This is a genomic window from Bradyrhizobium sp. NBAIM03 (assembly GCF_020194055.1).
GTDB classification, from domain to species: domain Bacteria; phylum Pseudomonadota; class Alphaproteobacteria; order Rhizobiales; family Xanthobacteraceae; genus Bradyrhizobium; species Bradyrhizobium yuanmingense.
This window is the reverse complement of sequence record NZ_JADYVS010000020.1, coordinates 1-115,343: the sequence shown is the minus strand read 5'-3', so window position 1 is coordinate 115,343 and position 115,343 is coordinate 1. Positions and strand designations below refer to the sequence as shown.

At 64.8% G+C, this 115,343-nt stretch carries 97 protein-coding genes, 1 tRNA gene and 2 pseudogenes (1 of these 100 running past the window's edge); 52 read left to right on the top strand and 48 right to left on the bottom strand.

Annotation, left to right across the window (positions count from 1 at the left end; translation table 11 throughout):
- On the top strand, window positions 1-177 hold the 3' portion of the coding sequence (locus I6F21_RS26580; RefSeq protein WP_225183689.1) for a hypothetical protein. It extends 84 nt beyond the left edge of the window; the window shows 177 of its 261 coding nt (coding positions 85-261); its start codon lies off the left edge, out of view; the stop codon is at window positions 175-177.
- Window positions 178-183: 6 nt separating this feature from the next.
- On the opposite strand, the gene I6F21_RS26575 is transcribed toward I6F21_RS26580, so the two are convergent.
- The 3 genes from I6F21_RS26575 to mtgA form a co-directional block, all read right to left on the bottom strand.
- Window positions 184-825 carry a hypothetical protein gene (locus I6F21_RS26575; protein ID WP_225183688.1) on the bottom strand — a complete coding sequence of 214 codons (642 nt, stop codon included), beginning with the start codon at window positions 823-825 and terminating at the stop codon, window positions 184-186.
- Between the two features lie 139 nt (window positions 826-964).
- Window positions 965-1,147, bottom strand: coding sequence for a 50S ribosomal protein L32 (gene rpmF, locus I6F21_RS26570; protein WP_007598106.1), 183 nt, complete (start codon window positions 1,145-1,147; stop codon window positions 965-967).
- Window positions 1,148-1,318: 171 nt separating this feature from the next.
- A complete protein-coding gene (gene mtgA, locus I6F21_RS26565; RefSeq protein WP_225183687.1) occupies window positions 1,319-1,993 on the bottom strand; it encodes a monofunctional biosynthetic peptidoglycan transglycosylase in 675 nt (224 codons plus the stop codon).
- Window positions 1,994-2,154: 161 nt separating this feature from the next.
- On the opposite strand from mtgA, the gene I6F21_RS26560 reads away from it, so the two are divergent.
- Window positions 2,155-3,078, top strand: a complete 924-nt coding sequence (locus tag I6F21_RS26560) for a polyprenyl synthetase family protein (RefSeq protein WP_036038510.1) — start codon at window positions 2,155-2,157, stop codon at window positions 3,076-3,078.
- A gap of 79 nt (window positions 3,079-3,157) precedes the next feature.
- On the opposite strand, the gene I6F21_RS26555 is transcribed toward I6F21_RS26560, so the two are convergent.
- Together I6F21_RS26555 and I6F21_RS26550 are read right to left on the bottom strand one after the other, a co-directional pair.
- Window positions 3,158-4,951: a caspase family protein gene (locus I6F21_RS26555; protein WP_225183686.1), complete on the bottom strand. Its 1,794-nt coding sequence runs from the start codon at window positions 4,949-4,951 to the stop codon at window positions 3,158-3,160.
- A gap of 182 nt (window positions 4,952-5,133) precedes the next feature.
- Window positions 5,134-5,561 (bottom strand): annotated as a pseudogene (locus tag I6F21_RS26550) (GFA family protein).
- 94 nt (window positions 5,562-5,655) lie between these two features.
- Here I6F21_RS26550 and I6F21_RS26545 point away from each other — a divergent pair.
- The 3 genes from I6F21_RS26545 to I6F21_RS26535 all read left to right on the top strand — a co-directional run bounded on the left by I6F21_RS26545 (window position 5,656) and on the right by I6F21_RS26535 (window position 8,725).
- The gene (locus I6F21_RS26545) at window positions 5,656-6,030 is read left to right on the top strand and encodes a nuclear transport factor 2 family protein (protein WP_036038516.1); all 375 of its coding nucleotides are present in this window, start codon (window positions 5,656-5,658) and stop codon (window positions 6,028-6,030) included.
- Window positions 6,031-6,213: 183 nt separating this feature from the next.
- Window positions 6,214-7,071 carry a class A beta-lactamase gene (bla, locus tag I6F21_RS26540; RefSeq protein WP_225183685.1) on the top strand — a complete coding sequence of 286 codons (858 nt, stop codon included), beginning with the start codon at window positions 6,214-6,216 and terminating at the stop codon, window positions 7,069-7,071.
- 46 nt (window positions 7,072-7,117) lie between these two features.
- Window positions 7,118-8,725, top strand: a complete 1,608-nt coding sequence (locus I6F21_RS26535; protein WP_036002237.1) for a Na+/H+ antiporter — start codon at window positions 7,118-7,120, stop codon at window positions 8,723-8,725.
- Window positions 8,726-8,833: 108 nt separating this feature from the next.
- On the opposite strand, the gene I6F21_RS26530 is transcribed toward I6F21_RS26535, so the two are convergent.
- Window positions 8,834-9,646, bottom strand: a complete 813-nt coding sequence (locus I6F21_RS26530) for an N-acetylmuramoyl-L-alanine amidase (protein WP_225130537.1) — start codon at window positions 9,644-9,646, stop codon at window positions 8,834-8,836.
- Window positions 9,647-10,042: 396 nt separating this feature from the next.
- Between I6F21_RS26530 and I6F21_RS26525 the strand changes: the two genes are divergently transcribed.
- Window positions 10,043-10,798, top strand: a complete 756-nt coding sequence (locus I6F21_RS26525; RefSeq protein WP_225183684.1) for an outer membrane beta-barrel protein — start codon at window positions 10,043-10,045, stop codon at window positions 10,796-10,798.
- A gap of 99 nt (window positions 10,799-10,897) precedes the next feature.
- Here I6F21_RS26525 and I6F21_RS26520 read toward each other — a convergent pair whose 3' ends face one another.
- From I6F21_RS26520 to I6F21_RS26505, 4 genes are all read right to left on the bottom strand, one after another.
- A complete protein-coding gene (locus I6F21_RS26520; RefSeq protein ID WP_225183683.1) occupies window positions 10,898-11,794 on the bottom strand; it encodes a TauD/TfdA family dioxygenase in 897 nt (298 codons plus the stop codon).
- A 146-nt stretch (window positions 11,795-11,940) separates the two neighbouring features.
- Entirely contained in the window at window positions 11,941-13,224 is a 1,284-nt protein-coding gene (gene ispG, locus I6F21_RS26515; protein ID WP_036038529.1) for a flavodoxin-dependent (E)-4-hydroxy-3-methylbut-2-enyl-diphosphate synthase, read from the bottom strand.
- A 13-nt stretch (window positions 13,225-13,237) separates the two neighbouring features.
- Window positions 13,238-14,191, bottom strand: coding sequence for a DMT family transporter (locus tag I6F21_RS26510; RefSeq protein ID WP_225171960.1), 954 nt, complete (start codon window positions 14,189-14,191; stop codon window positions 13,238-13,240).
- A 36-nt stretch (window positions 14,192-14,227) separates the two neighbouring features.
- Window positions 14,228-14,722 (bottom strand): transcriptional repressor, encoded by a 495-nt coding sequence (locus I6F21_RS26505; protein WP_036002259.1) that lies wholly within the window; start codon window positions 14,720-14,722, stop codon window positions 14,228-14,230.
- Between the two features lie 155 nt (window positions 14,723-14,877).
- On the opposite strand from I6F21_RS26505, the gene I6F21_RS26500 reads away from it, so the two are divergent.
- From I6F21_RS26500 to I6F21_RS26490, 3 genes are read left to right on the top strand one after another with little or no spacing between them, the layout of a single operon-like run.
- Window positions 14,878-15,360: a MarR family transcriptional regulator gene (locus I6F21_RS26500; protein ID WP_225134738.1), complete on the top strand. Its 483-nt coding sequence runs from the start codon at window positions 14,878-14,880 to the stop codon at window positions 15,358-15,360.
- Window positions 15,353-16,516 (top strand): HlyD family secretion protein, encoded by a 1,164-nt coding sequence (locus I6F21_RS26495; protein ID WP_225183682.1) that lies wholly within the window; start codon window positions 15,353-15,355, stop codon window positions 16,514-16,516. The genes I6F21_RS26500 and I6F21_RS26495 overlap by 8 nt, the downstream gene beginning before the upstream one ends.
- 16 nt (window positions 16,517-16,532) lie before the next feature.
- Window positions 16,533-18,089, top strand: a complete 1,557-nt coding sequence (locus I6F21_RS26490) for an MDR family MFS transporter (protein ID WP_249782035.1) — start codon at window positions 16,533-16,535, stop codon at window positions 18,087-18,089.
- Window positions 18,090-18,153: 64 nt separating this feature from the next.
- On the opposite strand, the gene I6F21_RS26485 is transcribed toward I6F21_RS26490, so the two are convergent.
- From I6F21_RS26485 to pcaF, 6 genes are all read right to left on the bottom strand, one after another.
- Window positions 18,154-19,215, bottom strand: a complete 1,062-nt coding sequence (locus I6F21_RS26485) for a phosphotransferase (RefSeq protein ID WP_036002268.1) — start codon at window positions 19,213-19,215, stop codon at window positions 18,154-18,156.
- Window positions 19,216-19,285: 70 nt separating this feature from the next.
- Window positions 19,286-20,974, bottom strand: a complete 1,689-nt coding sequence (locus I6F21_RS26480) for a methyl-accepting chemotaxis protein (RefSeq protein ID WP_225183681.1) — start codon at window positions 20,972-20,974, stop codon at window positions 19,286-19,288.
- Window positions 20,975-21,237: 263 nt separating this feature from the next.
- Window positions 21,238-21,840: a protocatechuate 3,4-dioxygenase subunit alpha gene (gene pcaG / locus I6F21_RS26475; protein ID WP_225175146.1), complete on the bottom strand. Its 603-nt coding sequence runs from the start codon at window positions 21,838-21,840 to the stop codon at window positions 21,238-21,240.
- The gene (gene pcaH / locus I6F21_RS26470) at window positions 21,841-22,542 is read right to left on the bottom strand and encodes a protocatechuate 3,4-dioxygenase subunit beta (protein WP_109142086.1); all 702 of its coding nucleotides are present in this window, start codon (window positions 22,540-22,542) and stop codon (window positions 21,841-21,843) included.
- A gap of 123 nt (window positions 22,543-22,665) precedes the next feature.
- Window positions 22,666-23,559: a dioxygenase gene (locus I6F21_RS26465; protein ID WP_225183680.1), complete on the bottom strand. Its 894-nt coding sequence runs from the start codon at window positions 23,557-23,559 to the stop codon at window positions 22,666-22,668.
- 98 nt (window positions 23,560-23,657) lie between these two features.
- Window positions 23,658-24,866 (bottom strand): 3-oxoadipyl-CoA thiolase, encoded by a 1,209-nt coding sequence (pcaF, locus tag I6F21_RS26460; protein WP_036002283.1) that lies wholly within the window; start codon window positions 24,864-24,866, stop codon window positions 23,658-23,660.
- A 320-nt stretch (window positions 24,867-25,186) separates the two neighbouring features.
- Between pcaF and mutS the strand changes: the two genes are divergently transcribed.
- Complete coding sequence (gene mutS / locus I6F21_RS26455; protein WP_225113302.1) at window positions 25,187-27,925, top strand: DNA mismatch repair protein MutS; 2,739 nt, start codon at window positions 25,187-25,189, stop codon at window positions 27,923-27,925.
- A 120-nt stretch (window positions 27,926-28,045) separates the two neighbouring features.
- On the opposite strand, the gene I6F21_RS26450 is transcribed toward mutS, so the two are convergent.
- The 3 genes from I6F21_RS26450 to I6F21_RS26440 all read right to left on the bottom strand — a co-directional run bounded on the left by I6F21_RS26450 (window position 28,046) and on the right by I6F21_RS26440 (window position 31,592).
- Window positions 28,046-29,722 (bottom strand): PAS domain-containing methyl-accepting chemotaxis protein, encoded by a 1,677-nt coding sequence (locus I6F21_RS26450; RefSeq protein WP_225183679.1) that lies wholly within the window; start codon window positions 29,720-29,722, stop codon window positions 28,046-28,048.
- Window positions 29,723-30,088: 366 nt separating this feature from the next.
- On the bottom strand, window positions 30,089-30,898 hold the full coding sequence (locus I6F21_RS26445; RefSeq protein ID WP_036002311.1) for a hypothetical protein: 810 nt from the start codon (window positions 30,896-30,898) through the stop codon (window positions 30,089-30,091).
- Between the two features lie 184 nt (window positions 30,899-31,082).
- A complete protein-coding gene (locus I6F21_RS26440) occupies window positions 31,083-31,592 on the bottom strand; it encodes an OsmC family protein (protein WP_036002314.1) in 510 nt (169 codons plus the stop codon).
- A 242-nt stretch (window positions 31,593-31,834) separates the two neighbouring features.
- On the opposite strand from I6F21_RS26440, the gene I6F21_RS26435 reads away from it, so the two are divergent.
- Entirely contained in the window at window positions 31,835-34,624 is a 2,790-nt protein-coding gene (locus I6F21_RS26435) for a [protein-PII] uridylyltransferase (protein ID WP_109142080.1), read from the top strand.
- Window positions 34,625-34,766: 142 nt separating this feature from the next.
- Here I6F21_RS26435 and I6F21_RS26430 read toward each other — a convergent pair whose 3' ends face one another.
- Entirely contained in the window at window positions 34,767-35,297 is a 531-nt protein-coding gene (locus I6F21_RS26430) for a methylated-DNA--[protein]-cysteine S-methyltransferase (RefSeq protein WP_225152313.1), read from the bottom strand.
- A gap of 72 nt (window positions 35,298-35,369) precedes the next feature.
- Between I6F21_RS26430 and I6F21_RS26425 the strand changes: the two genes are divergently transcribed.
- Entirely contained in the window at window positions 35,370-35,753 is a 384-nt protein-coding gene (locus I6F21_RS26425) for a DUF1304 domain-containing protein (protein ID WP_225183678.1), read from the top strand.
- 134 nt (window positions 35,754-35,887) lie between these two features.
- The gene (locus I6F21_RS26420) at window positions 35,888-37,111 is read left to right on the top strand and encodes an ABC transporter substrate-binding protein (RefSeq protein ID WP_036002328.1); all 1,224 of its coding nucleotides are present in this window, start codon (window positions 35,888-35,890) and stop codon (window positions 37,109-37,111) included.
- Between the two features lie 129 nt (window positions 37,112-37,240).
- Here I6F21_RS26420 and I6F21_RS26415 read toward each other — a convergent pair whose 3' ends face one another.
- Complete coding sequence (locus I6F21_RS26415; RefSeq protein WP_225183677.1) at window positions 37,241-37,666, bottom strand: DUF1330 domain-containing protein; 426 nt, start codon at window positions 37,664-37,666, stop codon at window positions 37,241-37,243.
- Between the two features lie 170 nt (window positions 37,667-37,836).
- Between I6F21_RS26415 and I6F21_RS26410 the strand changes: the two genes are divergently transcribed.
- Window positions 37,837-40,047, top strand: a complete 2,211-nt coding sequence (locus I6F21_RS26410; protein WP_036023971.1) for a penicillin-binding protein 1A — start codon at window positions 37,837-37,839, stop codon at window positions 40,045-40,047.
- A gap of 324 nt (window positions 40,048-40,371) precedes the next feature.
- Here the strand turns inward: I6F21_RS26410 and I6F21_RS26405 are convergent, their stop codons facing one another.
- The 4 genes from I6F21_RS26405 to I6F21_RS26390 all read right to left on the bottom strand — a co-directional run bounded on the left by I6F21_RS26405 (window position 40,372) and on the right by I6F21_RS26390 (window position 44,712).
- Window positions 40,372-41,211, bottom strand: a complete 840-nt coding sequence (locus I6F21_RS26405; RefSeq protein ID WP_036023974.1) for a SprT family zinc-dependent metalloprotease — start codon at window positions 41,209-41,211, stop codon at window positions 40,372-40,374.
- Window positions 41,212-41,428: 217 nt separating this feature from the next.
- Window positions 41,429-42,757: a polyhydroxyalkanoate depolymerase gene (phaZ, locus tag I6F21_RS26400; RefSeq protein WP_025033269.1), complete on the bottom strand. Its 1,329-nt coding sequence runs from the start codon at window positions 42,755-42,757 to the stop codon at window positions 41,429-41,431.
- A gap of 121 nt (window positions 42,758-42,878) precedes the next feature.
- Complete coding sequence (locus I6F21_RS26395; RefSeq protein ID WP_225141303.1) at window positions 42,879-43,697, bottom strand: ABC transporter permease; 819 nt, start codon at window positions 43,695-43,697, stop codon at window positions 42,879-42,881.
- A 211-nt stretch (window positions 43,698-43,908) separates the two neighbouring features.
- Complete coding sequence (locus I6F21_RS26390) at window positions 43,909-44,712, bottom strand: ABC transporter ATP-binding protein (protein ID WP_036023980.1); 804 nt, start codon at window positions 44,710-44,712, stop codon at window positions 43,909-43,911.
- 119 nt (window positions 44,713-44,831) lie between these two features.
- On the opposite strand from I6F21_RS26390, the gene I6F21_RS26385 reads away from it, so the two are divergent.
- Together I6F21_RS26385 and I6F21_RS26380 are read left to right on the top strand one after the other, a co-directional pair.
- A complete protein-coding gene (locus I6F21_RS26385; protein WP_225141305.1) occupies window positions 44,832-46,154 on the top strand; it encodes an ActS/PrrB/RegB family redox-sensitive histidine kinase in 1,323 nt (440 codons plus the stop codon).
- Between the two features lie 102 nt (window positions 46,155-46,256).
- Window positions 46,257-46,811, top strand: a complete 555-nt coding sequence (locus I6F21_RS26380; RefSeq protein WP_036002403.1) for an ActR/PrrA/RegA family redox response regulator transcription factor — start codon at window positions 46,257-46,259, stop codon at window positions 46,809-46,811.
- Between the two features lie 208 nt (window positions 46,812-47,019).
- Here the strand turns inward: I6F21_RS26380 and I6F21_RS26375 are convergent, their stop codons facing one another.
- Both I6F21_RS26375 and I6F21_RS26370 read right to left on the bottom strand, forming a co-directional pair.
- Window positions 47,020-47,508 (bottom strand): MmcB family DNA repair protein, encoded by a 489-nt coding sequence (locus tag I6F21_RS26375; RefSeq protein ID WP_036024021.1) that lies wholly within the window; start codon window positions 47,506-47,508, stop codon window positions 47,020-47,022.
- A 200-nt stretch (window positions 47,509-47,708) separates the two neighbouring features.
- Window positions 47,709-49,310: an alpha-amylase family glycosyl hydrolase gene (locus I6F21_RS26370; RefSeq protein WP_225183676.1), complete on the bottom strand. Its 1,602-nt coding sequence runs from the start codon at window positions 49,308-49,310 to the stop codon at window positions 47,709-47,711.
- Window positions 49,311-49,471: 161 nt separating this feature from the next.
- On the opposite strand from I6F21_RS26370, the gene I6F21_RS26365 reads away from it, so the two are divergent.
- On the top strand, window positions 49,472-50,164 hold the full coding sequence (locus I6F21_RS26365) for an MBL fold metallo-hydrolase (protein WP_225130139.1): 693 nt from the start codon (window positions 49,472-49,474) through the stop codon (window positions 50,162-50,164).
- A gap of 2 nt (window positions 50,165-50,166) precedes the next feature.
- On the opposite strand, the gene I6F21_RS26360 is transcribed toward I6F21_RS26365, so the two are convergent.
- Window positions 50,167-50,535 carry a helix-turn-helix domain-containing protein gene (locus I6F21_RS26360; protein ID WP_036038584.1) on the bottom strand — a complete coding sequence of 123 codons (369 nt, stop codon included), beginning with the start codon at window positions 50,533-50,535 and terminating at the stop codon, window positions 50,167-50,169.
- A 196-nt stretch (window positions 50,536-50,731) separates the two neighbouring features.
- Between I6F21_RS26360 and I6F21_RS26355 the strand changes: the two genes are divergently transcribed.
- Window positions 50,732-51,034 carry a hypothetical protein gene (locus I6F21_RS26355; RefSeq protein ID WP_225183675.1) on the top strand — a complete coding sequence of 101 codons (303 nt, stop codon included), beginning with the start codon at window positions 50,732-50,734 and terminating at the stop codon, window positions 51,032-51,034.
- Window positions 51,035-51,238: 204 nt separating this feature from the next.
- On the opposite strand, the gene I6F21_RS26350 is transcribed toward I6F21_RS26355, so the two are convergent.
- Window positions 51,239-52,438, bottom strand: a complete 1,200-nt coding sequence (locus tag I6F21_RS26350) for a PHB depolymerase family esterase (RefSeq protein ID WP_225183674.1) — start codon at window positions 52,436-52,438, stop codon at window positions 51,239-51,241.
- A 473-nt stretch (window positions 52,439-52,911) separates the two neighbouring features.
- Here I6F21_RS26350 and I6F21_RS26345 point away from each other — a divergent pair, with 473 nt between their 5' ends.
- Both I6F21_RS26345 and I6F21_RS26340 read left to right on the top strand, forming a co-directional pair.
- Window positions 52,912-54,147 carry an LLM class flavin-dependent oxidoreductase gene (locus I6F21_RS26345; RefSeq protein ID WP_225183673.1) on the top strand — a complete coding sequence of 412 codons (1,236 nt, stop codon included), beginning with the start codon at window positions 52,912-52,914 and terminating at the stop codon, window positions 54,145-54,147.
- Window positions 54,148-54,409: 262 nt separating this feature from the next.
- On the top strand, window positions 54,410-55,786 hold the full coding sequence (locus I6F21_RS26340) for a cytochrome P450 (RefSeq protein ID WP_225113293.1): 1,377 nt from the start codon (window positions 54,410-54,412) through the stop codon (window positions 55,784-55,786).
- Window positions 55,787-55,914: 128 nt separating this feature from the next.
- On the opposite strand, the gene I6F21_RS26335 is transcribed toward I6F21_RS26340, so the two are convergent.
- Window positions 55,915-56,754 carry an SDR family oxidoreductase gene (locus tag I6F21_RS26335; protein ID WP_036002369.1) on the bottom strand — a complete coding sequence of 280 codons (840 nt, stop codon included), beginning with the start codon at window positions 56,752-56,754 and terminating at the stop codon, window positions 55,915-55,917.
- Between the two features lie 179 nt (window positions 56,755-56,933).
- Here I6F21_RS26335 and I6F21_RS26330 point away from each other — a divergent pair, with 179 nt between their 5' ends.
- The 14 genes from I6F21_RS26330 (at window position 56,934) to I6F21_RS26265 (ending at window position 75,781) form a co-directional block, all read left to right on the top strand.
- A complete protein-coding gene (locus I6F21_RS26330) occupies window positions 56,934-57,899 on the top strand; it encodes an HWE histidine kinase domain-containing protein (RefSeq protein ID WP_225183672.1) in 966 nt (321 codons plus the stop codon).
- A gap of 432 nt (window positions 57,900-58,331) precedes the next feature.
- Window positions 58,332-60,068: an EAL domain-containing protein gene (locus I6F21_RS26325; RefSeq protein WP_225183671.1), complete on the top strand. Its 1,737-nt coding sequence runs from the start codon at window positions 58,332-58,334 to the stop codon at window positions 60,066-60,068.
- Window positions 60,069-60,340: 272 nt separating this feature from the next.
- On the top strand, window positions 60,341-61,783 hold the full coding sequence (locus I6F21_RS26320) for a sigma 54-interacting transcriptional regulator (RefSeq protein ID WP_225183670.1): 1,443 nt from the start codon (window positions 60,341-60,343) through the stop codon (window positions 61,781-61,783).
- Window positions 61,784-62,028: 245 nt separating this feature from the next.
- Window positions 62,029-64,062 (top strand): acyl CoA:acetate/3-ketoacid CoA transferase, encoded by a 2,034-nt coding sequence (locus I6F21_RS26315; protein WP_225183669.1) that lies wholly within the window; start codon window positions 62,029-62,031, stop codon window positions 64,060-64,062.
- 104 nt (window positions 64,063-64,166) lie between these two features.
- A complete protein-coding gene (locus I6F21_RS26310) occupies window positions 64,167-65,351 on the top strand; it encodes a substrate-binding domain-containing protein (protein ID WP_057025907.1) in 1,185 nt (394 codons plus the stop codon).
- A 157-nt stretch (window positions 65,352-65,508) separates the two neighbouring features.
- Window positions 65,509-66,285 (top strand): ABC transporter ATP-binding protein, encoded by a 777-nt coding sequence (locus I6F21_RS26305; protein ID WP_036002389.1) that lies wholly within the window; start codon window positions 65,509-65,511, stop codon window positions 66,283-66,285.
- Window positions 66,282-67,004 (top strand): ABC transporter ATP-binding protein, encoded by a 723-nt coding sequence (locus I6F21_RS26300; RefSeq protein ID WP_109142068.1) that lies wholly within the window; start codon window positions 66,282-66,284, stop codon window positions 67,002-67,004. The genes I6F21_RS26305 and I6F21_RS26300 overlap by 4 nt, the downstream gene beginning before the upstream one ends.
- Window positions 67,001-68,011, top strand: a complete 1,011-nt coding sequence (locus tag I6F21_RS26295; protein WP_036002397.1) for a branched-chain amino acid ABC transporter permease — start codon at window positions 67,001-67,003, stop codon at window positions 68,009-68,011. Before I6F21_RS26300 ends, I6F21_RS26295 begins: the two co-directional genes overlap by 4 nt.
- The gene (locus I6F21_RS26290) at window positions 68,008-69,093 is read left to right on the top strand and encodes a branched-chain amino acid ABC transporter permease (RefSeq protein ID WP_225144832.1); all 1,086 of its coding nucleotides are present in this window, start codon (window positions 68,008-68,010) and stop codon (window positions 69,091-69,093) included. Before I6F21_RS26295 ends, I6F21_RS26290 begins: the two co-directional genes overlap by 4 nt.
- A gap of 176 nt (window positions 69,094-69,269) precedes the next feature.
- Entirely contained in the window at window positions 69,270-72,380 is a 3,111-nt protein-coding gene (locus tag I6F21_RS26285) for an EAL domain-containing protein (protein WP_225183668.1), read from the top strand.
- On the top strand, window positions 72,380-73,417 hold the full coding sequence (locus I6F21_RS26280) for a diguanylate cyclase (RefSeq protein WP_225183667.1): 1,038 nt from the start codon (window positions 72,380-72,382) through the stop codon (window positions 73,415-73,417). The genes I6F21_RS26285 and I6F21_RS26280 overlap by 1 nt, the downstream gene beginning before the upstream one ends.
- 63 nt (window positions 73,418-73,480) lie before the next feature.
- Window positions 73,481-73,557, top strand: a tRNA-Arg gene (locus tag I6F21_RS26275).
- 385 nt (window positions 73,558-73,942) lie between these two features.
- Window positions 73,943-74,776, top strand: coding sequence for an AraC family transcriptional regulator (locus I6F21_RS26270; protein ID WP_225183666.1), 834 nt, complete (start codon window positions 73,943-73,945; stop codon window positions 74,774-74,776).
- Between the two features lie 129 nt (window positions 74,777-74,905).
- Window positions 74,906-75,781: an SDR family oxidoreductase gene (locus I6F21_RS26265; protein WP_225183665.1), complete on the top strand. Its 876-nt coding sequence runs from the start codon at window positions 74,906-74,908 to the stop codon at window positions 75,779-75,781.
- Window positions 75,782-76,007: 226 nt separating this feature from the next.
- On the opposite strand, the gene I6F21_RS26260 is transcribed toward I6F21_RS26265, so the two are convergent.
- The 3 genes from I6F21_RS26260 to I6F21_RS38880 form a co-directional block, all read right to left on the bottom strand.
- Window positions 76,008-76,217 carry a hypothetical protein gene (locus I6F21_RS26260; protein ID WP_036002484.1) on the bottom strand — a complete coding sequence of 70 codons (210 nt, stop codon included), beginning with the start codon at window positions 76,215-76,217 and terminating at the stop codon, window positions 76,008-76,010.
- 94 nt (window positions 76,218-76,311) lie between these two features.
- The gene (locus I6F21_RS26255; protein WP_225144828.1) at window positions 76,312-76,755 is read right to left on the bottom strand and encodes a TspO/MBR family protein; all 444 of its coding nucleotides are present in this window, start codon (window positions 76,753-76,755) and stop codon (window positions 76,312-76,314) included.
- 318 nt (window positions 76,756-77,073) lie between these two features.
- Complete coding sequence (locus I6F21_RS38880) at window positions 77,074-77,376, bottom strand: hypothetical protein (protein ID WP_276573621.1); 303 nt, start codon at window positions 77,374-77,376, stop codon at window positions 77,074-77,076.
- A 31-nt stretch (window positions 77,377-77,407) separates the two neighbouring features.
- Between I6F21_RS38880 and I6F21_RS39060 the strand changes: the two genes are divergently transcribed.
- The 4 genes from I6F21_RS39060 (at window position 77,408) to I6F21_RS26230 (ending at window position 83,719) form a co-directional block, all read left to right on the top strand.
- On the top strand, window positions 77,408-78,997 hold the full coding sequence (locus tag I6F21_RS39060) for an acyltransferase family protein (protein ID WP_346656830.1): 1,590 nt from the start codon (window positions 77,408-77,410) through the stop codon (window positions 78,995-78,997).
- 193 nt (window positions 78,998-79,190) lie between these two features.
- The gene (dinB, locus tag I6F21_RS26240) at window positions 79,191-80,291 is read left to right on the top strand and encodes a DNA polymerase IV (RefSeq protein WP_225113281.1); all 1,101 of its coding nucleotides are present in this window, start codon (window positions 79,191-79,193) and stop codon (window positions 80,289-80,291) included.
- Between the two features lie 103 nt (window positions 80,292-80,394).
- The gene (locus tag I6F21_RS26235; protein WP_050995909.1) at window positions 80,395-81,840 is read left to right on the top strand and encodes a HAMP domain-containing sensor histidine kinase; all 1,446 of its coding nucleotides are present in this window, start codon (window positions 80,395-80,397) and stop codon (window positions 81,838-81,840) included.
- 418 nt (window positions 81,841-82,258) lie between these two features.
- Entirely contained in the window at window positions 82,259-83,719 is a 1,461-nt protein-coding gene (locus I6F21_RS26230; RefSeq protein ID WP_225183702.1) for a lipopolysaccharide biosynthesis protein, read from the top strand.
- A gap of 123 nt (window positions 83,720-83,842) precedes the next feature.
- On the opposite strand, the gene I6F21_RS26225 is transcribed toward I6F21_RS26230, so the two are convergent.
- On the bottom strand, window positions 83,843-84,136 hold the full coding sequence (locus tag I6F21_RS26225; protein ID WP_057025892.1) for a hypothetical protein: 294 nt from the start codon (window positions 84,134-84,136) through the stop codon (window positions 83,843-83,845).
- 203 nt (window positions 84,137-84,339) lie between these two features.
- Window positions 84,340-85,026 (bottom strand): DNA-3-methyladenine glycosylase I, encoded by a 687-nt coding sequence (locus tag I6F21_RS26220; protein ID WP_225183664.1) that lies wholly within the window; start codon window positions 85,024-85,026, stop codon window positions 84,340-84,342.
- 208 nt (window positions 85,027-85,234) lie between these two features.
- Between I6F21_RS26220 and I6F21_RS26215 the strand changes: the two genes are divergently transcribed.
- Window positions 85,235-86,062 (top strand): metallophosphoesterase family protein, encoded by an 828-nt coding sequence (locus I6F21_RS26215; RefSeq protein WP_036024035.1) that lies wholly within the window; start codon window positions 85,235-85,237, stop codon window positions 86,060-86,062.
- On the opposite strand, the gene I6F21_RS26210 is transcribed toward I6F21_RS26215, so the two are convergent.
- The 4 genes from I6F21_RS26210 to I6F21_RS26195 form a co-directional block, all read right to left on the bottom strand.
- Window positions 86,001-86,486 (bottom strand): cyclic nucleotide-binding domain-containing protein, encoded by a 486-nt coding sequence (locus I6F21_RS26210; RefSeq protein WP_036002505.1) that lies wholly within the window; start codon window positions 86,484-86,486, stop codon window positions 86,001-86,003. The genes I6F21_RS26215 and I6F21_RS26210 overlap by 62 nt on opposite strands.
- A 102-nt stretch (window positions 86,487-86,588) precedes the next feature.
- Window positions 86,589-87,329: a di-trans,poly-cis-decaprenylcistransferase gene (locus I6F21_RS26205; protein WP_225183663.1), complete on the bottom strand. Its 741-nt coding sequence runs from the start codon at window positions 87,327-87,329 to the stop codon at window positions 86,589-86,591.
- A 29-nt stretch (window positions 87,330-87,358) separates the two neighbouring features.
- Entirely contained in the window at window positions 87,359-87,733 is a 375-nt protein-coding gene (locus I6F21_RS26200; protein ID WP_025033235.1) for a transcriptional regulator, read from the bottom strand.
- Entirely contained in the window at window positions 87,720-88,337 is a 618-nt protein-coding gene (locus I6F21_RS26195) for a hypothetical protein (protein WP_036002509.1), read from the bottom strand. The genes I6F21_RS26200 and I6F21_RS26195 overlap by 14 nt, the downstream gene beginning before the upstream one ends.
- Before the next feature lie 206 nt (window positions 88,338-88,543).
- On the opposite strand from I6F21_RS26195, the gene I6F21_RS26190 reads away from it, so the two are divergent.
- Complete coding sequence (locus I6F21_RS26190) at window positions 88,544-89,791, top strand: serine protease (RefSeq protein ID WP_225183662.1); 1,248 nt, start codon at window positions 88,544-88,546, stop codon at window positions 89,789-89,791.
- A 166-nt stretch (window positions 89,792-89,957) separates the two neighbouring features.
- Here I6F21_RS26190 and I6F21_RS26185 read toward each other — a convergent pair whose 3' ends face one another.
- From I6F21_RS26185 to I6F21_RS26170, 4 genes and pseudogenes are all read right to left on the bottom strand, one after another.
- Window positions 89,958-90,695: a thioredoxin family protein gene (locus I6F21_RS26185; RefSeq protein ID WP_225130185.1), complete on the bottom strand. Its 738-nt coding sequence runs from the start codon at window positions 90,693-90,695 to the stop codon at window positions 89,958-89,960.
- A 17-nt stretch (window positions 90,696-90,712) separates the two neighbouring features.
- Window positions 90,713-91,048, bottom strand: a pseudogene (locus I6F21_RS26180) (SRPBCC domain-containing protein); the annotation flags it as partial.
- 8 nt (window positions 91,049-91,056) lie between these two features.
- Window positions 91,057-91,572: a metalloregulator ArsR/SmtB family transcription factor gene (locus I6F21_RS26175; protein WP_225183661.1), complete on the bottom strand. Its 516-nt coding sequence runs from the start codon at window positions 91,570-91,572 to the stop codon at window positions 91,057-91,059.
- An 86-nt stretch (window positions 91,573-91,658) separates the two neighbouring features.
- On the bottom strand, window positions 91,659-92,633 hold the full coding sequence (locus tag I6F21_RS26170; protein WP_225183660.1) for a tripartite tricarboxylate transporter substrate binding protein: 975 nt from the start codon (window positions 92,631-92,633) through the stop codon (window positions 91,659-91,661).
- 123 nt (window positions 92,634-92,756) lie between these two features.
- On the opposite strand from I6F21_RS26170, the gene I6F21_RS26165 reads away from it, so the two are divergent.
- On the top strand, window positions 92,757-93,173 hold the full coding sequence (locus I6F21_RS26165) for a VOC family protein (protein WP_225183659.1): 417 nt from the start codon (window positions 92,757-92,759) through the stop codon (window positions 93,171-93,173).
- A 226-nt stretch (window positions 93,174-93,399) separates the two neighbouring features.
- The gene (locus tag I6F21_RS26160; protein ID WP_225183658.1) at window positions 93,400-94,980 is read left to right on the top strand and encodes an AMP-binding protein; all 1,581 of its coding nucleotides are present in this window, start codon (window positions 93,400-93,402) and stop codon (window positions 94,978-94,980) included.
- 134 nt (window positions 94,981-95,114) lie between these two features.
- On the opposite strand, the gene I6F21_RS26155 is transcribed toward I6F21_RS26160, so the two are convergent.
- The 3 genes from I6F21_RS26155 to I6F21_RS26145 all read right to left on the bottom strand — a co-directional run bounded on the left by I6F21_RS26155 (window position 95,115) and on the right by I6F21_RS26145 (window position 99,389).
- Complete coding sequence (locus I6F21_RS26155; protein WP_036024045.1) at window positions 95,115-96,209, bottom strand: HD domain-containing phosphohydrolase; 1,095 nt, start codon at window positions 96,207-96,209, stop codon at window positions 95,115-95,117.
- A 409-nt stretch (window positions 96,210-96,618) separates the two neighbouring features.
- The gene (locus I6F21_RS26150) at window positions 96,619-98,901 is read right to left on the bottom strand and encodes a molybdopterin cofactor-binding domain-containing protein (RefSeq protein WP_225183657.1); all 2,283 of its coding nucleotides are present in this window, start codon (window positions 98,899-98,901) and stop codon (window positions 96,619-96,621) included.
- Complete coding sequence (locus tag I6F21_RS26145; protein ID WP_225183656.1) at window positions 98,898-99,389, bottom strand: (2Fe-2S)-binding protein; 492 nt, start codon at window positions 99,387-99,389, stop codon at window positions 98,898-98,900. Before I6F21_RS26145 ends, I6F21_RS26150 begins: the two co-directional genes overlap by 4 nt.
- A 485-nt stretch (window positions 99,390-99,874) precedes the next feature.
- Between I6F21_RS26145 and I6F21_RS26140 the strand changes: the two genes are divergently transcribed.
- From I6F21_RS26140 to I6F21_RS26130, 3 genes are all read left to right on the top strand, one after another.
- On the top strand, window positions 99,875-100,639 hold the full coding sequence (locus I6F21_RS26140) for an alpha/beta fold hydrolase (protein WP_225183655.1): 765 nt from the start codon (window positions 99,875-99,877) through the stop codon (window positions 100,637-100,639).
- 24 nt (window positions 100,640-100,663) lie between these two features.
- Complete coding sequence (locus I6F21_RS26135) at window positions 100,664-100,999, top strand: hypothetical protein (RefSeq protein WP_036024065.1); 336 nt, start codon at window positions 100,664-100,666, stop codon at window positions 100,997-100,999.
- Window positions 101,000-101,166: 167 nt separating this feature from the next.
- On the top strand, window positions 101,167-101,841 hold the full coding sequence (locus I6F21_RS26130) for a dienelactone hydrolase family protein (protein WP_225183654.1): 675 nt from the start codon (window positions 101,167-101,169) through the stop codon (window positions 101,839-101,841).
- Between the two features lie 147 nt (window positions 101,842-101,988).
- On the opposite strand, the gene I6F21_RS26125 is transcribed toward I6F21_RS26130, so the two are convergent.
- Together I6F21_RS26125 and I6F21_RS26120 are read right to left on the bottom strand one after the other, a co-directional pair.
- Entirely contained in the window at window positions 101,989-102,735 is a 747-nt protein-coding gene (locus I6F21_RS26125) for a polysaccharide biosynthesis/export family protein (RefSeq protein ID WP_036002627.1), read from the bottom strand.
- A 133-nt stretch (window positions 102,736-102,868) separates the two neighbouring features.
- The gene (locus I6F21_RS26120) at window positions 102,869-103,186 is read right to left on the bottom strand and encodes a hypothetical protein (protein WP_025033220.1); all 318 of its coding nucleotides are present in this window, start codon (window positions 103,184-103,186) and stop codon (window positions 102,869-102,871) included.
- A gap of 423 nt (window positions 103,187-103,609) precedes the next feature.
- On the opposite strand from I6F21_RS26120, the gene rpsT reads away from it, so the two are divergent.
- The 7 genes from rpsT (at window position 103,610) to gyrB (ending at window position 115,196) form a co-directional block, all read left to right on the top strand.
- Window positions 103,610-103,876 (top strand): 30S ribosomal protein S20, encoded by a 267-nt coding sequence (gene rpsT, locus I6F21_RS26115; protein WP_036002606.1) that lies wholly within the window; start codon window positions 103,610-103,612, stop codon window positions 103,874-103,876.
- A 1,274-nt stretch (window positions 103,877-105,150) separates the two neighbouring features.
- Window positions 105,151-106,560, top strand: a complete 1,410-nt coding sequence (gene dnaA / locus I6F21_RS26110) for a chromosomal replication initiator protein DnaA (RefSeq protein WP_036024069.1) — start codon at window positions 105,151-105,153, stop codon at window positions 106,558-106,560.
- Window positions 106,561-106,818: 258 nt separating this feature from the next.
- Entirely contained in the window at window positions 106,819-107,937 is a 1,119-nt protein-coding gene (gene dnaN, locus I6F21_RS26105; RefSeq protein WP_036002613.1) for a DNA polymerase III subunit beta, read from the top strand.
- Between the two features lie 161 nt (window positions 107,938-108,098).
- On the top strand, window positions 108,099-109,235 hold the full coding sequence (gene recF, locus I6F21_RS26100) for a DNA replication/repair protein RecF (RefSeq protein ID WP_036002616.1): 1,137 nt from the start codon (window positions 108,099-108,101) through the stop codon (window positions 109,233-109,235).
- A 120-nt stretch (window positions 109,236-109,355) separates the two neighbouring features.
- On the top strand, window positions 109,356-110,090 hold the full coding sequence (locus I6F21_RS26095; protein ID WP_225183653.1) for a hypothetical protein: 735 nt from the start codon (window positions 109,356-109,358) through the stop codon (window positions 110,088-110,090).
- Between the two features lie 120 nt (window positions 110,091-110,210).
- The gene (locus I6F21_RS26090; protein ID WP_225183652.1) at window positions 110,211-112,373 is read left to right on the top strand and encodes a hypothetical protein; all 2,163 of its coding nucleotides are present in this window, start codon (window positions 110,211-110,213) and stop codon (window positions 112,371-112,373) included.
- Window positions 112,374-112,760: 387 nt separating this feature from the next.
- Complete coding sequence (gyrB, locus tag I6F21_RS26085; protein ID WP_036024084.1) at window positions 112,761-115,196, top strand: DNA topoisomerase (ATP-hydrolyzing) subunit B; 2,436 nt, start codon at window positions 112,761-112,763, stop codon at window positions 115,194-115,196.
- Window positions 115,197-115,343 lie beyond the last annotated feature (147 nt).

Genomic DNA, 115,343 nt, shown 5'->3' with positions numbered 1-115,343 from the left:
CACAAGGCGCCGCTGCCGCGTCCCGATCCGAGCTTCGTCACCCAGCTCATCGCCAACGCCGAGTATCTGCCCCAGACCACCCGGCTCCGCCGCGCCTCTTCCGAAGATGCGCGGACGGCCTATGGCAGCAAGCGGCCACTGCAAAGCGTCAGCGCGCGCACACGGCAGGTGGCTTGAGGTCGGTCAGCGCGGCGGCGTGTCGGAAGACGGCGTGCCGTTCCCCGGCTGCAGCTGCGGCGAGGGAATTTCCGGCGAGGGGGCACCCTGCACGGGCTTGGGCGCCGGGTGATCCATCAGCACGGATTCGGCGACGGACTGCGCCGAAGAGGCGGGCGGTGCCGGCTGCGGCGCGATCACCGGCTCGAACTTGCGCTCGGACTCCACATCCTCCGCCGGCGCTTCGGCCCTGCGTTTGGCCTTGCGCGGCGCCGGCACGGTCGTCTCGGCGACATAGGTGACGCGGCGGCGCGTGCGCTGGGCGATGCCAGCGAAAAAGTCGGCCATCGCCAGCAGCACCAGCAGGAAGAAGGTGGAGTTGCCGAATTTGGGCCACATCACGAATTCGGCGGCGGCCGCGCCGAAGATGATCAGCGACAGCAGATGATCCATCAGGAATTTCGAGCCCGGCCGCGCGCCCTTGACCACCTCGAGCAGCAGCAGCATGACGCCGAGCGCGAGCAGGAGATCGGCGAGCGTGACCGGCCAGGTCTCGCCCGTGATCATCGGTACCTTGAACAGCACGTCCGTGAAGGACACGGTCGGCATCAGGAAGGCGATGATGTTGTAGACCGCGAGCGGAATCAGGAGCAGCGGGAAACCGACCATCGGCTTGATGCCTTCTCGATCAAGATATCCGGACAGAACAATGCAGCGGCGAAGCATCCGCTCCGCCGCCGTCACCGTCTATCTCATGGGTTGGCCGAATCGGGCGGGTCCGATCTCCCGCCCGAGAAAGATCCTGGCTTCAGGACTCTTTCTTCTTCAGGACCTGGCGGCCCTTGTACATGCCGGTCTTGAGGTCGAGATGGTGCGGACGACGGAGCTCGCCGGAGTCCTTGTCTTCCACATAGGTCGGCTTCTTGATGGCGTCCGCCGAGCGGCGCATGCCACGGCGCGACGGCGAGGTTTTTCTTCTCGGAACGGCCATTTCAATATCCTCTAGGGATTGGTGTCATCAGGGCATCGTCCGCGGAGGGACGGCTCAGCACCCGCAAATAACGAGGCGAGCTGAATGCCGATCAAGGCCGCGCTTATAGAGGAAGGCTGGCCGTAAAGCTAGGCTCTTGGGCCGGAAAATGCGCCCGGAACGGGCCAAAAATCAGCGATTTTCGCGCCAACAGGTCGCAAGCGAGCTCGCCTGCCCCCGCGCCATATAGGTGGCTGCCAGCCGCCGGACGCCCGGTCCCGGGGTCCGGGCGCTGCGCTTGACCGGATTCGGCAGGATCGAGGCCAGAAGCGCCGCCTCGCGGGGCGAGAGGCTTTCGGCGGATTTGCCGAAGGCATAGGCGCTGGCCGCCTCGACCCCGAACTGCCCCTGCGGGCCGAGCTCGGCGATGTTGAGGTAGATTTCGAGAATCCGCTGCTTCGGCAGGACGAGGTCGATCCAAAGCGCCAGCGGGAATTCCAGCGCCTTGCGGACGAAGTCGCGCCCCTGCCACAGGAACAGGTTCTTGGCGACCTGCTGGGTGATGGTGGAGGCGCCCCGAAAGGCGGTGCCATCCTCCCTGGCGTCGTCGATCGCCTCGCGCAGCGCGCCCCAATCGATGCCGTGATGCTTGCAGAAATGGGCGTCCTCGGCCGCCACCACCGCGCGCGGCAGAGCGGGCGACATATCGGCGAGGTCGATCCACTCCCGCTGCATCGGCGCGCCCCGCAAGCTGCGCCAGGCCATCAGCGTCGAAACTGGGTGGCCGGTGCGGTAGAACGGCGCGATCACATAGGGCGCGAGGACCACGACCGCGAGCACCACCAGCAGGATTTTGACGATGCGCAAATCGACCTTTCCGGTGCAAACTGAAGAGCGGCCATGGGCTGGAGTATTAAGTCTGTGATAATTCGGGCCTTTTCCAGCACTTTTTAGGCCTTCCAAACGATTGACTGGGGCGGGCGCATAAAGGATTGTCCCGCCGAATTTTAGTTCTGGAGCCCCTCTTGATGACCGGCACGTCCCCGTCCGATTTCGCCAAACGTCTGGACAAGACCGCTGATGACACCGAAGCCCTGCTCGGGCGCCTGCTGTCGGACGACATCCTGCATGACGAAATCGCCCGGCCCAAGCGACTGATGGACGCAATGCGCTATTCGAGCCTCAACGGCGGCAAGCGCCTGCGGCCGTTCCTGGTGGTCGAGAGCGCCGCCGTGTTCGGCGTGCCGCGCGAGGCGGCCCTGCTCGTGGGCGCCGCGCTCGAATGCATCCATTGCTATTCGCTGATCCACGACGACCTGCCGGCGATGGACAATTCGGACCTGCGCCGCGGCCGCCCCACCCTGCACAAGCAGACCGACGACGCCACCGCGATCCTTGCCGGCGACGGCCTCCTGACCCTCGCCTTCGACATCATCACCCGCGACGAGGTCCATCGCGACGCCAATGTGCGGCTGCTGTTGACGCGCGCGCTGGCGCGCTGCGCCGGCATCGGCGGCATGGTCGGCGGCCAGATCCTCGATCTCGCCGGCGAAGGCCGCTTTGGCGGCAACGAGCCGATCGACGTCGCCCGTATCCAGCAGATGAAGACCGGCGCGCTCTTGCGCTACGGCTGCATCGCCGGCGCAATCCTCGGCCAGGCCTCGAAGGCGGAATATCAGGCGCTCGACGATTACGGCCGTGCGCTCGGCGAAGCCTTCCAGATCGCCGACGATCTGCTCGACGTCGAGGGCGATGCGGCTGCGCTCGGCAAGCCGGCCGGCGCCGATGCCGCGCTCGGCAAGACCACCTTCGTGACCCAGCTCGGGATCGAAGGCGCCAAGCAGCGCGTGCGCGACCTGCTCGCGCGCGCCGACAGCGCCGTCTCGATCTTCGGTGACCGCGCCGCCGTGCTGCAGGCCGCCGCGCGTTTCGTGGCTGAGCGGAAGAACTGAGCTAAAGCGCGATGCGATCAGGATGAATCGTCGTCGCGCTTTAGGTTATTGTTCGAGTGGTCAGGAAAGCCGTGCCATTTCAGTTGCAGACCTCGACATTGGCGTCGACGTGGGGGCCGCCGCCGCCGCGATAAACGAGGCGGCAACCGGGCCTGACCGGCCGGCAGAGCAGAGCGTTACAAAAGATCTGACCACTGCCGCTCGAGGCACGGCCCGCGCCAGCCGCCGCGGCTGCACCGTAGCCGCCCGCTCCAGCACCGGCCCGCTGCCGCGCGGGGCGGTCCTCGCCGTCGTCGCGTCGCGAGGTCGCGGGCTTTGACGCGGGCTTGGCCGCGCGCTTCTTCTCGCATTCATTGTCGTCGTTCAGGACATAGCCGTTGCCGCAAACGATCCTGGTGCACTTGTCGCCTTCGGCCTTGAAACCGTGCTCGCAGACCAGCGGGCAGACCCGCGACGGCTTGGCCTTGACCGCATCGAGCGCGTCGGTGCTCGCCACCTTCACGTCGAGCTTGGTGCCGGCATAGCGGTTGAACTGCGACAGCGACCGCTGCGAGGAGGTATTCCAATTGCCGTCGGCCTGCCCGGAGAAGCAGCCGACGCGGCCGAGCTCGCTCTGCACCGAGCGGTTGAGATCGGCCGGCGCGGTCGTCGGACTGAGCGCGGCGACGTTGGTGCCGGCAGCGCTCGTGGTGTTGCCCGGCGCAACGCCCGGCGCCGTGGCGGCGAGGTTGACGCGCTGTTGCTCGGCGGCGGCGGCCTGCTGCTGGGCCTGCTCCTTGGCCTTCTGCGCAGCAAGCTGCGCCTGCTCGGCGGCCTTCGCATCGGCCGCGGCCCTGGCTTGCGCATCCTTCTGCGCGCCGAGCGCAGCAAGGCGGTCGCGCTCGGCCTCGGCCTGCTTCGCTTTCGCGATCGCCGCCGCATGCGCCTGCTCCGCGCCGATCTTCTCGAGCTGGAGCTTGGCGAGGCTCGCATAGAATCCGTCCGGATGCTGGGCGAGGAAGGCTTCCCACGCCGGCCGGTTGCCGACCTGGAGCGCGAGCTCGTAGTCGCGGCGGATATCGGCCTGGGGATTGGCTACGGGCGCCGCCGGCGCCAGCTTGACCGGCACCAGCGGCACGTCCTCGCCACCAAGCGAGCCATAGACGAACGGCTCCTGCTTGTTGCCGGTCGACTTCAGCACATCGTCGCGCACGAATCCGAAGGCGCGGCGGACGTCGAGGCCCGGCGTCGTCAGATGCTTCGACAGCGCGATGGTGAACGGGCTGTTGGCACCGTCGCCGTCCTGCGCGGTGAAGCCGGCCTTGGCCGAATAGGCGATCAGCGTGTTGGGGCTGGACGGCTCGACCTGGGCGAGGCCGCGGCCGATGCCGCGCGAAGCGACCGTGCGCTTCATCCGCTTGCTGAACGGATTGTCGCGGCAGGCATCGAGGATCACCAGACGCAATTGCTTGGCGGGCTCGACCGCGACCAGGACACGGTCGAGGGAGAGCGCCTCGTCAAAGACGTCAGTGTCCCGCTCGAGCTTGGCATCCACCGGGATCAGATAGTTCGAGCCCTCCACCTCGATGCCGTGGCCGGCGTAGTAGACCACGGCGATTTCGGCGTCGCGGGTCGCGTCGGCGAAGTCGCGGAGCACGCGCCGTGTCTCCAGCGCCGACAGATCGTGCCGGGAGTCGACGACGTCGAAGCCGGCCTCCTTCAGGGTCTTGGCCATCACCGACCCGTCATTGACGGGATTGGCGAGCGAGGGCGCGTGCTGATAAGCCGAATTGGCCAGCACCAGCGCCACCCGCTTTCCGGCAACAGCCGGCCCGGCGCCGAACATCAGGCCGAGGGCGACGAAGAGCGGACAAAGTCTGAACAAGCTGCGCATGACACGACTTCCGATGGTTCCGGGCCGTCCGGCCCTTTGGGACCGCTTTAGCAACATCCTCCGCCGGCGCTTGTGATGGAGGTCACGAAGCGGACCCCGACGGCAGGCCGTACGACCTCTTTTGTTTGTCGCGCCAGCGCTGTCGCGGTTCGCCAACGGACGGCGGTGCGGACCGGGTTCCGTCAGACAACCCCGATGTGCTCCCGATATTGCGGCAGATCGTCCGTAATTTCATGCCAGGGCGCCTTCGAGCCGACGAAAATATGGGCGCTCGGCCGGATGGAGGGGGCATCGACCAGGGTTCCCATGGCGACGTGGACCCACTCTCCTTCCCGGACCCGGGAATAGAGCAGCGAGCCGCAGCGGCCGAATGCGCGTCATGGGTGGTGTCGTCGCCGAAAATCATCCGGAGGTCGCCGCCCCTAACAATGCGAAGCCTGTTCTGCCGGATGCCGGCGAAGGGCTTGAAGGCGGCACCGGTGGTGCGCCGGCAGTTCGAGCAGTGGCAGTTCATCGCATAGGCGAATGCGTCGGCCACCTCGAAGCGCACGGCGCGGCAAAAGCATTCGCCGACAAGAATGCGAGCGTTCGAATTTTCTGATTCTGCCATCGTGACGCCTTCGCGCAAATCGCTGACACACCCATAGCGCATTTCAACGTGTACGACTAAGTTGGCCCGAAGCCATCATGCAAAGGAACGACCCATGAGCCAGGACCGGTCGAGCGTCGAAGCCGTCGTGCAATCGTATTTTGACGGACTTTACGAGGGCAACGCCGACAAGCTCGGCGCCATCTTCCATCCCTCCGCCGATCTGCGCTGGGTCGAAAAGGGCGAGCTCCAGGTTCTGACCGTGCCGGACTGGCTCGACCGCGTGCGCAAGCGCGCCTCGGCCAAGGCCGAAGGCAAGCCGCGCGAGGACTTCATCGTCACCATCGACCGGTCGGACGACAAGACCGCCTTCATCAAGGTGCGCTGCCAGCTGCCGCCGCGCTATTTCACCGATTATCTCGTGGCGATGAAGCTCGCCGACGGCTGGCAGATCGTGTCGAAGTCGTACCGATATGATTTGAGGGAGTGACGGGCGCCGTCCTGCTGCCCGAATTCGGACGCACTCGCTATCCAATTCTCCGTCATTGCGAGCGCAGCGAAGCAATCCAGAATCTCACCGCGGAGACAGTCTGGATTGCTTCGCTGCGCTCGCAATGACGATGCGGATGCAGCGTCCGCTCCATCTCCCACCCCTGCTCGCCTGGAAATCACCATGCTTGTCGACCGCCGCGCCCTGATCGCCTCATTCGCCTGGTTGGCCGCCTCCCCTGCGCTCGCCGGGGATGCCCCATCAGAATTCGAATCCTACGAGCGCGAGAGCGGCGGGCGGATCGGGCTCTATGCGGAGAATCTCGCAACCGGCAAGAAGCTCGCCTGGCGCGCCGACGAACGGTTCGTGATGTGCTCGACGTTCAAGGCTTCGCTCGCCGCCAGCGTGCTGGCGCGGGTCGATCGCGGCGAGGAGCAGCTCGCGGCCATGATCCCCTATGGCCAGGCGGATCTGCTGGAATACGCGCCGGTGGCGAGGGAAAATCTCGCGGCCGGCAAGATGTCGGTCGGCGAGATGTGCAAGGCCATCGTCGAGCTCAGCGACAACACCTGCGCCAATCTGCTGCTGGCGCGGATCGGCGGCCCCGCCGCGCTGACCGCCTTCTGGCGGTCGCTCGGCGATACCACCTCGCGGCTCGACCACAACGAGCCCGAGCTCAACCGCTCGCAACCCGGCGACCCCCGGGACACCACGACGCCGGCAGCGATGGCGGGAAATTTGCGCCGGCTGGTCGCGGGCGAGGCGCTGTCGCCTGCTTCGCGGGCCCTGCTCACCGACTGGATGGTGAACTGCAAGACCGGCGCAAATCGCCTGCGTGGCGGACTCCCGGCAGGCTGGAAGATCGGCGACAAGACCGGCAACAACGGCAAGGACGCCTCGGGCGACATCGCGGTCGCCTGGCCGAAGCCGGATACGCCGATCCTGATCGCGGCCTATACCCAGGGCGGCACGCCGAGCGCGGCGCAGATCGCATCCGCGTTCGCGCGGATTGGGCGGATGGTGGCCGAACGGCTGGCGTGAGCCGCGCATTGACCTAGCCGTCGCTTCCGGGTCAAGACAGACCATCATGGAAGCGAAGTTTCAGACCTTTCTCATCCTGCTGGCCGTGCTGGCAGGCGTGGCACTGGCCGCGCGACGCTTCAACGTCGCCCCTGCCATCCTGCTGATGCTGGCGGGCGTCGGCCTCGCTTTCGTGCCGGGCATGCCGACTGTGGAGCTGCCGCCGGAGCTGGTGCTGCTGGTGGTGCTGCCACCACTGATCTACTCGGCCAGCGTCGCGATGAGCTGGCGCGAATTCAAGAAGAACCTGCGTCCGATCGTGCTGCTCGCGGTCGGCGCCGTGATCTTCACCACGGCGATGGTGGCGGCCGCCACACACTACATGATCGGCCTGCCCTGGACCGTCGGCTTCCTGCTCGGGGCCATCGTCGCGCCGCCCGACGTGGTGGCGCCGCTCGCGATCGCGCGCCGGCTGAACATGCCGCGCCGCATCCTGGTCGTGCTCGAAGGCGAAGGTCTCGCCAACGATGCCACCGCGCTGATCCTCTACCGCTTCGCGCTCGCCGCGATCCTCATCGGCCACTTCTCGCTGCCGCTCGCGGCCGGTGAATTCCTCCTCATCGTCGCCGGCGAGATCGCCTTCGGCATCGGCGTCGGCTGGCTCTCCTTGCGCCTTCGCAAATGGTCTGGAGATCCGCAGGTCGAGCTGACGCTGTCGCTGATCACGCCCTATGTCTCGTACTGGCTGCCCGAGCATATCGGCGGCTCCGGCGTGATCGCAACGGTGGCCTGCGGGCTCTATGTCAGCTGGAACGGCCCATTGCTGATCTCCTCGGCGACGCGCCTGCAAGGCATCTTCTTCTGGGATCTCGTGATCTACCTGATCGAGGGCATGCTGTTCCTGCTCACCGGTTTCCAGATGCGCGCGCTCTACGAGAAATCAAAGACTTTTCCGCTCGACGACATTCTCATCGCAACCGCATTGGTCCTGGTGATCGTCGTGATCGCGCGTTTTGCCTGGCTCTATCCCGCAACTTATCTGCCGCGAATGCTCTCCAGGTCGCTGCGCGAGCGCGATCCTTCGCCGCCATGGCAATGGCCATTCGTGCTCGCCTTCACCGGCGTGCGCGGCGCGGTGTCGCTGGCCGCCGCGCTGGCGCTGCCGTTCACGCTGCCGAATGGCGAGGCGTTTCCGTATCGCGACCTGATCCTGTTCGTCGCCTTCGGTGTCATCTTCGTGACGCTGATCGGCGTCGGCCTGACGCTGCCGCCGATCGTGCGGTGGCTCGGCGTCGCCGAAGCCGGTCGTCACGAGCATGCCGCCGAGCACGAAGCGGAGATCGCCGCGCGCCGTCAGGCGCTGGAGGCCGCGCTGAAATCGCTCGACGCGCTCACGGCGGAAAAAGAGGTTTCCGACGAGGTGATGCGGCTGCTGCGCGCCCGCCACGAGATCCGCTTCAACCAGCTCCCGGACTCGCTCGATCCCAACCGTCACGACATCTCTGCCGCCGGCACCGCTCTGACCCGCGAACTGATCGCCGCCGAGCGCAAATTCATCCACAAGCTGCTGCGCGACGGCCAGATCACCGACGAGACGCGGCGGCGGATCGAGCGCGATCTGGATCTGGAGGAGGCGAGCCTGGCGAATAGGGAATATCGAGCCGGGCCGCTGTAGCTTCCTCGTCATTGCGAGCGTAGCGAAGCAATCCAGACTGCCTCTGCGGAAGGACTCTGGATTGCTTCGCTGCGCTCGCAATGACTGCTGCTGAACCGGCAGGGCCAACTACCGTCTCTCGCAAAACTCCCTCATCGCGACCGCGACGGCTTGTGCGACCGCCTCGTGTCGCTCCGGCGAGTTCATCTCCATTTCCTCGTCGCGATTGATGATCGAGCCCGCCTCGAGCAGCACGGCGGCGCTTCGCGTGCGCGACAGCACGACCAGCCCGTCATAGCGGTAGACGCCGACATCCTTGTCGAGCAGCTGGCGCCGGTAGCGGCCCATCACCGGCAGCGTGTACTGGCTGGCATAGTGCAGGCCCTGCTGCTTCAATTGCCGGCCGATCATCCTGGCCAGCATCAGGCTGGCGGCAAAGTGCGGATTCTGCCGCGACACGAACAGCGAGTGGCCCGAAAAGCGATCGCTGAAATAGCTCTTTGCGCCGTCGAATTCCCAGGTCTCGAGCAGCTTGTCCGGCACCGAATCATGATGGACCGACAGGAACAGATCGGCGCGGCCTTCGTTTGCAGCGCCGACGCGCTTGAACAGGCTCGGCCGTGCCTTGCCGTCGGTGACGAGCAGGCGGGTTGCGGCAAAGCCCTCGGCCTTGAGCTTGGCCGTGATGAGCCGGGCGAGGCGGAAGTTGAAGCCGAACTCCGGATCGTTGCGTGCGCTCAATGCACCGTAGGAGTCCGGCGTGTGGCCGACATCCACGACGATCCGGAATTTGGGCGTCTCGCACTTGAATGAAGGTGAGGGTTTCGGCTCATGTCTCGCACTCTTGCGCGCGATAGCAGCCTCGCCGGCCGTGACGAATGCAAGCGATGACAGAACGATCGAGGCGACCAGCCCGACGATGACGCTCCGCAGGTGCCTCAAGCGCTACTCCGCTGCTGCTCACGCATGCCGGTGCCGGGACCGCTTTCGGTGAGGAAGTTGTAGTCTTTCGGGACGAAAGATGACGCGACCTTCGGCGGTGCTTTTTGCTTTTGATCACCTTGACGCAGGGAGGTCCGAGCGTCAACGCGCGGTCTGACCCAGGGCGCCCCCTGTCTTGGGCGATCAGGCCGACCATCGCGTCGGCAGCTAAGTATTTGAGACGAAATGAAAATGCCGATTGTGTCGTTGCGCGATGCGGCACTGGCAATCGCGCGATTCCCGCGCTCGCGGAGATTGTCGGCGACTGTTGCGGCGGAGCGACGGACGAACGCGCAACTAGCCGGTATTTAGGGCGGGTTTGAATTCGAATCGTCCATTGAATGTCTACGGGGTCAAATGAAGAAACTCGCATTCGCAACCGCCGCTCTGATGGCGCTGTTCACAGGCGCGGCGTCGGCCGCTGACCTTGCAGCCCGACCCTACACCAAGGCACCCGCAATCGCCCCCATCTACGACTGGAGCGGCTTCTACGTCGGCATCAACGGCGGTGGTGGCTGGGCCGACAAGTGCTGGGATATCTACAACGATGCCGGCTTCACCGTTGCGCCGCCCTTCCGGGAAGGCTGCCACAATGCGAGCGGCGCCACCGTCGGTGGTCAGGTCGGCTATCGCTGGCAGGCCACCAATTGGGTGTTCGGTGTTGAGGCGCAGGGCAACTGGGCCGACTTCACCGGCTCCAATTCCAGCTTGTTCTACGGCAATTTCACCAACCGATCCGAGGTTGATGCGCTCGGCCTATTCACCGGCCAGGTCGGCTACAGCTGGAACAACGTTCTCTGGTACGTGAAAGGCGGCGCCGCCGTCACCCGCGACAAGTACGAGGGCGTGATCACCAGCATCGGCTTGGTGTTTGATCGCGCCACCGAGACCCGCTGGGGCGGTGTCGTAGGCACCGGCATCGAATTCGGTTTCGCGCCGAACTGGTCGCTGGCGCTCGAATACGATCACCTGTTCATGGGCCATCGCGACATCACCTTTAGCTCGTCGATCGTTCCGGGGGTCACGCGCGGTGATACGATCCGCCAGGATGTCGACATTGTCACCGCCCGCATCAATTACCGCTTCGGTGGCCCGATCGTCGCCAAATACTGACTTTGGCACTTCTTCGACAAACGAAGCCCCGGTCTCGCGTCCGGGGCTTTCCTTTGCGCGAAGCTGACTGATTGATGTTGGTCTCCCGAGCCCGGCCCATTAGACCGGCCGCTCTCCCTTCACCGTCACGCGCGTGCCCGAGCGTGTGTGCGGCCAGTAGTCCCACATCGCGCGGTGCTGGGTGCAGCGGTTGTCCCAGAAGGCGATGGCGTTCTCGGTCCAGCGGAAGCGGCACTGGAACAGCGGGTTCTCGGCGTGCTGGTAGAGATAGGCGAGCATTGCGTCGCTCTCGTCGCGCGGGATGCCGTTGATGTGGCGGGTGAAGCCGCGGTTGACGTAGAGCGCTTTCTTCGCCGTGACCGGATGGGTGCGCACCACGGGATGCTCGGCATGGGGATAGGAGGGACGATCGGCGACGCCATACTTGGCGTAAAGGCCGCGATAGATCGGCTCGCCATCGTGCAGCGCCGTCAGGCCATCGAGATAGGCTTTCATGCGCTCCGACAGCGCCTCATAGGCCGCGTACATGTTGGCAAACAGCGTGTCGCCGCCGCGGGGCGGGCATTGCTTGATGTAGAGGATCGAGCCCATCGGCGGCTCGAGATCGCAGGACACGTCGGAGTGCCAGCCCTCGCCATTGGCGCGCGGCGAGTTCTTGTCCGCATAGATCTTCATCAAGGCGGGGTCTTCGTCCTCATGCGGGGCGGCGGGATGAAAATGCAGCTCGCCGAACTTGCGGCCGAAGGCGAGATGCTGCTGCGGCGTGATGTGCTGGTCGCGGAAGAAGATGACGAGGTTCTCGGCGAGCGCGCGGTGGATCTCGTCCATCTGCCGGTTGGAGCGGGCATCGTCCGAGACGAGCTTGCCGATATCAACGCCGGAGATTTCCGCGCCGATGATGGGGGTGAGCTTCTCGACGACGATGGTCTCGTACGGCGCGCCGTCTTCAGCGGTGTGACGATAGCGCGGGCCCTGCTTGCCGGCGAGTGAGCTCATGGCGTGTCTCCCGATCGTTCTTGATTGGGAGCCATCGTAGCAACGTAGGGCGGGTTAGCGAAGCGTAACCCGCCACCTCGCGCCCGCAAAAAATAGGCGGGTTAGGCTGTGCTAACCCGCCCTACGATTCCGATGTTGAGGAGCGCCTACTCTGCCGCAGGCGCCGGCACCTTGGCGCCTTGGCCGTAGCGCTGGTCGATGTAGTCGATCACCAGCGCCTTGAAGTCGGCGGAGATGGTCGGGCCGCGCAGCGTGCGGAACTTCTTGCCGTCGACGAAGACGGGCGCGGCCGGCGCTTCGCCGGTGCCGGGCAGCGAGATACCGATATTGGCGTGCTTGGACTCGCCGGGGCCGTTGACGATGCAGCCCATCACCGCGACGTTGAGCTCTTCCACGCCGGGATATTTGGTCTTCCAGGTCGGCATCTCGTCGCGGATGAAATCCTGGATCGAGCGGGCCAGCTCCTGGAACGTGGTCGAGGTGGTGCGGCCGCAGCCGGGGCAGGCGGCAACCAGCGGCACGAAAGTGCGGAAGCCCATGGTCTGCAGGAGCTCCTGGCCGACCTGCACCTCGCGGGTGCGGTCGCCGCCGGGCTCGGGCGTCAGCGAGATTCGGATGGTGTCGCCGATGCCCTGCTGCAAGAGGATGCCGAGCGCGGCCGAGGACGCAACGATGCCCTTCGAGCCCATGCCGGCCTCGGTGAGACCGAGATGGATGGCGTAGTCCGAACGGGACGCGAGATCCTGATAGACCGCGATGAGATCCTGCACCGCCGAGACTTTTGCCGAGAGGATGATGCGGTCCTTGGGCATGCCGAGCTCTTCGGCGCGCGCCGCCGAGAGCAGCGCCGACTGCACCATGGCCTCGCGCGTCACCGCGCGCACGTCGCGCGGATTGGGCGAGGCCGCGTTCTCGTCCATCAGCTTGGTCAGAAGCTCCTGGTCGAGCGAGCCCCAATTGGCGCCGATGCGCACCGGCTTGTTGTTCTTGTTCGCGATCTCGATGATGTCGGCGAACTGGGTGTCGCGCTTGTCCTTGAAGCCGACATTGCCGGGATTGATGCGGTATTTGGCCAGGGCCTCGGCGCAGGCCGGATAGGCCGCGAGCAGCTTGTGGCCGATATAGTGGAAGTCGCCGATCAGAGGCGTAGTGATGCCGCGCTTGGCGAGGCCGTCGCGGATGTGCGGAACGGCGGCCGCAGCCTCCTCGCGGTCCACGGTGATGCGGACCATTTCGGAGCCGGCGCGCGCGAGCGCTGCGACCTGGGCGATGGTGCCTTCGACATCGGCGGTATCGGTGTTGGTCATCGACTGCACGACGATCGGCGCACCGCCGCCCACAGCGACGTTGCCGACCTTGACCTGGGTGGTCCGATGCCGGGGCGCCGGGCCCGCAATGTCTGAATCGAGAGGGTTTTCGAGCTTGTTCATGGCGGTCCAAATATCAGGTTTTGGTGACGTTCAGCAATGCATCGCGCGGCGCCGCAACCGATGGGCTGGGACGGTTAACCAGAAAAAGCCCAGCAATTACAAGGACCGCTGCGGCCCCGAATGTCAGGCTCAGGGTGTCATGCATGATGAAATAGCTACCCACCACGCCAAACAAAGGGGTGATGAAGGTAAAAGCGGACAATTTGCTGGCCGAATAGGCCTTCACCAGCGCGAACCAAAGCGTGAACGTGGTTCCGACCACCCAGATCGCCTGGAAGGCCATCAGGCCGAGCGACAGCGGCGACGGAGTGTGGGTGATGGATTCGCCGAACAGCCAGGCCGCCAGCCCCAGGATCGGGATCGAGGTCGCGACCTGATAACCCAGGGCCTTCTCGGGCGCGGCGAAGCGCAGCCGCGTGCCCTTGGCAACCAGCGTCGTCGCGGCCCACAGCGCGGCGCCCCCGACGATCATGAGATCGCCGAGCAGAACCTGCGAATCGACATTGGGCTGGGGCACGCCGATCGCAAGCGCCACGCCGGCAAAGCTGATGGCTAGGCCGAGCCATTGCGCGCCACCGAGACGCTCGCCGAGCACCTGGTAGGAGCCGAGCGCCACGAAGAACGGCGCGGTGTAGAGGAACACCACCGCACGAGAAGCAGACGTGAAGTGCAGCCCCTGGAAGATCAACACGAACTCGATGCCGAACATCAGCCCGGCGATCAGGCCGGGCTTCCAGGTGCCGTCACGTTCGAAGAATTTGACGCCGCGAAAGGTGCCGATGAGGAACAGCACCGGCAGCGCGCCCATCGAGCGGATGGTGGCCTGGAGCATCGGCGGAATGTCCGGCAGCACCAGCTTCACCGCGATCTGGTTGAATCCCCAGGTCAGGCATAGCATGAGCATCAGGGCGATGGCGCCGGCACTGAGGGGACGGCCGGCGGACGGTATGGCTTGAGGTGCGGACATTTCTTCCCAAAAATCCGGCTTTGCGCCGTTGTTGCTTCAAGACATTTTCTGACAATGCGTGCAGACGCCCGTGATCTCCACCACAGACAGCTTTGGCGCGAAGCCTGAGCTGCGCGCGGCGGCGTTGAGGTCCTTGGCGAAGGACGCCGAGGAGATCTCGCCGACCAGGCCGCAGCGCTCGCAGATCAGGAACGCCACCGCGGAGGTCGAATCGTGGTCGTGGGCTGCGCAAGCGAGATAGGCGTTGCGGCTTTCGATGCGATGCACGAGGCCGTTGGCCATCAGGAAGTCGAGCGCACGATAGATCGTGATCGGTGCCGGCCGCGCCATCGACTTGGCAAGCTCGTCGATGATTTCGTAGGCGCCGAGCGGGCGGTGGCTGGAGAGCAAGGCACCCAACACCTGGCGGCGGATCGGCGTGAATTTCTGCGCGCGCTGCTGGCAGACCACCTCGGCATGCGCAAGCGCGTCCGCGGTGCAGCGGCCGTGATCATGGTCGGGCGCGGGGAATGCCGGCTTTGCGAGGCTCATGTCGCCGTCTTCTAGCATTTCGGCGGGGGAACCCAAAGCACGACGAGCCGTCCGGCTGCCAGCCATGCTCCTCCCGCGGGACAGCACCGCGCCCCCGGTCCGTGAATTAATCATAAGCTTGCTTATAATATTCAAGCTTATTGGAGACCACGCTCATGACGCGCGGGTCGGTCGACCAGAATTTCCTGTTCACGCTCGGTGAGCTCTATCGCCTCTTGCGCGTCTATGCCGACAAGGAGGCCTCGCGCTTCGGCATCACCCGGGCGCAATGGGCGGTGCTGGCCAAGGTGGAGCGCAGCGAGGGCATGAAGCAGTCCGAGCTCGCCGAGCTCCTGGAGATGCAGCCGATCACGCTGACACGGCTGATCGACAAGCTCTGCGACAACGACTGGATCGAGCGCCGCAGCGACGCTTCGGATCGCCGGGTCAAGCGCCTGTACCTCAAGAAGGCCGGGCGGCAATTGCTCGGCCGCATGAGCGGCCTGAAGTCGGAGCTGACGGCGAACGCGCTCGACGGCATCAATCCGGCGGACGCGCACCGCCTCCTCACCCAGCTCGAAACCATCAAGGAAAACGTGCGAACCGCGATCCAGGCATCCGGCGCGGAGCAAGCACGCAAGGAGCAGCGCCATGGCTGATCAGGTCGTCAAGTTGCAGCCCGAGCAGAAGAGCGACAGCGGCAAGCCGACCAAGAAGGCCGGCACCGATCCGCGCCGCCGCCTGCTGGCGGGCCTGCGCCGCTATCGCCGTTTCCTGCTCCTGGTCGTGCTGCCTGTCATCGTCGCCATCGGCGGCATCACCTTCTATCTGCATGGGGGCCGCTATGTCGGCACCGACGATGCCTATGTCGGCGCACAGAAGGTGCTGGTGACACCCGACATCTCCGGCAAGATCCTGAAAGTCATCGTCAAGGAAGGCCAGTCGGTCAAGCGCGGCGACGAACTGTTCGAGATCGACCCGGTTCCTTTCCGCCTCGCGGTCGAGGAGACCAAGGCGCAGCTCGCGCAGGCGCGCACGACCTATGACAACCTCGTCGCCAACATCAAGATCTACGGCGACATGTTGGGCCTCGCCCAGCAGGGCATCGATCTGAAGCAGCGCGACGTCGAGCGCAAGCAGGCGCTGGTGAAGAACAATTTCGGCTCCCAGCTCGATCTCGACAACGCCTCCAACGCACTGGTCACCGCCGGGGCGCAGGCGCAGTACATCAAGCAGCAGCTCTCCAACGCAACGACCCAGCTGCTCGGCAACCCTGATCTGCCGCTCGAGCAATTCCCGCCCTACGCTCAGGCAAAAGCCAAGCTGGATGACGCGCAGCGCAACCTCGACCACACCGTGCTGCGCGCGCCGATGGATGGAGTGGCGACGCAGGTCGAGCAGATTCAGCTCGGCCGCTATGTGCCCGCCGGCACGCCGGTGTTCTCCATCATCGACGTCGCCCATCCCTGGGTCGACGCCAATCCGAAGGAGAGCGACCTCACCTATGTCACCGAAGGCCAGTCCGTCACGCTCGAGGTCGACGCGTTCCCCAACCATGTCTTCAAGGGCAAGATCGGCTCGCTCTCGCCCGGCACCGGCGCGCAATTCGCGATCCTGCCGCCGCAGAACGCCATGGGCAATTTCGTCAAGGTGGTGCAGCGTGTGCCGATCCGCATCTATTTTGACGAGACCGACAAATATGTGCGGAAGCTGAAAGCCGGCATGAGCGTCTACGCCACCATCGACACCGGTCATCGGCGGTCGCTTGCCGGCCTGCTCGGCCTGTCCGCGACCGCGGGCCAGGATAAAGAATAAGACAAGGACTGGCGCGATGTCCGGCCCCAATGCCAGCCTGATGGTCCCCGGCCTGCGCCGGAACATGGTGACGATCTGCGCCATGACCGCGACCATCATGCAGGCGCTCGACACGACCATCGCCAATGTCGCCCTCCCCTACATGCAGGGCACGCTGTCGGCCTCGCAGGACCAGATCAACTGGGTGCTGACCTCCTACATCGTCGCCGCCGCGATCATGACGGCGCCGGTGGGCTGGATCGCCAACCGCTTCGGCCGCAAGCGCATCTTCATCATCTGCTCGGCCGGCTTCACCATGGCATCGGTGCTGTGCGGCCTCGCGCAGGACATCAACCAGATGGTGCTGTTCCGCCTGCTGCAGGGCGTGTTCGGCGCAGCGCTGGTACCGCTGTCGCAATCGGTCATGCTCGACTATTACACGCTTCAGGAACGCGCCAAGGCGATGGCGATCTGGGGCATGGGCGTGATGATGGGTCCGATCATGGGACCGTCGCTGGGAGCCTGGCTCACCGAGACCTATTCCTGGCACTGGGTGTTCTTCGTCAACCTGCCGTTCGGCATCATCACCGTGCTCGGGCTGGTCGTCTTCATGGACGAGACCAGGAAGGATTTCAGCCTCAAATTCGACTGGTTCGGCTTCGCCGCGCTGGCGGTCGCGATCGGCGCGCTCCAGCTCGCGCTCGACCGCGGTGAGCAATTGGGCTGGCTGGAATCGAACGAGATCCTCGCCGAGTTCATCGTCTCGGCCGTCGCGTTCTACTTCTTCCTCGCGCATTCCTTCACGACCTCGACCCCGTTCATCCGCTTCGCCCTGTTCCGGGACCGCAACTTCGTCACCGGCTGCCTGTTCATGATCGTGATGGGGCTCGTCCTGTTCTCGACCATGGCACTCGCCTCGCCCTACATGCAGAACGTGATCGGCTATCCCATCATCACCGCCGGCCTGCTGCTGGCGACCCGCGGCATCGGCACCTTCTTCGCCATGATGCTGGTCGGCCGCATGATGCGTTATATCGAGGCGCGCACGCTGATCATCTGCGGCCTGACGCTGACGGCGGGCTCGCTGTTCCAGATGACCGGCTGGACCGATCTGACCCAGGTGCCGGAGATCGTCACGGTCAGCGTCATCCAGGGTTTTGGCTTCGGCCTCGTCTTCGTGCCGCTCTCGACCGTGGCGTTCCTGACACTGTCGAACGAGCTGCGCACCGACGGCACCGCGATGCTGACCCTGATGCGCAACGTCGCGAGCTCGGTCGGCATTTCCGTCGTGATCGCGCAATTGACGCAAGGCACGCGATGGACCTACGCGATCCTGTCCGAGCACATCAATCCGTTCAACCACGCGCTGCAGATGCCCGGCGTCAGCGGCATCATCAATCTGTCGACCGACACCGGCCGCGCCATGGCCGACAGAATGGTCAACGTGCAGGCGCAGATCATCGCCTTCGCGCACGACTACCAGCTGGTGATGCTCTTCATCCTCTGCACCATCCCGCTCGCTTTGCTGATCGGCTCGACCAAGGCGACGCTGCGCAAGCAGGCGGCGGGGCCGGAGCATGCGGTGATGGAGTAGCGGATCTCGGGCCCCGGACGCAGCGCAGCGCTACACGTTGCACCGCGTCCGGGACACAACAGCGCTACAACAGCTCCTCGCAGCCCAAATCATCCACGGCCGCAAACGCCCGCTCCAGATTGTTCCACCAGATCAGCGGCGGGATGTTGATGCTCCACTGCCAGACCGGCCGCGTGATCTGCCAGAGCACCGCCCAGCGATAGTCGCGGTCGAGCGCTCCGCGCGAATAGCCGGTGATGCCGCTCTCGACCAGCGTGTCGTGGTAGAGATTGAGCAGCAGCCGTTCGAGCGCCTGCCGGCGTTCCGGATACCAATGCATCGCCATCATGTAGGCGAGATCGTGCGTCGGAACGTCGATGCTCCAAAGATCGAAATCGAAGATGCGCACGGTGTCATCGATTCCCGTGCGCGGCAGCAGGAAATTCCAGACATGGGCATCGCCATGCGTGATACTGAGGTGGCGGCGTGAATGGTAACGCTGGGACAGCCGCTCCGACTGATCGATGAGCCGACGATAGAGGATCCGCCGTTCCTCGCTGAGGCGATCGCCGAGAAGATCGGCAAAGCGGTCGTAATGCCCCGCGAACGTCTCCATGCGTTGCGCGCTGTCCTCCACGCTGGCCCAGGTGCCGAGGGTCTCGCCGAGGCTCGGATGGTCCCACCAGGCTGCATGCCAGCGCGCCAGCGTCGTGACGATGGCGAACGTCTGCTCACGCGACGGCGGCACCGGCCAGGCCGTCGCGATCTCGTGGCTGTCGGTGAGATCTTCCAGGAGCAGATGCCAGGCGAAGCTGTCCTCGTCGAAATGCCCATCAAAGCAGCGCGGCACGAGTCCCGGCGGCATCTGCGGCACCAGCTGCGTGTAATAGCCCACCTCGCGCCGGCCGCCATTGGCGAGGCGCTTGGCGAAAGCGGCATTGGGCGTCTTGAGGATCAGCGACTGCGGAGCACCGGCGGACTCGCCGACATAGCGCAGCCCGAGCCTGACGATATGCGACACCACTGTGTCGCGCTGATGCAGCACCTTCACCTCGCGGACGGCGCCTGCATCCAGCGCGCCGCCCCGGCGCAGCGCGGCCGTCAGTCGGGCGGGCTCAACGACCGCCGGCAATTGTGGAGATGTCATGAACCACGATGCCCCTGTCCCGCGTCATACTGCACGATCACATGCCCGGGCACCAGCGGCTGCCGCCGGCTCAGGCTGCGGCGGTCGAGTCGCGCACCGTCCGCACAACAATCGCGCGCAGTTGATCGAGATTGGCCGTCATCCCGGCGATCGCCTGCCTCACATCCGCGGCGCGCTGGTTGACGGAGGCGGCATCGCGGCTGACGTCGCCGATCTTGGCCGAGACCTCCTGTGCGGCGGAGGCCGATTCGGAAATCGACCGCGTGATCTCCCGGGTCGCGGCATCCTGCTGTTCCATTGCGGCAGCGACCGATGTCGCCACGCCGTCGATCTCGATGATGTGGCCTCCCATGGCCTCGACGGCGTCGACCGCGGCCTGCGTCGAGGCCTGGATCTCTGCAATCAGCCGGCCGATCTCCTCGGTGGACTTGGCAGTCTGGTCGGACAGGGACTTCACCTCGGCGGCAACCACCGCGAAGCCGCGGCCGGCCTCGCCGGCGCGCGCCGCCTCGATCGTCGCGTTGAGCGCGAGGAGGTTGGTCTGGCCTGCGATGCCGCCGATGAGATCGGAGACCTCCGCGATCTTCTTCACCGATCCGGCCAGCGCCTGAATGGTCGAACGCGCCTGCTCGCGGCCGGCGACGGCCGATTTGGTGACGGTGCTGGTCCGCGCGACCTGGCTCGTGATCTCGCGGATCGAGGCGCTCAACTCTTCGGCCGCAGCGGAGACGGCCTGCGAGCTGCCGAGCGCCTGGGTCGAGGCCGCCGCCACCGCCTGCGACTGCGCAGAGAGCGACTTTGCGATCTCAGAGAGGCCGGAGGCGGCTTGCTCCACGCCCTGCGTCGCCGCAGTCGCGGTATCGACCGAGCGGCCGGTCTCGCGCTCGACCGTTTCGGCCATCTGGTGCAGGGCGGAGCGCTTGGCGAGCGCCGCCGCCCGTTCCTGCCGCAACTGCTCCTCGCGCAGACGGGAGTTCTCGACCGCCGCCTGCTTGAACACCACAAGCGCACCCGCCATCGAGCCGACCTCGTCCTGGCGCTGCGCGAACGGAATGTCGGCGGCGAGATCGCCGGTCGCGAGCTTCTGCATCGTGTCCGTCATGCGCACGATCGGGCGCACCACGCCGAGGGCAACACCCAGCAGGCCGGCGGTAACGAAGGCGAGGACGGCGATCGAGACGCCGAGGAGGATATAGAGCATCGCGCTGTCGCGGTCCGCGGCCAGCTTCTCCATGGCGGCATTCCGCTTGTTGGCACTCTCGACGATGCTGTCGATGACGGCGCGATGCGCGGTATAAGCCTCCTTGAGCTGCGCATAGACGCGCTCGGAAGCCGCCTCGTCCTTGGCCTTGAGGGCGGGCAGAAGCTGATCCGAAGCCTTCCAGAATTTCTGCACCTCCGCATCGGATTTCGACACCAGCGCGGTCTTAAGGTCGGCCGAGAGGCTGGAGGAGACCCAGAACGCCTTGCGCTCGTCGTAGTCCTTGCGGAGCTGGACCAGACGCTCGCCGTGGGCCGCCAGCTGATCCGGCTCGCGCATGGCCAGCGTCGCCTCGAGATAAGCTTCGATGATGTATTCGGGCGGCGGCAGGATGTCGGCGATGAGGTCGTTGCCGAGCTTGATGTCGGAATAGAGCGGACCGCCGACCTTGAGCTCTTTTAGGGCGTACAGGCTGGTCGAAACAACGGCGGCGAAACCAATGGCGAGAACGATGCCAAACGCGACGATCGCAGAGGACAAGGACAGACGAAATTTCATGAAACAATCCAGGTCGGCGTCGAAACTGCGGCCACCCTAGACGACTACGGTAAATACGGGATTGATTCGCGCCGGAATTGTATTTCACGACCCCCGCATGAATACGGAGATTAGGCGTCAAGTCATCGGTATTGAGTCAGCGAGGCTGACGCACAACCGCGCAAAATCAACGTTCGAGTCTGATGCGGCAACGCAGCACCGGCTCCAATGCGCCGAATGAGATATGTGTGCCGAGGAGCAGGCCTCCCCGGCACGCCCTGCCCTCATACGTCGAAGAACACCGTCTCGTTGTCGCCCTGCAGGTGCAGGTCGAGCCGGTAGACCGGCTTGCCGGCCTCGCGGACCGCAGTGAGCGTGGCGCGGCGGTCAGCCGGCACCAGCGCCAGCACGGGATCGGCGGCGTTGCCGGCCTCGTCGCTGAAATAGATGCGGGTGTAGAGATGCCTGAGCATGCCGCGGCCAAACACCGCAAGCAGGATGTGCGGCGCCTGCGGCTTGCCCTCAGGATCCGGCACCGCGCCCGGCCTGATGGTCTCGAAAGAATAGTTGCCGTCCTTGTCGGTGCCGCAGCGGGCAAAGCCGCGGAAGCTCGCATTCGGCAGCGCGCGCTTGTCCTGGGGATCGGCGAAGCGGCCCTGCGCATCCGCCTGCCAGATCTCCAGCATGCAATCGGGGACGGCCACGCCGTCGCCATCGAACACCCGGCCCTCGATGCGGATGCGATCGCCGGTGACATCGGGCGTCAGCGTCGAATTGGTGAACGCGTCGTTCCAGGCGTACTCGCCGGTCGGCGTCAGGCCGTATTTGAAGAACGGACCGACCGTCTGCGATGGGGTGATCCCGTCGGGCTTCGCGGACTCTTGCACTTAATGGTTCTCCATGGGGGTGGCGTCCTTGCCGCGCAGCACGATGTCGAAGCGGTAGCACAGCGCCCATTCGGGCTGCGTATTCTCCAAGTCGAACGACGAGACCATCCGCGCCCGCGCCTTCTCGTCCGGCACCGAGTTGAAGATCGGGTCGAACGGGAACAAGGGGTCGTTCGGGAAATACATCTGCGTCACCAGGCGCGTGACGAAGGAATGGCCGAACACCGACAGATGGATGTGCGCAGGCCGCCAGGCGTTGTGGTGATTGCCCCAGGGATAGGCGCCGGGCTTGATGGTGACGAAGCGATAATAGCCGGACGCATCGCTCACGGTGCGGCCCGCGCCGGTGAAATTCGGATCGAGCGGCGCCGGATGCTGATCGCGGACGTGGACATAACGGCCGCAGGAATTGGCCTGCCAGATCTCGACGAGCGAGTTCGGCACGCCGCGGCCGTCCTCGTCGCGCACATGGCCATGCACGATGATGCGCTCGCCGAGCGGCTCGCCCGCGTGCTGGCGGGTGAGATCGTTGTCGCCCTCGCGCACGGTCTCGTGGCCGTAGACCGGCCCGGTCAGCTCCGACAGCGTATGGGGCATCGGAATCAAGGGCTTGTTCGGCGCGCGCTTGATCGAGCTCTTGTAGTCGGGCGACAGCGGCAGCGGATGCGCCGCGTTGCTGCCGGTGGGATAGATGAATGTCATTGGCGAACTCCTCCCCGGCCGTTTTCGGTCCGGCCGGTCAACTCTTCCGCCAATCATTATAGGATATAACTAATTTGGGAAAGCCGGTTTGGCGGCGTTCCCGCGCATGGCAGCCGGCCGCTGCTACCTGATCGGCGCACGCGGAAGCACGGCCTCTCCGGCCTCGAGCCGGTAGGTATGGTCGAGCGAATACCAAGGCAACGAGGCGTCCTTCGCCGTCGGATGCGGCGTATCGTGGCGCACGAACTTGCCGATCAGCGCCTGCGTCACACCGAACTGCACGTCGCTGTCGATATGGGGGTCGCTGGGATCATAGACCTGCGAGATCAACACCTTGAATCCCGGCTTGAAGATCAGGGCATGCAGATGCGCGGGACGATAGGGGTGGCGGCCCTGCGCCGCGAGCAGGCGGCCGACGACACCATCGGTCGGAATGGGATAGCCGACCATCATCACCGAGCGGAAGGAAAAGCGCCCGTCAGAATCGGTCGTGAACTTGCCGCGCAGGTTCATGTCGGCCTGCTCGGGGTCCTGGTTCTCGTAGAGGCCGACCGGCGAGGCGTGCCAGACATCGACCTCGGCACCGGCGACCGGCCGGCCGTCCTGATCGACGACGCGGCCGCTGACCAACAGCGTGGCTCCCGGTGTCTCCGAGCGCACGATCGATCCGCCATTCTCGACCCGGGGCGAATTCAACCGCCAGAACGGGCCGAGCAATGATTGATCGGTCTCCGTATTGCCCTGATCGCCGTTGTTGAGCAGGCACACCAGCGAGGAGACGCCGAGCGACCCCGCCATCAGCACGACTTCGTTATGCGTGTCGGTGGTCAGCTTGCCGAGCTCGGCCACGATCGCCGCGGCGTCGCGGAACTCCTTCTCGGTCAGCCTGACATCGCGGACGAAGGCATGCAAATGCTTGACCAGGGAGAGCATGATCTCGCGCAGCCGCGGATCGGATGTCCGCTCCATTACCGCCAGGGCCGCGGCCGTGACGTCCTTCTCGCGCTCGATGATCACAGGCTATTCTCCCTGTCTTTCCGGAACGCGAGAGAAATGCGCGAGCCCGGGCTCTTCGCCTATCCCCGCAAAGAGCGGGGAGAGGCGAAGGAGAGAGTTCAATTCAGCTTTTCGATCGCGACCGCGACGCCCTGGCCGACGCCGACGCACATCGTGGCGAGTGCGAGCTTGCCGCCGCGCTTCTCCATGCCGTGCACGGCGGTGAGCGCGAGGCGGGCGCCGCTCATGCCGAGCGGATGGCCGAGCGCGATGGCACCGCCATGCGGATTGACGAAATCGGCGTCATCGGCGACGCCGAGCTGGCGCATGCAGGCGATGCCCTGCGAAGCGAAAGCTTCGTTCAGCTCGATCAGGTCGAAATCGCTGATCTTCTTAGCCAGCCGTTCCATCAGCTTGCGGGTCGCCGGCACCGGGCCGATGCCCATGATCCGCGGCGGCACGCCGGCCGAGGCGAGCCCGAGGATGCGGGCGCGGGGCGTCAGGCCGTGCTTCCTGACCGCGGCTTCCGAGGCCAGGATCATGGCGGCGGCGCCGTCATTGACGCCGGAGGCGTTGCCGGCCGTGACGGTGCCGGGATTGCGCACGATCGGCTTCAGTTTTGCCAAACCTTCCAGCGTGGTCTCAGGACGCGGATGCTCGTCCTTGTCGATGGTGATCGGGCCGGCCTTGCCGCCGGGAATGGTGATGGGCGTGATTTCTTCCGCGAAATAGCCGGCGGCGATCGCTGCGCCTGCGCGCTGCTGCGAGCGGATGGCGAAGGCGTCCTGGTCCGCGCGCGAGACCTGGAACTCCTCGGCGACGTTCTCGCCGGTCTCCGGCATCGCATCGACGCCATACTGCGCCTTCAGCAGCGGATTGATGAAGCGCCAGCCGATCGTGGTGTCGAAGATTTCGGCCGAGCGCGAGAAGGCTTCCTGCGCCTTGCCCATCACGAAGGGCGCGCGGGTCATCGATTCGACGCCGCCGGCAATCGCGAGATCGATCTCGCCGGAACGAATGGCGCGGCCCGCGGCGCCGACCGCATCGAGGCCCGAGGCGCAGAGCCGGTTCAGAGTCTGGCCGGGAACCGAATCCGGCAGGCCCGCCAGCAGCAGCGCCATGCGCGCGACGTTGCGATTGTCCTCGCCGGCCTGGTTGGCGCAGCCGAAGAACACCTCGTCCACCTGTGCCCAATCGAGATTGGGGTGCTTGGCCATCAGCGCCTTGATCGGGGCGGCGGCGAGATCGTCGGCGCGCACCTTGGCGAGCGAGCCGCCGAAACGGCCGATCGGGGTCCGCACGGCATCGCAGATAAAGACGTCACGCATCGTTGTTCTCCCTGAATGCCGCGATCCGGCCAAATTCTTCAATGTCGGCGGAGTTTTAGGAGGGCGCCCGCGGCAGGTCAATTGACGGTTTCGCGGAGCAGACGTCATTCCGGGGGGCGCCATTTGGCGCAAACCCGGAATCCATTTGTCGGCGTGACGTGCGGCCCGATGGATTCGGGGCCTGCGCCGTTCCGGCGCATCCCGGAATGACGGCGGAAAATGTGGCAGCCGCATGCGCTACACGGACAACGTGGAAAACCTTCGCTTCCCCGGCAAAGCAAATAGGAGCAGGTGCCGAAATTTTGTAGGTTGCGCCGCCCATGACGATGCAACAGCCGATACAAGTTCCGCCCGCCGATGACACGCCCGCGCCGCAGGCCGAGGCTGCCGCGCGCGTCACGCCGATGATGGAGCAGTATCTGGAGATCAAGGCGGCGCATCAGGGCTTGCTGCTGTTCTACCGGATGGGCGACTTCTACGAGCTGTTCTTCGAGGATGCCGAGATCGCCTCGAGGACGCTCGGCATCGTCCTGACCAAGCGCGGCAAGCACCAGGGCGCGGATATCCCGATGTGCGGCGTGCCGGTCGAGCGCTCAGAGGATTATCTGCATCGTCTCATCAGCGCCGGGCATCGGGTCGCGGTCTGCGAGCAGACCGAGGATCCTGCCGCGGCGAAAGCGCGCGGCAACAAGAGCGTGGTACGCCGCGGCGTGGTGCGGCTGGTGACGCCTGGCACGCTGACCGAGGACACGCTGCTGGATGCACGCGCCAATAATTACCTGCTGGCGATCGCGCGCGCCCGCTCCTCCGCCGGCGGCGACCGCTTCGGCCTTGCCTGGATCGACATCTCGACGGCCGAATTCATGGTCACCGAGGTCTCGGGCGGCGAGCTCGCCGCGACGCTGGCGCGCATCAACCCGAACGAGGCGATCGTCACCGACGCGCTCTTTGGCGACAACGAGCTCGGCCAGACCTTGCGGGAGCTGCCGGCCGTGACGCCGCTGACCCGCGACGTCTTCGACGGCGCCACCGCGGAGAAGCGGCTCTGCGACTACTTTGCCGTCGCGACCATGGACGGGCTCGCGCAGCTGACGCGACTGGAGGCCACCGCGGCGGCCGCCGCCGTCACCTATGTCGACCGCACCCAGGTCGGCAAGCATCCGCCGCTGTCGCCGCCCGCGCGCGAAGCCTCGGGTGCGACCATGGCGATCGACCCGGCGACGCGCGCCAATCTCGAGCTGACGCGCACGCTCGCCGGCGAACGCCGCGGCTCGCTGCTCGACGCGATCGACTGCACCGTGACCTCGGCAGGCTCCCGCCTGCTGGCGCAGCGTCTGGCGGCGCCGCTGACCGATGCGCCGGCGATCGCCCGGCGGCTGGACGCGGTCAGCACCTTCGTGGCCGATTCCGCCGCGCGCGAGGACATCCGCAGCATCCTGCGCGGCGCGCCCGACATGTCGCGCGCTCTGGCCAGACTCTCGGTCGGCCGCGGCGGGCCGCGCGACCTCGCCGGCATCCGCGACGGCATCATCGCCGCCGACCAGGTGCTGACGCGGCTCGCCGAAATGGATCAGCCGCCGCAGGAAATCGCGGCGGTGATGGCGGCGCTGCAGCGGCCGTCGCGCGCCCTCGCAGCCGAGTTCGCCAGCGCGCTCGACGAGCAGCTGCCGCTGATCAAGCGCGACGGCGGCTTCGTGCGCCAGGGCTACGAGCCGGCGCTCGACGAAGCGCGCAACCTGCGCGATGCCTCGCGCCTCGTGGTCGCCTCGATGCAGGCGCGCTACGCCGATGCGACCTCCGTCAAGGGTCTCAAGATCCGGCACAACAACGTGCTCGGCTATTTCGTCGAGGTCACCGCCCAGCACGGCGACAAGCTGATGTCGCCGCCGCTGAACGCGACCTTCATCCATCGCCAGACGCTGGCGGGACAGGTGCGCTTCACCACCGCCGAGTTAGGGGAGATCGAGGCCAAGATCGCCAATGCCGGCGACCGCGCGCTCGGCCTCGAGCTCGAGATCTTCGAGCGGCTCTGCGGCAAGGCGCTCGCGATTAGCGACGATCTGCGCGCCGCGGCGCAAGGCTTTGCGCTGCTCGACGTCGCGACCTCGCTGGCCAAGCTCGCCGTGGACGAGAACTATGAGCGGCCCGAGGTCGACGGCTCGCTCAGCTTTGCGATCGAGGCCGGCCGCCATCCCGTGGTCGAGCAGGCGCTCAAGCGCAACGGCGAGCCGTTCATCGCCAATGCCTGCGACCTCTCTCCCGCGCCGGCGCAGAAGTCAGGCCAGCTCTGGCTGCTCACCGGTCCCAACATGGCCGGTAAATCGACCTTCCTGCGCCAGAACGCGCTGATCGCCTTGATGGCCCAGATCGGCAGCTTCGTGCCGGCGACGCGGGCGCGGATCGGCATCGTCGACCGCCTGTTCTCGCGCGTCGGCGCCGCCGACGATCTCGCCCGCGGCCGCTCCACCTTCATGGTGGAGATGGTCGAGACCGCGGCGATCCTGAACCAGGCCGGCGAGCGCTCGCTCGTCATCCTCGACGAGATCGGCCGCGGCACCGCGACCTTCGACGGCCTCTCGATCGCCTGGGCCGCGATCGAGCATCTGCACGAGAGCAACCGCTGCCGCACATTGTTCGCGACGCATTATCACGAGCTGACTGCGCTCGCGGCCAAGCTGCCGCGCATGTTCAACGCCACGGTGCGGGTGAAGGAATGGCAGGGTAACGTCGTGTTCCTGCACGAGGTGCTGCCGGGCTCGGCCGACCGCTCCTACGGCATCCAGGTGGCGAAACTCGCCGGCCTGCCGCCGGCGGTGATCACGCGCGCCAAATCGGTGCTGTCCAAGCTGGAGGCGCAGGACCGCGGCCAGACCGCACGAGCCCTGGTGGACGATCTGCCGCTGTTCGCTGTCCCTTCGCGCGCCGCCACTGAAGCCGCGCCGCCGAGCGAAGCGGAGCTGCTCATGGAGGCGGTGAAGGCGCTGCACCCCGACGAGATGTCGCCGCGCGAGGCGCTCGATGCTCTGTATGCGCTGAAGGCGAAGCTGCCGAAGCAGTGATGGTGCCGTAGGGCGGGCGAAGCGGAGTGTGCCCACCGCTCCATGAAGCGATCGGGGAGAGATGGTGGGCACGGCGCGCAAAGAGCGCACCTTTGCCCACCCTACAATTCCGAGCCCGGCCTAGCCCCGCGCCGCGATCGCCGCGGCTTCCGCGGCGGCGCGCTGCATACTGGTCGACATCTCGTTGGTCACCGTGCTCTGCTCCTCGATCGCGGCAGCGGTCGAGGTCACGTACTCGCTGACATTGTTGATCGCCTGCTTGATCGAGCCGAGCGCGCTGACGACGTCGCCGGAGATGCTGTTGAGACTGCCGATCTCCTGGCCGATCTTGTCGGTCGCCTGCTTGGCCTGGTTGGCGAGGCTCTTGACCTCGGAAGCGACCACCGCGAAGCCGCGGCCGGCCTCGCCCGCGCGCGCCGATTCGATCGTGGCGTTGAGCGCGAGCAGGTTGATCTGCCCCGTGATGTTGTTGATCATCTCGACGATGCCGCTCATCGCCTGCGCGGCCTCGGTGAGGCGCTGGGCCTGCGCGTCGGCGGCGCCGACCTGCTCGACCGCGCCCATCGCGGTCTCGCGCGACTTGGTCATGGCCTCGGAGATCTCCCGCACCGAGGCGTTGAGCTCCTCCGAGCCGGCGGCGACCGATTCCATCATGCCCCGCACGCGCTCGTTGCCCATGCGGACCAGGACCTGCTTGGTGACGTCGGTGGCGTATTTCACGACCTTGAACGGCTTGCCGTTGAGGTCGAGGATCGGATTGTAGGAGGCCTGGATGTAGACCTCCTTGCCGCCCTTGCCGATGCGCTTGTACTCCGCCGCCTGGTACTCGCCACGATTGAGCACGGCCCAGAACTCGCGATAGCCGGCACCGTCGCGCTCGGAGGGCTCGACGAACATGCTGTGGTGGCGGCCCTTGATCTCGGCCAGCGAATAGCCGAGCGCGCCGAGGAAGTTGGCGTTGGCGGTGATGATCGTGCCGTCCATGTTGAACTCGATCACGGCCTGGGCCTTGTCGATCGCCGCGATCTGGCCGGCGAGATCGGCATTCTTCAGCTTCTCCGCGGTGACGTCGGTCGCGAACTTGACCACGCCGTACGGCTTGCCGTTTTCGTCGAGCAACGGATTGTAGGAGGCAAGGATCCAGACCTCGCGGCCGCCCTTGCCGATCCGCTTGAACTCGCCGGCTTGGTATTCGCCGCGGTTGAGCGCGGCCCAGAATTCGCGATAGGCCGGGCTGTTTCGGTCGGCCTCGGCCACGAACAGGCTGTGATGCTTGCCCTTGATCTCGTCGAGCGAATAGCCGAGCGCCTTGCAGAAATTCTCGTTGGCCGAGAGGATGGTGCCGTCGAGCTTGAACTCGATGACGGCCTGGGCGCGGCTGATGGCAGCGATCTTGGAGGCGTCCGTCATGCTGCGGATCTTCTTCGCGGTGATGTCGGTCGCAATCTTGGCGACCATCACCGTCTTGCCGTTGCCGTCGAGCACCGGATTGTAGGATGCTTCGATCCAGACCTCGCGGCCGTCTTTCGCGATCCGCTTGAACTCGCGCGCCTGATACTCGCCACGGTTCAATGCGGCCCAAAACGCCTTGTACTCGGCGCTGTCGCGCTGGTCGGCCGGCACGAACATCGAGTGATGCTTGCCCTGGATCTCCTCGAGCCGGTAGCCGAGTGCGTCGAGAAAATTCTTGTTGGCCGTGATGATCGTCCCATCAAGATTGAATTCGATCATCGCCTGCGAACGGCCGATGGCATCGAGCCGCGATTGTGCATCAGTGTGGAATTTACGGCCGAACATCAGGAAATCTCCATCTCGAATTGAGCCGAAGGGGGATATGCTCGTCAGTATCGAGGAACTGATCGCGCAGCAGTGCTGACATATTCCAATCTGCGTCTCCCCCAGATCCGATTGGAAGGTCCGTCGCGATGGTCGGACAGCAACGAAGCGGGCGAGCAGCCTGATTCTTTACGGCAAAAGCTCGAACAAAGTTCTAATTTTACTGTCGGGAATTCGACGGGGGTTATCAGCATGTCAGCGCGAGGAGCCGCTGGAGCTCACACCGGAACAGTACGGCAGGACTTGAAATGATGGCGCTCATTCAACGGTTGATCCGAGCGGGCCACATCGGCTTCTCGCGACGTCGCGTCGCGCATATCCGTAGTCTCACGGCATCGGCCGCGTGCGGCGCAAGGCGCGCCGTCCTATTCTCCACAGCGTCAGATTCCATGCCACGCAAGTTGCGAGCGCGAGGCACAAGCCGGCGGCGGAGCCGAACCACACGACTGCAACGTGCAGGACCGCAATCGCCATGCCAAATCCGAGCAGGCCCCAGGCGGAGTTGGCGAGCACGGCAGCGGTCGGCGGTCCACCGATGCGCGGATGCAGGATGACCATGATGCTGGAGAACACCACGGGAAAGAGTGCAATGATGCCGCTGATGCGCGGGCCGACCCAACTCGATGTCGAAACCACGATGGCGACAAGGGTCGCAACCAGCGCAGCGCGCATCGGCACATCGTACCAGCGGCGCGTCACCAGCGGCATCTTCGCATGGCGATAGCGCGCGAGCAGTGGAATGCAGATGCCGAACGCGATCAGATTGGCGGCGAGCCCCGCGGCGAGCGACCAGTCGAACTGGCGGATGATCGAGGCCATCCCGATCCATACCGCGAAAGCGCTGCCGCAGCTCACCACGAGAGTGTGCCGCTGCGACAGCACAACGTAAGTGAGGCACATCAAGATCGTTGCCGCATTGACCGGCAGGCTCGCCAGCGCGCCCTGGGCGACGAACGCGGCGTCATGATCGATCGCAAGGAAGACGTAGGACGGCCCGGCCGAGACCGGCAGGGTCGCGATCAGCGCGCCGATCACGGGTCCCGAGCGTTCGGTGATGATCGATGCCGTCACCACGAACGCCGCCGCGATCGCCATGCGCAGGAGCAGGAAGAGAAGGAAGTGGAGATCGAGGGACATTTTATCTGTCATTCCGGGGCGCGCGAAGCGCGAGCCCGGAATCCATAACCACAGGCCATGGTGGCTTAAGAGCTAGGAGCAACGACCGTCCGAAAATCCCGACGGCCGGGGATTATGGGTCCCGGGCTCGCGCCAAGCGGCGCGCCCCGGGACAACACCAATCGGTGGAATGACGACCTGCGTCTTACATCCTTTGCATCGACACCGAAACCTTCGGGCCGTTCTTGATGGTCTGATAGACCACGCAATACCGCTCGGTGAGCTTGAGCAGCAGATCGAGCTTGTCCTGCGGCGCTGACGTGTCGACCTCGAAGCGCAGGCGGATCTCGGCGAAGCCGACCGGGGTCTCCTTGTCGATGCCGAGCGTGCCGCGGAAATCGAGATCGCCCTCGGCATAGACGTTGCCGGTCTTCAAGGGCACCTCGATCGCGGTCGCGACCGATTTCAGCGTGACGCCGGCACAGGCGACCAGGGCTTCGAGCAGCATGTCGCCGGAGCAGAGCTCGAGGCCGGAACCGCCTGTGCCCGGATGCAGGCCGGCCATCGCGATAGCGCGGCCGGTCTCGACCTTGCACGCAATGCCTTCGCTATCGGTGGAGCCCTTGGCCTTCAGCGTGATCAGCGCAGCCTTGGGATCGGTCTTGTAGCGCTCCTTGATCGGGGCCTGCATCTGGCGCAGCTCTGCAGCGTCCATCTTGTTCTCTCCCGGGGATATCGACGAGCGGTATAGAGCGCGATTGGTTTTGTGTCAGCCCATGATTGGTGGAGGCAGTCATGACCAGCCGGGATCCAGGAGAAAAATCTGAGCACATTCATGACGTTACCCCAGGCGCCGATATCGGTATCGAAGCCGATTCATCTGCGTGGCGAAACTCGCCGGTCGTCCCTTGCGAATGTCTCGTGACAGCGCCTGTCACCTCTTATATCCGGTAAGACATGGACAGCGTCGCGACTGAGCAGAAGCCACAGGTGGACGAGCGCTTCGATACCGCACGGATCACCGCCGCGGTCGATGCGCTTGCCGAGAAGCACGAGGGGCGCGAGGACGCGTTCCGCACGGCGATGGCGCTATTGCTCAAGGCGGAGCTGATCGCGGCGCGCGCCGCCGCCCAGGCGATCCTTCTGAAGGACCGCCACGGCCGCCGCTGCGCCGAGCGGCTGTGCCACGTGCAGGACGAGATCATTCGCATCCTGTATTCGGCCGCGACGCGCCATCTCTACCGCTCGCCGATCCCGAGCGGCGCCGAGCGCATGGCGGTGGTGGCGACCGGCGGCTACGGCCGCGGCCTGATGGCGCCGGAATCGGACATCGATCTGCTCTTCATCCTGCCCTACAAGCAGACCGCCTGGGGCGAGCAGGTCGCCGAAGCGATCCTCTATTGCCTCTGGGACATGGGGTTGAAGGTCGGCCACGCCACGCGATCGGTCGATGAATCGATCCGGCAGGCGCGCGGCGACATGACCATCCGCACCGCGATCCTGGAGACGCGCTTCCTCACCGGCGACAAGCCGCTCTATGACGAGCTGGTCGAGCGCTTCGACAAGGAGGTGGTGCAGGGCACCGCGTCCGAATTCGTCACCGCAAAGCTCGCCGAGCGCGAGGAGCGCCACCGCCGCGGCGGCCAGTCGCGTTATCTGGTCGAGCCCAACGTCAAGGACGGCAAGGGGGCCTTGCGCGACCTGCACACACTGTTCTGGATCGCCAAATACGTCTACCGCGTCCGCGACACCCACGAGCTGGTCGGGCGCGGCGTGTTCGACGCGCAGGAATATCGCACCTTCCGCCGCTGCGCCGACTTCCTCTGGTCGGTGCGCTGCAATCTGCATTTTTACTCTGGTCGCGCCGAGGAGCGCCTCTCCTTCGATCTCCAGCGCGAGATCGCGATACGTCTCGGCTACACCTCGCATCCGGGCATGCAGGACGTCGAGCGCTTCATGAAGCACTACTTCCTGGTCGCCAAGGAAGTCGGCAACCTCACCGCCATCCTCTGCGCCAAGCTCGAGGACCAGCAGGCCAAGCCCGCGCCGGTGCTGAGCCGGGTGATGGCGCGGCTGCGACCGAGCGCAGTGAAGCGGCGCGTCCCCGACAGCGACGACTTCATCGTCGACAACAACCGCATCAATGTTGCCGCGCCCGACGTGTTCAAGCACGACCCGGTCAATCTGATCCGCATCTTCCGCCTCGCGCAGAAGAACAACCTTGCCTTCCATCCGGATGCGATGCGCGACGTGACGCGCTCGCTCGGCCTGATCAATGCGGGCTTGCGCGAAAATCCCGAGGCCAACCGGCTGTTCATGGAGATCCTGACCTCGGACAATGCCGAGATCGTGCTGCGGCGGATGAACGAGACCGGCGTGCTCGGTCACTTCATCCGCGCCTTCGGCAAGATCGTCTCGATGATGCAGTTCAACATGTATCATCACTACACCGTCGACGAGCACCTGATCCGCTGCATCGGCTTCCTCCAGGACATCGAGCGCGGCGGCATCGAGGAGTTCGCGCTGGCGAGCGACCTGTTCCGCAAGATCCGGCCCGAGCACCGCGCGGTGATCTACATCGCAACGCTGCTGCACGACGTCGCCAAGGGCCGTCCCGAGGACCACTCCATCGCCGGCGCCAAGGTGGCGCGGCGGCTCTGCCCGCGGCTCGGCTTCAGCCCGGCCGATACCGAGCTCGTGGCCTGGCTGATCGAGGAGCACCTGACGATGTCCACAGTCGCGCAGTCGCGCGACCTCTCCGATCGCAAGACCATCGAGAATTTCGCTGCCGTGGTGCAGTCTGTGGAGCAGATGAAGCTCTTGACCATCCTGACCACCGCCGACATCCGCGGCGTCGGCCCTGGCGTGTGGAACGGCTGGAAGGCGCAGCTCTTGCGCTCGCTATACTACGAGACCGAGCCGGTGCTGACCGGCGGCTTCTCAGAGGTCGACCGCGGCAAGCGCCTCGCCGCTGCGCACGCCGAATTCCGCATGGCCTTCGCCGAATGGCCGAACGACGAGCTCGACGCCTATATCGGCCGGCACTATCCGGCCTACTGGCTCAAGGTCGAGCTGCCGCGCAAGATCCGGCACGCCCGCTTCGTCCGCTCCAGCGAGCAGGCCGGCCACAAGCTCGCGATCAATGTCGGTTTCGACGAGGTGCGCGGCGTCACCGAGCTGACGATCTTCGCCGCCGACCATCCCTGGCTGCTGTCGATCATCGCCGGCGCCTGCGCCTCGGCCGGCGCCAACATCGTCGACGCCCAGATCTACACCACGACCGACGGCCGCGCGCTCGACACCATCTCGATCTCGCGCGAATACGACCGCGACGAGGACGAGGGACGGCGCGCCACGCGCATCGGTGAGATGATCGAGGACGTGCTGGAGGGCAAGCTGCGCCTGCCCGAAGTGGTGGCGCGGCGCACCGTGCGCAGCAAGGCGAAGCCTTTCGTGATCGAACCAGAGGTGACCATCAACAACCAATGGTCCGATCGCTACACCGTGATCGAGGTCTCCGGGCTCGACCGGCCCGGCCTGCTCTACGAGCTGACCACCGCGATCTCCAAGCTCAATCTCAACATCGCCTCGGCCCATGTCGCGACCTTCGGCGAGCGCGCGCGCGACGTGTTCTACGTCACCGACCTGCTGGGCGCCCAGATCAACGCGCCGACGCGCCAGGCCGCGATCAAGAGCGCGCTGACCCATGTGATGGCCGGCGACAAGGCGGTGCAGCCGGCGGCGTAGGACGCTCGGGGGATTCTCTCCACTCGTCATTCCGGGGCGCCGCGTAGCGGCGAACCCGGAATCCATTTATCGGTACCGTCGGTGTCGCCCGATGGATTCCGGGTTCGCGCTACGCGCGCCCCGGAATGACGAATTGAAAGACCTAAACCTCCACCCCCTCGTGCCGCAGCAGCCATCTCTTCCGCTCGAGGCCACCACCATACTTCACCAGCGAACCGTCCGCTCCGATCAGGCGATGGCACGGGAGCACCACACTGATCGGATTTGAGCCGTTGGCGTGGCCGACGGCTCGTATCGCCCTGGGCATGTCGATCTTCGCGGCGAGCGCGCCGTAACTCATCGTGGTGCCGGCGGGGATCTGCGCGAGCGCGGTCCAGACTTTTTGCTGGAACGGCGTGCCGGCGATACGCCATGCGATGCTCTGGAGCTGACCGAGATCACCGTCGAAATAGCGCGATAGTGCGGTCCGCATGTCCGACGGCGCAGGCTGATCACGCAGATCCACTGTGCCATAGTGCAGGCGCAGCAGATCGCGCATGCGGTGCTCATAGTCTTCCCAGTCGAGCGCGCGCAGCTTGCCCTCGGCATCGGTGACGAGCAGCGCAATCCCGATCGGCGTCGCCAGGTGGTCGAGACCGAAGCGTTCAGGCACCTTGGTTGATCGAGCGGACATTGGGGCACCAGCAATCGAAACACATCGATCGCACTTGCCACGGCGGCCGTGCTAACGTCCACCCGAAAGCTGATGCTTTTGGGGGAGCTCACCTTGATCCTGATCGCCAATATCCTGGTGGCGCTGGTCGCGGCGCTGCACGTCTTCTTCCTCGTCCTGGAGATGTTTCTCTGGGACAAGCCGCTGGGCCTGAAGGTGTTTTGGAATTCGCCCGAGAAGGCCGAGATCACCAGGGTGCTGGCCGCCAATCAGGGTGTCTATAACGGCTTCCTCGCGGCCGGCCTGGTCTGGGGCCTGTTCCACGGCAACCCGGCCTTCGCATTCCAGATCAAGGTGTTCTTCCTGCTCTGCGTAATCGTGGCCGGCGCCTATGGCGCGGCGACCGTCAGCACGCGGATTCTGATCGTGCAGGCGCTGCCGGCGGCAATCGCGCTGATTGCGATGTTTCTCGCCTGAGACGCTACGGCACAGCGCCGCGATCCTTGCGCTGCGGCGAAGCTTCCTCCACAATCTTCGGCAGCGATGGCGACCGTTGCAATCAACGGAGAAAGACCATCGGCCGATAATTCCGTCAGGAGGAACGTTCCAATATGAACAATCGCAGAGCCTTTCTAGCTGCCACGGCGGCGTTCGCCGTCGCAGTCTCGACCAGCCAGGCCCTCGCCCAGAAGAAATACGACACCGGCGCAAGCGACACCGAGATCAAGATTGGCCAGACCGTGCCGTTCTCCGGCGCCTATTCGGTCTACGCCAATATCGGCAAGACCCAGGCCGCATATTTCAGGATGATCAACGATCAGGGCGGCATCAACGGCCGCAAGATCAACCTGATCCAGTATGACGACGCCTATTCGCCGCCGAAGACCGTCGAGCAGGTGCGCAAGCTGGTCGAGGGCGACGAGGTCCTGTTCACCTTTCAGCTGATCGGCACAGCCGCGAACGCCGCCGTGCAGAAGTACCTCAACGGCAAGAAGGTACCTCAGCTGCTGGCCTCGACCGGCGCCGCGCGCTTCAACGATCCGCAGAACTATCCTTGGACCATCGCTTACAATCCCAACTATGTGTCCGAGGGGCGGATCTACGCAAAATACATTCTCGCCAATCACCCCAACGCCAAGATCGGCGTGCTCTACCAGAACGACGACATGGGCCGCGACTATCTTGCCGGCCTCAAGAGCGGCCTCGGCGACAAGGCCAACATGATCGTCGGCGAGGTGTCGTATGAGGTGACCGACCCCACCGTCGACTCGCAGGTGGTGAAGCTGAAGTCGATGGGCGTCGACCTGTTCTATAACGCCTCGACGCCGAAATTCGCGGCGCAGGCTATCAAGAAGCTTGCCGATCTCGGCTGGACGCCGGTGCACATCCTCGACATCAATGCGAGCCCGATTTCGGCGACGCTGAAGCCGGCAGGCCTCGACATCTCCAAGGGCATCATCTCGACCAATTACGGCAAGGAGCCGAGCGACCCGCAGTGGAAGGACGATCCCGGCGTGAAGGCTTTCTTCGCTTTCATGGACAAGTATTTCCCGGAAGGTGACAAGCTCAACACCATCAACACCTACGCCTATTCGGTCGCCGAGCTCTTGGTGCAGGTCTTGAAGCAATGCGGCGACGATCTGACGCGTGCGAACATCATGAAGCAGGCCGCCAATATCAAGGGCTACACGCCGAGCCTGGCGCTGCCCGGCATCAAGATCAACACCGGGCCGAACGACTACCGCGTCAACAAGCAGATGCAGATGATGAAGTTCAACGGCGAGCGCTGGGAGCTGTTCGGACCGATCATCGAGGACACCGGCCCGTCGGGCTAGAACGCATCTGCCTCTGCGACGTCATGCCCGGGCTTGTCCCGGGCATCCACGTTGTTGGGGCGTCAAGGAAGCCGTGGATGGCCGGGTCAAGCCCGGCCATGACGATCGAGAGAGCCTCCTACTTGGCGTTCAGGTCGGTATCTCTCCAAAGTTCTTCCCGACCGGCAGCACGGCGTGCCGGATCAGCCGCGAATCCTCCACCGCGGCCTGGCGGTGCTTCACCGCCTCACGATAGACGGGGTCGCGGATCATCTCGACGAAGGCGGCGACGGTTGGATATTCGGCGATGAAGCAATGGTCCCAGCGTTCCTCCTGCGGGCCGATCAGCATCAGCTCGAATTTGCCCTGCCAGACGATGCGGCCGCCGAGCCGTTCGAACACCGGGCCGCTTTCGCGGCCATAGGCCGCATAGGCTTCCGCGCCGCTGGCCTTGCGGCCGTCGGGATAGGCCGCCTCTTTGCGCAGGCGCACCAGGTTGAGCATGTGGATCGGGCCCGACCGATCGTTCTCCCGGAATTGCGCGAAGATCTCCTTGGTCGGATCGATATGGCCCATGGCGCTCCCTCATCTTATTGATACGAGCGATCCTAGCCTTGCGGCCCCGGAAGCGGAACTGCGGCCGGCGAATGCCGCATCTCCTAATCGTGCGTTAACGCCGGGGTAACCCGGCCTTAAACAGCGACCGCTAGCGTCTCGGCGGGGCGGGCTGACCGGGCGTTTTGCGTATGGCGTGGGGAAAGAAAAAGGGTGCGCGGAAGGAGCCGCTGTTCGGCTTGCCCGCGGCGCTCGCCGATCTGCGGCTCACCCCGGCAGACCGCGTTCCCGGCGGCGACGACAAGCCGAAGAAATCCGCGAAACCATCCGCCAAGCGCAAGAGCGAGGATGCCGGCACCGAGCCGCCGCGCGAGCGCAAGGCGCCAGCCGGCCGCAGCGGCGCCAAGCGTCGAGCGAAGTCGCGTGGCGGGTTCGGTCTCGGCCGCCTTGTCTATTGGGGCGCGGTGCTGAGCCTGTGGGGCGTCATCGCGGTGATCGGCGTCGTGATCTATGTCGGCGCGCATCTGCCGCCGATCCAGTCGCTGGAGATCCCGAAGCGCCCGCCAACGATCCAGATCGTCGGCATCGACGGCAGCATTCTGGCCCAGCGCGGCGAGATGGCCGGCGCCAATGTCGCGCTGAAGGATCTGCCGCCGTATTTGCCCAAGGCGTTCATCGCGATCGAGGATCGCCGCTTCTATTCGCATTTCGGCATCGACCCGGTCGGCATCCTGCGCGCGCTCGTCACCAATTTGCTTCATCGCGGCGTCTCGCAGGGCGGCTCGACCTTGACGCAGCAGCTCGCGAAGAACCTGTTCCTGACCCAGGAGCGCACTATCCGGCGCAAGCTGCAGGAGGTGGAGCTCGCGATCTGGCTGGAGCGCAAGCATTCCAAGGACGAGATCCTGGAGCTTTATCTCAACCGCGTCTATTTCGGCTCCGGCGCCTACGGCGTCGAGGCGGCAGCGCAGAAATATTTCGGCAAGTCGGCGAAGGCCGTGACGGTCGCGGAAGCCGCGATGCTGGCCGGCCTCGTCAAGTCGCCATCCCGCCTTGCCCCGAACCGCAATCCGGAAGGTGCCGAAGCGCGGGCCCAGATCGTGCTCGCGGCGATGGCGGATGCGAAGTTCATCACCGACGCGCAGGCGAAGGCCTCGATCGGCCATCCCTCCTACAACGTGAAGCCGGCCGGCGCCGGCACGGTGAACTATGTCGCCGACTGGATCGGCGAGGTGCTGGACGATCTGGTCGGGCAGATCGACGAGAGCATCAAGGTCGAGACCACGATCGATCCGAAACTGCAGAGCGTGGCGGAAGCCGCCATCATCGACGAGCTCGCGGCCAAGAGCGTGAAGTTCAACGTCAGCCAGGGCGCGCTGGTCGCCATGACGCCCGACGGCGCAGTGCGCGCCATGGTGGGCGGGCGGAACTATTCCGACAGCCAGTACAACCGCGCGGTCACCGCAAAACGTCAGCCGGGCTCCTCGTTCAAGCCGTTCGTGTACCTGACCGCGCTCGAGCAGGGGCTGACGCCCGACACCATGCGCCAGGACGCGCCGATCGAGGTCAAGGGCTGGCGTCCTGAGAACTACACCCATGAATATTTCGGCGCGGTGACGCTGACCCAGGCGCTGGCGATGTCGCTCAACACCGTCGCGATCCGTCTTGGCCTCGAGGTCGGGCCGAAGAACGTGGTGCGCACCGCACACCGCCTCGGCATCTCCTCCAAGCTCGAGCCCAACGCCTCGATCGCGCTCGGCACCTCCGAAGTCTCCATGGTCGAGCTGGTCGGCGCCTATGCGCCGTTCGCCAATGGCGGCCTCGCCGTGGCGCCGCATGTCGTCACAAGGATCAGGACAGTCAGCGGCAAGCTGCTCTACATGCGCCAGGCGGAGGAGCGCAACCAGGTCATCGACCCCCGCCATGTCGGCATGATGAACGCGATGATGCGGGAGACGCTTGTTTCGGGCACTGCCAAGAAGGCGGAGATCCCGGGCTGGCCGGCGGCGGGCAAAACCGGCACCAGCCAGGATTATCGCGACGCCTGGTTTATCGGCTACACCGCGAGTCTCGTCACCGGCGTCTGGCTCGGCAACGACGACAACTCGCCGACCAAGAAGGCGACCGGCGGCGGCCTGCCGGTCGAAGTCTGGTCGCGCTTCATGAAGGCCGCGCACGAGGGCGTGCCGGTGGCGGCGTTGCCGAGCTCACCCGGCGGCTGGGGCCTGTCGAACCTCGCGCAGGCGGCCTCGCAGGTGTCGCCGCCGACGCCCGCGGCACCGCCACAACCGAACGCCGGCGGCTATCGCCCGCCGCCTCCGACGCGCGCCAATGTCCGGCCGGAAGCGGCGGCGGGGCTCGATGGCTGGCTGATGGATCGGCTGTTCGGCGGGAATCGGTAGTTGTGGGTTGGGACCCTTCGGGCCTCAAAGCACAAACTGCGAAAACAACCCCATGCACAGTAGAAGACGAGGTCCGGCGCGATGCGCGCTGGATGCTGCGAAGCGGTTGATGCGCCGGGATTAATCAGGCAAGCGGCGCAATCGTCGCGAAGTGTGGCGAGAATGGAGCGGTGATGCCTGCCCACTCTCTCCTGTCATTCCCCGCGAAGGCGGGGAATCCAGTACTCCGAGGCATCGAGATTCATAACGGCTGCTGCGGCGTACTGGATCGCCCGCCTTCGCGGGCGATGACAGCGCTGAGAGCGCGGCCTGATCTGCGAGGAACTAATCCTCGACGCCATACCGGTGCAGATCATTCCCGTACGTGTCGAGCCACTTCTTGGCGCGCTCCATCGACGGGCAGACCTTGCCGCAGACGCGCCAGAAGCGCGGCGAGTGGTTCATCTCGACGAGATGGGCGACTTCGTGCGCGGCGAGGTAGTCGAGCACGAAGGGCGGGGCGAGGATCAGCCGCCAGGAGAACGACAGCGAGCCGGCCGAGGTGCAGGAGCCCCAACGGCTGGACTGATCGCGGATCGAGAGGCGCTTGACCCTGACCCCGAGCTCGGCCGCGTAGACCTCCGCCGAGCGCTGCAGGTCGCGGCGCGCCTCGCGCTTGAGGAAATCGCTGACGCGCCGATCGACATGCTCGAGGCCGCCAGCGACGCAGAGAATGCGCTCACCGCTGTCACGCACCTCGGTCCACACCGTGCCGCGGGTGCCGGCGCGATGAACGATGCGATGCGGCGTCCCGCGCAGCGGTATCACCGTGCCCGGCTGGAACGGTGCGGCCTTCGGCAAGCGGCCGAGGCGCGCTGCGATCCACGCACCGTGACGCTGTGCGAAGTCCTTGGCCTCCGCAAGCGTGCCGCGCGGCGGCATGGTGAGGATGGCTTCGCGGTCGCTCGGATGGATTCTGAGCGTGTAACGGCGCGCGCGGCGGTGCCGGCGCAGCCGAATCGCAAAAAATTGCGATCCGTGGGTGATGACGAGGGTCTTCGGTTCGTGGGGCCTACGATAAAGGAGTGCGCGGGTGGCCATGTCTGTCAGTCCGGGGGGCAGGAGGGCGCCCGGATTCTGCCATAACCGCCGCCATGGGAAGCGCTCGGCGCAAAAACAAATCATTTGCCCAATATACAGCGGTCAGGCGTCCGGGAGACCCTACAGACTGGGGTTGGAACCGGCTTTTTTCGCCCCCGCTGGACGCATGCAACACCCCCAAGGGGTGAGGGCAGACTCACTCCTATAAAGCTACCTAAATACCGCGAATCTGGCGTGGAGTTGCGCCCGCCGGAGGCCGCGACAGGGGCCGAAATTTCGACGGGAAAGCCGAAATTCGAGGTTATTCAGCCGCAAGCGCCTGCAACGAAGCAGGATTCGCAGCCGAAACCATGAAGTCGTGAATCCGTGGCACGATCTCCGACTTGAAACGCGATCCATTGAACACGCCGTAATGTCCGACGCCCTTCTGGACGTAATGAACGCGGCGATGATCGGGAATCGCGCTGCACAATGTGTGCGTCGCCTCGGTCTGACCGAGACCGGAGATGTCGTCGTTCTCGCCTTCGACCGTCATCAACGCGACGCGCTTGACCTTGGAAGGATCGACGCGGGTTCCGCGATGGGTCATCTCGCCCTTCGGCAACGAGTGCTTCACGAACACGGTGTCGACGGTCTGCAGGTAATACTCGGCCGACAGATCCATCACCGCGAGATATTCGTCGTAGAAGTCGCGATGCTTGTCGGCGAGATCGCCGTCGCCCTTCACCAGATGGGCAAACAGCTGCTTGTGGGCATCCATGTGCCGGTCGAGATTCATGCTGATGAAGCCGTTGAGCTGCAAGAATCCTGGATAGACGTCGCGCATCATGCCCGGATGCGGGAACGGCACTTTGGTGATGACGTGGTTGCGGAACCAGTCGATGCCGCGCTCCTGGGCGAGATTGTTCACCGCTGTCGGATTGCGGCGGGTGTCGATCGGGCCGCCCATCAGCGTCATTGAGGTCGGCACGAACGGATCGCGCCGCGCTTCCATGATCGAGACCGCCGCGACGACGGGCACGGAGGGCTGGCACACCGCCATCACGTGGGTGTTGCCGCCGAGCACATGCAGCATCTCGATGACATAGTCGATGTAATCGTCGAGATCGAAGCGGCCTTCGCTCAAGGGCACCATGCGGGCATCGGCCCAGTCGGTGATGTAGACCTCATGCGCCGGCAGGAAGGCTTCGACCGTGCCGCGCAGCAGCGTCGCATAATGGCCGGACATCGGCGCCACGATCAGCACGCGCGGCTGCGGACTGCGCAGCGGACGGGCGAACTTGCGGTCGAAGTAGAGCAGCTTGCAGAATGGCTTTTCCCAGACCGAGCGGATCTCGACGGGGACGCGGATGCCGTTGACCTCGGTGTCGTTGAGACCCCATTCCGGCTTGCCGTAGCGGCGCGTGGTGCGCTCGAACAATTCGCAGGCCGCGGCGACCGACTTGCCGACCTCGGTGCGCGACCAGGGATTGAGGGGGTTCTGAAACAGCAGCTTGGTCGCGTCGGTGACCGCACGCGCCGGATTCAGAGAGGCGTGCGCCATCTCGTACATCCAGTACATCGGCGTCGTCAGGACCGGACTGCCTTCTGCCGCCAGGGGCGGTGCGCCGCCGAACTCACCAATAGGCATCGTCATATTCCTCTTCGCATCGCAGCATACTGCCGAATGCGTAATATTGCGTCAATGCATGGTTCCGTACATCTACGTGCCGAAAACCGCCAAATCAGCGTGAATCCACGGGAAAGTGACTTTATTCACCGCCCGACAGCAGCGAGCCGTGCCGCTTTGCGCTGCGCAAAAGGGCAAGGAATGCCCCAAAAGATGCAACCAAAAGGACGGCGTTGATGAGCAACGCCTCGATCATCAGATCGCTCCTAAAGGTCTGCTCGATCAGCAGCGCGCGCATTCCCTCGAAGGCATAGGTCGGCGGCAACGCCCAGGCGACGTATTGCAGCCAGACCGGCAACACGCTGACGGGATAGTAGACGCAGGCGAGCGGCAGGATTGCGAACATCAAGGTCCAGACGATGCTCTCGGCGCCGAGGCCGTTACGCACCACGAGGCCCGAGACGAAGATGCCGACCGACCAGCTCGTGAAGATCAGATTGCAGAAGAACGCGATCAGCGGCAGGCCGAGGGCATAGATGTTGAAGTGAAACAGGAACAGCGCGAGCAGGGTCATCGGAATGATGCCGATCGCAAGCCGGATCAGGCTCATGACCATGAGCGCCAACAGAAACTCGATCGGCCTCAAGGGGCTCATCATGAGATTGCCGAGGTTGCGCGCCCACATCTCCTCCAGGAACGAGATGGAGAAGCCGAGCTGGCCGCGGAACAGGATGTCCCAGAGGATGACGGCGCCGATCAGCGTGCCGCCGGCGCGCGCGAAGAAATTGGCGTTCTCGGCGATGTAATACTGGAGAAAGCCCCAGGTGATGACCTGCAGCGCCGGCCAATAGAGCAGCTCGAGCAGCCGCGGCCAGGACGACAGCAGCAGATACCAATAGCGCAGGATCATCGCGCCGATGCGGTGGAGCGAGATGCCGCGGTGGAGGGAGAGCTCGGTCATGGCCGTACCCTGTGGCCGGGATGGAAAGTGTCATCCCGGGGCGCGACGTAGTCGCGAACCCGGGATCCATAATCACAGGATTGAATTTGGCGAAGACTCGGATTTACCAGTCTCGCCTCACAGCTGCCGCCTGTGGTTATGGATTCCGGGCTCGCGCTCCGCGCGCCCCGGAATGACGTCGCTCCATTGAAGTTACGATTACAGCTCTCCCTCACCTCACCGCCTCCTTCGCCCCGTTTGCCCGGCCGCGGGCGACGTCGAGAAACACCTCCTCCAGCGTGGTGCGGTTGTAGCGGGCCATGATCGCCTCGGGCGTGTCGTCGTCCTCGATGCGGCCGCGCTTCATGATGATGACGCGGTCGCAGAGCCGCTCGACCTCGAGCATGTTGTGCGAGGCGAGGAGAATGGTGGCGTTGTTGTCCCGGCGATACCGCTCCAGATGCGCCCGCACCCAATCGGCGGTATCGGGGTCGAGCGAGGCGGTCGGCTCGTCCAGCAAGAGCAGCTCCGGCTGGTTGATCAGCGCCTTTGCCAGCGCAACGCGGGTCTTCTGCCCAGCGGAGAGCTTGCCGTTGGCGCGGTCGATGAAATCGCCGAGGTCGAGATCGGCGGCGAGCCTGGCAATGCGCTCAGTGAGGTTCTTCACCGCATAGAGCTTGCCGAACACGGTGAGGTTCTGCCGCACCGTGAGCCGCATCGGCATGTCGACATAGGGGCTTTCGAAATTCATCCGCCCCAGCACGGACGCACTCTCGTCCGGCATCTCGTGACCGAGCACCTGCACGCGGCCGGAGGTCGGCAGCACCAAGCCCATGATCATCGCGATGGTCGTGGTCTTGCCGGCGCCGTTGCCGCCGAGCAGCCCGGTGATGCTGCCGCGCGGCAGCGAGAAGGAGATGTCGTCGACGGCGCGGGTCTGCTTGTAGACCTTGACGAGGTGATCGACGGCAATTGCCGCGGACGAATCTCGATCCGCGACAGTCGGCCGACTTGAAGCCTTGCCATTCTCGGTCATGCTGGCCGTTCTTCTGCTATTGCATCGGCGAGCGCAAGGCTCGATGTAAGGGCTCCTCACCGGGCGGTTCCGTCAGCCCGACGTCCGTGACCTTGGAAGGCGCCGCCACATTGGCCGATATGACCAAAATTGCCGATTCCGACTTCCATCACGCGCAGCGGCATATCCGGCTGGACACGATCCTGCGGCTGCGCTGGCTGGCGGTGCTGGGGCAACTCGCCGCGATCTTCATCGTGGCCCAGGGGCTGGAGTTCAACGTCGAGATCATTCCCTGCGTCAGCATCATCGCGCTCTCGGCGGCGCTCAACCTCGCACTCCAGACCGCAGCCAATCCGATGCAGCGGCTGGAGCCGATGCAGGCGGCCGGCCTGCTCGCGCTGAACATCGTCGAGCTGGCCGGCCTGTTGTTCTTCACCGGCGGACTGCAGAACCCGTTCTCGTTCCTGTTCCTCGCGCCCGTGCTGATCTCGGCCACGGCGCTGCCGGCCCGTTTCACCTTCGGCCTCGGCCTGCTCGCGGTGGCCTGCGCGTCGATCCTGTTCTTCTTCCATTTTCCGCTGCCGTGGGATTCCGAGGATCCCCTGGTGCTGCCGCCGGTCTATCTCGTCGGGGTCTGGCTTTCGATTGCGCTCGCGATCGGCGTCACCAGCCTCTACTCGTTCCAGGTGACCGAGGAGGCGCGCAAGCTTGCGGACGCGCTGGCCGCAACCGAACTGGTGCTGACGCGCGAGCAGCACCTGACCCAGCTCGACGGTCTTGCCGCCGCGGCCGCACACGAGCTCGGCACGCCGCTCGCGACGATCTTCCTGATCTCGCGCGAGCTGGAAAAGACGGTGAAGGAGCCAAGCATCGCCGCCGACCTGAAGACCTTGCGCGAGCAGACCCAGCGCTGCCGCGACATCCTCAGCAAGATCACCCAGCTTTCCCCCACCGGCGCGCCGTTCGATCACATGAAGCTGTCGGAGCTGATCGAGGAGGTGGTGGCGCCGCATCGCGATTTCGGCGTCGAGATCAAGGTGCGGATCGCGGTGGCCGCGGCGGCGGAGCCGGTCGGCTCGCGCAATCCCGCGATCCTCTACGGCATCGGCAACATCGTCGAGAACGCGGTCGATTTCGCCCGCACCACCGTCGAGGTGAACGCCTGGTGGAACCAGGATCATATCGAGCTCGTGATCTCCGACGACGGACCGGGCATTCCACCCGATATCCTCAACCGGATCGGCGAGCCCTATCTGTCGCGGCGACGCCCCCAGGATGATGGTGGCGGCGAACGGCGCGGCCTCGGCCTCGGCGTCTTCATCGCGCGCACCTTGCTGGAGCGCACCGGCGCGAAGGTCTCGTTTACCAACCGAATCTTTCCGGACCATGGTGCGGTGGTTCAAATCACATGGCCGAGACAGCGTTTTGAGGCTATCGAGACGCTCGAAGAAACAATAGGATAGCCGCGACCTTGCGTCGCACAACGGGGCGGGTCGACCATTTGCCGCCTTGGCACCGCGCGATTGCGACGCCATATGTCGATGCGCTGGAGAGAGGAAACAACCTTGAACGCCATTGCCGACCTGAACGAACAGACCGACCGCTCGCTGCTCATCGTTGAAGACGACAAGCCGTTTCTGGAGCGTTTGTCACGGGCCATGGAGAGCCGCGGCTTTTCGGTGACATCATGCGACACGGTCTCGGACGGGCTTGCGCAGATCGGCAAATCGGCGCCGGCGTTCGCGGTGGTGGATCTGCGGCTCGGCGACGGCAACGGCCTCGACGTGGTCTCGGCGCTCAAGAAGAAGCGGCCGGATGCGCGCGCGATCGTGCTGACCGGCTACGGCAACATCGCCACTGCGGTGACCGCGGTGAAGATGGGCGCGATCGATTATCTCTCCAAGCCCGCGGATGCCGACGACGTCGTTGCCGCACTGCTGTCGACCAACACGGACAAATCCGAGCTGCCGGCCAACCCGATGTCGGCCGACCGCGTCCGCTGGGAGCACATCCAACGCATCTACGAGATGTGCAACCGCAACGTCTCGGAAACGGCGCGCCGGCTCAACATGCACCGGCGTACCTTGCAGCGGATCCTGGCTAAGCGCGCGCCGAGGTAAAGGTCTCGTAGGGTGGGCAAAGGCGCGAAGCGCCGTGCCCACGTTCTCTATTTCGATCCTGATTAATTTTAATTGGTGGGCACGCTTCGCTTTGCCCACCCTACGACACTGCGTAAGCCCGGATGGAGCGCAGCGTAATCCGGGATTGGCGCGACGGGCTGCAATTGTCCCGGATTGCGCTGCGCTCCATCCGGGCTACGAAGTCAGCCTACTCCCAGAAATCCGCATGGCCCTGCGGATCGACCAGGCGGTTGATCCGCAAGGCCGCCGCCATCGCGAACCGCACCGTCATCTGCTTGCGTGTGGCGGCGGCGAGCTTGTGCTCGGGTGCCTCGCAATGCAGGTGTGCGCCGTAGGCGTCGGCGACGATCAGGCCGGTGTCATCGGGGAAGATCTCGCACGGCAGATCCTGCGTGAAGGCGAAGAACAGCCGGTCGCAATGGGCGCGGTATTCGTGCCATTTCTGATCGGCGCGCAAATCCTCGACCGACGACTTGATCTCGACGATCCAGATCTCGCCGCGCTCGTTCAGCGCGACGAGATCGGCGCGCCGGCCCGACGGCAGCGGCAATTCGCTGATGCAGGAGAAGCCGAGCGAGCGCAACAGACGCGCGGTGCCGCGCGCGATCGCCAGCGCCGTCTCCGACTGGCGACGATCCGGCGGCGGCACGAGTGTGATGCGGGCGGTGTTGTCCATGGCGGGAGAATAGCCGATTCCATCCCGCCCGTCATTCCGGGACGCGCGCAGCGCGAGCCCGGAATCCATAACCACAGGGAGACGTGTGGGGCAAAGCGGGCGACTCCGAATCGTCGCAAAACTGCGTCCTGTGGTTATGAGTCCTCAGATGCGCAATTGCGCATCATAGCTCGCGACTTCGTCGCGCCCCGGGACGACAGTTAGGCGGGCGCCGCCACCACCACGCCCTCGTTGCCGCGCAGGTCCAGCACGCCTTCGATCTCCTCACCTTCGCGATCCAGGAACGTCGACAGCAGGATGCTGCTGCCGAAACGGATCGCGCTGCTGGTCACCGCGACCGGATCGGGGCCGAGATTGAGCGCGACGATCACGGCCTTGCCGCCGGCCGCGCGGCGATAGATCAGCAGATCGCCTTGCGCGGCGATCGGATGATAATCGCCCGTGACCAGCGGGGGGCAGCTCTTCCGCAAGCCGATCAGGCGCTTGTAGAGGTTGAGGATCGAACGCGGGTCGGCTTCGAGATTGGCGACATTCTCGCGGATGTGGTCCTCCGGCAGCGGCAGCCAGGGCCTTGCTTGCGAAAAACCTGCGAAGTTCGAGGAATCCCATTGCATCGGCGTGCGGCAGCCGTCGCGGCCGACACCGATGCCGGGGACGTTCTTCTCGAAGGGATCGCGCACGTCCTCCGGCGCGATCGCGAGCTGGTGCATGCCGATCTCGTCGCCGTAGTAAAGCGTCGGCGTGCCGCGCAGCGTCAGCAGCAGCATGGCCGCGACGCGGGCCTGCTCGGGCCCGACGCGGCTCGCGACGCGCGGACGATCGTGATTGCCGAGCACCCAGTTGGGCCAGGCGCCGCGCGGCAATGCCTTTTCGTAATCCTCGATGATCTTTTCGATCGAGCGGGCGCTCCAGAAGGTCGAGAGCAGCGCGAAGTTGAACGGCATCTGCGCGCCGGTGAGATCGTTGCCGTAATAGGCCACGAGCCGGTGCAGCGGCAGATAGATTTCGCCGATCAAGACGCGCGCGCCATAGGAATCGGTGACGCGCCGCATCTCGGCGATAACGTCATGCACCTCCGGCTGGTCGGTAGAATATTGCGTGAGGATTTTTTCGTTCGGCGGACGGCCCTCGACGTAGTGCGGATTGGCCGGATTGTCGCGGAATTCGGCGTCCTTGATCAGGTGCCAGATCACGTCGACGCGAAAGCCGTCGACGCCCTTGTCCAGCCAGAACCGCATCACGTCGTAGATCGCTTTGCGGACGTCCGGATTGCGCCAGTTGAGATCCGGCTGCTGCGCGAGGAAGGCGTGATAGTAATATTGCCCCGTGGCCTCGTCGAAAGCCCACGCGCTGCCGCCGAACTCGGACAACCAATTGTTCGGAACGCCGCCGCCTGGCGCCGGATCGCGCCAGATGTACCAATCGCGCTTGGGATTGTCGCGCGAGGACCGGCTCTCGGTGAACCAGGGATGCAGGTCGGAGGTGTGGTTCGGCACGAGATCGAGGATCAGCTTCAGGCCGTTGTCGTGGGCGGCCGCGAGCAACGCGTCGAAATCGGCCATCGTGCCGAACAGCGGCTCGATACCGACATAGTCCGAGATGTCGTAGCCGAAATCGGCCATCGGCGAGGGAAAGATCGGCGACAGCCAGATCGCATCGACGCCGAGCGATTTGACGTAAGGCAGCCTCTTGAGGATGCCGGCGAGATCGCCGACGCCGTCACCGTCCGAGTCCTGAAACGAGCGCGGATAGATCTGATAGAAGATGCCGTCGCGCCACCAATTCTCGTTGTCGTGAGCCATGCCGAAGACCACCCAAATCTGACGCCTTGCGCGGGAGAACGCGACAGCAACGCCCCGGTTCAAATTGGCGGGCCAATTGGGACGGCCGTGTGACGGTTGTTCCCTGGCGCGGGCCCGAATCTTTTGCTTGGCGGCCCGGCAAAAATCGGCATTGTGAGGCCATGACCGAGCAAAACGACACCCAAGAATCCCGGCGAGAATCCCGGCAAGCCAAGGCGGGCGCGATCATCGTTCCCGTGACGCTGTTCGAGCAGAACTGCACCATCATCTGGGACGAGCCTTCGAAGAAGGCCGTGGTGATCGATCCCGGCGGCGACGTGCCGAAGATCCTGGATGCGATCAAGCAGACCGGCGTCACGGTGGAGAAGATCTGGCTGACCCACGGCCATATCGACCATGTCGGCGGCGCGGCCGAGCTGCGCGATGCGCTGACGGTGCCGATCGAGGGACCGCATGTCGCGGACAAGTTCCTGCTCGACAACGTCGTGGCGAGCGGCGCGCGCTTCGGCATGACGGGAGGACGCGATTTCACGCCCGACCGCTGGCTCGACGAGGGCGACAGCGTGTCGATCGGCGGCTTGCAGTTCGATATCCTGCATTGTCCGGGTCATTCGCCCGGCAGCGTGGTGTTCTTCAACAAGGACCTGCGGTTTGCCCATGTCGGCGACGTCCTGTTCGCCGGCTCGGTCGGACGCACCGACCTGCCCGGCGGCAGTCACGCCACGCTGATCAGTTCGATCAAGACGAAATTGCTGCCGCTCGGCGACGATGTCGGCTTCATCTGCGGCCACGGCGCCGGCTCGAGCATCGGCCAGGAACGGATGACCAATCCGTTCATCACCGGCGAGATGTAGGCTTATTCAGCGGCGTCCGCGAGTGCCGTCGCCTCACCGAGATTGCGCTCGCCCCACTCGCGGATTGCGGCAACGACGGGGACGAAGCTCTTGCCCTTGCGCGTCAGGCGGTACTCGACCTTCGGCGGCACCTCGCCGAAATCCTTGCGGTCGATCAGGCCGCTCATCGTCAACGCCTTCAATTCGCGGCTGAGCACGCGTGGGGTGATCTCGGCGCTGCCTGATGCGCCGCGCAGCAAGCCGCTTCTGATCTCGCCGTAGCGGCGCGGGCCGTCCTTGAGGTCCCAGACGATGCGCAGCTTGTATTTGCCGCTGATCATCTTCTGAAACGCCGCAACCGGACAGGTGCGCGCGGGAGACGTCTTCGCCATGTCGTTTCCTCCACGTGGAAGATTCTTGTTTTGACGCGTTTTCTTTACGCGAACCGGTATCCACTTCGCTCGACGAACGCTATGCGATGAGGATAGGAGCAACGGCGAAAAAGTCCATACTATCAATTTTGTCCATACTTGCGGGATCGTATCGAGCGCGCAGATGATGACGCACAAGACGAACAGGGAGCGTCACATGAAGCACTTCATGATCAGATACGCGTTCAAGAACGGCACGACGGAGGAATGGCACCGCGAGATCGGCCGCTTCATCGCGGCGATCGACGCCGATGCGGAGCTGAAGGGGAGGATCGGTTATCGTTGCCTGAAGCATCGCGACGACGGCAGCTATCTCCACTTCGCCAGCGTCGCCGACGATGCTGCGCAGAAAACGCTGCAATCGCGGGACTTCTTCAAGCACTACCAGGAGGTGACGCGGAAGGTCGCGGGCGGCGAGATCAGCGTGACGCGGGTCGAGGTGATCGATCAGACGGGGTAGCTTTTCGCGGAGCTGAATTGAAGCCGCCGCTACAAACTCCGCTGTCATCCCGGACAAGCGCAAGCGCAGATCTGGGATCCATAACCACAGGGAGATGTGGTTACGGGGACTCGGAGTCACCTCTTCGTGCCCAACTTTGTCCTGTGGCTATGGGTCCCGGATCGGCACGCGCTTCAGGCGCGCTTGTCCGGGACGACAGCGAGGCTACTTCATCAATCCCGCGGCCGTGAGCGCGCGCGTGATGATCTGGCCGAGGTCGAAGCCGCGCACCTTCTCGCCCTGCGGCTCGGCCGGCTCCGCGGCGACCGCGGTGCGGATCGAGCGGGCGAGATGCGGTGCGGGCGAGAGCGCCGGCTTCGCGGCAGGCTTCGTCGCGGGCTTCGTGGCGGATTTGGCTTCCGCCTTCGTCGTCGCGGCGTCCGCAATCCAGCCGGTGAGGCCGAAGAACTTTGCGATGTGGTAGGACGAGGAGATGCCGGCCTCGATCAGGAAGGCGCCTTCGATGCCGTAGCGCTGATCGTTGTCGGCGAGCCCCAGCGGCGTGCCGTGCGCCATGTCGGTGATGGCGTAGGACTCGACCAGCGTCTCGCCGTCCTTGTCCCACCAGGCCTGGCGCGGATAGCCGTCGACATTGGTCTCCGCCATCGGCAGTTCGGGCAAGCCATGCAGGTCGAGCCACTGCTTGACGATCTCGTTGGCATTGCCGGGATTGACGGTGCGGTCGGCGCTGCCGTGCCACACCGAGACCCTCGGCCAAGGGCCGCGATGGTCGGAGGCGCTGCGCACGAGATCGCCGAGCTCGCGCGAAGGGCGCGCCGGGGAATGAAACATGCCGTCGAGCGCCTCGCGCAAGTTCGAGGCGATGCCGTAAGGCAGCCCGGCAATGATCGCGCCGGCCGCAAAGACTTCCGGATAGGTCGCGAGCATCACCGAGGTCATGCCGCCGCCGGCCGACAGGCCGGTGATGAAGACGCGCCTGGGATCGATGCGATGCGTCTTCACCATGTGCGCGATCATCGCGCGGATCGAACTCGGCTCACCGCTGTCCCGCGCGGTGTCCTCCGGATTGAACCAGTTGAAGCAGGTGTTGGCATTGTTGATGCGCTGCTGCTCGGGCATCAACAGCGCAAAGCCGTAATGTTGCGCGAGCGTCGACCAGCCCGCGCCGAGATCGTAAGCGGCCGCCGTTTGCCCGCAGCCATGCAGCACGACGACGAGCGCGCGCGGCCGCTGCAATTGCGCCGGCACGAACGCGAACATGCGCAAGGCGCCGGGATTGTCGCCAAAGCCAGTGACCTCCTGCAGCGGGCTCGATCCATCTGCACCGCGGCCGGGCTCGGCGAAGCGCAGTCCGTCCAGCCGGGGCAGACGTCTCAACAGATCGATGTTTCTGGCTAACGACACGGCAAGTTCCTGGTGGGCGACGTTCAACGTCCAGCCCAACCAGATAGTTGCTGCGGCGCAAAATAAAAAGACCGTGCGCTGTCAATCTCGGGAAATTGGCTGAAAATTCGCAAGAATCCGCACGTATTAACCGCAACGTCCGCAATCTCGTGCCGATGCGCGGCGTATCCGCGCCGGAAATGCGGCGCCCATCATGACGAATGTCACAAATGACAAGAGCGAGGCGAGGAATTCTGCGCGCGCTGATTGTGAGGCTTCGCGGAGGTGTCGAACGCGAATGAAGGGACCCGCCCAGTCGCGCTGCGTGTCGTTATCGTGATGAAGCGCGAAGCGGGCGAGGACTACGCAACGTCTCGCTTGCCACCGCGCATGCCTGCATTCCACCGCGCGGGACATCGCGTGATTGCGTTCGTGCCGTCAGGCACGTAGCCTGACACGACCAACAAACAGAAAATTCAGCCGGAGAGACCGCCATGGCGCCCCTGAAGTTCGGAGCCTTTCTTGCCCCGCATCACCCGATCGGGGAGCATCCGATGCTGCAGTTCCGGCGCGATCTCGACCTGGTCGAGCAGCTGGATGCGCTCGGCTATGACGAGTTCTGGTGCGGCGAGCATCATTCCTCGGGCTGGGAGATGATCGCCTCGCCCGAGATGTTCCTGGCCGCGGCCGGCGAGCGCACCAAGCGGATCAAGCTCGGCACCGGCGTTGTGTCGCTGCCCTATCACCATCCCTTCAACGTCGCCCAGCGCATGGTGCAGCTCGACCACATGACCGGCGGCCGCGCCATTTTCGGCTCCGGACCGGGCGCGCTCGCCTCCGACGCGCACACGCTCGGCATCGATCCGATGACGCAGCGCGACCGCCAGGACGAGGCGATCGGCATCATCCGCCGCCTTTTCAACGGCGAGCGCGTCACCGCCAAAAGCGACTGGTTCACGATGAACGACGCCGCGCTGCAGATCCTGCCCCTGCAGGAGGAGATGCCGTTCGTGGTGGCTTCGCAGATCTCGCCCTCCGGCATGACGCTCGCCGGCAAATACGGCATCGGCATCATCTCGCTGGGCTCGATGACGACGCAGGGCCTGATGTCGCTGCAGCAGCAATGGCAGTTCGCCGAGGATGCCGCCAAGAAGCACGGCACCACGGTGCGTCGCGCCGACTGGCGCGTGCTCTTGACCTGGCACATCGCCGAAACGCGTGAACAAGCCCGCCGCGAGGCCGGCGCCGGGCTGATGCGCTGGCACAACGAATATAATGTCGGCACGCTGCAGCGGCCGGGCCTCACCGCGTTCTCCTCGCCCGACGAGGCCGTCGACAAGACCGCCTTCGTCGAGGGGGCGGCGTCCACCATCGGCACGCCCGACGATCTCGTCAAAACCATCAAGAACGTGATGCAGGTCTCCGGCGGCGTCGGCGCCGTCATCGGCTTCGTGCACGACTGGGCCAATCCGGAAAACACCCGCCGGAGCTGGGACATGGTGGCGCGCTACGTTGTGCCGGAGATCAACGGCTATATCGACGGACTGCGCAGGTCGCAAAAGTTCGTGATCGAGAACCGCGCGATCTTCGAGCGCGCGGGTCAGGCCGTGATGGCCAAGATCATGGAGAATGAGAAGGCCGCCGAGGCGCTGAAAGTGACGGGCCCCGGCCGCGTCGCCATTCCCGCCGTCAACGCGCCGGATCTGCAGAAGGAAGCGGCGAAGCGGTAGGCACTCCACTCGTCGTCCCGGGGCGCGCGCAGCGCGAGCCATGATGCGCAATTGCGCATCTGAGGACCCATAACCACAGGATGCGGATTTACGAAGACTCGGAGCTACCAGCCTCGCACCACAACTCCTCCCTGTGGTTATGGGTCCCCGCCTCCGCGGGGACGACGGCGGTGGGAGTGACGATTTTGTGCGCAAGACGACCGCAGCTCATCGCGGCCGGATCGTGCTATGTTTGCGGGGCCAGCCAACCGGAGCAATCGTCATGTCGATGCAGAATGTGGCCGCCCCTGCGCTTCCGTTCACTCCGCCCAAGCGCAACGAGCTGACCCACATTCCCGGCGACGAAGGCTGGCCGATCATCGGCAAGACCTTTCAGGTGCTCGCCGATCCCAAGGGCCATATCGAGGCGAACGGCGCCAAGTACGGACTGGTCTACCGCACGCACTTTTTCGGCGAGACCAACGTCGTGCTGCTCGGGCCCGAGGCCAACGAGCTTGTCCTGTTCGACCAGCAGAAGCTGTTCTCCTCGACCCATGGCTGGGACAAGGTGCTGGGGCTGTTGTTTCCGCGCGGATTGATGCTGCTCGATTTCGAGGAGCATCGCCTGCATCGCAAGGCGCTCTCGGTCGCGTTCAAGTCCGGGCCGATGAAGTCCTATCTCGGCGACCTCGACCGCGGCATTTCCGCGCGCGTCGCGCAATGGAAGGCGAAGCCGGGCGAGATGCAGCTTTATCCGGCGATGAAACAGCTTACGCTGGATCTCGCCGCGGCCTCCTTCCTCGGCGCCGATATCGGGCCCGAGGTCGATGAGATCAACCGCGCCTTCGTCGACATGGTGGCCGCCGCCGTCACCCCGATCCGCCGCCCCCTGCCCGGCACCCAGATGGCGCGAGGGGTGAAGGGACGCAAGCGCATCATCGCCTATTTCCGCGAGCAGATTCCGCTGCGGCGCGGCAATCACGGTGGCGACGATCTGTTCTCGCAGCTCTGCCGCGCCACCCATGAGAACGGCGCGCTGCTGTCGGACCAGGACATCATCGACCATATGAGCTTCCTGATGATGGCCGCGCACGACACGCTGACCTCGTCACTGACCTCCTTCATCGGCGAGCTCGCCGCCAATCCGGACTGGCAGGACCGGCTGCGCGCGGAGGTGCTCGCGCTCGGCCTCGCCTCCGGCGCGCCGACCAGCTTCGACGATCTCGAGAAGATGCCGCTGACCGAGATGGCGTTCAAGGAAGCGCTGCGGCTCAAGCCGCCGGTGCCGTCGATGCCGCGCCGCGCGATGCGCGATTTCAGCTTCAAGGGTTTTGCGATCCCCGCCGGCACGGCGATCGGCATCAACCCGCTCTATACCCACCACATGAAGGAGATCTGGCCGGAGCCGGACCGTTTCGATCCCCTGCGCTTCACCGAGGACGCACAGCGTGGCCGTCACCGTTTCGCCTTCGTGCCGTTCGGCGGCGGCGCGCATATGTGCCTCGGTCTGCACTTCGCCTACATGCAGGCGAAATGCTTCGCGCGGCACTTCCTGGAGAATATCGAGGTGTCGCTCGCGCCAGGCTACAAGCCCGACTGGCAGATGTGGCCGATCCCGAAGCCGCGGGACGGGCTGCGGGTGAAGGTGAAGGCGGTTTAGGCGTCGATCTCGTAGGGTGGGCAAAGCGAAGCGTGCCCACCACGTTTCTCCGGGTGCAAACATCGATGGTGGGCACGGCGCGCGAAGGGCGCGCCTTTGCCCACCCTACGGCACCATCGCCGGAGCTGCTACGCCCCCTGGTCGAACGCCTTGCGCAGGGCCACATAGCCCTGCTGCTGTTGACTCCAGTTGCGGCCGCCGGTCATGGCGCCGTCGACGACGAGATCGTGGCCGTTGATGAAGCTGGATTCGTCGCTGGCCAGGAACACTGCGGCCTGGGCGATATCTTCAGGAAGACCCGCGCGGGGGATCGGCTGCGCGGTCTTGTAGACTTCGCGCATCACCGCCGGCGTCTTCTCGGCGGCATCGGTCGAGAGCCCCAGCGCCTTGCCGAAGATGCCGGTCGCGATCGCGCCGGGCGAGATCGAGTTGACGCGAACGTTGGATTCGCCGAGCTCCATCGCCACGCATTTAGTGAGATGGATCACCGCCGCCTTGGCCGCGCCATAGACCATCGACGACGAGAAGCCGGCGAGGCGGCCGGCAATGCTGCCATTGTTGATGATGCTGCCCCCGCCCTGCTTCTTCATGTAGGGCGCGGCGTGCTTCATGCCGAGCATGACGCTGCGCACCAGTGTCGCCATCGCCGCATCGAACCGCTCGACCTCGAGGCCTTCGATGCCGCCGGTCTGTGCCGGCCCGCCGGCATTGTTGAACAGGCAATCGATCCTGCCGAACTTGTCGACCGCGAGCGCGATCAGCGCCTGCATCTGCGCTTCGACGGTGACGTCGGTCTGACGGAAGACGCAGCTTTCGCCGAGCTGCTTCGCCAGTGCCTCGCCTTCCGGTACGCGCCGGCCTGCGATCACAATTTTGGCACCTTCGGCAACGAAGACTTCCGCAGTGCGCAATCCGATGCCGCTCGTCGCCCCCGTGATCACCGCAACCTTGCCGTCCAGCCTGCCCATGGAATGTTCCTGTTTTCGAGTGATTTGATGCCAAATGGCGAGTGCCGGCCGCCGCCGTCGCCGCAGCGGTCACTATTCCTGCCCGCTTCCGACAAGGCAAGCTATGCTTGTATGGGCGGCATGCGTAACATTCTCACGGGCCGCTCGATCGTCGAACGCCTATCGCAACCAGGCAGGGCATGAGGAAGCTGATCGACGAGTTCCGCAAGGGCTGGCAGGGTGCGGCGCCGCCCTCTCTCGCTCTGAGCATCGGCTTTGCGGTGGTCTGCCTGTTGGCTGCAACCCTGGTCCGCTGGGGCCTCGCTCAGGTTCGTCCCGACATCTATTTCACGCCGTACTTCCCGGCCGTTTTCTTTGCTGCGGCCCTGGGCGGATTCCGGATCGGCATCGTGACGGCGCTCGTCGGCGGCGTGCTCGGCGTCGCGCTGAATTTCGGCGATGCGTTTGCCGATCGCGCGCGGTTTGTCCTGCTGGCGCTTTACTGGACCGTGTGCGCGATCACCATCTGGGGTGTCGAGCACTATCGCACCATGTTGGCCGAGCAGCGCCGAATTTCCAGACGCCTGATCGAGGAAGAAGATTATCGCAAGCTGCTGGTCGAGGAGCTCCAGCATCGGCTGAAGAACAAGCTGTCGACGGTGCATGCCGTGGTGCACCAGGTGTTGCACGACCAGCCGCAGGTCTGGGCCCGGGTCGATCCGCGGCTGCGCTCGCTGGCCGCAACCGATGATTTGATCTCGCGGATCGACAAAGCCGGCTGCGACATCCGCGACCTCCTGATCTCCGAGCTCGGGCCTTACGGCCATGTCCGCTTCACACTCAACGGCGAGCGGCTGTTCCTGCCGCCCAAGCTCGCGGTCACGCTGTCATTGATGTTTCACGAGCTTGCCACCAATGCAGGCAAGTACGGCGCATTCTCCTCACCGCGCGGTCTGTTGCAGGTGTCATGGACCATCACCGACGACCGCCTGACGATCACCTGGGACGAAACCGAAGGACCGAGCGTGGACAAGGTGTCGGAGCCCGGCTTCGGCACCAAGCTCTTGAAGTCGGCGCTGTCGGCTTTCGACGGCAAAACTGAGATCTCGTATCTGAAAACCGGGCTGCATTGCATCATGCAGTGTCGAATTCCGCGAAGCGAGTAGACGTCGCAACATGTAAGGTGTCCTCCTTGCTGCCCGCGCGGTGGCGCAATCGCGTGTGGCACTTGCGCGACCTGAGCAAGCGCCTCGTCCTTCGAGACGACCGCTTCGCGGTCTCCTCAGGATGAGGCTAAGCGGCATCGGTGCTCGGGTGATATCGCGCAGCGCACTCCGGCCCTCATCCTGAGGGCCCGCCCACGGCGGGCGTCTCGAAGGATGGCCGCAGGCGAAATCGCTCCCACGCGGATACTTCGCTGTTTCGCCGAGCGCGTTGACGCTCCGTTAATGACGATCGCCAGCGCGCGTCGGATCGTCGCAAGTTTTCTCCAAAACACCCCCGTATTTCTCCTGACCCCTTAACCAAACTTAAGAGGGAACCGCGGAAGATCGCGCCCATTGCAAAGGCGCGCTGAAACAACAAGATTCATGACTTCTATGAACGACAATCAATATTCCGGCGCGACTGAAGCCGAGCTCGGTTTTCTCAAGGAAATCGTTAGAATGCTGCCGGCCGGCCTCACCGTGCAGGACGCGCATGGCGAGTTGCTGCTGGTCAACGATGCCGCCGCCGCGCAGCTCGGCCTGGACGGCAGCCGTCCTTCACCCGATCTGACGCCGCGGCGCGAGGCCTGCCGCCAGGCCCTGAGCGACGGGCAGCCGGTCGTGACCGAGGAAGCGCTTCACGTCGGCGCCGCGCGAAAGGTGCTGCTCACGACCCATCGCCCCGTTCGTCTCGACGGACGCGAGCTGCTGATCTCGGCATCCTCCGACATCACCGAGCAGAAGAATTTCGAGGACCAGCTGTTCCGCTCGGCCTATTTCGACGAGCTGACCGGGCTGCCCTCGCGCCGCGTGATCGAGCACCGCGCCAATGCCCTGCTCGCGCACGACCGCAGCGGCGAACGTTTTGCGCTGGCCTTTCTCGACGTCGACAATTTCAAGCACATTAACGACTATTACGGCCACGCCGTGGGCGACGCGCTGCTGGTCGAGCTGGCGAAGCGGCTCGGACGGGACTTGCGCGATTCCGACATGCTCTCGCGCATCTCGGGCGACGAATTCCTGCTGCTGCTGTCACCGGTCCAGAGCCAGGAGGAAGTCGCCGAATTCATGCAATCGACGCTGGAGCGGCTGACCGCGCCGTTCTTCATCGACCATTCGGAAGTGTTCGCCTCGACCTCGGTCGGCATCAGCCTCTATCCCGACCATGGACGCAGCTTCGAAACGCTGCGGCAGAACGCGGACATCGCGATGTACCGCATCAAGAACAATGGCAAGGGACTGGCCGCCTTCTTCGATGCCAGCATGGAGCGCGAGGCGCAGGCGCGCATGAAGGTCGAGCAGTCGCTGCGGCTCGCCATCCTGGAAAAGCGCTTCTGCTGCGCCTTCCAGTCCAAGGTCGACATCCGCACCCAGGCCGTGAAGGGCATCGAGGCCCTGGTGCGCCTGCGCGACGACGAAGGCGTGATCCAGGCGCCCGGCTCGTTCATCAATCTTGCCGGCGAGCTCGGCCTGATCGACGAGCTGACCCATCTCGTGCTCGCCGAGATCGTCAAGTCGATCGACCTGATCAACGACACGTTCGGCCCGGAAGCGACCATCAGCATCAACGTTGCCGCCAAGCAGGCCGGCAATCCCGAATTCATGCGCAGCTTTGCGCAGGCGCTGGAGGAGACCGGCTTTCCGCAGCGCTTCATGATCGAGGTGACGGAAGATGCTTTCGTCGCCAAGAATCATTTTCAGGACGAGATCCTGCCGATGTTCCGCAAGCTCGGCGTCGGCGTCTCGATCGACGATTTCGGCACCGGCTATTCCTCGCTCTCGGCGCTGGCCGACATCACCGCCGACGAGATCAAGATCGACCGCTCCTTCATCACCGACATTCATAATCGTCCGCGCAGCCAGGGTATCCTGCGCGCGATCGAATCCTTGAGCGAGGCGCTCGGCATGACGGTGATCGCCGAAGGCCTCGAAACCTACGAGGAGCTGGCCTATCTGCAGGCCGCCACCAAGATCCGCTACGCGCAGGGCTATTATTTCTCCCGGCCGATTTTCCTGGAGGAGCTGAAGCTCGCAACGCCCGCCTCGAGCGATGCGCGGGTCAGCGTGGCAAGCCGCCCGGCGCAACAGAACCGCCAGGGCTATTCGCGGGCGAGCGGGTACCGGCGGTAGGGGCGGCGCGACACATACCGCTGTCGTCCCGGGGCGCGAAGCGAGCCCGGGACCCATACCCAAAGGGAGCAATTTAGCGAAGACTCGGAGTGGGAGCGTCGCGCAGCAACTGCGCCTTGTGGTTATGGGTCCCGGGCTCGCGCTTTGCGCGCCTCGGGACGACAGCGATTGCTGAGCTGGGTTCAGCGCCCATTCCTCCTTTGGCGCCATTTCCCCCTTTGAAATCGCTGGACTTTTGCTAATACACGGGGCGGACCTCCCCGAGGTATCTCATGCCTGCCGCCGCCTCCTCGATCAGCGATCCCGCCTATCTCCGTGCGCGCGCGATGGAAACGCTGTTCGAGCGGCTGGAGAAGCTCTGCGAGGGCGCGATTGCGATCGATCGCGGCGGGCGCGTCGTCTACGTCAACGAGAAATATCTTGCCGCGCTCGGTCTCGACCATGCCAGCGAGGCGATCGGCCGGTCGATCGAGGAGGTCATCCCGAACAGCCTGATGCGGAAGGTGGCCGAGACCGGCGAGCCGATCCTGCTCGACATCATGGAGCTCGGCGGCGAGCAACTCGTCGTCACCCGCATGCCGATCGAGGACGAGAACGGGACGGTGATCGGCGCGATCGGCTTCGTGCTCTATGATCATCTCGAAAGCCTGAAGCCCCTGCTCGCCCGCGTCGCCCAGCTCGAGAGCGATCTGCGGCTGGCGCGGCGGCAATTGTCCAACGCCCGCGCGGCGCGCTTCACCTTTGCCGATTTCGTCGGCACGACGCCGGCGATCGCGCGCGCCAAGGAGATCGCCAGCCGCGCCGCGCGGCAGAGCGTCACCGTCCTGCTCACCGGCGAAACCGGGACGGGCAAGGAGATGCTGGCACAGGCGATTCACAACGCCTCCTCGCGCGCCGACAAGCCGTTCGTCAGCGTCAACGTCGCCGCGATCCCCGAGACGCTGATCGAATCGGAGTTCTTCGGCACTGCGCCGGGCGCCTATACCGGCGCCGACCGACGGGGACGCGAGGGCAAGTTCCGCATCGCTGACGGCGGCACGCTGTTCCTCGACGAGATCGGCGAGATGCCGCTGCAATTGCAGGCCAAGCTGCTGCGGGTGCTGCAGGAGCGCGAGATCGAGCCGCTCGGCTCGGACAAGATCACCAGGGTCGACGTCCGCGTCATCGCCGCGACCAATGTGGACCTGCGCAAGCGTGTCAGCGACGGCGCATTTCGCGCCGATCTCTACTACCGGCTCAACGTGCTTTCGGTCGACCTGCCGCCGCTGCGTCAGTGCCTCGACGATCTCCCCGACATTTGCGCCCGGCTGCTCGACGACATCAGCGCGTCCGGCGACTACGTCAAGGCGAAGATCACGCCGAGCGCGCTCGCTGCGCTCGCCCGTTACGATTGGCCGGGCAATGTCCGCGAGCTCCGCAACATCCTCGAGCGCGCGCTGATCCTCAGCGATTCCGGGCGGCTCACCGGCGAGGATGTCGCCCGCATTCTCCCCATCGGCACCGAGGTCAGGCTTGCACCGGCCGAGCGCCCGGCCGGATTGGTGGTACCCTATGCCGAGGCCGAGGCCGAGTTCGAGAAGCAGACGCTCGAACAGGCGCTCGCCGCCAGCAACGGCCAGATCGCCGAGGCCGCCAGGATGCTGCGGATCTCGCGCGCGACCTTCTACAAGAAGCTCGCCAAGTTCGGCCTCGCCTCGGGATCGGCGCCCGTCTGAGTTTCGAGACACCGGACTGTCCGGAGTCTCGGATTCCGGACACCGCACCCGGCTGCTCTTCCGGGACAGATTGCAGGCAATTGCCGCAGATTTCAGCGGTTTTGCGCGACGTTGCGGGATCTGGCGCGGACCTTGCTCTCCGCTTTGCCGTCTTTCCTTCGCGAGGAGCAACCTGTTCCGGGGCAGCGCTTCGCGATAAGATCAAGCACAACAAGGCCTACGGTCCAGGGAGCGGGAGGAACGCCGTGAGCCATCATCCAGCTCTGCCTTACTTGCGCAATTCCGAGAAGGGCAAGGTCGTCTCGGCGAATGAAGCCGTCATGCTGATCCGCGACGGCGACACGGTGGCGACCGGCGGCTTCGTCGGCATCGGCTTTGCCGAGGAGATCGCCATCGCACTCGAAGAGCTCTATCTGTCCCATGAGGGCGATGCGCCCTATACGCAAGGCAAGCCGCGCAATCTGACGCTGGTCTATGCGGCCGGGCAGGGCGACGGCAAGCAGCGCGGCCTCAATCATTTCGGACATGAAGGCCTGGTGCGGCGCGTGATCGGCGGGCATTGGGGCCTTGTGCCGAAACTGCAGCAGCTCGCGATCGCGAACCAGATCGAGGCCTATAACCTGCCGCAGGGGGTCATCACCCATCTGTTCCGCGACATCGCCGCGCACCGGCCCGGCCACATCACCCGCGTCGGCATGGGCACCTTCGTCGATCCCCGGCACGGCGGCGGCAAGCTGAACGCACGCACCACCGAGGACCTGGTGGAGCTGATCACGCTGCGCGGCGAGGAGTGCCTGCTCTACAAGACCTTCCCGATCGATGTCGGGATCATCCGCGCCACCACCGGCGATCCCGACGGCAATCTCACCATGGAGAAGGAGGCCCTGACGCTGGAGGCGCTCGCCATCGCCATGGCGGCGCATAATTCCGGCGGCATCGTCATCGCCCAGGTCGAGCGCGTCGCCGAGGCCGGCAGCCTCAATCCGCGCCAGGTCAAGATTCCCGGCATCCTGGTCGACTGCGTCGTGGTGTCGAGGCCCGAGAACCACTGGCAGACTTTCGGCACGCAATACAATCCGGCCTTCTCGAGCGAGATCCGGGTCCGCGCCGCCTCGCTGCCGGTGATGCCGATCAGCGAGCGCAAGATCATCGCCCGGCGCGCGGCGCTGGAGCTGAAGGCCAACAGCGTCGTCAATCTCGGCATCGGCATGCCCGAGGGGATCGCCTCGGTCGCCAATGAAGAGCGGATCATCGACCTCATCACGCTGACGGCGGAGCCAGGCGTGATCGGCGGCATCCCGGCGAGCGGCATCGATTTCGGCGCGGCGATCAACACGCAGGCGGTGATCGACCAGCCCTACCAGTTCGACTTCTACGACGGCGGCGGTTTGGACGCCGCCTTCCTTGGGCTTGCCCAGGTCGATCGCGCCGGCAACCTCAACGTCAGCAAGTTCGGGCCGAAGCTCGCAGGCGCTGGCGGCTTCATCAACATCAGCCAGAACGCCAAGGAAGTGATCTTCGTCGGCACGTTCGGTGCGGGCAAGCAACGCATCGCGGTAAAGGACGGCAAGCTCGTCATCCTGGGCGAGGCCACGTCGCGCAAATTCGTCGAGAATGTCGAGCACGTCACCTTCAGCGGCCCGTTTGCCGCCGCGCGCAAGCAACGCACCCTTTACGTCACCGAGCGCTGCGTGTTCGAGCTCCGGGAGGACGGGCTCGAGCTCGTCGAGGTCGCGCCCGGCATCGACATCGAGCGCGACATCCTGCGCCTGATGGACTTGAAGCCGCTGATCCCGCGCGACCCCGCCCTGATGGACGCGCGCATCTTCGGCGACGGCCTGATGGATCTGCGCGAGCGCCTGCTCACCATCCCGCTCGACCAGCGCTTCACGCTGGACGAGCAGCAGAACCTGTTCTTCGTCAATCTCGAGCGCTTTCCGCTGCGCAGCAAGGCGGAGATCGACACCATCGCCGCCATCGTCGAGGCCCGCCTGGCGCCGCTCGGACGCCGCGTCTACGCCATCGTCAATTATGACAATTTTTCTATCCTGCCGGAACTGATGGACGATTATTCGGCCATGGTGCGCAGCCTCGTCGACCGCTTCTATTCCGGCGTGTCGCGCTACACCACGTCGGGTTTCCTGCGCATCAAGCTCGGCGAAGCCCTGGAGAAGCGCGGCGTCGCGCCGCACATCTTCGAGAGCGCGGAGGAAGCGCAGTCGGACTGGCGCCAGGTCGAGGCCGGCGCGGCGCGCAATGCGAGCCAGGCTCAAAAATGATGCATGCTCTCGCGCCGGCGCACGCCGCCGGAAGGATCAATTGCAATGTTCGTGACGTTGTGCAAATCGCTGTTGGCAGAAACTTTACATCAGGAGGGACCATCGTGCGTCGATCACTCATCATAACAACAACCATCCTCGCGCTCGGCGCGGGCACCTCCGCGCTCGCCGACGATCTCAAGATCGCGCTGATCTACGGCAAGACCGGTCCGCTCGAGGCCTACGCCAAGCAGACCGAGACCGGCCTGAAGATGGGATTCGAATACGCCACCAAGGGCAGCATGACGCTCGACGGCCGCAAGATCGTCATCATCACCAAGGACGACCAGGGCAAGCCGGACCTCGCCAAGGCCGCGCTCTCGGAGGCCTATCAGGATGACAAGGTCGATATCGCGATCGGCACGACCTCGTCGGCCGCGGCGCTCGCCATTCTTCCCGTCGCCGAGGAGAACAAGAAGATCCTGATCGTCGAGCCCGCGGTCGCGGACCAGATTACCGGCGAGAAATGGAATCGCTACATCTTCCGCACGGCGCGCAACTCCTCGCAGGACGCGATCTCCAACGCGGTCGCGATCGGCAAGCAGGGCGTTACCGTTGCGACGCTGGCGCAGGACTACGCCTTCGGCCGCGACGGGGTCGCCGCGTTCAAGGAAGCGCTCGCCAAGACCGGCGCGACGCTCGCGGCGGAAGAATATGCCCCGACCTCGACCACCGACTTCACCGCGGTCGGCCAGCGCCTGTTCGACGCGCTGAAGGACAAGCCGGGCCGCAAGGTGATCTGGGTGATTTGGGCCGGCGCCGGCAATCCGCTGGCCAAGCTCCAGGACATGGACCCGAAGCGCTACGGCATCGAGCTCTCCACCGGCGGCAATATCCTGCCGGCGCTCGCCGCCTATAAGGGTCTGCCCGGCATGGAAGGCGCGACCTACTACTTCTATGAGATCCCGAAGAACCCGGTGAACGACTGGCTCGTCGCCGAGCATCAGAAGCGCTTCAACGCGCCGCCGGACTTCTTCACCGCGGGCGGCTTTGCGGCTGCGATGTCCGTCGTCGCCGCCGTCACCAAGGCGAAGTCGACCGATACCGAGAAGCTGATTACCGCCATGGAAGGCATGGAGTTCGACACGCCCAAGGGCAAGATGGTGTTCCGGAAAGAGGACCATCAGGCGCTGCAGAGCATGTATCACTTCAAGGTCAAGGTCGATCCGAACGTCGCCTGGGCCGTGCTCGAGCCGGTGCGCGAGCTGAAGATCGAGGACATGAACGTTCCGATCAAGAACAAGCGGTGATGGCGCTCACCTCTCCCGCTTGCGGGAGAGGTCGCGCCGAAGGCGCTGGTGAGGGCTACCGCCCTCTCGTGGGACCTGTGCCCCCTCACCCGATTTGCTGCGCAAATCCTCTCCCCTCCGGGGGAGAGGTGTCACAACCGCCGACACGCTTGAACCCATGCCGCTCACCCTCGAAACCCGCGACCTCACCATCCGCTTCGGCGGCCATGTCGCGGTCAACAATGTCTCCTGCACGTTTCGCCCGGGCGAGCTCACCGCCATCGTCGGGCCGAACGGCGCCGGCAAGACTACCTATTTCAATCTGATCTCGGGCCAGCTGCGGGCATCCGGCGGCAGCATCGTGTTCGACGGCGCCGACATCACCGAGCATTCCGCACCAATGCGCACCCGTGCGGGTCTCGGACGTGCTTTCCAGCTCACCAATCTCTTCCCGAACCTCTCAGTGGAAGAGAATGTCCGCCTCGCGGTGCAGGCGGCAGCGGGCACGCATTACGACATGCTGCGGCCCTGGATGGTGCGCCGCGACCTGATCGCGCGCGCCGACGCCATTCTCGACCAGGTCGCGCTCGGCAATCGCCGCGGCGTCACTGCGACCGCGTTGTCGCATGGCGACCAGCGCAAGCTCGAGGTGGCGCTGATGATCGCGCTCGAGCCAAAAGTCTTCATGTTCGACGAGCCGACCGCCGGCATGAGCATCGACGAGGTGCCGATCGTCCTGAACCTGATCGCGCAGCTCAAGCAGGACAGGAGCAAGATCATCCTCTTGGTCGAGCACAAGATGGACGTGGTGCGCTCGCTCGCCGACCGCATCATCGTGCTGCATAACGGGCAGCTGGTGGCGGACGGCGCACCCGCCGAGGTGATCGCCTCGCCGATCGTGCAGGAAGCCTATCTCGGCATCGCGCCCAAGAACGCTGCAGGGAGCGCAGCATGAGCGATCTCCTCAAGCTTTCCGGCGTGCACACCCATATCGGGCGCTATCACATCCTCCAGGGCATCGATCTCACGGTGCCGGAAGGACAGGTCACGATGCTGCTCGGCCGCAACGGCGCCGGCAAGACCACGACGCTGCGCACCATCATGGGGCTGTGGCAGGCCTCGAAAGGCGAGATCACCCTGGCAGGCCAGCGCATCGAGAGCCTTGCGACGCCCGACATCGCGCGGCTCGGCGTCGGCTACGTGCCGGAGAGCATGGCCGTGTTCTCCGATCTCACGGTGAAGGAGAACCTGGTGCTGGCGGCGCGCGACGCGCCGCTCGACGACAAGCAGCTGGATTGGATCTTCGGCTTCTTCCCGGCGCTGCGCCGCTTCTGGCTGTCGCGCGCGGGAAGCCTGTCGGGCGGGCAGAAGCAGATGCTGTCGATCGCCCGCGCGATCGTCGAGCCGCGCAAGCTGCTCCTGATCGACGAGCCGACCAAGGGCCTCGCGCCCGCCATCGTGATGGCGCTGATCGAGTGCCTGAAGGAGATCAAGCGCAAGGGCGCCACGATCCTGATGGTCGAGCAGAATTTCTTTGCCGCCCGCGAGCTCGGCGACAACGTGCTGGTGATGGACAACGGCACCATCGTTCATCGCGGCGAGATGGCGGCACTCGCCGCCGACGTGCCGCTGCAGGAGCGGCTGCTCGGCCTGAGCCTGGAGGCGCATCAGTGACAGACCTTGCCGCAACCGATCCGCTGCCGAAGCCGAAACGCGATCTCGCGCCGATCCTGCTGCCGCTCGCGCTCGCGCTGCTGATGATCCCGCTGATCGGATCGACCTCGTCCTGGCTGACGCTGACCGTCGCGAGCCTCGCCATGGGCATGATGATCTTCATCATGGCCTCAGGGCTAACGCTGGTGTTCGGCCTGATGGACGTGCTCAATTTCGGCCACGGCGCCTTCATCGCCGTCGGCGCCTATGTCGCGACCCTGGTGCTGGCGCCGTTCGCGGCGTCCATCCAGGCCGATTCGCTCTGGATGAACCTCGCGGTGCTGGGGCCAGCCGCGCTGCTCTCAATGGCGGTGTCGGGTGCGCTCGGCCTCGTCGTCGAGCGCGTGCTCATCCTTCCCGTCTACGGCCAGCACCTGAAGCAGATCCTGATGACCACCGGCGGCCTGATCGTCGCCGAGCAGACGCTCTATGCGCTGTGGGGGCCGCAGATCATCCCGATGCCGCTGCCGGCCTCGCTGCGCGGCTCCTTCATCATCGGCGACGTCGCGATCGCCAAGTACCGCGTGCTGGCGATGCTGATCGGGCTTTCCGTCTTCATCGCGATCCAGCTCGTGCTCAACCGCACCAAGCTCGGCCTCCTGATCCGCGCCGGCGTCGAGAACCGCGAGATGGTGGAGGCGCTCGGCTACCGCATCCGCCGCCTGTTCCTCGGCGTGTTCATGACCGGATCGGCGCTGGCCGGCCTCGGCGGCGTGATGTGGGCGCTTTACCGCGAGCAGGTGCACGCCTCCATGAGCGACGACCTCACCGTCCTGATCTTCATCGTCGTCATCATCGGCGGGTTGGGATCGATCGGCGGCTGCTTCATCGGCGCCATCCTCGTCGCCATGGTCGCCAATTACGGCGGCTTCCTGGTGCCGAAGCTCGCCCTCGTCTCCAACATCCTGCTGATGGTCGCCATTCTGATGTGGCGGCCGCGCGGCCTCTATGCGGTGACCAGCCGATGATGATCCTCTCAGGCGATCCGCCGCGCAGCCGCGTCCTGACGCTCGTTCTCGTCGTCATCATCCTGGCGCTGGCGGCAACGCCATTCCTGTTCCCGGGCGCCAAGGCACTGAACGTTGCGGCCAAGATCTGCATCTTCGCAGCCCTCGTCGCCTCCTACGATCTCCTGCTCGGCTATACCGGGTCGGTGTCGTTCGCCCACACCATGTTCTACGGCATCGGCAGCTACGCGATCGCGATCGCGCTGTACGGCATGGGTCCGAACTGGGCCGCGGTCGCCACCGGCATCGTCGCCGGCCTGCCGCTCGCAGCCCTGCTTGCGCTCGCCATCGGGCTGTTCTCGCTGCGGGTCGCTGCGATCTTCTTCGCCATGATCACGCTTGCGGTCGCCTCGGCCTTCCAGGTGCTGGCCTCGCAGCTGTCCTGGCTGACCGGTGGTGAGGACGGGCGCAGCTTCCAGCTGCCGGAGCTGCTGCGCCCCGGCACGGTGCTGATCTCCAAGAACCTGTTCGGCTTCGAGATCAACGGCCGCATCCTGACCTTCTACCTGGTGTTCGCGATCTCGGCCCTGATGATCCTCGCTCTCCTCCGCGTGGTGAACTCGCCGTTCGGGCGCGTGCTGCAGGCGATCCGCGAGAACCGCTTTCGCGCCGAGGCGCTCGGCTTCCGCACCGTGTTCCACCTGACCTACGCCAACTGCCTCGCCGCCCTCGTCGCGGCCAGCGCCGGCATCCTGAATGCGCTGTGGCTGCGCTATGCCGGTCCCGACACCTCGCTGAGCTTCTCCATCATGCTGGACATCCTGCTGATGGTGGTGATCGGCGGCATGGGCACGATCTACGGCGCGATCATCGGCGCCACCATCTTCATCCTCGCCCAGAACTATCTGCAGTCGCTGATGGGCGTCGCCTCCAAGGCGGCAGGCGAAGCCGGGCTGCCGTTGCTGCCGGGGTTGTTGCATCCCGACCGCTGGCTGCTGTGGCTCGGGCTGCTATTCATCGCCAGCGTCTATTTCTTCCCGACCGGCGTGGTCGGACGGCTGCGCCATGGCGGCGGCAAGAAGACCGCCGGACCCGGGCATTAACCGATGATTCACGATGCGGCGCCGCGATTGCAGCGCGCGCGACAGAAGCGCCGCGTGCGATGGGCGCAGCGCTAGGATGGATGCGATCACACGAGCCGGATTAATGCTTAGGTAACTGGCTTTCCTAAGGTTTGCGCCATTTGTGCGGTGTATTCGTGGTCCTCCAGCGAGGGGGAATGCGCCAGGTCTTTGCCAAGGTAGCAGCCGGAATGTCTCTAGCCGCGAAGAACGGCTGGGAGGCCTTGGCGCGCCGCGGTCCTGTCCTGTGGCTGACCTTGTGCGGCGTATTTCTGGTCGCGGGCATTTTCATCGTCACGGCCATGGCGGTCGGCGAATTCCGCGAGCGGACCCTCGCCAACCGCGAGCGTGAGCTCGAAAACACGGTGAAGCTGATCGCGCGGCATTTCGATCAGCAATTCGAGGATTCCGACGTCGTCGCCGCCGACCTGATCGGACAGATGAACCTGGCGGAGATCACCTCGCCTGCGATGTTCCGCGAGCGCATGTCCGGGCCTGCGCCAAACCAGATGCTGCGCAGCAAGATCAGCTCCGTGTCGTATCTCGGCGACATCGCGATCTACGATGCCGAGGGCGATCTGATCAACTGGTCGCGGGCCCAGCCGCTGCCCAAGATCAACATCTCCTCGCGCGGCTATTTCCAGTCGTTCAAGTTCAACCCGGCGGCCGAGCCGGTCATCCTGGAATCGGTCCGCAGCCTCATCATCGGCAAATGGACCACGGTCGTCGCACGCCGGCTGCGCGGCGCGGACGGCACATTCCTCGGCGCCATGGTGCGGCGGATCGACCCGAGCAGCTATCAGCAATATTTCGCTTCGGTCGCGCTCGCCGACGGCACGGCCATCTCGCTGTTCGATCGCGAGGGCAAGATGCTGGCGCGCTATCCGCACGCCGAGGAGCTGATCGGGCGGAACTTCAAGGACGGGCCGCTGATGCAGAAAGTGCTGGCCGAAGGCGGACAGCAGACGCTCCGCGGCAGGAGCCCCGTCACCGGTGAGGAGCGGCTCGGCTCGGCTGCGTCGCTGACGCATTTCCCGCTGGTCATCATCGCCACCAACACCACGGCAGCGGCACTTGCGGACTGGCGGCAGCAAACCGGCTTCATGGTGGCCACGGCAGGCGTCGCGGCCAGCGTGATCGCGCTGATCCTCTATCTGATCATCCGCCAGATCAACCGGCAGAACCGCGAAGCCCAGCAGCGCATCGAAGCGGAGCGGCTGCGGCTCGACACCGCCCTCAACAACATGTCGCAAGGGCTGATCCTGTACGACGCGGGCGGCACCATCGTCACCTGCAACCGCCGCTACGCCGACATGTTCGGCCTGTCCCACGACGTCATCAAGCCCGGCTGCCACATCCGCGAGGCGATGTATCATCGCAAGGAGCGCGGCGCATTCGATGGCGATGTCGAAGCGTTTTGCGCCGACGTCATGAGGGTCGTCGCCGAAGGCACGGTCTCGACGAGAACGCATCAGCTGGCCAACGGCCGCGCCTTCCAGGTCATCAACACGCCGCTCGCGCAGGGCGGCTGGGTCGCCACGATCGAGGACATCACCGAGCAGCGCAATCTGGAGCAGGAGCGCGACCGCAACTACACCTTCCTGCGCGAGATCATCGACCATATCCCGTCACGGATCACCGTGAAGGATGCCCGCACGCGGCGCTACCTGCTGGCCAACCAGGTGGCCGAGCAACAACTCGGCGAAACCAGCAAGACGATCGTCGGCAAGACCGCGTTCGATCTCTATCCGGCAGAAACCGCCGGGATCATCACCCGGGACGACGACAAGCTGCTGCAATCGCCGGACGGGCTGTTCCTGGACGAGCACGTGTGGACCACGCCAAGCATCGGACGGCGCTACATCACGTCCACCCGGATCGGAATCCGCGACAGGTCGGGCGAGCCGCGCTACATCATCAATGTCGTCGAGGACGTCACCGAGCGGCGGCGCGATCACGAGAAGATCGCGCATATGGCGCATTACGACGCGCTGACCGACCTGCCGAACCGGGCCCTGTTCCGCGAGCAGATCGAATGCGAGCTGGAGAAGGTCGCCGAAGGCGGCCAGTTTGCGCTGCTCTACATCGACGTCGACGAGTTCAAGGGCATCAACGATTCGCTCGGTCATCACGTCGGCGACGAGCTGTTGAAGGCGATAGGCGGCCGTCTGCGCGGCTGTCTCAAGCAGGGCGATTTGATCGCGCGGCTCGGGGGCGACGAATTCGCCGTGATCCAGACCGACATCGGGTCTTCCGCCGACGTGCTGTCCTTCGTGAAGCGGATCTACCAGGCGATCCGGCAGCCCTATCATTGCCTCGGCCATCAGCTCTCCACCGATGCCAGCATCGGCATCGCGCTGGCGCCCCAGGACGGCGCCGATCTCGATCAGCTGGTCAAGAACGCCGACCTCGCGATGTACGGGGCCAAGGCCGAGGGGCGGCGCACCCACCGCTTCTTCGAGCCCGCAATGGATGCCTGCGCCAAGGCACGCCTCAGCATGGAGCAGGATTTACGCCAGGCCCTCGTCAACGGCGGCTTCGAGATTCACTATCAGCCGCTGGTCGACCTGCGCTCGGGTGAAGTCTCCGGCTGCGAGGCGCTGCTGCGCTGGCGCCATCCCCAGCGCGGCATGGTGTCGCCGGCGGAGTTCATTCCGGTCGCCGAGGACACCGGCCTCATCACCGAGCTCGGCGACTGGGTGCTGCGCACCGCCTGCAGTGAGGCCGCGACCTGGCCGGCGCATGTGCGCCTCGCGGTCAACGTCTCGCCCGTGCAGCTCAAATGCGACACGCTGGCGCTGCGAATCGCGGGCGCGCTCGCCGCCTCCGGCCTCGACCCGCGCCGGCTCGAGCTCGAGATCACCGAGGCCGTGCTGATCCGCGACGACGAGGCGGCGCTCTCGATCCTGCACCAGTTGCGGTCGATCGGCGTGCGCATCGCGCTCGACGATTTCGGCACCGGCTATTCCTCGCTGAGCTATCTGAAGCGCTTCCCGTTCGACAAGATCAAGATCGACCGCTGCTTCGTCGTCGACATCGCCGAGGCGAGCGGCTCGCCCATCATCGTGCAGGCGGTGGTGAACATCGCGGCCGCCAGCAGCATGACCACGGTCGCCGAGGGCGTCGAGACCGAGGCGCAGCGCGACATGCTGCGCGCGCTCGGCTGCACGCAGATGCAGGGCTATCTGTTCAGTGCACCGAAGCCGGCCAGCGAGGTACGCAAGCTGTTCGGTCCCTCCGATGGCTTGCCCGTGGCTGCGGTGGCCTGATGCCGAAGTCGCGCAAGGCGCTCGATGTCGCCGATTCCTACGCCGTCCGGCTGATGCAGCACCTCGTGGTGCCGACCTTCGTGATTGACCCGAAGCGCCGCGTCGTGATCTGGAACAGAGCCTGCGAGCGGCTGACCGGCGTCGGGGCCGCCGAAGTGATCGGCACCAGCAAGCACTGGCAGGCATTCTACGAGACGAAGCGCCCCTGCCTTGCCGACCTCGTCGCGCTCGACCGGCCCGAGCAGTTGCCGGAGTATTATTCGGAATATGCCGCGCGCGGCCACAACGGGCTCGGCTTCTCCGCGGAGAACTGGTGCGTGATGCCCAAGCTCGGCAGCCAGCTCTATCTCGCCATCGACGCCGGCCCGATCCACGACGAGGCCGGCAACCTGATCGCGGTGGTGGAGACTCTGCGCGACCTCACCGACCAGAAGCGCGCCGAGATGGCGCTGAAGGAGCTCGCGACCAAGGACGGGCTCACTGGCCTCGCGAACCGCCGCGCCTTCGACCAGATGCTGCTCGGCGAATGGGCCCGCGCCCAACGCACGCAGAAGCCGCTGGCCCTGCTGTTCGTCGACGTCGACCATTTCAAGCTGTTCAACGACCAGCACGGCCACCAGAGCGGCGACGAGTGCCTGCGCGCGGTGGCTGACGTCGTCAGCCGGCATGCGGTGCGCCCGCTCGACCTCGCCAGCCGCTATGGCGGCGAGGAGTTTGCGCTGATCCTCCCCGACATGGATTGCGACAGCGCCTGCATGGTGGCCGAGGCGATCCGCTGCGCCGTGATGGCCTTGGCGATCGCCCATGGCGCGATCGGCGCCGGCGACCACGTTACCCTCAGCGTCGGCGTCGCAAGCCATATTCCCGGCGGTGCCGACGGCGGCCCCGATGGGCTGCTCGGCGCGGCCGACGAGGCGCTCTATGTCGCCAAACGCCTCGGCCGCAACCGCGTCATCTGCGCCGACCGGGTTTTGGCCGAATTCGCCGCCCTCGGCGGCAAGCCGGTTCCGGACCCCGTCAAGCGCAAATCGGCCTGAAGCGCGCTTCCATCGAGAAGCGGTTGCCCGCCCCGCGCCAATCGGCTAAATGAACCTCGACTAGCACCCGTAGCTCAGCTGGATAGAGCGTTGCCCTCCGAAGGCAAAGGTCACACGTTCGAATCGTGTCGGGTGCGCCATTTTGTGATTTGCGCGATATTGTCACCGATTGACGCGCAGCTCCCTCGATGCGGCGCGCTACCTCAACTAGCCCTACCTCAACTAGCCCTCGGCAGGCAGCTTCATCTGGCCGGTCGCTTCATCAATCTCCCTGATGGCCTGTATCGCGAAGCACACCCCAGATCAGGATAGAGTGACCAAGCGCGAAGCAGCGGAATGTCGCTCGCGCTACCGAACCGCCCCACATTCACCAGAGCCTTTTCGATCACGTCTTCGATGCAACGGCCTCGGCTCGCAGCCAGTTCTGCCCGCCGGAGCCTCTCTCCCGGAGCAACGAATGTTACCGATTGGCGGCGAGATACCGGGCTTGATGCGACGTACACCGTCCCCCAAATCTCACGTCGGATGTTCAATCGCATCGACATAGCCCGGTTCACATGGGGGAGCGTGCGCGTTGCGCACCTCCGTCTGCCGCCCGCGGCGGACGCAGGTGATGCATCGCTCGCGCTGCCTGGAGCGATCGCGGTGGGGTTTAACGGCCAGAAGAACGCCGCTGTAATGCTGGCGAATGGACGCACGGTCGCTCGCGATGCGCCTGCCGGAACAATCGGTCTGACCGGCGGAGAACCGGTCAAATGGGTGCGAACAACTTCGCCCGCTGAAGTGGTAGAAATTTCAGCGGATGGCTCGCTGCGGAAGCAAATTGCCGAGGAACTTGGTGCTGAGGGCCATGCCGATCTTGCCGATATTCATGGCTGGGAGAACTTTCACGCATGGGCGATCGTTGACCGTTTCCGCGCAGCCGCGCGCGGGAGGCATCATTTGAACGACGTCGAACGCGATTCATTGGTGCGGACCCTCTACGCGATTGTCTTGTGCGGAAAATTCGGAGGGCGGGCGATCGAGCGCTCAAAAGGCTCGCTGGATACTCGGCGCCTGCGCAGAGTGCTGGATTTTGTAGAAGCACACACCGCCACGGATCTGACGCTCGCGCGGCTGGCCGAAGTTGCGGCACTAAGTCCGTTTCACTTTGCCAGGGCGTTCAAGGCCGCCACCGGATCTCCGCCGCATCAATATGTGTCGAGCCGCCGCCTAGAGCACGCGCGCCAACGCCTTCGGAACACGCCCGATAGCGTTGAAGCGATCGCCGCCGACCTCGGCTATTCGAACATCAATCATTTTCGTCGTCAGTTCCGTGCCCGGACAGGTCTGTTGCCGTCTGATATCCGCGCGCGCTGAAGCAAAAGACAGCAAGAATCGACCTGCCGCGCAGCGGCCTCATGCCTCTAGGTTCGCGTGACCGGAGAGCCAAGCCGTTTTTGTGAACGACGGCCTGCTGATATACTGAAGCGGAGGCGCAGGATAACCATGACTCAAAACGAAAACATTTGGCTATCGCGTCGTTTGATGACACTTGGCATCACCGCGGCGGCGGCTACGGCGGCTGCAGTCGGTCGAACAGACGCCCAAACGAATCAGTCGGGAGACCCAACCCGTGTTCTCGCGGGAAAAGTCGCGCTAATCACCGGAGGGCCGCGCAATCTCGGCCGCGCATATGCAGCAGGACTCGCAGCGGACGGTGCGAGCATCATGATCCACTATCATGACGCGGGCGATCGAGCTGATGCCGAGACTGCAGCGCACCTTGTCCGCGCACAGGGTGCTCGTGCCGCCACTATCGAAGGCGAACTCCACGAAATGCCGACTCATTCGCGCCTCGTGGAGGCGACGCTGCGCGAATTCGGTCGCATCGACATATTGATCAACAACGCCGGTCGCATGGTCAAGAAGCCGGTGGCCGAAATCAGCGAGGCCGAATACGACGACGTGTTCGGAGTGAACGCCAAGGCGAGCTTTTTCATAATGAAGGAGGTGAGCCGTCATCTTCCGGACGGTGGGCGAATCATTAATGCATGCTCGTCGCTGATCGACGGCTACCTTCCCAACTATGCGTTATATCAGGGATCGAAAGCAGCTCTCGAACAGTTCACGCGCTCCATGGCGCGCGAACTCGGGCCTCGCGGTGTCACGGTCAATGCCGTTGCGCCCGGACCGATAGATACACCCTTCTATCGGGCGCCCGAGGACGCGGCCGCCATCGCCTACGCGACGCGTCTTTCTGTAGCGGGGCGCCTCGGCACGGTCTCCGACGTCGTTCCGCTGATTCGGTTCCTTGCGTCGCCAGCATCGCATTGGGTCACGGGCCAGACTGTCTACATTAACGGCGGCTACACCGGGCGATAAACTACTCGAAAGCGACGCACGAAAGATCTTTCGATCTCATCATTGGCGGCATTGCGTAAGATTTGTCCGGGCGTTCGATATTCCCCGGGCACAATCCGGAGCTGCTCGCGATGATGACCCCGGCGCTGGGCAGCGCACTGGACGAGAGCTCCGCGCGCAGGAAGCAGCGCCTCTCACCCACTGACCCGCAGCACCCGAACCGTGAAGACGAGCACGAGGCCGGCCCTCACGTCAGCATCGCGATGATCGCCTGGAGCTGGTCGGACGCTGCCGTCACCAATCCATCGTATGACGTGTGGCCGTGTGCGGCGGCCTTCAGGATGCATTCGGCGACGGCCGCTTTCAGGCCGAACACCGATTGATGGGCCGGCACACTCGCCATCACGGTCTCCAGCGCTTGACGCATGGTGTGAATGAGCTCGGAGCTGTATTGCATGGGCTGTCCTCCGCGGGCTCATATTGGGTCGCGTGCCCATGCTTGCCACTCACAAGCCTGAGATTGTTTTTTGAATCGGTCGAGACCCAGCGCCTCAATTCAAGCGCCAGATCGCCGCATTGAGCACACCGGCGAACGCGACCCAGGCTGCGTAGGGCACGAACAATGCGGCGGCGAGCCTGTCGCGTGACAGCTCGAGACCGATGTAGGTCACGATCGCGATGAACAGGCCGACGAGAATGACGAGCGCGGCGCCGATCTGGTGCATCGTGAACATGACCGGAGACCAAATGAAGTTGAGCGCCATTTGCGCCGCCCAGGCCAGCATCGCCTTGCCCCTGGGCTCACGGCGAAAGGTCCGCCATCCCGCAACACCGATCAGAACGTAAAGGATGGTCCAGGCGATCGGGAACGCCCAGTTCGGCGGGACGAAGCTCGGCTTGGCAAGGCCGGCATACCATTCACCGGGGGGATTGGTCGCGCCGATCAACCAGCCGGTGCCGACGACGCCCGCCACGAAGACCAACAACTGAAGCATCCGTCACCTCGCCCTTCTCATCATCCGATTGTAACATCCTTCCATGAGCCAATCCGACTCGATGCCTGGCGCAGCCGCGGCCGTGCGACGAGAAGCGATGCGCTGAGCGCCATGGCAAAGTCCTGCGTCTTCTCGCAGCAGCGTCGGATGGGTTGCCGACGTTGACGGAGACGGCCTGACCGGGGCGAGCCCGATTGGGGGGAATTCGGCCCGTCCTGCGGTTGAGGAACGCATGCGGGCGCGCTAAAGGCAAGCGGGCGCACGCGGATCCGCAGTCGGACGAACCGCCGCCAGTGGATTCAGCACTTGGTTACAAAGCTATCCCATCGACGCGACATTGACGGGCTCCGGGCGATCGCCGTCTTGAGCGTATTCCTCTATCATTTGGACGTTCCGCCGTTCGGCGGCGGCTTCGTTGGCGTCGACCTGTTTTTCGTCGTGTCCGGCTATCTGATCTCTCGGATCATTCTCAGCGAGGCAGATCGCGGCGAATTTTCGCTCCAGCGATTTTACGAGCGCCGCATCCGGCGCCTCTTTCCCGCAGCGATCGTCACCATCATCGGCATCTTGGCCGTCGGTGGCCTCTGGTTTTCTCCGGAGCTTTTCAAGGGCCTGACTCAAGACGCCGTGGCTACGCTGGTATCGGTCTCGAATTTCCTACTTCTGGCGCGGCAGCCACGCCTATTTCGCCAACTCGACCGATCCCAGCCCCGTGCTTCACTTCTGGTCGCTGGCCGTCGAGGAGCAATTCTATCTGTTTTGGCCCGTGTTCATTCTGCTGGGGCGCCGATTGCTCGGTCGCGCACTGCCTTTGCTCATTCTTGGCATCGCAATTCTTTCGCTCGGCGTCGCGCAAGCGACACTCGCAACCGACAGCTCGGGTGCTTTCTACCTGCCGACCTGTCGCGCCTTCGAATTTGCGATCGGAGCGCTGGTCATCTTTGCTGAGCAGAGGCTGACCTTCCCGGCCGGAGCGCGCTCGCTGTTGGCTGCCGCCGGATCCGCCTTGATCGCTTACGCGGTCGTCAGCTTCGACAGTGCGACCTCCTTCCCTGGCGCGACGGCCCTCATCCCATGCCTGGGTGCAGCCTGCGTGATCTTGGCGGGTGAGCGTCACGTCCTTTCGCCTGTCCTGACCAATCCGCTGAGTGCGGGGATCGGGCTGGTGTCCTACTCGCTCTACCTCGTGCACTGGCCCCTGATCGTCTACGCAAACTACATCCTGGGCGATGACGCCAAGTCGGTTGCGGTGAAAGTGCTGATCGTCGCCCTCGCGATGGCGCTGGCTGCGCTGATGTATCGGCTGATCGAACAGCCTTATCGCGCGGGTCGCTCGTCACTGCTGCGAGTCGCCGGCCCCGCCGCCGCGACGATCGTCGCGCTCGCGATTGTTGCATTTGTGGCCAACCGCCAAGATGGCTGGCCATGGCGGCTCCCGGCACAGGCCCGCGAGGTCGCCGATCTGCAGCGATTCGGCTTCTGGCCGTGCGCCAAGAGCGCACAATCGAAATGTGCCTTCGGTTCATTGAGCGACCCCGTTGGCGTGCAAGTGCTCGGCGACTCCTTCGCCGAGCATTATGTCGCAGCGCTGGACCCGGCGGCAAAGCGCGCCGCCGTCCGGGGAGAGGCCTATACGGCCGAAGGTTGTCCGTTGCTCGTCGGGCTGGTGCGAACAGCGTTCGACGGCTCGCAGGACTGCAAACGCCAGCGCGATACCTACCTCGCCGCGATCAGGCAGAACCAGGCTCCAATCGTGCTCAGCCAATCCTGGATGACTTACGGCAATGCGCTCCGCAACGAGCTCGCGCCGGAGGTCAATGCACCGGCCCTGCAGGTCTGGCGGGCCGGCATCGAGAACACGATCCATGAGCTCGGCGGCAGCGGACGGCGCATCCTGATCATAGCGCCCGGAGTCGAGCCGGGCTGCCGCAGCCCGATGTCCCGCTTCGCACCGGGACCCCTCTGGCACGCACCAAGCAAGCCCTGTCCTGCCGTGCCCCTTGATCGCGTGCAGGCCGACAATCGCGAATTCCACGCCATGCTCGAGGAGATCCGGAGCCGCTACCCGAACCAGGTCTTTCTGCTCTATCCAGAACGCTATTTGTGCGGAGAAGCCGAGTGTCCGACCGCCATGGACGGCCTCTGGCTCTATTGGGACGTCAATCACCTCACGGTCGCAGGTGCGCAGCGCGTTGGCGACGGAGCCTCAAGCCAGCTCCTTGAGTTCATCCGTGGCAAGTAGGAGCCTCTGCCTCTCCCAAACGATCGCGGCCGAGCCGAAGCCATCTCGACTGAACGGAACTGACGAGCGCCTCTCGTCACGAGCCTGAGATAGCTTTTGACCCTGCCGCGATTGTGCAGCTCAATTCAGCCGCCGGATCGACGGAAGCATCCCTCAGCTCGCGCATCTCCCCACGCGATTGTATCATCTTTCCATGAGCGAATCCGACCCGACGACCGGCGAGCCCTCGCCTGTCCGCAAGATCATCCATATCGACATGGATGCGTTCTATGCCTCTGTGGAGCAGCGTGACAATCCGGAGCTGCGCGGCAAGCCGGTCGCGGTCGGCGGCTCCGCGGAACGCGGCGTCGTTGCGGCTGCGAGCTACGAGGCTCGCAAGTTCGGCGTTCGCTCGGCCATGCCGTCGGTGACGGCGAAGCGGCAATGTCCCGACCTGATCTTCGTCAGGCCGCGCTTCGAGGTCTACAAGGCGATCTCCAGACAAATCCGCGACATCTTTGCCGAGCACACGCCCGTCATCGAGCCGCTGTCGCTCGACGAAGCCTATCTCGACGTGACGGAGAACCTGCAAGGCATCCCGCTGGCGCGGGACATCGCGCTCGAGATCCGCGCGAAGATCAAGGCGGAGACCGGCCTCACCGCGTCGGCGGGTATCTCCTACAACAAGTTCCTGGCCAAGCTCGCGTCCGATCATCGCAAGCCCAACGGCCAGTTCGTGATCTCGCCGGAGATGGGGCCGGCCTTCGTCGAGCCGCTGCCGGTCGGCAAATTCCACGGCATCGGTCCGGCGACAGCTGCGAAGATGAACGCGCTCGGCCTGTTCACCGGCCGGGACATCCGCAACCAATCGCTGGAGTTCATGAACGCGAATTTCGGCAAGTCAGGCGCGTATTATTATTGGATATCGCGCGGCGTCGACGAGCGGCCGGTCCGCGCCGACCGGATCCGCAAATCCGTCGGCGCGGAGAACACGTTCTCGACCGATCTCGATGCGTTCGACGCGCTTGCGGCCGAGCTAAGGCCGCTCGTCGACAAGGTCTGGCGGCATTGCGAGGCGACGGGCAATCGCGGCCGCACCGTCACCCTGAAGATCAAGTTCGCCGATTTCGAGATCATTACGCGCAGCCGATCCGTCGCGGCGGCCGTTGCCGGACGCGACGATCTGGAGCGGTTGGCCTGCGGCCTGCTCGAAGCCGAGATGCCGCTGCCCAAGCGCGTCAGGCTGCTCGGGGTCTCGCTGTCGTCGCTCCACGCCGCCGGCGAGTCGGAGCCGCAGCTGACGCTGGGCATCTGAACGCGGCTTGAGGCCCCTTCGGTGAACGCGGCATCTTTATCCGCGACGCGGCGCCAAACCTGTCGTAGATACACCAGACATGACTTTTCGCGATTGAGTTTGGATGCTTGCCTTATTGATACGCCTCGGACTGCGCTTCGAAGACCGCATCGAGGAACGCCGGTTTGTCGACCAATATGTCCGGGGCAGTCTCGGATGGACGCAGATCGCGATGCTGCTTGGCGCCGCCACCTATGCCAGCTACACGCTCTGGGATTGGGTGCTCTACCCCGAAGTCGTGCCGACCACGCTCGCAATCCGCGGTGGAACCGCCGTGGTCATCCTGCTCCCGCTGACGGCGCTGCTGTCGCGGCGCCGGATGAAGCCATGGGCGGAGACGATCTTTCTCATCTATTGCGTCATCCCGGGCTGCATTCTGCCGAGCATCTATCTCGTGCTTCCCTCGGGCTTCACCTTTGCCGCGCCCGGCATGATGATGATCATACTGTTCGTCTCGACCATGCTGCCCTTGCGGATCGGCTCGCTGGCGATCTTCTGCCTGCTGTCGTGGGTGGCGTTGCTGGTCGCCGAGACATTCGCGTCGACAATGCCGACCGGCCTGAGCTTCATCAACCATTCTCTCGTCGGCAACGCCTACGCATTGTCGCTCTACGCGGTGGCTGCGCGCGAGTACCGGGCGCGAAAGCAGTTCCGGACATCCGAGGCGCTGCAACGGGAAAAGGAACGCTCCGAGAAATCGTTGCGCGATCTGCGCGCGACCCAGGAGCATCTCGTGCAGGCGGAAAAGCTCGCCTCGCTCGGGCAATTGGTGGCAGGTGTCGCTCACGAGGTCAGCACCCCGCTCGGCCTCGCCTTGACGACGTCGACGGCCATGCAGGATGACCTGCAAACGATGAGTGATGCATTGGGCGGAGCATCGGTCCGGCGGTCCGATCTAACCAAGGGCATTGACCGGCTCAAGCAGGGGCTCAACCTGACCTTCGAAAATCTGCACCGCGCATCCGAAATGGTGCACAGCTTCAGGCAGGTCGCGGTCCATCAAGCCGATGAGGACCGGCGCAGTTTCGAGCTCAGGGATTGGCTATCGGAGTTGATGTCCCGGCTCGGGCCATTGCTGTCGCATCATGCCCTGACCGTGGAGGTACACTGCCCGGCGGGAATCAAGCTCAACAGCTATCCCGGAGCGCTTGCTCAGGTGATCAGCAATCTCGCCCTCAACACTGCAGCGCATGCGTATCCTGACAAGAGAGGCGGCCGGTTCGTGATCACGGTAAACCAACCGAATCCGAGATCAGTCCGCCTTGTCTGCGCTGATGAAGGCGTCGGAATCCCTGACCACCTGCAGGCGCACATCTTCGATCCATTCGTCACGACAAGTCGCGAGAAAGGCAATGCCGGTCTGGGACTGCACATCGCGTTCAATCTCGTCACCTCATCGCTCAACGGGCGCTTGCTGCTCGAGAGCAAGGCGAGTCCGGGAACTCAGATCGTCATCGAAATTCCCGTTGAAGAACACGTTGCAAGAGAACCGCGAAGACTAGAGGTTTGACACTATTGCGAGCGGTTCTGTGTCGATCTTCGAGGCACTGCCTGACGTGAAGCTGACAGACCAGCCTCTTTTTCGATTTCGACGCGCTGCTCTGAACAAGATGCACTCCATTGGCTGTTCGTTCGAGCGCGATCGACGTAAAGCTTTTTGCGAACGCAGTTTGGTCGCGCCATTCAATTGACACGTACTGACGGATAGTCGTCGGCGTTTCGCGACGCTGCTCACGCGCGATAGCCTCGATGTCTCTCTCGTGCGGTGGTCCGCGCATGAGGGCGTCCGGTTGATCGCACATGAATGAAGCGCCAATCGCGTGAAATCGAAAAGATAAACTGTCGTTTGATTCACCGTCTTGCTTTCGAACTGCGCTTGAAATTTTCGTTGTTCGCCGCTCGAGGAGCTGATCGTGACTCAACTCAACATGCGCTTGTCCGAGGACGAGCAGTCCCGGAACGTACGGAAAGGTGCGCTCGCTGCGATCGTCACTCAGGTCGTGCGTGTAGCGACGCAGACCGGATCTGTGATCCTGCTCTCGCGCCTACTGACGCCAGTCGACTTTGGTACTTATGCAATGGCTTCGCCGGTGCTCGCCTTCGCGGTGCTGTTCCAGGATCTCGGTCTTGGACACGCGACCGTGCAGAAGGACGAGTTGACGCACAACGAGCTGAGTGCGCTGTTCTGGGTGAACCTCTCGGTCGGCGCGCTACTGGCGGCCACACAGGTGGCGCTATCGCCGCTCGTCGCCAGGTTCTACAGCGCGCCAAATCTCGCCCCACTGACATCCGGTATGAGCGTCACGTTGCTGCTCAGCGGCGCTGACGTCCAGCATTTGTCGTTGCTGACGCGACAGATGAGATTCTGGACGCTGGCAGGCCTGGAGTCCGCGGCCGCACTGACTGGATTACTGACCTCTGCCGCGGTCGCGTACGTCTATCACAGCTATTGGGCCATTCTCGCCGGCAGCCTGACATCAGGTCTGGTGCTCGCGAGCGGCGCGTGGCTGAGTTCGGGATGGTTGCCGTCGAGGCCCGGCTCGATCAAGGCTGCACGCGACATGCTGAACTTCGGGCTCGGCGTGACCGGCTACAATCTTGCCGAATTCCTGTCCCGCAATACCGACGGGGTGTTGATCGGCAAGGTCTGGGGGGCTGCCTCGCTTGGCGCGTATAACCGCGCCTACCGGTTGCTGCTGTTTCCGCTTCAGCAAGTCAGCAATCCGATGGTGCGAATCATGCTGCCGACGCTGTCGGGCCTGCTGAAGGAGCCGGAGCGCTATCGGGATTCGTTCCGTCGCGCGGTGCTGCCGGCGCTCCTGCTCGTGTTGCCTGGCGTCGGCTTCATGATCGCGACCGCCGATACGCTGGTCGAAACCCTGCTCGGCGACCAATGGAGCGAGGCTGCGCCGATCTTCGTCGCCCTCAGCATCGCCGGTCTGCTGCAGACCAGCAACAGCCCCGCCAACTGGCTTTTCCTCAGCCAGGGCCGCACCAAGGAATACATGCGCTGGGGCCTGTTCAATGTCTCAACATCGATTCTCGCTTTCATATGCGGGCTGCCGTTCGGACCAGTCGGCGTCGCCAGCGCATACTCGATCAGCGAGTGCGTGCGCACGCCCATCCTGTGGTGGCTGATTGGGCGACGCGGCCCGGTGCGTCATCGAGACCTCATGGAAGTGGTCGGGCCACATCTCGCCGGAGCCCTCGCTTCCGTGGTGAAGGTGTCGCTGCTGCATCGCTGGCTGCTGGCGCGTTCGATCGGAGGGATCCCGGAATTGGCAGCCTGCTTCTGCCTTTCATATGCGGTTTCGCTCACGATCGTTGCGCTGTTTCCGGCCTGTCGCGGAGAAATGTGGCGCTACGCACAGAGCATTCGCGGCAGATAATGCGACCGGCACCAGACCGTTCGCAAGACGGCGGAGCTGATCACCACGTCACCAGTCACGCCAAAGCCGCGCGCCACGGGAGTGCCGTGGCGCACGTGTCTCCAAAACGTCCCGTCGGGCTGCTCAATGCCTCACATGCTCGAACACCACGATCACGCCGGTCGGTTCGGGCTCATGCGCCATCAGGCGCGTCAGGTCGGAATCGCCCCAATCAGCGAGGCTGACGACCTCGCCGCTCTCGCGGTCGCTGCCGAGCGATCCCGTCGGCTCGAGCACCTTGAGGCCCATCTCGTCGACGAAGAAGGTGTGCTCGCCGAACATGCTGTTGAGCTGCGGCATCGCCGGATGTTCGTCGGGCAGCACCTGAGCGCCGAGCTGGTTGACGGTCTGCTTCACCTGTTCAGATGTGAGCTTCATGAGCTGCTCCGTTGTTGTATCCGGTTTCATCGAGCCAGGCGGGAGCGAGCATTCCCTGCGCCCTTATGCGCCTGGCTCAGAGTCCCGAACAGGTGCTGCGGACAAATGTTCCTGCGAAATGTATTTCGTGATCGCGGGGTTTCATCGGCCACGTTCGCAGCACAGGATCGCCACAGGATGCACACGATCTATCGATTGAGGCGCTATTCGCTGCTGTTCTCGCCGACCGACAGCGCGCAGATGCGTGACAGATATGTGTACGGCAGGCCGGACTCCTCGGCCCAGGCGTTGAACTGCGCCTGCACCTTGGCGAGATCGCCCTTCGACTTGACCTCCTCGGCGATGTCGAGACCGGCAGCGCGCAGGCAGGCCACGACGTCCTTCGACGTCACGAAGCCGTCCCAGCCGACGAAGCGGAGCAGCATCTGGCCGGTGTTGCCGCCCAGCCGGCTGCCGCGCTTGTTGAGGAGGTCGAGCAGGCCGATCTCGTCGGAGGACGGCCATTTCGTCAGAAACTTGCCGAAGCTGCCGTGCTCCTTCGCGATCTCCTGCACGAAGGCGGCGTTGTCGCGCACCGACATGATCTTGGCACCGTTGCGCACGATGCGCGCGTCGCGCAGCAGGCCTTCCCAATAGTCTTCGGGCTGGAACGTGAGCTTGGCGGGCTGGAAATGCAGGAAGGCCTGTTCGAAGCCGTCCCATTTGGAGTCGATCACGCTCCAGGCAAAGCCGGCGCAGAACACCCGCTTGGTCATTTCGGCGAGGATACGATCGTCGCCGAGCTTGGCGAGCTGCTTGAGGTCCGGCTTGGCCGGCATCAACTTGTCCAGCGCCTTGGGCCCGCCCTTGCGCTTCTCGGCGCGGGCGCGAATGGTCTTGAAGGAGGTCATGTGAACACAGGTGTTGAGAGCAGGCCACGACACCAGAATTCGGCGATCCGGTCCAGCCCCGCATTGCCGCCCCTTGCGCTCTGCGACGGGACGCAGCATGCTGTCGCTCATTGGATTGATGCAAAGGGGCGGCCGGGTTGGTCTGCTTCTTGCTTTATGCCGTTTTTGGAATTCCCTGACATTTTGCTCTCTGGCCGTCGGATTTTCCATGCGCTGCCTGGTCGTGGCCGACCTGCACTATTCGCTGCCGCAGCTCGACTGGCTGGTCAGCGCGGCGCCGCAATTCGACCTCGTGATCTTCGCCGGCGACGCGCTCGACATTGGCTCGATAGTGGATTTCCGCGCCCAGATCGTGGTGGTGAAGAAGTATCTCGCGCTGCTGGCCGCGACGACCCGCGTGATCCTCTGCTCCGGCAATCACGATCTCGACGAGCGCAACGCCGAAGGTGAGAAGATTTCGCGCTGGATCTCGGAGGTGCGCGAGCTCGGCATCGCCTGCGACGGCGACGGCCTGACGGTCGGCGATACCCTGTTCACGGTGTGCCCATGGTGGGACGGACCCCAGGTCAAGCAACGCCTCATCGAGCAGTTGCGCGATGCCGCAGCCGTCAGGCCGCAGCGCTGGATCTGGGCGCATCATGCGCCGCCGGCGGATTCACCGACGAGCTGGGGCGGCAAGCGCTTCTTCGGCGACGTCGAGCTGGTGCAGTGGATCATGCAATACCAGCCGTCGATGGTGATCTCGGGCCATGTGCATCAATCGCCCTTCATCAGCAATGGATCGTGGTTCGACCGGCTGGGCCAGACCTGGGTCTTCAACACGGGCCTGCAACCCGGCCGTCCCCCGACCTGCATCGTGCTCGATCTCGATGCCGACAAGGCGTTCTGGCTGGCGGCCGGCGCGGCGCAATGGATCGACCTGAATGCGCCGCTGCGGCGGCCCGCCGCCCCCATCGAGGCGCCGCCCGACTGGCTCACATTCTTGGATCGGATTGCCGATCAGAGCCGGGCGAAACCTCAGCCGGCGGCAGGTTGATCATGCTCTGGAGCACTTCGCCGACCATGGCCAGATGCGTGCCGTGGCCGGCATATTGCCGCTTCAGATCGGCGAGGTAGGTGTTGGCGACGTTGAGCCTCTGCGCCAGCATTTTTGCGATCAGCAGCGCCACGCCCGGCTCCCTCTCGAGGAACGCGGCGGCATCCTCGAATTCGTAGACGATGGCGTCGGAGCAGGCCCGTACCGTTGCGGTGTGCGGCTGGCCCAGCAGCACGGACATCTCACCCAACACCGCGCCGGGCTCGGTGACGGTGGCGACCACCATCTCGCCCTTGAGCACCTCGAGCCTGCCTTGCATCAGCACGTAGAGATGGCCGGAGGTGCCCCCCTCGGCGACGATGATGGTGCCGGCGGCAAGCTGCCGCTCCGTTCCGCCGGTGCAGTAATCGAGGACTGCGCGCATGGTGCGAACGCTCCCGTCGCAGGGGTACACAACGCCGGAAGACTAGAGCACGATCCGTGCCGGGCGGCAATCGGTGGGGGAGCCGGCGGGCGCCGAGGCGCCTCACACCTGCGAGAGCGAGGGCGCCTCTCCGGGCATAATGGCTTGCAGCCCGCCGAAGCGGCGCTCGCGGCCATGGAAGGCGGCGAGCGCCTCGGCAAGATCGCCCGCGTCGAATTCGGGCCACATCCGCTCGGTGAAGTACAGCTCGGCATAGGCGCCTTCCCAAAGCAGGAAGTCCGACAGCCGCTTCTCGCCGGAGGTGCGGATGATGAGGTCGACGTCGCGAAGGCCAGCCTCGCCTGTGACGAGCTGCGAGAAGGCTTCACGCGTCAGGCTGGTCAGCGCGGCCGCCTTGGCCGCGGCATTGAGGATGGCGTCGCGCGCGGAATAATCGACGGCGATGCGCACATGCAGCGCGCGGCCATCGGCGGTGGCCGCCTCGGCGCGCGCGATCGCGGCGGCGATGCCGTCGGGCAGGCGATCGCGGCGGCCGATGACGGAGAGGCGCACGCCGTTCTTGACGAGGCTCTGCACTTCGTTCGCGAGGTAGAAGCGCAGCAGGGTCATCAGCGCCGCGACCTCGGCCTTCGGCCGCCGCCAATTGTCGGTGGAGAAGGCGTAAAGCGTCAGCGTGCCGATGCCCTGCTTGGGCGCGGCCTCGACGATGCGGCGGATGGTCTCGACGCCGGCCTCGTGGCCGCGCACGCGCGACAGGCCGCGCCGCGTCGCCCATCGGCCGTTGCCGTCCATGATGATGCCGACATGAAGGTTCTCGTTGCGGGACGTGATGTCACTTTGCATTGCAAAGTCTCCGGTCAAAAAAGGGGAGATCAGGTCGAGGCGATGCCGAGACGGCCGAGCGGCGGCGCTTCGCGGCCAGCGGCCTTCGCCGCGTCGCGCACCAGCCGCTCGAGCACGGCGAGATAGTCGAGGAAGCGGCGGCGGCCGGCCTTGGTGAGGCGGCAGGTGGTGTGCGGGCGATTGCCCTCGTAGCCCTTGGTCACCTCGACCAGTCCGGCTTCCTGCAGCACGGCAAGGTGCCGGCTGAGATTGCCGTCGGTGAGGCCGCAGAGCTGCTTGAGATCGCCGAACGCCAGCCCCTTGGGATGCGCCATCAGCGAGGTCAGAAGCCCGAGCCTCGCCTTCTCGTGGATCACGCGGTCGAGGCCTTCATAGGAGAAGGGCGCGCTGTCAGTCTTCGACATCGTTGTCTCCGGACGCGAAATGCAGAATGGCCGCCATCAGCGATTGGCCGATCAGGAAAGGTAGGCCCATGGTCCATGGCGACAGCGTGTGGGTTCGGCTCGCGAGCACCACGACCGCGAAGCCGGACACGAAATACCAGGCGCCGGCGAGCGCCACCGTGCGCGGCAGCGAGCGGACCGAGGCAAAGATGCCGAGCGACACCAGGATCTGCCACAGGCCCGGCAGCAGCCACAGCGTCTCGCTCGCGAACTTCCACATCACCACCGCGAGCAGAACGCCGGCAACGCCCGCCGGCAGGAACTGCTCGACCGCCTGGTGGATCATCGCGTCGGCGAGACCGGAATGATGGCGTCGCGACCGGGCGCGCATCTCGATGCCGATGATCAATCCAGACAGCGCGGCGGCGATGAACCAGCCGATGAAGAAAACGAGCGGCTCGCCGGTGGGATCATCCAACAGCCAGAATTGCAGGACGGCGGTGATGAGCGCAACAGCACCGGTCGCCGCCATCGTCGCCGGGCCGTAACCGCGGAAGGCGGTACCTGCCGCGATCTGGCTGCGGATCGTCACGATGTCGGCCAGCGCCTTGTCGAGATCGCGCATGGGCAACGCCAAAACCTCGTTCCACCCCGGCTTTCGCGGGACACCGGTCCCGTTACTTTGTACCGCAAAGTATATGGCACTGCAAAGTAAATGCAAGCCCGAATTGTTGCGGTCAGCCGAACCGACTGGTGCGGACAACTGACGGTTGCGCCTCACCTGCCCTCGCGGATAAGATGGATGCGAGTGCGTTTGCCGGGGGCTGGGGTATGTGGTTGAGGTCGTTGGTCGTTGCGTTCGTGTTGCAGGTGAGTGTGTTCGGGGCGAACGCGGCGGGGCCGTTCGGCACGGTCAAGGTCGGCAACTGGGCCGGCGGCGCATTCAGCAATGACGAGACGGGCGCGTTCTCCCATTGCGCGGCGACCGCACCTTACGCCAACGGCGTGAGTCTCTTCGTCGCGCAGAATGCGGCCGGCTCCTGGCTGCTGAGCTTTGCCAGCCCAAGCTTTCGCTTCAACAAGGGCGATACCGCGCCCATCGACTTCATCTTCGACGGCCAGGAGCAGGCGAGGTTGTTTGCGACCGCCGGCACCACCAACATGGTGACGACCATCCTGCCCCCCAACGTCGCTCGCACCTTCCAGAAGGCAAGCCTGATGGTGATCACGACCAACGGGAGCAAGCCACTCCAATTTGTGCTGACGTCGACGGCGCCCCTGATCGCGGCGCTGGCGAACTGCGTCACGCGGGTGAAGGCAGACGGGCTCGACAAGGCCGGCGATTTCACCAAGGGTGCGGCCAAGCCGGCAGCGACGGCGGAGAAGCAGACGGCAGCGCCGGCCGGCGGAAAACCCGCCCGAGCCAGGAGCGGCAGCGGCTTCGTCGTCAGCGCGAGCGGGCACGTCGTCACCAACCATCATGTGATCGACGGCTGCGTCGGCGACGTCAGGGGCAATCTCACCGGCGAAGCCGCAATGGTGCTGCGCGTCGTCTCGAGCGATGCCAACAACGACCTCGCCCTGTTGCAGGCGCCGTCGACGACGACCTTCAAGGATTTTGCCCGGATCCGCGACCGCTCGATCCGCTCCGGCGATTCCGTGATCGCGATCGGCTTTCCCTATCACGGCATCCTGACCTCGGACTTCAGCGTGACCACCGGCATCGTGAGCTCGCTCAGCGGCATGCGCAACGACTCGCGCTTCCTGCAAATCAGCGCACCCGTGCAGCCTGGCAACAGCGGCGGGCCGCTGTTCGACAACACGGGTCAGGTCGTGGGCGTGGTCACGGGCAAGATTCCAGCCTTGCGGATCGCGGTGGCGACCGGCAACATCCCTGAAAACATCAATTTCGCCATCAAGACCGGAGTGCTGCGCGATTTCCTCGACAATTCGATCGTGCCCTATCAGACCGCCGAGCCAAAGAGCGAGCTCAAGACCACCGACATCGCCACCAACGCCCGGCCGTACACGATGCTGATCTCGTGCAACGCGGCGGAGCAGGCGGAGGCGAAGCGGTAGCTATCGGGGCAAGGCACACCCTGCACCTCACCCGTAGCTGTCATTCCCCGCGAAGGCGGGGAATCCAGTACGCCGCGGCCTTTCGATTGATCACTGCCGTCTCGGAATACTGGATCGCCCGGTCTAGCCGGGCGATGACACCTTTGATGTGCGTCGAGCGCTCCCCTCACCCGTGGCAGCACGCCGCCTTCGCCGGCTGCGGCTCGTACTGGTCGCGCAGGCGCACCCAGTCCATCGGATAAGGCAGGCCTTCCTCGTGACGGCCGAGCGGGGTGAGATCGAGATATTGATATGCAGCGTTCATCATGTCGAGGCCGCGGGCGAAGCAGGAATAAGTGTGGAAGATCGCGCCGGCCTCGTCGCGGAAGAACACGCTGATGCCGGGCAGTTCGGGGCCGTAGAACGGCGTGGTCCCGAAATTGTACATCGGCTTGCCGGTCGCGACCTCTTCCTGTGAGAACGTCACGCCGTAATCGCGGTTGAAGTCGTTGCGGCCTGAGGAAACCCAGTCGAAGGTCCAGCCCATCCGCTTCTTGAAGGCTTCGAGCTTTGCGCTTGGCGCCAGCGAGACCGCAACCATGGCGGTGTCGCGCGCGGCCAAATGCGGCACCATGCGCTCGAACCCATCGGCCCAGAACGAACAGCTCTTGCAGGCCGCGTCCCAATCGGGTGCGAACATCACGTGCTGCACGATCAGCTGCGGCCGGCCCTTGAACAGATCGCCCAGGGACACAATGCCGTTCGCCCCTTCGAATGCGTACGCCTTGTCGACCTTGACCCAGGGGAGCCGGCGGCGCTCGTCGGCAAGCCGTTCGCGAGCCTGGGTCAATTCCTTCTCGTGGACCAGAAGGGCCTTGCGCGCGACGATCCATTGCTCGCGCGAAACGATCTGATGTTGCTGCATGGCGTTCTCCTTGGGGATCAGGCGACGAAAGCATCGAGCTTGTCGAAAATCGAGCTCCAGCCGCGCTGGTGGTTGTCGCGCGCGGTCTCGTCGAAGAACTGGGCGTGATGGAAGATCATCAAGGTGCCGGCAGCGTCCGGCTTCAGCGAGATCGTCACCAGCGACTCACGCTCCGGCGTCGAGTGCCAGGCCCAGGTGAAGACCAGAAGCTCGTTCAGCACCACCTCGCGATAGCGGCCGCCGGCCTCGAAGTATTCGCCGTCGTCCCCCGTGAAGCTGATGCGAAACCGGCCGCCGACGCGGACGTCGAGCTCGGCTTGAAGCGTCGCCGGCTTCATGTTCGGCGGCCCGAACCATTGCGCTAGCTGCGCGGCTTGCGTCCAGGCGGCGTAGACCTTTTGCGGCGGCGCGCGGAGCCGGCGCGTGAGCGTGAGGCTTGGTCGTTCTGCCGGGCGTTCGGCGGTGTTGGCGGTTGCGTTGGCCATGTCTCTTCCTCCACGAAGGCGGCAAGGCGATCGAGATTGTGGGACCAGAACTGCGCATAACGATTGAGCCAGTTCATCGCCTGCTCCATCGGCTGCGCGGTCAGCCGGCAGGCGACCGTGCGCCCGGTCTTCTCGCGCACGATCAGCCCGGCATCGGTGAGCACGTCGAGATGCTTCATGATCGCCGGCAGCGATACCGCAAACGGGGCCGCCAGCTCGCTCACCGACAGGCCGTCCTGCTCGCCGAGGCGCGCCAGCAAGGCACGACGCGTCGGGTCTGACAGCGCCGCAAAAGTCCGGTCCAGCGTCTCGTCCTGATACTTAACCATGTGGTTTAGTATAGACACGAGCGCGACAACGTCAAGCCGGAAGGCGCAGGCGCGGATCCGCACGAGAGCGTGATCGGGTTGCTGGCAATGCAGCCAAGAAAAAAGCCCTGCCGAACGGCAGGGCTCTCTTCCTCGTCATAACGAATTTTCTACTCGACCTTCAGGCCGGCGAAGTCGACGACCTTCTTCCACTTCTCGGTCTCGGCCTTGATCTCCTCGCCGAACGCCTCGGGCGTCTGCACCCGCGGCTCGCCGCCGAGCTCGACCAGGCGCTTGGCCATGTCGGGCTCCTTGAGCACCGTGTTGACCTCGGCGTTGAGCTTGGCGATGATTTCCTTCGGCGTGTTCTTCGGCGCGCCCATGCCGAACAACGCGCTCGCCTCATAGCCCTTGACGGTGTCGGCGATCGGCTGCACGTCGGGCAGCTGCGGCGAGCGTTCCGTGGTGGTGACGCCGATCGCGCGCAGGCTGCCGGAGCGGATGTGCTGAATGATCGAGGGCATGTTGTCGAAGATCACCTGCACCTGGCCGGCGAGCATGTCGGTGATCGCGGGCGCGGCGCCGCGATAGGGCACGTGCTGCATCTTGCAGCCGGTCATGGCCATGAACATCTCGCCGGACAGATGCACCGAGGTGCCGTTGCCGGACGAGGCCATGTTCACCTTGCCGGGATTGGCCTTCACGTACTCGATGAACTCGGCGACGTTCTTGGCCGGCACGTCCTTGTTGACGGTCATCACGTTCGGCACGCGCTGGAACGAGGCGACCGGCGCGATATCGTTCACGAAGTTGAACTTGAGATTCTTGTAGAGCGAGGCGTTGATGTAGTTGGCCGGGTTGACCAGCTGCAGCGTGTAGCCGTCGGGCTCGGCATTGATGACCGATTCGGTCGCGATGTTGTTCCCGGCGCCGGGCTTGTTCTCGACCACGAATTGCTGGCCGAGCTTTTCCGACAGGCGCTGGCCGATCAGCCGTGCCAGGATGTCCGTGGCGCCGCCCGGCGGATAGCCCACCACCCATTTCACCGGACGGGCCGGATAATCGGCGGCAAGGGCCTTCGACAGCGGGGTGGCTGCAAGCGGACTGGCGGCGAGCAGGCCCAGCGCGGTACGGCGAGTGATCATCTCAAGGGTTCTCCCAGTGTTGTTCTTGAAGTCGGATGGCTTGAAAGCCGCGTCGCTGCGGTTGTAACAAAGCTTGCCGCGTGCGGAAAGTGCGCGGGGCACATCACGACGAAAGGATGAGACATGCCGGTCAAGGTTCATGTCCTGGATCATCTCGTGATCAATGTCAGCGACGTCGCGGCAAGTGCTGCGTGGTACGGCAAGATTCTCGGCATGGAAGTCAAGATGTTCGATCCCGGCGGCGGCAAAGCGCCGCGGACTTTCCTTACATTCGGTAACCAGAGGATCAACGTCCGGCAACGCGATGCCGACAAGGTGGAGTGGTTCACCGCGAACCATCCCACGGTGGGCAGCGAAGATTTGTGCTTTCTCACCTCGGCCACGCCGGACGAGGTGGTGGCGCATTTGCGGGCACATGGCGTCGCGATCGAGGAAGGCCCCGGCCCGAGGCAAGGCGCCCGCGGCACGTTGCGCTCGGTCTATTGCCGGGATCCCGATGGCAGTTTGATCGAGATCTCGTCGTACGGGGACGGTGGCTGATAGGGCCGCCGCGCCCCCGAACGCCGTCATTGCGAGGAGCGCTTGCGACGAAGCAATCCAGACTGCCTCCGTGGAGAGAGTCTGGATTGCTTCGCTGCGCTCGCAATGACGGTGGAGAGAGCGCGCTCACGCATACCCCCGATTGCGTCCCGCGTCGTCCAATGGCAGGAAGACGCAATCATCAAAAGACAGCCGCCGGCAAGATGCGGCTGCACCGGGAGGAGCCATGCCAGTTCAACAGACCACAGCTGGAATCGTGGGCCCGTTCGACGGGCTCGACGTGCCCTGGCTGCTCAAGCTGCGCGCCGAGGTCCGGCGTGATCATCCGTTCCTGATCTGGGCGCCGTTCGACGCGCCGGCGCGGCGCTGGAGCTACGGCGAGTTTCATGATCGCGTCGGCGCGCTCGCGGCCGGCCTCGCCAGGCGCGGTGTCAAGCCGGGCCAATATGTGCTCATTCATCTCGACAATTGCATCGAGGCGATGCTGGCCTGGTTCGCCTGCGTCGAGCTCGGGGCCGTCGCCGTCACCACCAACACGCGCTCGGCGCCGGCCGAGATCGCGTATTTCGCCGATCATTGCGGCGCGGTCGCCGCGATCACGCAGCCGGCCTATGCGGAAGCCGTCGCGCAGAACTGCCGCAGCATACGCTGGCTGGCGGTGACCTCGCACGATGCGGGGGCGGCGCCCGCGCGGGGCGTCTCGCGGGGCGACAGCTTCGAATCGCTGTTCGCCGACAGTGCCGATCGTCCCCGGCGCGCGACCGATCCGCTGGCGGCATGCAGCGTGCAATACACCTCGGGCACGACGTCGCGGCCGAAGGCGGTGCTGTGGACCCATGCCAACGCGCTGTGGGGCGCCAAGATCAACGCCGCGCATGAGGACCTTCACGCCGGCGACGTGCACCAGGCCTACCTGCCCCTGTTCCATACCAATGCGCTGGCCTATTCCATGCTGGCGGCGCTGTGGGTCGGCGCCACTTGCGTGATCCAGCCGCGCTTCTCCGCCAGCCGGTTCTGGGGCGTCGCGCGCGAGCATGGCGCAACCTGGACCTCGACCATCCCGTTCTGCATGAAGGCGCTGCTCGAGCAGGATATCCCGAAAGACCACAAGTTCCGCCTGTGGGGCACCGCCATCAACGAGCCGCCGGCCTTTGCCGCCTTCGGCGTCAAGATGATCGGCTGGTGGGGCATGACCGAGACCATCACCCACGGCATCGTCGGCGAGGTGGATCAGCCCAACATCCCGATGTCGATCGGTCGCGCCGCGCCCGAATATCAGATCCGCATCACCGACGACGACGGACGGCCGACGGAGGTCGGCGACACCGGCAATCTCGCGATCAGAGGCATCCCCGGCCTGTCGCTGTTCGCCGAGTACCTGCACAACGAGAAGGCGACGCGCGAGAGTTTTGACGAGCACGGCTTCTTCCTCACCGGCGACCGCGTCGAGCGATTGGAGAACGGCTTCATCAAGTTCGGCGACCGCGCCAAGGACATGCTGAAGGTCGGCGGCGAGAACGTTGCGGCCTCCGAGATCGAGCAGGTGATCGCGCTCGTGCCGGGCGTGCGCGAGGCCGCGGTGGTGGCGAAGAAGCACCCGATGCTGGACGAGGTGCCGGTGGTCTTCATCATCCCGCAGGGCGGCGTCGCAGGCGCTGCGCCCGATCTGCATGATCGCGTGATGGAAGCCTGCCGCAAGGGCCTCGCCGACTTCAAGCTGCCGCGCGAGATCAGGCTCGTCGACGACATGCCGCGTTCGACGCTGGAGAAGGTGGCGAAGGCGGAGCTGCGGAAGCTGGTGGGGTGATCTCGTAGGTGGGTTAGCCGAAGGCGTAACCCACCTACTTCGTTCGGCAATTGCGGAGGCATGGTGGGTTACGCCTGGCGCCTGCGCTTCGCGCAGCCGCGAGGCTAACCCACCCTACGACTACGGCATCCCGACTAGAACGACCCCAGCGCGACCGGGCGGAACGCCTGCAGCAGCTGCTGGTCGAGCTTGCCGCCCATGCCTTCCATCATCGTGAAGGCGCGGGAGTGGGTGAAGGGCATGCGGTAGGCGCGCTTCTCGACGAGCGCGGCGTAGATGTCGACGATTGTCGTCAGGCGCACGATGTCGCTGATCTGGTTCGACGACAGGCCGTTCGGATAGCCGGAGCCGTCGAGGAATTCGTGGTGATGCAGCACCACGTCCAGCATCTCCGGCGGGAAGCCGCCTTGCGCGGCGAGCGCATCATAGCCGCGGCGCGGATGCTGGCGGACCTCAGCCATCTCCTCGTCGGTGAGCTTGCCGGGCTTGTCGAGCAGCCAGGCCGGAACGAAGGCCTTGCCGACGTCGTGCAGCAGCGCGGCGCGGGTCAGGCGGCGCTGGTCGTCCTCGCGCATGCCGAGATGCTGGGCGAAGGCGACGGCGAAGCCGGTGACGAACAGGCAATGGCGGTAGCTGCCGACATGGTGACAGCCGACCGTGGTGAGCCATTCCCGCAGCGAGGAATGCTTGATCGCCTTCAGGATCTTGCTTTCGGCGGCGATGACGTCATCGAAGGTCAGGGGCACGCCGAGTGGCAGCTTCTCGAACATCTTGGTCAGCACCGCATGCGCCGCCTCGACGCCGCGGTTGAGCGTCTTGCCGCGATCGGTCGCGTCATAGGCCGCGGTGTCCGGGAAGGCGGCGCGAATGCGCTGCAGGATGGCCTCGGCCTGGAGCGGCCTTGAGATGGTGTCGGTGGCTCCTAACGCCCAGGCCTGCATGGTGCCGTGATGCAGGGCGTCCGCGAGCACGAACAGCCGCGGCATCGAACGATAGGCATCGCCGCGCAGTTTGTTGCGCACCCGCTGCACGCTGTCGGGCGAGCGCAGGTTGATGTCGACCACGAGCCCGGAGAGATCGCGCGAGGGCTGGGCGGGGATCTCGTCCGTCTTCACCGTGGAGACGTCGCCGACCGCCTTCAGGATGCTGGCGAGCTCGCTGCTCCCGTCGCTCCGATCGGAGGCGAGCAGGAGCCGGCGTTTGGCGGCGGATTTGGCTGTGGCGTTCATGGCTTCCCCCACAAGGACCGGGAACTCGGGCGTATTGGCCGATGAGCCTAAGCTGGTTCAGGTTCTCTGGCCCTTAAGAGGCGTGCTCAATGGAACCTTGGGGAATTGCACGCAATTTTACGGATTGGGGTTCAGAGGGGAAATTTCACAACCGGCGAAAACAACCCCATGCACAGTAGAACGGGCATTGATGGATAAGGGGAATTTTGGGACGCTATCGCACCGCCCTCCGCTGTCGTCGCCCAGCTTGACCGGGCGACCCAGTACGCTGAGACGGTCCGGCTGAAACCGAGAAGCCACGGCGTACTGGATGCCCCGCCTTCGCGGGGCATGACGGTGAGGGTGCCCCCAAACAAATCCGCCGGAGGTTGGCTCCGGCGGATCATCTCATTCGGCATCGCAGCGCGGCTTACGCCTTCATGCTCGCCTTCACGGCTTCCGCGGTGATCGGCAGGGCGCGGACGCGGGCGCCGCTGGCATTGAAGATGGCGTTGCCGATGGCCGGCGCGACCACGGTGACCGCGGGCTCGCCGACGCCGGTGGCCTTCTCGCCATTGGCGATCACGGCGATCGCGACCTCGGGCGTCTGGCTCATGCGCAAGGGCGTGTAACCATCGAAATTGGTCTGCTCGATGCCACCGTCCTTCAGCGTCGCCTTCTCGTACATCGCCAGCGACAGGCCCCACAGCGCCGCACCCTCGACCTGGGCGCGGACATTGTCGGGATGCACCTGCGTGCCGACGTCGGTTGCGACCGTGAGCTTCTTCACGGTCACCTCCCCCGACGGCGCGACGGCGACGTGAGCCACGCACGCCGTCCAGCTCGCGGTCGCCCGCTCCTGCGAGGAGACGCAGGCGACGCCCATGCCCTCGCCTTTCGGCAATTGCTTGGTGCCGTAGCCGGACAGTCCCATCGCGGCGAGCAGCGTGTTGCGCAAGCGCTGCGCGCCGCCGTCGTTCTTGCCGGCGCCGTCGAGCAACGAGATGCGGAACTGGGCGGGATCCTTGCCCGTCGCCGCCGCGATCTCGTCGATCATGCTTTCGACCGCCCAGAAGGTCCAGCCCGGCGCCACCGAGCGAAGCTGGCCGGAGGGCGTGGCGTTGTGCGCGAGCTCGTTCTTGATCGCGCGCACATAATGGTTGGGCACGGTGTAGAAGAAGTCCGCCCCGTTCACCGTAAAGGAATCGAGCGGGCCCTTCTTGTCGACCGAGGGCGTCAGGAAATCGGGGATTCCCCAGCGCGCGGTCGGCCAGGCCGAGACCACGTCGTGGCTGATCGCAATGAGCTTGCCATCGCCGTCCACGCCGGCCTTGACCTTCTGGTAGGTGAGGGGACGCGAGAAATCCATCGTCATGTCGTTCTCGCGCGAATAGATCACCTTCACCGGCTTGCCGACGGCCTTGGCCGCCTGCACCGCCGGAATCATCATGTCGGCATCGAGACGCCGGCCGAAGCCGCCGCCCAGCCACATCTGGTGCATGACCACGAATTTCGGATCGATCCCGGCAGCTCCCGCCGCGATCGCGCCGGAGCGCGTTGCGAACTGGTTGCCGGAATAGATGTGCAGGATGTCGCCCTTGAACTCCGCGGTGGCGTTCATCGGCTCCAGCGGCGCATGGATGTTGATGCTGGTGGTGTATTCCGCCTCCACCACCTTGGCCGCCGAACCGAAGGCTGCATTGGGATCGCCGTCCTTGACGAAGAACTGGCCGGAATCGTCCAGCTTCTGCAGCCGCTTGGCCTCGTCGAGCAGCGACTGGCTCGACACTTTCGCATTCGGACCCGCGTCATAGGCGATCTTCAGCGCCTGGGCCGCCTTCTTGGCGTTGGCATAGGTGCTGGCGACGGCGACGACCCAGCCCGACGTCGTTGCGGTCTTGTCGTCGAGCGTGACGGCCTTGATGAAGCCCGGCACCTTCTTTGCCGCGCTGTCGTCGACCGATTTCACGGTGGCGCCAAAGCGCACCGGCGGCGTGACCAGGGCGCCATAGGCCATGCCCGGCAGCATCACGTCGATGCCGTACTTGGCCGTGCCGTTGGTCTTGGAGGGGATGTCGAGCTGCGGAACCGAGACGCCGATCATGGTGTACTGGTCCGGCGATTTCAGCTTGATCGCCTTCAGCTCGTCGGGCGAGAAGGTTTTCGTCGCCTTGCCGCTTTTCACGACATCGGCAAACGACATCTGCTTCTTCGATTTCGGATGCACGATCATGGAATCGCGCACCACGAGCTCCGATGCCGGCACGCCCATGGCGGCGGCGGCACCTTCGGTCAATGCGATGCGACCGGCGGCGCCGGCCCGGCTCATCGCTTCGAAGTTCATCATGGTCGACCAGCTGCCGCCGGTGATCTGCGCGCCCAGCACGGGATCGTTGAACTTGGGATCGTTGGAGGCGAGCGCTACGCGCATGTCGCTCCATTTCGCGCCCAGCTCCTCGCAGACGATCTGCGCCATGGTGGAGGCGATGTGCTGGCCCATATCCGCCTTGCCGCAGGTCACGGTGACCAGCCCGTCCGGCGAGATCGCGTACCACACGCTCGGCTCGAAATTGGCGGGCGCGGCGGCTGCCGATTCGATGCCGGGCACGCCGGCATAACCGAGCACGAGGCCGGTCGCGGCGGTGCCGACGAGGAAGGAGCGGCGGCTGAGATCCGTCGTCTCGGGTGCCAATTTCTTCACATGCTCGTTCATGTGGGCCTCCGCTCGCTCGAGGTGGCCGAGGCGGTGCGCATCTCGGATGCGGCGCGCATGATCGCCTTCTGGATCCGCGAATAGGTCATGCAGCGGCAGAGATTGCCGTCCATATGGGCGACCACCTCTTCCTTGGTCGGATTGGAATTCTTGGCGAGCAGCGAAGCCGCCTGCATGATCTGGCCGGACTGGCAGTAGCCGCATTGCGGCACCTGCTCGGCGATCCAGGCCTTCTGCAAGGGATGATCGCCCTTGGCGGAGAGACCTTCGATAGTGGTGATCTTCTTGCCGGCGACGTCACCGACCATGGTCTGGCACGAACGCACGGCTTCACCGTTGACGTGCACGGTGCAGGCACCGCACAGCCCGGCACCGCAGCCGAACTTGGTGCCTGTCATTTGCAATTGCTCGCGGATCGCCCAGAGGAGCGGCGTGTCGTTCGCCGCATCCACGGACAGACTCCGCCCGTTGATGGTGAGAGTTGGCATAGGCGTCTTCCCCTGCCGGTGCATGAAGCCGCTTACGGCGGCAATTTGAATGGCGGACGCCCACCGGGCTGGCGTCAGCCTTGCCGGCGAGAATGATCGCGTTCCGGCGCGGAGGCAAATGCAATTTGGAACGAGTCGAAAAAGCGCTCGCCACACTCGCCCGTTGTGCGCCGCGCCAAGGGCGTCGACGCAGCCACTGGACACAACAGCGCATGCCTCCGGCATGCGTGCTACGGATTCAGGCAGTTTCTTCGAGGTAACTTGGCGAGCTAAGGTGCAGCTGCCGCCGCTTTCTTCCTTCTCCCCTTGTGGGAGAAGGTGGCGCGAAGCGCCGGATGAGGGGTTGTATCCGCGCACTCGCATTGAGAGAGTCATGCGCGGATAGAGACCCCTCACCCGGCTTCGCTTTCAGCGAAGTCACCCTCTCCCGCAAGGGGAGAGGGTGCCGCGGTGTCGTGGCGAGGAGAAAGAAAGGGCGGGAAGCAATGCCGGAGATCAATCGCGACGGCGTCAACATCTACTACGAGGTTCATGGCAACGGGCCGCCGCTGCTGCTCACGCACGGCTATTCCTCAACGTCGGCGATGTGGCATGGGCAAATCGACGCGCTGGCGAAGGACCACACGCTGATCCTGTGGGACATGCGCGGCCACGGCCAGTCCGATTACCCTGACGATGCGAGTGCTTATAGCGAAGACCTCATGGTCGGTGACATGGCGACGATCCTCGATGCGGTCGGCGCGAAGCGCGCCATCATCGGCGGGCTTTCGCTCGGCGGCTACATGTCGCTGGCGTTCTACCGCGCACATCCGGAGCGGGCCCGCGCGCTACTGATCATCGACACCGGCCCCGGCTTCAGGAAGGACGATGCGCGCGAAGCCTGGAACGCGCGAGCGCTCGCCACGGCCGACCGGCTCGACCGCGAAGGCCTCGATGTGCTGAAATCGGCGACGCGCGAGCGCGCCACCGCGAACCATCGCAACGCCAGGGGCCTTGCGCTCGCCGCGCGCGGCATGCTGACCCAGCGCGATGCGCGCGTGATGGAGCTGTTGCCTGAGATAAAGGTGCCCAGCCTGATCGTGGTCGGCGCCGACGACACCCCGTTCCTCGCCGCGTCCGACTACATGGCCGCGAAAATCCCCGGCGCACAAAAGGTCGTGATCCCCGCGGCCGGACACGCCGTCAACATCGATCAGCCCGAGGCTTTTGTTGACGCGGTCGTGCCTTTCCTGAAGAACTTGCCTGCATAGGCCGATCGACCAGGGACACAGGCGATGAAGCTGATGATGCTGGCTGCGGGCACGATGTTGCTGTCGCTCTCTGCGCAGGCCGAGCCGATCGGCGCCGTGCCGCCGCGCCAGCCCTTCGTCACGACCTTGTCGAACAACATTCCGCTCGCCTTCGGCATGGATGCCGAACAGACCGCGCGCGCCCTCGGGCAGAAGCTGCAATATGTGCGGGGACGTCCCGGCCACGAGATCTATCTCGCCTTGCGCAACATCGGCGGCAGCGGCCTGATCCCCTATCGCCATCGCCTGTTCCTGCAATTCCGCCACGGCCGGCTGGCCGGATGGAAGGAGGATTACGGCGAGAACTGGATGTGGGAGTGAGGTGTTACCCCTCATCCTGAGGAGCTTGCACAGCAAGCGTCTCGAAGGATGCAGGCCCGGCTGCTGCATCTCGGCCTTTCATCCTTCGAGACGCGCGCAGGTGCGCGCTCCTCAGGATGAGGGGAGAGAGCTGAATTTCGGATCGACAACCAAGAAGGACAACCCGCGTGGGACAGGACATCAAGCTGACGGCCTCGGACAATTTCCAGCTCGGCGCCTATCGCGCGGATCCCGCCGGCACGCCGAAGGGCGCGGTGGTGGTGATCCAGGAGATCTTTGGGGTCAATCACCACATCCGCTCGGTCTGCGACCGCCTCGCCGGGGAAGGCTATGTCGCGATCGCGCCGTCGATCTTCGACCGGACGGCGCCGAACTTCCAGTCGGGCTATTCGCCCGACGAGATCGCGGAGGCGCGCAAGTTCGTGGCCAACCCGGACTGGGCCGCGATGCTGCGCGACACGCAAGCTGCGATCGATGCGGTGAAGAGCGTCGGGCCCGTCGGCATCATCGGCTTTTGCTTAGGCGGCAGCATCGCCTTCGTCGCGGCGACGCGATTGACCGGCCTGAAGGCCGCGATCGGCTATTACGGCGGCGCCGTCGTTCGCTTCGCCGACGAGACGCCGAAGGTGCCGACCCAGCTGCATTTCGGCGAAAAGGATGCCGGCATTCCGCTCGCCGACGTCGAGACCATCAAATCGAAGCGGCCGGATGTGGAGGTCTTCATCTATCCAGGCGCCCAGCATGGTTTCCATTGCGACGAGCGCGCCAGCTACGACAAGGCCAGCGCCGACATCGCCTGGCCGCGCAGCATGGCGTTCTTCGCGAAGCATTTGACGAAGTAGCGCGCGGCTCTTTCCACTGTCATTCCGGGGCGCGCGCAGCGCGAGCCCGGAATCCATCGTGCGTCAGCGTTCGTGGATGAATGGATTCCGGGCTCGCGACTTCGTCGCGCCCCGGAATGACGGGAGGATAGTGCCTGGGCTTGAGCCCTAGAACCAACGCTCGCCGACGAACACGGTGTCGCCGGGCGCGAGCGGCGTGCCGAGCGGCACCACCGCGCGCATGGCGCCGCCGTTCTCGGTGTGCGTGACGGTGACCATGTCGCGCTTGGCGCGCGGGGAGAAGCCGCCGGCGATGGCGACCGCGCTCTCGACCGTCATATTCGGCACGTAGGGATATTGGCCGGGCGCGAGGACCTCGCCGAGGATGAAGAACGGACGATAGGTCTCGATCTCGACCGCCACCGAAGGCTCGCGGATGTAGCCGTTGCGCAGGCGTGCGGCGATCTCGCCGGCCAGCCCCGCCGTGGTGCGGCCGCGAGCGGGGACCGCGCCGATCAGCGGCATGGTGATGGAGCCGCCGGCGTCGATCGCATAGCTGTTGGTGAGACCTTCCTGGCCGTAGACCACGACGCGGAGCTTGTCGCCGGCGTCGAGATGGTAGGAGGGGCCATTGCGCACCGGCACCGCCATCGGCGCGGCGTAGCCGACAGGCATCGGTGCGGGCGAAGCGGCAAAGGAATTGCTGAGCGCTGCGATCGCGCCACCGCCGTTATTGGCGACGACGACCGGCCGCGGCGCATTATAGGGCTGGCCATAGGCCATGGCATCGAGATCGGGACGAGGCTGCACCATCGCGACGGGAGTTGCGGTCTGCATGCAGCCGCCCAAAGCGAGCGCGGCGGACGCTGCCAAGGACGCCAAGTTCGACCATCGAAACGCGCGTGCAACCGGCACCGGACCCATCCTCGAAACGAGACGGCTCCAGTGATGCACCGGTTATGGTTAATAAAGCGTTGAGTGGGGCTCCAACCCTCCCCTGGAGGGGGAGGGTAAGAGGCAGCGCTGTTACGCGGCGCCAGCTGCAGGCTCAATCCCGGGAATAGCCGATCAGCGGTTTCCGCGGGCGGAACAAGATCATCAGGAGGATGCCGAGAATGCCGAGGACGGCGAAGACCGGCTGCTCCAGCACCAGGCGGATCACCGAGGTCCAGAGCCAGGGCGCCTTGGCCTCGACCCAGGTGCGGAAGGCCGATTGGCTGGCCTGATTGATATCGTTCCAGAACTGGCCGAAGCGGGTGAATTTGAGGGTCTGGTCGGCCACCCAGCGGGCGCCGTCATAGACCATGAAGATGAACCCGCCGGCGAGCAGCAACAGCCCTATCAGTCGGAAAAAGCCGCGGATCATGCCTCACCTACGATGGCCGTCGAAGCGGACGACCTTTTCGGAACGATGCCAGCCAATAGCCGGGCGACGGCAGAAATTCAACCTCTTCAGGGCGTTACGGCACTCATCCAGGCCGCCAAAGGGGCGTTTCCGGCGCCCGAAAGCGTTGACGGTGCGAAAGACCCTCTCTATAAGGGCGCCAACTGGCGGTGGGCGCAATCCCGCCGCCGCTGTTCTTTGAGCAGTTGCAGGCACCCTGGGCTTCAGGACTCATCCGAGCTTGAAGACACCTTGGAGCCTCAGAGACAGCCGCAAGGCGGTCGCTCATGTTCCGGGAACGGCCCAGCAACCGAACACCCTAAATCCGAGCGTCGATTCCGCGGTCAAGCAAGCCGGCGCTACCCGACCAAGACGCGACCGGTACCCGCAAAGGACATTGAGACCATGGCCAATACCACTTCCGCCAAGAAAGCGACGCGCAAGATCGCCCGCCGCACTGCCGTCAACAAGTCGCGCCGCACCCAGATGCGTGGCGCCGTGCGCAACGTCGAGGAAGCCATCGAGAGCGGCGACCGCGCCGCTGCCGTGAAGGCGCTCGCGACGGCCGAGCCCGCCTTGATGCGCGCCGCCCAGCGCAACATCATTCACAAGAACAACGCCAGCCGCAAAGTCTCGCGCCTCACCGCGCAGATCGCCAAGCTCGCGAAGTAGATCTTGCCAAGTCATCTTGGCGACATCGTCTGATCGGTCGATCCGGTCAGCGCGTCAAACAGCCCGGCCTCGCGCCGGGCTTTTTTGTTGACTGTCACATTCACGCAAGCAGTCACGCGAGGCTCACGCCTCGCTTGGATGATTTACATCGTCTGCGTCAGTCTTCATTCCGTAATTCTACCTGCCGATGTTCTGCAACAGAGAAAACTTCACTGCGTTGCAAAAAACCCCTGTGAGGCGGGCGCGAATTGAATCGATGGCCGATGAGAGTTCTGCACACCGTAGATTCACCGGAACGTGTGTCACGGTGGAGTTACCCTGCAAAACGAGTCTCGAAAAGCGATGGCTCGATAATCACTTATCAACATAGCAGGGACAAGCATTTGGAAAATTCGCCCGCACGTCGGGCGCATGACGAATTTATAAAAATAATTTGGCGCTGAACGAGAATTGTCACATGACGCGCGGCCTTCTCGATTCTGTGCACGGATTCAAAAACTTGCTTCGCAGCCTGTGAACAACTCCTGTGCGACGTTAACCGAGGTCAAGTTTTTTGACGGCTCAACTGTGAATCAATTTCGTTGCGAGTCTTTCCGCTTAGTGTATTCCTTAACCCAGTCAGCGGCGCCCACGATCTTCAGACCAGCGCGGTTTAGGAAACGGGGCGAGCGTGCAAATCGGCGGCGGTGTGCACGTAGGCGACGCTTCAAAAAGTGATGTCGGTGCAAAACCCACAGCAATGTGGGAATGGTAGCTCTTTGTCTGAATGTTTCCAAGCGGGACCTTTCCCGCTCGCGCCAGGCGCATCTACTCGCGCCAGGCTCATATGAGAGACATCGCGAAGCTACCCCGGCACGCAAGGTGGCGAAGTCGAGCGGACGACTAGTACATTTGGGCAGGCATCCGCGACAGGAGTACGGCGCGGTTGTCTTTAGGACACGCAGGACCTTGTCGTGAGCGATCACGGCAGGACGGGGAGGTATCATGTCTTACGGACTCAACGCGGTATTGCAGCACGTTTCCTTTTCCAACGATGCCGTTTCAGCCCCGTCGGATTTCCAGCCTCCCGCGCGTGACGGAGCGCCGAGTACGCGCTGACCTCGCGACCCCTCCATCTCTGACATCGCTGATCTGACCCGCGGCGTTCGCGCCGAACGGTCGAGCCATGCCCGACGATGGACTCGCTCGAGGTCGCGCCACTTCAGGGACCGTGGCAGGAACCCTGCATGGCGCTCACAAACGCAACTATATCTCTCAAGAGAAGTTTTCTGACGATGACAATGGAACAGGATCGCTGGTCACGCGTGAAGGGTCGGCTGCGCTCGAGCGTTGGCGAGGACGTCTACACAAGCTGGTTTGCGCGCATGGATCTGGAAGGCGTGCAGGACGAGAGCGTGCGGCTCTCGGTGCCGACGCGGTTCCTGAAGAGCTGGATTCAGGCCCATTATGCCGAGCGCGTGCTGTCGTGCTGGCAGGCCGAGATGCCGGAAGTGCATCGCATCGACCTCACGGTGCGGTCCGCCGTGCGCCCCTCGGCGCAGCCGAAGGAAGCGCCCGCGCCGGTCGAGGCGCGCCGCGCGCCGATGCCGGAATTGCGCTCGACCGCGACCGCGCCGGTCTCGGCCAATCACGACGCGCTCGGCGGCTCGCCGCTCGATCCGCGCCTGACCTTCGCCAGCTTCGTCGTCGGCCGCTCCAACACGCTGGCCCATGCGGCCGCGCGCCAGGTCGCCGAAGGACGTCGCGGCGACCCCGTGATGTTCAACCCGCTCTACATCCATGCCGGCGTCGGCCTCGGCAAGACGCATCTCTTGCAGGCCGTGACCTGGGCCGGCAATTCCGGCAACGAGCGCAAGGTGCTGTATCTCACGGCCGAAAAATTCATGTATGGCTTCGTCGCCGCGCTGAAGACGCAGACGGCGCTGGCCTTCAAGGAAGCGCTGCGCGGCATCGACGTGCTTGTCATCGACGATCTCCAATTCCTGCAGGGCAAGTCGACCCAGGCCGAGTTCTGCCACACGCTGAACGCGCTGATCGACGCCGGCCGCCAGGTCGTGATCGCGGCCGACCGTCCGCCGTCGGATCTGGAAAGCCTCGACGATCGCGTCCGCTCGCGGCTCGCCGGCGGGCTCGTGGTCGAGATGGGATCGCTCGGCGAGGAGCTGCGCCACGGCATCCTGAAGTCGCGCGTCGCGGCGGCCCGCGCCCATCATGCCACGTTCGAGGTGCCCGAGGAGGTGCTGCATTATCTGGCGCGCACCATCACCCATAACGGCCGCGACCTCGAAGGCGCGATCAACCGGCTGCTGGCGCATTCCAAGCTCAACAACCGGCCGGTGACGCTGGAGATGGCCGAGCACGAGGTGCGCGACCTGGTGCGGCCGCAGGAGCCGAAGCGGATCAAGATCGAGGACATCCAGCGCGTGGTGGCGCGGCAGTATAATGTCAGCCGCTCCGACCTCTTGTCCTCGCGCCGCACCGCCAACGTGGTGCGCCCGCGCCAGGTGGCGATGTATCTCGCCAAGACGCTGACGCTGCGCTCGCTGCCCGAGATCGGCCGCCGCTTCGGCGGACGCGACCACACCACGGTGCTGCACGCGGTGCGCAAGATCGAGGCGCTGGTCTCCAAGGACACCGCGCTGTCGGAGGAAGTGGAATCGCTGAAGCGCCAGCTTCAGGAATAAAGGCCTAGGGCTCCCGCCCTGCTCCCGCCGCCCCGGCTTGCCTGGGCGGCGGTCTTCGTTTTGGGCGGTAAATCGTGGGGAACTGGCCCCAATGCCTTGAATCTGCGGGCCATCCGCGCCACCTTGCGCGACCCAGACGGCTTTGGTCATATCGGCAGGAATGATCCGGCCGGTCGGGGTCTTCGATGCCGTGGCGCGCGTCCCGCCGCCCGGCCTTCTCAACGCTGTGTTTTCCTAAGGGATCGGGCGAGTAGTGCAATGAAGGTTACGGTCGAACGCGCACAACTGCTGAAGTCGCTGGGCCATGTCCACCGCGTGGTCGAGCGCCGCAACACGATCCCGATTCTCGGCAACGTGCTGGTGCGCGCCGAGAACGCGAAATTGTCGCTGAAGGCGACCGACCTCGACCTCGAAGTGACCGAGACGCTGCCAGCGGAAACCGCGACCGCGGGCTCCACCACCGTGCCGGCGCACATGTTCTACGACATCGTGCGCAAGCTGCCGGACGGCTCGCAGATCGTGCTGGAGGCCGACGGCGACCGCGCCGTGCTCGCCATCCGCGCCGGCCGCTCGCGCTTCACGCTGCAGACGCTGCCGGAGAACGATTTCCCGGATCTGGCCGCCGGCGACATGTCGCATTCGTTCTCGCTCGCCGCCAAGGACGTCAAGCGGCTGATCGACCGCACCCAGTTCGCGATCTCGACCGAGGAGACGCGCTATTACCTCAACGGCATCTATCTGCATGCCGCCGGCACGCCAAAGGCCGCCACCCTGCGCGGTGTCGCCACCGACGGTCACCGCCTCGCCCAGCTCGACCTGGTGCAGCCCAAGGGCGCCGAGGGCATGCCCGGCGTGATCGTGCCGCGCAAGACGGTCGGCGAGGTGCAGCGCCTGATCGAGGACACCGAGGCCGAGATGACGATCGAGCTGTCGCAGGCCAAGATCCGCTTCACCATCGGCAACGTCGTGCTGACCTCGAAGCTGATCGACGGCACCTTCCCCGATTACGGCCGCGTCATTCCGCAGAACAACGACAAGGAGCTCGTCGTCGACAAGAAGGATTTCGAGAACGCGGTCGACCGCGTCTCGACGATTTCGAGCGAGCGCGGCCGCGCGGTCAAATTGTCGCTGTCGGCGGGCAAGCTGGTGCTGTCGGTGACCAATCCGGATTCCGGCAGCGCGACCGAAGAGCTCGAGGTCGAATACGCCTCCGACGCGCTCGATATCGGCTTCAACTCCCGCTATCTGCTCGACATCGCCGCCCAGATCGAAGGCGACGTCGCCACGCTCCGCCTCGCCGACCCCGGCTCGCCGACCCTGGTGCAGGACCGCGACGACAAGAGCGCGCTGTACGTGCTGATGCCGATGCGGGTGTGAGACCTACCGGCATCCACACCTGTCACTACATCGTCATGGCCGGCGTAGCCGTCCGAAAGGACGGCGTCGCTTTGCTCCGCCTATGTCCCGGCCATCCACGTCTTCGGAGCCAAGAACGTGGATGCCCGGCACAAGGCCGGGCATGACGGAAAACGGATCTCATGACCCCCTCCCGCATTCATCGGCTGACGCTGACGCATTTTCGCAATTACCGGGCGGCGGGGCTCGAGACGGCGGCTGATCTGGTGGCGCTGGTCGGACCGAACGGGGCGGGCAAGACCAATTGCATCGAGGCGATCTCGTTCCTGTCGCCGGGCCGCGGCCTGCGCCGGGCGACGCTGGAGGATGTCGCCGACAACCAGGGCGACGGCTCCTGGGCGGTGTCGGCGCAGGTCGAGGGCGCGCTGGGGCTGGCGACGCTCGGCACCGGCATCGATGCGCCGCGCGCGGATACCACGGTCAGCCGGCGCTGCCGCATCGACCGCGAGCCGGTGGGCTCGGCCAGCGCCTTCGGCGATCATATCCGCATGGTGTGGCTGACGCCGGCCATGGACGGGCTGTTCATGGGCGCAGCGTCCGAACGGCGGCGCTTCTTCGACCGTCTCGTGCTCGCCATCGACAGCGAGCATTCCAGCCGCATCAACGCGCTCGAGCGCTCGTTGCGCTCGCGTAACCGCCTGCTGGAGACGCGCAATTACGACGACCATTGGTGCGACGCGATCGAGCGCGAGACGGCCGAACTCGCCGTCGCGGTGGCGGCCACGCGCGGCCAGACCGCGGCAAGGCTCACCGGCATGCTCAACGCGCGCGCACAGGCATCCGCATTTCCGTCCGCTCAGATCGCGCTCGACGGCTGGATGGAGAATGCGCTGCTCGAGGAGACCGCGACCTCGGTCGAGGACCGCTACCGCCAGATCCTGCGCGACAACCGCCCGCGCGATGCGATCGCCGGCCGCACCACCGACGGCCCGCATCTCACCGACCTCCAGGTGATCTACGCGCCCAAGAGCATGCCGGCGCGCGATGCCTCCACCGGCGAGCAGAAGGCGCTGCTGATCGGCCTCGTGCTGGCGCATGCGAGCCTGGTCGCCGAGATGACCGGCATCGTGCCGCTGCTGCTGCTCGACGAGGTGGTTGCGCATCTCGATCCGAACCGCCGGGCGGCGCTGTTCGATGAGCTGAAGAAGCTCGGCGCGCAGGTGTGGCTGACCGGTGCGGATCCTGCCGCCTTCGCCGAGATCGGCGCGGGGGGCGAAGTGTTTGACGTCGAGAGCGGACGAGTCTCGGCCCGCAGTTAGGCCGCCGCATTGAACCCGCCTGTTCCAGATCGCGACTAGCTGCTTGAGGCCGCAAGAAGCGGCCATCGCGCAGCACTCGGACATGCGCGACATCCTTCGCGATATTTTTGGAGCATGAGCATGACGGCGGTGAGGCATGGGGCGCAAGCTCCGGCACGATGGCAGTTGTTTGCGTGCGGCTTCGCCCTGCTTGCGATGTGCATGCTCGCGGCCAGCGCTGGTGCCTCGCTGCCGCATCTGTTTCCGACGACGCTCACGCTGGATTCCGATGCCAAGCTGCCCGCACCGACCCGCTATACTTACAGAGGGATCCACACCACGCTGATGCAGGGCGTCGATGCGCCGCTCCGCGTCAGGCTGGAGGCCACCGTGCCCGCGGGGCTCAGCGACGTGCTCGCCTTCTACCGGACCGAGCTTCGCAAGCTCGGCTGGCAAGAGCAGCATGATGGCGCCGTGATCAATGCCGATCACATCCGGCTCGCCTTCGTCTCGCCGCTGGGGCCGGCCGCGCTGAAGCTCGACCGCAAGGATTCCGGCACCTCGGTTCATCTGGTGCAGAAGAACGCGGACATGGCGACAAAGGCGAACGTGCTGCCCGAGCCCGGCCAGGCGAAGCTGGTGTTCAGCAATATCGGCGACAAGGAAGCGGTCCTCACCATCAACGAGCGGACCATCCCGCGCCCGGCCGGCGCGAACGCCGTCGCGCTGGACCTCGCGCCGGGCGAATATTCGTACAGGCTGGGCGTCCCGGGCCAACCCGCCACCACGAACATCCTCACCGTCGCCGCCGGCGACACCTGGGAGCTCACGGTCGGGCGCGACGGTGACGCCTGGCCGCCGCTGCAGCTGTACTGAGCCTGTTGAACCTCTCCGGTTCCCGGCGCGACTTCTCGTCTGAGGCCGCACCGACGGCGCCGCAGCCCGCCAATGCACAAGGGCATGACGACCCGCGCGACATCCAGGAGTTTTTTGACGATGCCGATGATCCGGCGCGGGGCGCAAGTCCCGGCAAGATGGCTGCTGCTTGCCTGCGGCATTCTCGCGATAGTGATCCCCTCGCGTCCCGCCGGCGCGGCAGACGACGGCATCGTCGACGTCCATACGCTGCCGCGGCTCGACGGCGCGGTGGAGGACACTTCGCGTCCCGACCCCTATCGCGTGATCTACACCGTGCCGACCCCGCTTGCCGCCACGTCGGACGCCACCAGGAAGCTGCTGAGCGCCGACGGCTGGGTGCCCTATGTGTATCCGCTGGATGAGAGAAGCGCAGCGTTGACCTTCAAGAAGGGACGGCAGGGGCTGCGCGTTTCCTTCACACAGGCGCGCGGGCGACCCGACCAGTCCGCCGTGTTCTACACGCCGAACCGGATCTATGCGAACGTGCCCTTTCCGGAAGGCGCGATCGATCTCGTGTTCGACGAGACCCGGCCCTATCTCAGCTGCATTGCGCCCGGCGCGCTCGATGCGACCGCAGCATTCTTTACCAAGGACATGGCGGCGATGGGGTGGCGCAAGCTTAACCCCGATACGGCATCGCGCTGGCCGAACGCCGATCTTGCCGGAGCCGTTCCGAACGGCGTTCGCGTCTTCTACGACCACCCCGATCGCGACGCGACGCACGTCTACCAGAAGCCGGTGATGCTGACCCTGACGCGCCGCGACGATGGCCGCACCAATGTCGAGATCCGGGTCGCGCCGTTCGCGCTGCCGGAGGTGCTCGAGGCCGACGACGACATGGCCGGCCTGCCGCGGCCGAAGCCGACCAAATCTGCGCGGGGCCTCGGCAGCGCCAGCTCGAACAAGCGCGAGATCTCGGCCGCCGCGATCGCCGAGCTGCCCGCCGTGCGCGCCTTCTATCAGCGCGAGCTCGCCGCGCGCGGCTGGCAGGAGGATGGCAGCGCACCGCTCGCGCCCGGCGACGAGGTGGCGATCAAGATCTCCAACTCTGATGAAACCGGCGTGCTGCGGCTCGGCCGCAAATATGATTTCACCATGGTCAGCCTGACCGCGCAGGTGAAGGAATCCGCGCTCGCCGCTCGCGCCAAGGCGAAGAAGGAGGCCGACGCGAGGTTCCTGAGCGATGCCTTGGGTACGGCTCAGCAGCTCATTGCGGCCGATGATATTAGGAGCAAGACGCAGGCCGCCTCCCTGTCGGACGCCCCGCTCACCGCGCTCGCTGACAGCAAGACGCCGGTGCCGCTGCCCGAAAACGCCGAAGCCGTGAAGTTCGAAGGCGGCGACGGCCACCTGGAATTCTCCTCGGCGTCGAGCGTGAAGGCGCTCAGCAGCTTCTATCGGACCGCGCTGAAGAGCTCGGGCTGGAAGGAGCAGCCCTCCGTCATCAACCAGCCGAACATGGCGGTGATGGCGTTCTCGAAGGGCGGCAAGTCGATCTCGATGACGGTGATGCAGATGGGCCCGAAGGTGAATGTCCGCGCCGACGGATCGGGCCTGGTGACCGAAGCGGCCAAGGCTGCGGCCGGCGCGGAGGTGGAGGTTCAGGCCAAATCCGCCGAGCCGCTCAAGCCCGATCCTGAGTCCCCGCTGCCGGTGCCGACGCAGCGTTCGTCGAAATCGCTCGCCACCACCAAGATACCCGGAGGCGAAGCGCCGCTCCGCCGCGAGCTCGAGGCCCGCATCCCCGCTTCGCTCGACGAGGTCCTCGCCTTCTACCGGGCCGAGCTTGCAAAGCTGGGCTGGCAGGAGAAGACCGACGGCGCAGCCGCGTCCGCAGAACGCGCGCAGATCGACTTCACCTCGCCGCAAGGTCCCGCCGTGCTCAAGCTCGGCCGCGCCAAGGGCGAGACCACGGTCAGCCTGGCGCAGAAGAATGCCGATGCCGCGGCCAAGGCCGAGATCATGCCGAAGGCGGGACAAGCGCGGCTCATGCTCGGAAACATGGCAGCGAACGAGGTCGCGCTGACGATCAACAAGCAGACGGTGAAGATCGCAGCCGGCGCCGGCGGCCCGCAATCACCGAAAGGCCCGATGCTCGACCTACCGCCCGGCAAATACGTGTACGCGTTGCGCCTGCCCGGCCGCCCTGCGCGTAGCGAGTCCCTGACCGTTGCCGCCGGCGAGGCCTGGGGCCTTCTGGTGGGCCCGAGCGGCGACGTGCTGCCGCTGCAGATGTATTGAGGCTGCACGCTTTCAGATTCGCGGTATCGTCATGGCCGGGCTTGTCCCGGCCATCCACGTCTTCCGCGACGCCAAGAACGTGGATGCCAGGACAAGGCCGGGCATGACGGCGATCGATGAATCAGTTTCAGGTGCCCCAAAACCACTCTTCCTGGCCCCGCAAAATCCACGGCTTTTCGAGGCAAAAAACTGCCCTCGAATCGGGCTTTTTGCGGCGCCCAGAATCGGCCCTCCGGCGCCTTGAAAACCGGCCGAAAAACCCTATCTACTCAAAGGGTTGCCGGAGGATACTTTGCGCTAGGCGCAAGCGGTCTTTCATGGCACAAATAGCCCCGCAAATCAGCGCCTTTTGCGCCGCTGATTCGGGCGACATCTCGAAGGCCTCTCATGACAGAACCTGCTCGGCAGCACGCTGCCGAAAACGAGCCCTCCAACGCGAGCGATTACGGCGCGGAATCGATCCGCGTGCTCAAGGGACTCGATGCCGTCCGCAAGCGCCCGGGCATGTATATCGGCGACACCGACGACGGCTCGGGCCTGCACCACATGGTCTACGAAGTCGTCGATAACGCCATCGACGAAGCGCTCGCCGGCCATGCCTCGCGCGTCGAGGTGATCCTCAACGCGGATAATTCCGTCACCGTGCGCGATGACGGCCGCGGAATTCCCGTCGACATCCACAAGGGCGAAGGCATCTCGGCGGCCGAGGTCATCATGACCCAGCTGCACGCCGGCGGTAAGTTCGACCAGAACTCCTACAAGGTTTCCGGCGGCCTGCACGGCGTCGGCGTCTCCGTCGTCAACGCGCTGTCGAGCAAGCTCGGCTTGCGCATCTGGCGTGACAACAAGGAGCACTATATCGAGTTCGCTCACGGCGATGCCGTCGCACCGCTCAAGGTCGTCGGCGATGCCCCGGGCAAGCGCGGCACCGAGGTGACGTTCCTGGCCTCGACCGAGACCTTCAAGAACATCGAATACGACTTCGCCACGCTCGAGCATCGGCTGCGCGAGCTCGCCTTCCTCAATTCCGGCGTCAACATCGTGCTCTCCGACATGCGCCACGCGGTCGAGAAGCGCGAGGAGATGTTCTATTCCGGCGGCGTCGAGGAGTTCGTCAAATATCTCGACCGCAACAAGAAGGCCCTGGTGCCGGCGCCGATCATGGTGCGCTCGGAAGCCAACGGCATCGGCGTCGAGGCCGCTTTGTGGTGGAACGACAGCTACCACGAGAACGTGCTGTGCTTCACCAACAACATCCCGCAACGCGACGGGGGCACCCATCTCGCCGGCTTCCGCGGCGCGCTGACGCGCCAGGTCAACGGCTATGCCGAGGCCAATGCCAAGAAGGAAAAGATCGCGCTGACCGGCGACGATTGCCGCGAAGGGCTCACCGCCGTTCTCTCGGTGAAGGTGCCCGATCCGAAGTTTTCGTCGCAAACCAAGGACAAGCTGGTGTCCTCGGAAGTGCGCCCCGTGGTCGAGAACGTCCTTAACGAGGCGCTTGCCGCCTGGTTCGAGGAGCACCCGAGCGAAGCCAAGATGATCGTCGGCAAGGTGATCCAGGCCGCGGCAGCCCGTGAAGCTGCGCGAAAGGCGCGCGAGCTGACGCGCAAGAGCCCGCTCTCGGTCTCCTCGCTGCCGGGCAAGCTCGCCGACTGCCAGGAAAAGGATCCGGCCAAGTCCGAGCTCTTCATCGTCGAGGGCGACTCGGCAGGCGGCAGCGCCAAGCAGGGCCGCAACCGCGAGTTCCAGGCCGTCTTGCCGCTCCGCGGCAAGATCCTGAACGTCGAGCGCGTGCGTCCCGACAAGATGCTGTCGTCAGAGCAGATCGGCACGCTGATCACCGCGCTCGGCACCGGCATCAGCGACGAGTTCTCGGTCGAGAAGCTGCGCTATCACAAGATCATCGTGATGACGGACGCCGACGTCGACGGCGCCCACATCCGCACGCTGCTGCTGACGTTCTTCTACCGGCAGATGCGCGACATCATCGATGGCGGCTATCTCTATATCGCCCAGCCGCCGCTCTATAAGGTCTCACGCGGCAAGTCCGAGCAGTACCTGAAGGACGAGCGGGCGCTGGAAGACTATCTCATCGACGCCGGCCTCGATGATTGCGTGTACATCCCCGGCACCGGCGGCGACCGCTCCGGGCGCGATCTGCGCGCGCTGGTCGACGACGCCCGCGTAGTCCGCAGCGTCCTGCGCAACCTGCACAGCCGCTATAATCGCAAGGTGGTCGAGCAGGCCGCGATCACCGGCGTGCTGAACAAGGAGATCTACGGCGATCCCGAGAAGGCGGCGGCCGCCGCGCAATACATCGCGAGCCGGCTGGACAACCAGGCCGAGGAGGTCGAGCGCGGCTGGGTCGGACAATTCATCGAGGGCCAGGGCTTCCTGTTCGAGCGCACCGTGCGCGGCGTCAAGGAAGCCGCCGTCATCGACGATGCGCTGCTTGGCTCGGCCGAGGCGCGCAAGCTCGACGAATACACGACCAAGCTCCAGGACGTTTACGCCCGCTCCGGCAAGCTGCGGCGCAAGGATTCCGAGCACGTGGTCCACGGCCCGGTCGATCTGTTCGAGGCCGTGACCGATTCGGGTCGCAAGGGCATCAGCCTGCAGCGCTATAAAGGCCTCGGCGAGATGAACCCGGAGCAGCTCTGGGAAACGACGCTAGACACCGAGGCACGCTCGCTGCTCCAGGTGAAGGTCAAGGAGGTCGACGAGGCCGACGACATCTTCACCAAGCTGATGGGCGACGTCGTCGAGCCGCGCCGCGATTTCATTCAGGAACATTCGCTGAGCGCGACGATCGATATTTGAGGGCGGTTGGCTTTGGATTGATCTGCTGGCCAAGCACTCGCTGCACCTCTCCCGCTTGCGGGAGAGGTCGACACGCTCGCAGAGCGTGGCGGGTGAGGGCTTCCTCCTCTAGGGGATTGTCCCGTGTGGAGAGACCCTCTCCCCCGC

Excerpts from the sequence above, each read along its gene's own strand:
- I6F21_RS26575 (WP_225183688.1), bottom strand. The coding sequence starts at position 825 with ATGGTCGGTTTCCCGCTGCTCCTGATTCCGCTCGCGGTCTACAACATC.
- rpmF (WP_007598106.1), bottom strand. The coding sequence starts at position 1,147 with ATGGCCGTTCCGAGAAGAAAAACCTCGCCGTCGCGCCGTGGCATGCGC.
- I6F21_RS26560 (WP_036038510.1), top strand. The coding sequence starts at position 2,155 with ATGACCGGCACGTCCCCGTCCGATTTCGCCAAACGTCTGGACAAGACC.
- I6F21_RS26555 (WP_225183686.1), bottom strand. The coding sequence starts at position 4,951 with ATGCGCAGCTTGTTCAGACTTTGTCCGCTCTTCGTCGCCCTCGGCCTG.
- I6F21_RS26545 (WP_036038516.1), top strand. The coding sequence starts at position 5,656 with ATGAGCCAGGACCGGTCGAGCGTCGAAGCCGTCGTGCAATCGTATTTT.
- bla (WP_225183685.1), top strand. The coding sequence starts at position 6,214 with ATGCTTGTCGACCGCCGCGCCCTGATCGCCTCATTCGCCTGGTTGGCC.
- I6F21_RS26535 (WP_036002237.1), top strand. The coding sequence starts at position 7,118 with ATGGAAGCGAAGTTTCAGACCTTTCTCATCCTGCTGGCCGTGCTGGCA.
- I6F21_RS26525 (WP_225183684.1), top strand. The coding sequence starts at position 10,043 with ATGAAGAAACTCGCATTCGCAACCGCCGCTCTGATGGCGCTGTTCACA.
- I6F21_RS26520 (WP_225183683.1), bottom strand. The coding sequence starts at position 11,794 with ATGAGCTCACTCGCCGGCAAGCAGGGCCCGCGCTATCGTCACACCGCT.
- ispG (WP_036038529.1), bottom strand. The coding sequence starts at position 13,224 with ATGAACAAGCTCGAAAACCCTCTCGATTCAGACATTGCGGGCCCGGCG.
- I6F21_RS26510 (WP_225171960.1), bottom strand. The coding sequence starts at position 14,191 with ATGTCCGCACCTCAAGCCATACCGTCCGCCGGCCGTCCCCTCAGTGCC.
- I6F21_RS26505 (WP_036002259.1), bottom strand. The coding sequence starts at position 14,722 with ATGAGCCTCGCAAAGCCGGCATTCCCCGCGCCCGACCATGATCACGGC.
- I6F21_RS26500 (WP_225134738.1), top strand. The coding sequence starts at position 14,878 with ATGACGCGCGGGTCGGTCGACCAGAATTTCCTGTTCACGCTCGGTGAG.
- I6F21_RS26495 (WP_225183682.1), top strand. The coding sequence starts at position 15,353 with ATGGCTGATCAGGTCGTCAAGTTGCAGCCCGAGCAGAAGAGCGACAGC.
- I6F21_RS26490 (WP_249782035.1), top strand. The coding sequence starts at position 16,533 with ATGTCCGGCCCCAATGCCAGCCTGATGGTCCCCGGCCTGCGCCGGAAC.
- I6F21_RS26485 (WP_036002268.1), bottom strand. The coding sequence starts at position 19,215 with ATGACATCTCCACAATTGCCGGCGGTCGTTGAGCCCGCCCGACTGACG.
- I6F21_RS26480 (WP_225183681.1), bottom strand. The coding sequence starts at position 20,974 with ATGAAATTTCGTCTGTCCTTGTCCTCTGCGATCGTCGCGTTTGGCATC.
- pcaH (WP_109142086.1), bottom strand. The coding sequence starts at position 22,542 with ATGACATTCATCTATCCCACCGGCAGCAACGCGGCGCATCCGCTGCCG.
- pcaF (WP_036002283.1), bottom strand. The coding sequence starts at position 24,866 with ATGCGTGACGTCTTTATCTGCGATGCCGTGCGGACCCCGATCGGCCGT.
- mutS (WP_225113302.1), top strand. The coding sequence starts at position 25,187 with ATGACGATGCAACAGCCGATACAAGTTCCGCCCGCCGATGACACGCCC.
- I6F21_RS26450 (WP_225183679.1), bottom strand. The coding sequence starts at position 29,722 with ATGTTCGGCCGTAAATTCCACACTGATGCACAATCGCGGCTCGATGCC.
- I6F21_RS26445 (WP_036002311.1), bottom strand. The coding sequence starts at position 30,898 with ATGTCCCTCGATCTCCACTTCCTTCTCTTCCTGCTCCTGCGCATGGCG.
- I6F21_RS26440 (WP_036002314.1), bottom strand. The coding sequence starts at position 31,592 with ATGGACGCTGCAGAGCTGCGCCAGATGCAGGCCCCGATCAAGGAGCGC.
- I6F21_RS26435 (WP_109142080.1), top strand. The coding sequence starts at position 31,835 with ATGGACAGCGTCGCGACTGAGCAGAAGCCACAGGTGGACGAGCGCTTC.
- I6F21_RS26430 (WP_225152313.1), bottom strand. The coding sequence starts at position 35,297 with ATGTCCGCTCGATCAACCAAGGTGCCTGAACGCTTCGGTCTCGACCAC.
- I6F21_RS26425 (WP_225183678.1), top strand. The coding sequence starts at position 35,370 with ATGCTTTTGGGGGAGCTCACCTTGATCCTGATCGCCAATATCCTGGTG.
- I6F21_RS26420 (WP_036002328.1), top strand. The coding sequence starts at position 35,888 with ATGAACAATCGCAGAGCCTTTCTAGCTGCCACGGCGGCGTTCGCCGTC.
- I6F21_RS26415 (WP_225183677.1), bottom strand. The coding sequence starts at position 37,666 with ATGGGCCATATCGATCCGACCAAGGAGATCTTCGCGCAATTCCGGGAG.
- I6F21_RS26410 (WP_036023971.1), top strand. The coding sequence starts at position 37,837 with ATGGCGTGGGGAAAGAAAAAGGGTGCGCGGAAGGAGCCGCTGTTCGGC.
- I6F21_RS26405 (WP_036023974.1), bottom strand. The coding sequence starts at position 41,211 with ATGATTTGTTTTTGCGCCGAGCGCTTCCCATGGCGGCGGTTATGGCAG.
- phaZ (WP_025033269.1), bottom strand. The coding sequence starts at position 42,757 with ATGCCTATTGGTGAGTTCGGCGGCGCACCGCCCCTGGCGGCAGAAGGC.
- I6F21_RS26395 (WP_225141303.1), bottom strand. The coding sequence starts at position 43,697 with ATGACCGAGCTCTCCCTCCACCGCGGCATCTCGCTCCACCGCATCGGC.
- I6F21_RS26390 (WP_036023980.1), bottom strand. The coding sequence starts at position 44,712 with ATGACCGAGAATGGCAAGGCTTCAAGTCGGCCGACTGTCGCGGATCGA.
- I6F21_RS26385 (WP_225141305.1), top strand. The coding sequence starts at position 44,832 with ATGACCAAAATTGCCGATTCCGACTTCCATCACGCGCAGCGGCATATC.
- I6F21_RS26375 (WP_036024021.1), bottom strand. The coding sequence starts at position 47,508 with ATGGACAACACCGCCCGCATCACACTCGTGCCGCCGCCGGATCGTCGC.
- I6F21_RS26370 (WP_225183676.1), bottom strand. The coding sequence starts at position 49,310 with ATGGCTCACGACAACGAGAATTGGTGGCGCGACGGCATCTTCTATCAG.
- I6F21_RS26365 (WP_225130139.1), top strand. The coding sequence starts at position 49,472 with ATGACCGAGCAAAACGACACCCAAGAATCCCGGCGAGAATCCCGGCAA.
- I6F21_RS26360 (WP_036038584.1), bottom strand. The coding sequence starts at position 50,535 with ATGGCGAAGACGTCTCCCGCGCGCACCTGTCCGGTTGCGGCGTTTCAG.
- I6F21_RS26355 (WP_225183675.1), top strand. The coding sequence starts at position 50,732 with ATGAAGCACTTCATGATCAGATACGCGTTCAAGAACGGCACGACGGAG.
- I6F21_RS26345 (WP_225183673.1), top strand. The coding sequence starts at position 52,912 with ATGGCGCCCCTGAAGTTCGGAGCCTTTCTTGCCCCGCATCACCCGATC.
- I6F21_RS26340 (WP_225113293.1), top strand. The coding sequence starts at position 54,410 with ATGTCGATGCAGAATGTGGCCGCCCCTGCGCTTCCGTTCACTCCGCCC.
- I6F21_RS26335 (WP_036002369.1), bottom strand. The coding sequence starts at position 56,754 with ATGGGCAGGCTGGACGGCAAGGTTGCGGTGATCACGGGGGCGACGAGC.
- I6F21_RS26330 (WP_225183672.1), top strand. The coding sequence starts at position 56,934 with ATGAGGAAGCTGATCGACGAGTTCCGCAAGGGCTGGCAGGGTGCGGCG.
- I6F21_RS26325 (WP_225183671.1), top strand. The coding sequence starts at position 58,332 with ATGAACGACAATCAATATTCCGGCGCGACTGAAGCCGAGCTCGGTTTT.
- I6F21_RS26320 (WP_225183670.1), top strand. The coding sequence starts at position 60,341 with ATGCCTGCCGCCGCCTCCTCGATCAGCGATCCCGCCTATCTCCGTGCG.
- I6F21_RS26305 (WP_036002389.1), top strand. The coding sequence starts at position 65,509 with ATGCCGCTCACCCTCGAAACCCGCGACCTCACCATCCGCTTCGGCGGC.
- I6F21_RS26300 (WP_109142068.1), top strand. The coding sequence starts at position 66,282 with ATGAGCGATCTCCTCAAGCTTTCCGGCGTGCACACCCATATCGGGCGC.
- I6F21_RS26290 (WP_225144832.1), top strand. The coding sequence starts at position 68,008 with ATGATGATCCTCTCAGGCGATCCGCCGCGCAGCCGCGTCCTGACGCTC.
- I6F21_RS26285 (WP_225183668.1), top strand. The coding sequence starts at position 69,270 with ATGCGCCAGGTCTTTGCCAAGGTAGCAGCCGGAATGTCTCTAGCCGCG.
- I6F21_RS26280 (WP_225183667.1), top strand. The coding sequence starts at position 72,380 with ATGCCGAAGTCGCGCAAGGCGCTCGATGTCGCCGATTCCTACGCCGTC.
- I6F21_RS26270 (WP_225183666.1), top strand. The coding sequence starts at position 73,943 with ATGTTCAATCGCATCGACATAGCCCGGTTCACATGGGGGAGCGTGCGC.
- I6F21_RS26265 (WP_225183665.1), top strand. The coding sequence starts at position 74,906 with ATGACTCAAAACGAAAACATTTGGCTATCGCGTCGTTTGATGACACTT.
- I6F21_RS26260 (WP_036002484.1), bottom strand. The coding sequence starts at position 76,217 with ATGCAATACAGCTCCGAGCTCATTCACACCATGCGTCAAGCGCTGGAG.
- I6F21_RS26255 (WP_225144828.1), bottom strand. The coding sequence starts at position 76,755 with ATGCTTCAGTTGTTGGTCTTCGTGGCGGGCGTCGTCGGCACCGGCTGG.
- dinB (WP_225113281.1), top strand. The coding sequence starts at position 79,191 with ATGAGCGAATCCGACCCGACGACCGGCGAGCCCTCGCCTGTCCGCAAG.
- I6F21_RS26235 (WP_050995909.1), top strand. The coding sequence starts at position 80,395 with ATGCTTGCCTTATTGATACGCCTCGGACTGCGCTTCGAAGACCGCATC.
- I6F21_RS26230 (WP_225183702.1), top strand. The coding sequence starts at position 82,259 with ATGCGCTTGTCCGAGGACGAGCAGTCCCGGAACGTACGGAAAGGTGCG.
- I6F21_RS26225 (WP_057025892.1), bottom strand. The coding sequence starts at position 84,136 with ATGAAGCTCACATCTGAACAGGTGAAGCAGACCGTCAACCAGCTCGGC.
- I6F21_RS26220 (WP_225183664.1), bottom strand. The coding sequence starts at position 85,026 with ATGACCTCCTTCAAGACCATTCGCGCCCGCGCCGAGAAGCGCAAGGGC.
- I6F21_RS26215 (WP_036024035.1), top strand. The coding sequence starts at position 85,235 with ATGCGCTGCCTGGTCGTGGCCGACCTGCACTATTCGCTGCCGCAGCTC.
- I6F21_RS26210 (WP_036002505.1), bottom strand. The coding sequence starts at position 86,486 with ATGCGCGCAGTCCTCGATTACTGCACCGGCGGAACGGAGCGGCAGCTT.
- I6F21_RS26205 (WP_225183663.1), bottom strand. The coding sequence starts at position 87,329 with ATGCAAAGTGACATCACGTCCCGCAACGAGAACCTTCATGTCGGCATC.
- I6F21_RS26200 (WP_025033235.1), bottom strand. The coding sequence starts at position 87,733 with ATGTCGAAGACTGACAGCGCGCCCTTCTCCTATGAAGGCCTCGACCGC.
- I6F21_RS26195 (WP_036002509.1), bottom strand. The coding sequence starts at position 88,337 with ATGCGCGATCTCGACAAGGCGCTGGCCGACATCGTGACGATCCGCAGC.
- I6F21_RS26190 (WP_225183662.1), top strand. The coding sequence starts at position 88,544 with ATGTGGTTGAGGTCGTTGGTCGTTGCGTTCGTGTTGCAGGTGAGTGTG.
- I6F21_RS26185 (WP_225130185.1), bottom strand. The coding sequence starts at position 90,695 with ATGCAGCAACATCAGATCGTTTCGCGCGAGCAATGGATCGTCGCGCGC.
- I6F21_RS26170 (WP_225183660.1), bottom strand. The coding sequence starts at position 92,633 with ATGATCACTCGCCGTACCGCGCTGGGCCTGCTCGCCGCCAGTCCGCTT.
- I6F21_RS26165 (WP_225183659.1), top strand. The coding sequence starts at position 92,757 with ATGCCGGTCAAGGTTCATGTCCTGGATCATCTCGTGATCAATGTCAGC.
- I6F21_RS26160 (WP_225183658.1), top strand. The coding sequence starts at position 93,400 with ATGCCAGTTCAACAGACCACAGCTGGAATCGTGGGCCCGTTCGACGGG.
- I6F21_RS26155 (WP_036024045.1), bottom strand. The coding sequence starts at position 96,209 with ATGAACGCCACAGCCAAATCCGCCGCCAAACGCCGGCTCCTGCTCGCC.
- I6F21_RS26150 (WP_225183657.1), bottom strand. The coding sequence starts at position 98,901 with ATGAACGAGCATGTGAAGAAATTGGCACCCGAGACGACGGATCTCAGC.
- I6F21_RS26145 (WP_225183656.1), bottom strand. The coding sequence starts at position 99,389 with ATGCCAACTCTCACCATCAACGGGCGGAGTCTGTCCGTGGATGCGGCG.
- I6F21_RS26140 (WP_225183655.1), top strand. The coding sequence starts at position 99,875 with ATGCCGGAGATCAATCGCGACGGCGTCAACATCTACTACGAGGTTCAT.
- I6F21_RS26135 (WP_036024065.1), top strand. The coding sequence starts at position 100,664 with ATGAAGCTGATGATGCTGGCTGCGGGCACGATGTTGCTGTCGCTCTCT.
- I6F21_RS26120 (WP_025033220.1), bottom strand. The coding sequence starts at position 103,186 with ATGATCCGCGGCTTTTTCCGACTGATAGGGCTGTTGCTGCTCGCCGGC.
- rpsT (WP_036002606.1), top strand. The coding sequence starts at position 103,610 with ATGGCCAATACCACTTCCGCCAAGAAAGCGACGCGCAAGATCGCCCGC.
- dnaA (WP_036024069.1), top strand. The coding sequence starts at position 105,151 with ATGACAATGGAACAGGATCGCTGGTCACGCGTGAAGGGTCGGCTGCGC.
- dnaN (WP_036002613.1), top strand. The coding sequence starts at position 106,819 with ATGAAGGTTACGGTCGAACGCGCACAACTGCTGAAGTCGCTGGGCCAT.
- recF (WP_036002616.1), top strand. The coding sequence starts at position 108,099 with ATGACCCCCTCCCGCATTCATCGGCTGACGCTGACGCATTTTCGCAAT.
- I6F21_RS26095 (WP_225183653.1), top strand. The coding sequence starts at position 109,356 with ATGACGGCGGTGAGGCATGGGGCGCAAGCTCCGGCACGATGGCAGTTG.
- I6F21_RS26090 (WP_225183652.1), top strand. The coding sequence starts at position 110,211 with ATGCCGATGATCCGGCGCGGGGCGCAAGTCCCGGCAAGATGGCTGCTG.
- gyrB (WP_036024084.1), top strand. The coding sequence starts at position 112,761 with ATGACAGAACCTGCTCGGCAGCACGCTGCCGAAAACGAGCCCTCCAAC.